Annotated in this window: 93 protein-coding genes, 1 tRNA gene and 4 pseudogenes (2 of these 98 only partly in view); 43 read left to right on the top strand and 55 right to left on the bottom strand. The window is 59.9% G+C overall.

The window, feature by feature from the left end; translation table 11 throughout:
* Positions 1-299: the 3' portion of a threonine/homoserine exporter RhtA gene (gene rhtA / locus PSH84_RS05320; protein ID WP_305482380.1), read on the top strand. 592 nt of this gene lie to the left of the window's left edge; only the last 299 of its 891 coding nucleotides appear in the window; its start codon lies beyond the left edge, outside the window; the stop codon is at positions 297-299.
* Between the two features lie 168 nt (positions 300-467).
* Positions 468-749 (top strand): hypothetical protein, encoded by a 282-nt coding sequence (locus PSH84_RS05315; RefSeq protein WP_122568689.1) that lies wholly within the window; start codon positions 468-470, stop codon positions 747-749.
* A gap of 6 nt (positions 750-755) precedes the next feature.
* On the opposite strand, the gene PSH84_RS05310 is transcribed toward PSH84_RS05315, so the two are convergent.
* Positions 756-1,325, bottom strand: coding sequence for a TetR/AcrR family transcriptional regulator (locus tag PSH84_RS05310; protein WP_305482379.1), 570 nt, complete (start codon positions 1,323-1,325; stop codon positions 756-758).
* Positions 1,326-1,414: 89 nt separating this feature from the next.
* Here PSH84_RS05310 and PSH84_RS05305 point away from each other — a divergent pair, with 89 nt between their 5' ends.
* A complete protein-coding gene (locus tag PSH84_RS05305; RefSeq protein ID WP_122568691.1) occupies positions 1,415-2,143 on the top strand; it encodes an SDR family oxidoreductase in 729 nt (242 codons plus the stop codon).
* Between the two features lie 34 nt (positions 2,144-2,177).
* Entirely contained in the window at positions 2,178-2,768 is a 591-nt protein-coding gene (locus PSH84_RS05300; protein WP_122568692.1) for a 2-hydroxychromene-2-carboxylate isomerase, read from the top strand.
* 9 nt (positions 2,769-2,777) lie between these two features.
* Here the strand turns inward: PSH84_RS05300 and PSH84_RS05295 are convergent, their stop codons facing one another.
* The 5 genes from PSH84_RS05295 to PSH84_RS05275 form a co-directional block, all read right to left on the bottom strand.
* Complete coding sequence (locus PSH84_RS05295; protein WP_305482378.1) at positions 2,778-4,586, bottom strand: aminopeptidase P family protein; 1,809 nt, start codon at positions 4,584-4,586, stop codon at positions 2,778-2,780.
* 45 nt (positions 4,587-4,631) lie between these two features.
* Positions 4,632-5,798 (bottom strand): cysteine desulfurase family protein, encoded by a 1,167-nt coding sequence (locus tag PSH84_RS05290; protein ID WP_122568694.1) that lies wholly within the window; start codon positions 5,796-5,798, stop codon positions 4,632-4,634.
* A gap of 159 nt (positions 5,799-5,957) precedes the next feature.
* Complete coding sequence (locus tag PSH84_RS05285) at positions 5,958-6,572, bottom strand: LysE family translocator (RefSeq protein WP_122568695.1); 615 nt, start codon at positions 6,570-6,572, stop codon at positions 5,958-5,960.
* Positions 6,573-6,675: 103 nt separating this feature from the next.
* Positions 6,676-6,942, bottom strand: a complete 267-nt coding sequence (locus tag PSH84_RS05280) for a hypothetical protein (protein ID WP_122568696.1) — start codon at positions 6,940-6,942, stop codon at positions 6,676-6,678.
* Between the two features lie 116 nt (positions 6,943-7,058).
* The gene (locus tag PSH84_RS05275; RefSeq protein ID WP_122568697.1) at positions 7,059-7,424 is read right to left on the bottom strand and encodes an antibiotic biosynthesis monooxygenase; all 366 of its coding nucleotides are present in this window, start codon (positions 7,422-7,424) and stop codon (positions 7,059-7,061) included.
* A gap of 96 nt (positions 7,425-7,520) precedes the next feature.
* Between PSH84_RS05275 and soxR the strand changes: the two genes are divergently transcribed.
* The 10 genes from soxR to PSH84_RS05225 all read left to right on the top strand — a co-directional run bounded on the left by soxR (position 7,521) and on the right by PSH84_RS05225 (position 14,910).
* The gene (gene soxR / locus PSH84_RS05270; RefSeq protein WP_122568698.1) at positions 7,521-7,973 is read left to right on the top strand and encodes a redox-sensitive transcriptional activator SoxR; all 453 of its coding nucleotides are present in this window, start codon (positions 7,521-7,523) and stop codon (positions 7,971-7,973) included.
* A 103-nt stretch (positions 7,974-8,076) separates the two neighbouring features.
* Positions 8,077-8,535 carry a VOC family protein gene (locus tag PSH84_RS05265; protein WP_109756506.1) on the top strand — a complete coding sequence of 153 codons (459 nt, stop codon included), beginning with the start codon at positions 8,077-8,079 and terminating at the stop codon, positions 8,533-8,535.
* Between the two features lie 219 nt (positions 8,536-8,754).
* The gene (locus PSH84_RS05260; RefSeq protein WP_122568699.1) at positions 8,755-9,969 is read left to right on the top strand and encodes a PepSY-associated TM helix domain-containing protein; all 1,215 of its coding nucleotides are present in this window, start codon (positions 8,755-8,757) and stop codon (positions 9,967-9,969) included.
* Positions 9,966-10,508 carry a PA2404 family protein gene (locus PSH84_RS05255; RefSeq protein ID WP_122568700.1) on the top strand — a complete coding sequence of 181 codons (543 nt, stop codon included), beginning with the start codon at positions 9,966-9,968 and terminating at the stop codon, positions 10,506-10,508. Before PSH84_RS05260 ends, PSH84_RS05255 begins: the two co-directional genes overlap by 4 nt.
* The gene (locus PSH84_RS05250; RefSeq protein ID WP_060741359.1) at positions 10,505-10,831 is read left to right on the top strand and encodes a hypothetical protein; all 327 of its coding nucleotides are present in this window, start codon (positions 10,505-10,507) and stop codon (positions 10,829-10,831) included. The genes PSH84_RS05255 and PSH84_RS05250 overlap by 4 nt, the downstream gene beginning before the upstream one ends.
* On the top strand, positions 10,828-11,403 hold the full coding sequence (locus tag PSH84_RS05245) for a DUF6162 family protein (RefSeq protein ID WP_305482377.1): 576 nt from the start codon (positions 10,828-10,830) through the stop codon (positions 11,401-11,403). The genes PSH84_RS05250 and PSH84_RS05245 overlap by 4 nt, the downstream gene beginning before the upstream one ends.
* 35 nt (positions 11,404-11,438) lie before the next feature.
* Positions 11,439-12,368: a metal ABC transporter substrate-binding protein gene (locus tag PSH84_RS05240; RefSeq protein ID WP_122568702.1), complete on the top strand. Its 930-nt coding sequence runs from the start codon at positions 11,439-11,441 to the stop codon at positions 12,366-12,368.
* A complete protein-coding gene (locus PSH84_RS05235; protein WP_305467785.1) occupies positions 12,365-13,117 on the top strand; it encodes a metal ABC transporter ATP-binding protein in 753 nt (250 codons plus the stop codon). The genes PSH84_RS05240 and PSH84_RS05235 overlap by 4 nt, the downstream gene beginning before the upstream one ends.
* Positions 13,117-14,016: a metal ABC transporter permease gene (locus PSH84_RS05230; protein WP_122568704.1), complete on the top strand. Its 900-nt coding sequence runs from the start codon at positions 13,117-13,119 to the stop codon at positions 14,014-14,016. Before PSH84_RS05235 ends, PSH84_RS05230 begins: the two co-directional genes overlap by 1 nt.
* Entirely contained in the window at positions 14,017-14,910 is an 894-nt protein-coding gene (locus PSH84_RS05225) for a metal ABC transporter solute-binding protein, Zn/Mn family (protein WP_305482376.1), read from the top strand.
* A gap of 250 nt (positions 14,911-15,160) precedes the next feature.
* Here the strand turns inward: PSH84_RS05225 and prpF are convergent, their stop codons facing one another.
* The 5 genes from prpF to PSH84_RS05195 all read right to left on the bottom strand — a co-directional run bounded on the left by prpF (position 15,161) and on the right by PSH84_RS05195 (position 22,060).
* Positions 15,161-16,354, bottom strand: a complete 1,194-nt coding sequence (gene prpF / locus PSH84_RS05220; RefSeq protein WP_305482375.1) for a 2-methylaconitate cis-trans isomerase PrpF — start codon at positions 16,352-16,354, stop codon at positions 15,161-15,163.
* A 53-nt stretch (positions 16,355-16,407) separates the two neighbouring features.
* Positions 16,408-18,999 carry a Fe/S-dependent 2-methylisocitrate dehydratase AcnD gene (gene acnD, locus PSH84_RS05215; protein WP_305482374.1) on the bottom strand — a complete coding sequence of 864 codons (2,592 nt, stop codon included), beginning with the start codon at positions 18,997-18,999 and terminating at the stop codon, positions 16,408-16,410.
* A 196-nt stretch (positions 19,000-19,195) separates the two neighbouring features.
* Positions 19,196-20,323 carry a bifunctional 2-methylcitrate synthase/citrate synthase gene (gene prpC, locus PSH84_RS05205; protein ID WP_122568708.1) on the bottom strand — a complete coding sequence of 376 codons (1,128 nt, stop codon included), beginning with the start codon at positions 20,321-20,323 and terminating at the stop codon, positions 19,196-19,198.
* A 136-nt stretch (positions 20,324-20,459) separates the two neighbouring features.
* A complete protein-coding gene (prpB, locus tag PSH84_RS05200; protein WP_122568709.1) occupies positions 20,460-21,350 on the bottom strand; it encodes a methylisocitrate lyase in 891 nt (296 codons plus the stop codon).
* Positions 21,347-22,060: a GntR family transcriptional regulator gene (locus tag PSH84_RS05195; protein ID WP_003204063.1), complete on the bottom strand. Its 714-nt coding sequence runs from the start codon at positions 22,058-22,060 to the stop codon at positions 21,347-21,349. The genes prpB and PSH84_RS05195 overlap by 4 nt, the downstream gene beginning before the upstream one ends.
* Positions 22,061-22,343: 283 nt before the next feature.
* Between PSH84_RS05195 and rloA the strand changes: the two genes are divergently transcribed.
* From rloA to pabB, 4 genes and pseudogenes are all read left to right on the top strand, one after another.
* Complete coding sequence (gene rloA, locus PSH84_RS05190) at positions 22,344-22,880, top strand: retropepsin-like aspartic peptidase RloA (RefSeq protein ID WP_305467789.1); 537 nt, start codon at positions 22,344-22,346, stop codon at positions 22,878-22,880.
* 5 nt (positions 22,881-22,885) lie between these two features.
* Positions 22,886-24,421 (top strand): annotated as a pseudogene (gene rloB, locus PSH84_RS05185) (osmotic stress tolerance membrane protein RloB).
* Positions 24,421-25,407 (top strand): alpha-L-glutamate ligase-like protein, encoded by a 987-nt coding sequence (locus tag PSH84_RS05180; protein ID WP_305482373.1) that lies wholly within the window; start codon positions 24,421-24,423, stop codon positions 25,405-25,407. Before rloB ends, PSH84_RS05180 begins: the two are co-directional and overlap by 1 nt.
* Before the next feature lie 286 nt (positions 25,408-25,693).
* Positions 25,694-27,037 (top strand): aminodeoxychorismate synthase component I, encoded by a 1,344-nt coding sequence (gene pabB / locus PSH84_RS05175; RefSeq protein WP_305482372.1) that lies wholly within the window; start codon positions 25,694-25,696, stop codon positions 27,035-27,037.
* A gap of 170 nt (positions 27,038-27,207) precedes the next feature.
* Here pabB and thrH read toward each other — a convergent pair whose 3' ends face one another.
* Positions 27,208-27,825 carry a bifunctional phosphoserine phosphatase/homoserine phosphotransferase ThrH gene (gene thrH, locus PSH84_RS05170; protein ID WP_305467794.1) on the bottom strand — a complete coding sequence of 206 codons (618 nt, stop codon included), beginning with the start codon at positions 27,823-27,825 and terminating at the stop codon, positions 27,208-27,210.
* A gap of 173 nt (positions 27,826-27,998) precedes the next feature.
* Here thrH and PSH84_RS05165 point away from each other — a divergent pair, with 173 nt between their 5' ends.
* From PSH84_RS05165 to PSH84_RS05155, 3 genes are all read left to right on the top strand, one after another.
* Positions 27,999-28,742 (top strand): phosphoadenylyl-sulfate reductase, encoded by a 744-nt coding sequence (locus PSH84_RS05165; protein ID WP_013693959.1) that lies wholly within the window; start codon positions 27,999-28,001, stop codon positions 28,740-28,742.
* A 452-nt stretch (positions 28,743-29,194) separates the two neighbouring features.
* A complete protein-coding gene (locus PSH84_RS05160) occupies positions 29,195-30,724 on the top strand; it encodes an NCS1 family nucleobase:cation symporter-1 (RefSeq protein WP_305482371.1) in 1,530 nt (509 codons plus the stop codon).
* A 60-nt stretch (positions 30,725-30,784) separates the two neighbouring features.
* On the top strand, positions 30,785-31,513 hold the full coding sequence (locus tag PSH84_RS05155) for an aspartate/glutamate racemase family protein (protein ID WP_122568714.1): 729 nt from the start codon (positions 30,785-30,787) through the stop codon (positions 31,511-31,513).
* Between the two features lie 146 nt (positions 31,514-31,659).
* Here PSH84_RS05155 and PSH84_RS05150 read toward each other — a convergent pair whose 3' ends face one another.
* Positions 31,660-32,583 carry a LysR family transcriptional regulator gene (locus tag PSH84_RS05150; protein WP_305482370.1) on the bottom strand — a complete coding sequence of 308 codons (924 nt, stop codon included), beginning with the start codon at positions 32,581-32,583 and terminating at the stop codon, positions 31,660-31,662.
* Between the two features lie 125 nt (positions 32,584-32,708).
* Between PSH84_RS05150 and PSH84_RS05145 the strand changes: the two genes are divergently transcribed.
* Positions 32,709-33,455, top strand: a complete 747-nt coding sequence (locus tag PSH84_RS05145; protein WP_305482369.1) for a 3-oxoacyl-ACP reductase family protein — start codon at positions 32,709-32,711, stop codon at positions 33,453-33,455.
* Positions 33,456-33,517: 62 nt separating this feature from the next.
* Here the strand turns inward: PSH84_RS05145 and PSH84_RS05140 are convergent, their stop codons facing one another.
* From PSH84_RS05140 to PSH84_RS05110, 7 genes are all read right to left on the bottom strand, one after another.
* A complete protein-coding gene (locus tag PSH84_RS05140; RefSeq protein WP_060741342.1) occupies positions 33,518-34,213 on the bottom strand; it encodes an HAD-IA family hydrolase in 696 nt (231 codons plus the stop codon).
* 254 nt (positions 34,214-34,467) lie between these two features.
* Positions 34,468-34,842: a hypothetical protein gene (locus PSH84_RS05135; RefSeq protein WP_122568717.1), complete on the bottom strand. Its 375-nt coding sequence runs from the start codon at positions 34,840-34,842 to the stop codon at positions 34,468-34,470.
* Positions 34,843-34,930: 88 nt separating this feature from the next.
* Positions 34,931-35,134, bottom strand: a complete 204-nt coding sequence (locus PSH84_RS05130; RefSeq protein WP_060741340.1) for a hypothetical protein — start codon at positions 35,132-35,134, stop codon at positions 34,931-34,933.
* 94 nt (positions 35,135-35,228) lie between these two features.
* The gene (locus PSH84_RS05125; protein WP_305482368.1) at positions 35,229-35,378 is read right to left on the bottom strand and encodes a hypothetical protein; all 150 of its coding nucleotides are present in this window, start codon (positions 35,376-35,378) and stop codon (positions 35,229-35,231) included.
* An 851-nt stretch (positions 35,379-36,229) separates the two neighbouring features.
* Complete coding sequence (locus PSH84_RS05120; RefSeq protein WP_305482367.1) at positions 36,230-36,646, bottom strand: glycine zipper domain-containing protein; 417 nt, start codon at positions 36,644-36,646, stop codon at positions 36,230-36,232.
* Positions 36,647-37,027: 381 nt separating this feature from the next.
* Positions 37,028-37,279: a hypothetical protein gene (locus PSH84_RS05115; RefSeq protein WP_305467798.1), complete on the bottom strand. Its 252-nt coding sequence runs from the start codon at positions 37,277-37,279 to the stop codon at positions 37,028-37,030.
* 90 nt (positions 37,280-37,369) lie between these two features.
* A complete protein-coding gene (locus PSH84_RS05110) occupies positions 37,370-39,559 on the bottom strand; it encodes a GAF domain-containing hybrid sensor histidine kinase/response regulator (protein ID WP_305482366.1) in 2,190 nt (729 codons plus the stop codon).
* Positions 39,560-40,111: 552 nt separating this feature from the next.
* Here PSH84_RS05110 and PSH84_RS05105 point away from each other — a divergent pair.
* The 3 genes from PSH84_RS05105 to PSH84_RS05095 all read left to right on the top strand — a co-directional run bounded on the left by PSH84_RS05105 (position 40,112) and on the right by PSH84_RS05095 (position 41,659).
* On the top strand, positions 40,112-40,390 hold the full coding sequence (locus tag PSH84_RS05105; protein ID WP_212801254.1) for a short-chain dehydrogenase: 279 nt from the start codon (positions 40,112-40,114) through the stop codon (positions 40,388-40,390).
* Between the two features lie 271 nt (positions 40,391-40,661).
* Complete coding sequence (locus PSH84_RS05100) at positions 40,662-40,922, top strand: hypothetical protein (protein ID WP_122568683.1); 261 nt, start codon at positions 40,662-40,664, stop codon at positions 40,920-40,922.
* Positions 40,919-41,659 (top strand): Fic/DOC family protein, encoded by a 741-nt coding sequence (locus PSH84_RS05095; protein ID WP_305482365.1) that lies wholly within the window; start codon positions 40,919-40,921, stop codon positions 41,657-41,659. Before PSH84_RS05100 ends, PSH84_RS05095 begins: the two co-directional genes overlap by 4 nt.
* A 291-nt stretch (positions 41,660-41,950) precedes the next feature.
* Here PSH84_RS05095 and PSH84_RS05090 read toward each other — a convergent pair whose 3' ends face one another.
* Positions 41,951-42,574, bottom strand: a complete 624-nt coding sequence (locus PSH84_RS05090) for a hypothetical protein (RefSeq protein WP_122568681.1) — start codon at positions 42,572-42,574, stop codon at positions 41,951-41,953.
* A 151-nt stretch (positions 42,575-42,725) separates the two neighbouring features.
* On the opposite strand from PSH84_RS05090, the gene PSH84_RS05085 reads away from it, so the two are divergent.
* The 4 genes from PSH84_RS05085 (at position 42,726) to PSH84_RS05070 (ending at position 45,812) form a co-directional block, all read left to right on the top strand.
* Complete coding sequence (locus tag PSH84_RS05085) at positions 42,726-43,403, top strand: phytanoyl-CoA dioxygenase family protein (RefSeq protein WP_305467801.1); 678 nt, start codon at positions 42,726-42,728, stop codon at positions 43,401-43,403.
* 100 nt (positions 43,404-43,503) lie between these two features.
* The gene (locus tag PSH84_RS05080) at positions 43,504-44,562 is read left to right on the top strand and encodes an alpha/beta hydrolase family protein (RefSeq protein WP_305483158.1); all 1,059 of its coding nucleotides are present in this window, start codon (positions 43,504-43,506) and stop codon (positions 44,560-44,562) included.
* A 49-nt stretch (positions 44,563-44,611) separates the two neighbouring features.
* Positions 44,612-45,193, top strand: a complete 582-nt coding sequence (locus tag PSH84_RS05075; protein WP_122568678.1) for a P-loop NTPase family protein — start codon at positions 44,612-44,614, stop codon at positions 45,191-45,193.
* 148 nt (positions 45,194-45,341) lie between these two features.
* Positions 45,342-45,812: an HD domain-containing protein gene (locus PSH84_RS05070; protein ID WP_240998529.1), complete on the top strand. Its 471-nt coding sequence runs from the start codon at positions 45,342-45,344 to the stop codon at positions 45,810-45,812.
* A 29-nt stretch (positions 45,813-45,841) separates the two neighbouring features.
* Here PSH84_RS05070 and PSH84_RS05065 read toward each other — a convergent pair whose 3' ends face one another.
* From PSH84_RS05065 to PSH84_RS05050, 4 genes are all read right to left on the bottom strand, one after another.
* The gene (locus PSH84_RS05065; protein ID WP_163006858.1) at positions 45,842-46,111 is read right to left on the bottom strand and encodes a hypothetical protein; all 270 of its coding nucleotides are present in this window, start codon (positions 46,109-46,111) and stop codon (positions 45,842-45,844) included.
* Positions 46,112-46,371: 260 nt separating this feature from the next.
* Positions 46,372-47,373 (bottom strand): NAD(P)H-quinone oxidoreductase, encoded by a 1,002-nt coding sequence (locus tag PSH84_RS05060; protein ID WP_305482364.1) that lies wholly within the window; start codon positions 47,371-47,373, stop codon positions 46,372-46,374.
* Positions 47,374-47,706 (bottom strand): carboxymuconolactone decarboxylase family protein, encoded by a 333-nt coding sequence (locus tag PSH84_RS05055; RefSeq protein ID WP_305467804.1) that lies wholly within the window; start codon positions 47,704-47,706, stop codon positions 47,374-47,376.
* An 11-nt stretch (positions 47,707-47,717) separates the two neighbouring features.
* Positions 47,718-49,154 carry an NAD-dependent succinate-semialdehyde dehydrogenase gene (locus PSH84_RS05050; RefSeq protein WP_305467805.1) on the bottom strand — a complete coding sequence of 479 codons (1,437 nt, stop codon included), beginning with the start codon at positions 49,152-49,154 and terminating at the stop codon, positions 47,718-47,720.
* Between the two features lie 221 nt (positions 49,155-49,375).
* On the opposite strand from PSH84_RS05050, the gene PSH84_RS05045 reads away from it, so the two are divergent.
* The gene (locus PSH84_RS05045; RefSeq protein ID WP_305467806.1) at positions 49,376-50,302 is read left to right on the top strand and encodes a LysR family transcriptional regulator; all 927 of its coding nucleotides are present in this window, start codon (positions 49,376-49,378) and stop codon (positions 50,300-50,302) included.
* Between the two features lie 76 nt (positions 50,303-50,378).
* Here PSH84_RS05045 and PSH84_RS05040 read toward each other — a convergent pair whose 3' ends face one another.
* The 4 genes from PSH84_RS05040 to PSH84_RS05025 form a co-directional block, all read right to left on the bottom strand.
* Positions 50,379-50,630, bottom strand: a complete 252-nt coding sequence (locus PSH84_RS05040) for a DUF2790 domain-containing protein (protein WP_305467808.1) — start codon at positions 50,628-50,630, stop codon at positions 50,379-50,381.
* Between the two features lie 255 nt (positions 50,631-50,885).
* Positions 50,886-51,509: an SMI1/KNR4 family protein gene (locus tag PSH84_RS05035; protein ID WP_305467810.1), complete on the bottom strand. Its 624-nt coding sequence runs from the start codon at positions 51,507-51,509 to the stop codon at positions 50,886-50,888.
* A gap of 99 nt (positions 51,510-51,608) precedes the next feature.
* Positions 51,609-52,424 carry a suppressor of fused domain protein gene (locus PSH84_RS05030; RefSeq protein ID WP_305467811.1) on the bottom strand — a complete coding sequence of 272 codons (816 nt, stop codon included), beginning with the start codon at positions 52,422-52,424 and terminating at the stop codon, positions 51,609-51,611.
* On the bottom strand, positions 52,421-53,518 hold the full coding sequence (locus tag PSH84_RS05025; RefSeq protein WP_305482363.1) for a sterol desaturase family protein: 1,098 nt from the start codon (positions 53,516-53,518) through the stop codon (positions 52,421-52,423). Before PSH84_RS05025 ends, PSH84_RS05030 begins: the two co-directional genes overlap by 4 nt.
* A 117-nt stretch (positions 53,519-53,635) precedes the next feature.
* Between PSH84_RS05025 and PSH84_RS05020 the strand changes: the two genes are divergently transcribed.
* The gene (locus tag PSH84_RS05020; protein ID WP_305467813.1) at positions 53,636-54,193 is read left to right on the top strand and encodes a nucleotidyltransferase family protein; all 558 of its coding nucleotides are present in this window, start codon (positions 53,636-53,638) and stop codon (positions 54,191-54,193) included.
* A 16-nt stretch (positions 54,194-54,209) separates the two neighbouring features.
* Here PSH84_RS05020 and PSH84_RS05015 read toward each other — a convergent pair whose 3' ends face one another.
* The 3 genes from PSH84_RS05015 to PSH84_RS05005 form a co-directional block, all read right to left on the bottom strand.
* Positions 54,210-54,656 carry an NUDIX hydrolase gene (locus PSH84_RS05015; RefSeq protein WP_305467814.1) on the bottom strand — a complete coding sequence of 149 codons (447 nt, stop codon included), beginning with the start codon at positions 54,654-54,656 and terminating at the stop codon, positions 54,210-54,212.
* A gap of 73 nt (positions 54,657-54,729) precedes the next feature.
* Positions 54,730-55,533 (bottom strand): diaminopimelate epimerase, encoded by an 804-nt coding sequence (gene dapF / locus PSH84_RS05010; protein ID WP_305467815.1) that lies wholly within the window; start codon positions 55,531-55,533, stop codon positions 54,730-54,732.
* 112 nt (positions 55,534-55,645) lie between these two features.
* Positions 55,646-56,458 (bottom strand): helix-turn-helix domain-containing protein, encoded by an 813-nt coding sequence (locus PSH84_RS05005; protein ID WP_305467817.1) that lies wholly within the window; start codon positions 56,456-56,458, stop codon positions 55,646-55,648.
* A 117-nt stretch (positions 56,459-56,575) separates the two neighbouring features.
* On the opposite strand from PSH84_RS05005, the gene PSH84_RS05000 reads away from it, so the two are divergent.
* The gene (locus PSH84_RS05000; RefSeq protein WP_305467818.1) at positions 56,576-56,917 is read left to right on the top strand and encodes a DUF2834 domain-containing protein; all 342 of its coding nucleotides are present in this window, start codon (positions 56,576-56,578) and stop codon (positions 56,915-56,917) included.
* Between the two features lie 23 nt (positions 56,918-56,940).
* Here PSH84_RS05000 and PSH84_RS04995 read toward each other — a convergent pair whose 3' ends face one another.
* Positions 56,941-58,104, bottom strand: a complete 1,164-nt coding sequence (locus tag PSH84_RS04995) for a PDZ domain-containing protein (protein ID WP_305467819.1) — start codon at positions 58,102-58,104, stop codon at positions 56,941-56,943.
* Between the two features lie 179 nt (positions 58,105-58,283).
* Here PSH84_RS04995 and PSH84_RS04990 point away from each other — a divergent pair, with 179 nt between their 5' ends.
* The gene (locus PSH84_RS04990) at positions 58,284-59,399 is read left to right on the top strand and encodes a S1C family serine protease (protein WP_305467821.1); all 1,116 of its coding nucleotides are present in this window, start codon (positions 58,284-58,286) and stop codon (positions 59,397-59,399) included.
* A 3-nt stretch (positions 59,400-59,402) separates the two neighbouring features.
* Here the strand turns inward: PSH84_RS04990 and PSH84_RS04985 are convergent, their stop codons facing one another.
* Positions 59,403-59,945, bottom strand: coding sequence for a GNAT family N-acetyltransferase (locus tag PSH84_RS04985; protein ID WP_122568662.1), 543 nt, complete (start codon positions 59,943-59,945; stop codon positions 59,403-59,405).
* Positions 59,946-60,198: 253 nt separating this feature from the next.
* Here PSH84_RS04985 and PSH84_RS04980 point away from each other — a divergent pair, with 253 nt between their 5' ends.
* Positions 60,199-61,164, top strand: a complete 966-nt coding sequence (locus PSH84_RS04980; RefSeq protein ID WP_305471248.1) for a DMT family transporter — start codon at positions 60,199-60,201, stop codon at positions 61,162-61,164.
* Between the two features lie 16 nt (positions 61,165-61,180).
* Here the strand turns inward: PSH84_RS04980 and PSH84_RS04975 are convergent, their stop codons facing one another.
* Both PSH84_RS04975 and PSH84_RS04970 read right to left on the bottom strand, forming a co-directional pair.
* Positions 61,181-61,822: a helix-turn-helix domain-containing protein gene (locus tag PSH84_RS04975; RefSeq protein WP_122568661.1), complete on the bottom strand. Its 642-nt coding sequence runs from the start codon at positions 61,820-61,822 to the stop codon at positions 61,181-61,183.
* Complete coding sequence (locus PSH84_RS04970) at positions 61,819-62,151, bottom strand: type II toxin-antitoxin system HigB family toxin (protein ID WP_305467825.1); 333 nt, start codon at positions 62,149-62,151, stop codon at positions 61,819-61,821. The genes PSH84_RS04975 and PSH84_RS04970 overlap by 4 nt, the downstream gene beginning before the upstream one ends.
* A gap of 155 nt (positions 62,152-62,306) precedes the next feature.
* Here PSH84_RS04970 and PSH84_RS04965 point away from each other — a divergent pair, with 155 nt between their 5' ends.
* A complete protein-coding gene (locus PSH84_RS04965) occupies positions 62,307-62,657 on the top strand; it encodes a DUF7079 family protein (protein WP_305467827.1) in 351 nt (116 codons plus the stop codon).
* 44 nt (positions 62,658-62,701) lie between these two features.
* Here PSH84_RS04965 and PSH84_RS04960 read toward each other — a convergent pair whose 3' ends face one another.
* The 4 genes from PSH84_RS04960 to PSH84_RS04945 form a co-directional block, all read right to left on the bottom strand.
* Complete coding sequence (locus PSH84_RS04960) at positions 62,702-63,658, bottom strand: 2-hydroxyacid dehydrogenase (protein WP_305482362.1); 957 nt, start codon at positions 63,656-63,658, stop codon at positions 62,702-62,704.
* A gap of 101 nt (positions 63,659-63,759) precedes the next feature.
* The gene (locus PSH84_RS04955) at positions 63,760-64,518 is read right to left on the bottom strand and encodes an SDR family oxidoreductase (RefSeq protein WP_122568657.1); all 759 of its coding nucleotides are present in this window, start codon (positions 64,516-64,518) and stop codon (positions 63,760-63,762) included.
* Positions 64,519-64,539: 21 nt separating this feature from the next.
* Entirely contained in the window at positions 64,540-65,238 is a 699-nt protein-coding gene (locus PSH84_RS04950) for a fumarylacetoacetate hydrolase family protein (RefSeq protein WP_305482361.1), read from the bottom strand.
* A 102-nt stretch (positions 65,239-65,340) separates the two neighbouring features.
* A complete protein-coding gene (locus PSH84_RS04945; protein WP_305482360.1) occupies positions 65,341-66,672 on the bottom strand; it encodes an MFS transporter in 1,332 nt (443 codons plus the stop codon).
* On the opposite strand from PSH84_RS04945, the gene PSH84_RS04940 reads away from it, so the two are divergent.
* The 3 genes from PSH84_RS04940 (at position 66,671) to PSH84_RS04930 (ending at position 68,722) form a co-directional block, all read left to right on the top strand.
* Complete coding sequence (locus tag PSH84_RS04940; protein WP_305482359.1) at positions 66,671-67,051, top strand: hypothetical protein; 381 nt, start codon at positions 66,671-66,673, stop codon at positions 67,049-67,051. The genes PSH84_RS04945 and PSH84_RS04940 overlap by 2 nt on opposite strands.
* 187 nt (positions 67,052-67,238) lie before the next feature.
* Positions 67,239-68,174: a helix-turn-helix transcriptional regulator gene (locus PSH84_RS04935; RefSeq protein WP_122568654.1), complete on the top strand. Its 936-nt coding sequence runs from the start codon at positions 67,239-67,241 to the stop codon at positions 68,172-68,174.
* A 74-nt stretch (positions 68,175-68,248) separates the two neighbouring features.
* Complete coding sequence (locus PSH84_RS04930; protein ID WP_305467833.1) at positions 68,249-68,722, top strand: GNAT family N-acetyltransferase; 474 nt, start codon at positions 68,249-68,251, stop codon at positions 68,720-68,722.
* 18 nt (positions 68,723-68,740) lie between these two features.
* On the opposite strand, the gene PSH84_RS04925 is transcribed toward PSH84_RS04930, so the two are convergent.
* On the bottom strand, positions 68,741-68,968 hold the full coding sequence (locus PSH84_RS04925; RefSeq protein ID WP_003204158.1) for an integrase: 228 nt from the start codon (positions 68,966-68,968) through the stop codon (positions 68,741-68,743).
* Positions 68,969-69,177: 209 nt separating this feature from the next.
* Between PSH84_RS04925 and PSH84_RS04920 the strand changes: the two genes are divergently transcribed.
* A complete protein-coding gene (locus PSH84_RS04920; protein WP_305467835.1) occupies positions 69,178-69,993 on the top strand; it encodes a DUF1206 domain-containing protein in 816 nt (271 codons plus the stop codon).
* A gap of 6 nt (positions 69,994-69,999) precedes the next feature.
* Here PSH84_RS04920 and PSH84_RS04915 read toward each other — a convergent pair whose 3' ends face one another.
* Both PSH84_RS04915 and PSH84_RS04910 read right to left on the bottom strand, forming a co-directional pair.
* Positions 70,000-70,488 carry a nuclear transport factor 2 family protein gene (locus PSH84_RS04915; protein WP_122568651.1) on the bottom strand — a complete coding sequence of 163 codons (489 nt, stop codon included), beginning with the start codon at positions 70,486-70,488 and terminating at the stop codon, positions 70,000-70,002.
* Between the two features lie 338 nt (positions 70,489-70,826).
* Positions 70,827-70,916: transfer RNA gene (locus tag PSH84_RS04910), tRNA-Ser, on the bottom strand.
* A 308-nt stretch (positions 70,917-71,224) separates the two neighbouring features.
* Here PSH84_RS04910 and PSH84_RS04905 point away from each other — a divergent pair.
* The 3 genes and pseudogenes from PSH84_RS04905 to PSH84_RS04895 all read left to right on the top strand — a co-directional run bounded on the left by PSH84_RS04905 (position 71,225) and on the right by PSH84_RS04895 (position 74,008).
* Complete coding sequence (locus PSH84_RS04905; protein WP_305467837.1) at positions 71,225-71,914, top strand: crotonase/enoyl-CoA hydratase family protein; 690 nt, start codon at positions 71,225-71,227, stop codon at positions 71,912-71,914.
* Positions 71,915-72,176: 262 nt separating this feature from the next.
* Positions 72,177-72,901: pseudogene (locus PSH84_RS04900) on the top strand (1-acylglycerol-3-phosphate O-acyltransferase).
* 135 nt (positions 72,902-73,036) lie between these two features.
* The gene (locus PSH84_RS04895; protein WP_122568648.1) at positions 73,037-74,008 is read left to right on the top strand and encodes a magnesium and cobalt transport protein CorA; all 972 of its coding nucleotides are present in this window, start codon (positions 73,037-73,039) and stop codon (positions 74,006-74,008) included.
* A 193-nt stretch (positions 74,009-74,201) separates the two neighbouring features.
* Here the strand turns inward: PSH84_RS04895 and PSH84_RS04890 are convergent, their stop codons facing one another.
* From PSH84_RS04890 to PSH84_RS04880, 3 genes are all read right to left on the bottom strand, one after another.
* Entirely contained in the window at positions 74,202-74,936 is a 735-nt protein-coding gene (locus PSH84_RS04890; RefSeq protein ID WP_122568646.1) for an amidotransferase, read from the bottom strand.
* An 88-nt stretch (positions 74,937-75,024) separates the two neighbouring features.
* Positions 75,025-77,169 carry a 3-hydroxyacyl-CoA dehydrogenase NAD-binding domain-containing protein gene (locus PSH84_RS04885; RefSeq protein ID WP_305482358.1) on the bottom strand — a complete coding sequence of 715 codons (2,145 nt, stop codon included), beginning with the start codon at positions 77,167-77,169 and terminating at the stop codon, positions 75,025-75,027.
* 26 nt (positions 77,170-77,195) lie between these two features.
* Positions 77,196-78,401, bottom strand: coding sequence for an acetyl-CoA C-acetyltransferase (locus PSH84_RS04880; protein WP_305482357.1), 1,206 nt, complete (start codon positions 78,399-78,401; stop codon positions 77,196-77,198).
* Positions 78,402-79,012: 611 nt separating this feature from the next.
* On the opposite strand from PSH84_RS04880, the gene PSH84_RS04875 reads away from it, so the two are divergent.
* Positions 79,013-79,825: a c-type cytochrome gene (locus PSH84_RS04875; protein ID WP_305482356.1), complete on the top strand. Its 813-nt coding sequence runs from the start codon at positions 79,013-79,015 to the stop codon at positions 79,823-79,825.
* Between the two features lie 164 nt (positions 79,826-79,989).
* Here the strand turns inward: PSH84_RS04875 and PSH84_RS04870 are convergent, their stop codons facing one another.
* From PSH84_RS04870 to PSH84_RS04830, 9 genes and pseudogenes are all read right to left on the bottom strand, one after another.
* Complete coding sequence (locus PSH84_RS04870) at positions 79,990-80,793, bottom strand: transglutaminase family protein (RefSeq protein ID WP_305482355.1); 804 nt, start codon at positions 80,791-80,793, stop codon at positions 79,990-79,992.
* Positions 80,790-81,742 (bottom strand): annotated as a pseudogene (locus tag PSH84_RS04865) (alpha-E domain-containing protein). The gene PSH84_RS04870 and the pseudogene PSH84_RS04865 overlap by 4 nt, the downstream one beginning before the upstream one ends.
* Before the next feature lie 9 nt (positions 81,743-81,751).
* A pseudogene (locus PSH84_RS04860) lies at positions 81,752-83,164 on the bottom strand (circularly permuted type 2 ATP-grasp protein).
* Between the two features lie 449 nt (positions 83,165-83,613).
* Positions 83,614-83,955: a ribonuclease E inhibitor RraB gene (locus PSH84_RS04855; protein ID WP_003179463.1), complete on the bottom strand. Its 342-nt coding sequence runs from the start codon at positions 83,953-83,955 to the stop codon at positions 83,614-83,616.
* Between the two features lie 201 nt (positions 83,956-84,156).
* Positions 84,157-84,393, bottom strand: coding sequence for a hypothetical protein (locus PSH84_RS04850; RefSeq protein ID WP_305482354.1), 237 nt, complete (start codon positions 84,391-84,393; stop codon positions 84,157-84,159).
* Positions 84,394-84,532: 139 nt separating this feature from the next.
* Entirely contained in the window at positions 84,533-85,141 is a 609-nt protein-coding gene (locus tag PSH84_RS04845; RefSeq protein ID WP_122568638.1) for an START domain-containing protein, read from the bottom strand.
* Between the two features lie 45 nt (positions 85,142-85,186).
* Positions 85,187-85,441, bottom strand: coding sequence for a YkgJ family cysteine cluster protein (locus PSH84_RS04840; protein ID WP_122568637.1), 255 nt, complete (start codon positions 85,439-85,441; stop codon positions 85,187-85,189).
* Between the two features lie 148 nt (positions 85,442-85,589).
* Positions 85,590-86,069 carry a translation initiation factor 2 gene (locus PSH84_RS04835; protein ID WP_305467853.1) on the bottom strand — a complete coding sequence of 160 codons (480 nt, stop codon included), beginning with the start codon at positions 86,067-86,069 and terminating at the stop codon, positions 85,590-85,592.
* 85 nt (positions 86,070-86,154) lie between these two features.
* Positions 86,155-86,422, bottom strand: the final stretch of a protein-coding gene (locus PSH84_RS04830) for an aminotransferase-like domain-containing protein (protein WP_122568635.1). 1,175 nt of this gene lie beyond the right edge of the window; 268 of the gene's 1,443 nt are visible here — the last part of the coding sequence; its start codon lies beyond the right edge, outside the window; it ends in the stop codon at positions 86,155-86,157.

Here is an 86,422-nt window from a genome sequence, read left to right as displayed (position 1 = left end):
TTCACGCGGGCGCCGCGCTGCTCACACCGAGTCTGATTCCAATCGCCATCGGTGTCGCCATCCTGTCCACAGCGCTGCCCTATACGTTGGAAATGGTCGCCCTGACTCGAATGCCTGCCCGCACCTTCGGCACATTGATGAGCGTCGAACCGGCAATCGCGGCCTTGTCGGGGCTCGTCTTTCTCCAGGAGTACTTGTCCCTGGCCCAATGGATGGCCATTACCTGCATCATCCTCGCGTCGGTGGGCGCGACGCTGACCATGGCCAACACCGCAAAGCCTGCTGTCGCGGCAGATTGAAGCAGGATTTAACGAAGGTCTGGCATTTGCCGCGCATTTAGGCCATGTTTAGACCAGTAACCCAATGTCAGACATGGATTTTTTCATACAGGACGTCATGAACGCTTCACGCAAGAGCGAACACGATCGTACGCGGACACAAGATCCACGGCGATTATAAGGACGGGAATGAAACGAATTTTGATACTGATCGCCGTACTTGCAGTAGCGGGCTGTGCGGCGACATCGAAAACTGAAGTCAAGCGCGGCAAAAAAGGTCTGCACATCAACTGCTCCGGCCTGTCCTCATCCTGGGAGCAGTGCGCCGCCAGCGCCGCCAACTCATGTGCCCCCAAGGGTTACAAGGTCATTGCCAAGTCTGGGGACGCCGTCGAAGAGCCCGGGGATTATCCCTTCGGGCTCAATCCCGCCGGCTATACCAGCCGCAGCATGATCGTCATCTGCAAATAAGCGATCTTAGTCGAGCCCTTGCTCGGCGATTCGCCGACTGATTTCCTCATGGCTGGACTTCAGGACCTCACGCTGGACCTGCGGCGTGACCAGCATCCGCGCAACAACCAAGGCTCCCACGCATTGAGACAGGATGGCCCAGGCCAGGCTGTCGCTTCCCAATATCCGCGCCCAACTTTCGTGCAAACGACAGATCCACGTTTGGGCCGCCTCCCTCACCGCCATATCCGACCGCGCAATCTCGGCGCCCAGCACCGGCAAGGCACATCCCGCCTCGGGCTGCTCGACATGACCCATGCTCAAGTACTGCTTCAGGCAGCGCTCCAGCTTCACGGAGTCCATGGCACCGTCGCCGCTCAAGCGATCCAGACTTTGAGCCAACTCCCGCTCGACAATGGCCTTGAACAGCTCATCCTTGGACGAGAAGTGGCTATAGAACGCACCGCCGCTCAACCCGATCGCTTTCATCAGGCCGTCGACACCGACCGTAGAGAAACCTGATTTCTTGGCGGACACGGCACTGCTGGCGAGTAGTTTCTCGCGGGTTTCCATTTTGTGATTGGCTGAATAACGCATGGTCCTGCCCCTGATTCCTCACCTTGACGCTTGCCGGATCTTAGCATAACGTCCGTTTAGTTAACGATCGTTTACCAATGAGGCTGACTATGAATAACAAGAAGGTCGTACTGGTTGTTGGCGCGGGCGATGCCACCGGCGGAGCGATTGCCAAACGCTTTGCACAGGAAGGTTTTGTGGCCTGTGTGACCCGTCGCAGCGCCGACAAACTCGAGCCGCTGGTCAATGGTATTCGCGCCGAAGGCGGCGAAGCCCATGGGTTTGCCTGTGATGCACGCAAAGAAGACGATGTGATCGCACTCATCGAGCAAATCGAGAACCAGATCGGCCCCATCGAAGCCTTTGTGTTCAACATCGGCGCCAACGTCCCCTGCAGCATCCTCGAAGAAACCGCACGCAAGTATTTCAAGATTTGGGAGATGGCCTGTTTCTCAGGTTTTCTCAATGCACGGGAAGTGGCCAAGCGCATGGTCAAGCGCCAGCGCGGAACCATCCTGTTTACCGGGGCAACGGCGGGATTGCGTGGCGCTTCGGGGTTCGCTGCATTCGCAGGCGCCAAACATGGCATCCGCGCACTGGCCCAAAGCATGGCCCGGGAGCTGGGACCGCTGAATATCCATGTGGCCCATGTGGTGGTAGATGGCGCTATCGACACTGACTTCATCCGCGAGAATTTCCCGGAAAAATATGCCACCAAGGATCAGGACGGCATCCTGAACCCTGAACACATCGCCGACAGCTATTGGTATCTGCACAGCCAACCTCGCGACGCCTGGACCTTCGAGCTGGACCTGCGCCCCTGGAACGAACGCTGGTAACCCCTCCCCTCACAACAACAAGAGAGCAGATACCATGAGCAAATCGGTGGAGTTTTACTTCGACCTCGGCAGCCCGACCACGTACCTGGCCTATACCCAGTTGCCGACGCTGTGTACACAGACAAACGCCCAGTTGATCTATCGCCCAATGTTACTGGGCGGCGTCTTCAAGGCAACCGGCAACGCATCGCCGGCGACCGTGCCGGCCAAGAACCCTTACCTGTTCAAGGACCTGAATCGCTTCGCCAAACGCTACGGCGTCGCCTTCCAGTTCAATCCACACTTCCCCATCAATACACTGCTGCTGATGCGCGCGGTGACCGGCATGCAACTGCGCCATCCCGAACGCTTCGAGGCCTTCGTCGATTGCCTGTTCCGCGCCTTTTGGGTGGACGCCCGCAACCTCAATGACCCGGCGACTGTCGCAGCGGTCCTGAACGAAGGCGGTTTCGACGCCGACTCTGTGCTGGCCCTGACGAACGACGAGCAGGTCAAGCAAGCCCTCAAGAGCGCCACCGAAGCAGCCATCGGACGAGGCGTGTTCGGCGCCCCGAGCATGTTTGTCGGCGACGAGCTGTTCTTCGGCCAGGATCGGCTGGACTTCGTCCGTGAAGCCCTCGCCTGATCCTCTACCTCAAATCGCCATCGTTCGAGTGTTGAGCCACTGCAACGCGTCACCGTCCAGCAACGGACTCAACCGACGCTGAACCTCGGCGTGGTAGGCGTTGAACCAGTCTTTTTCATCCTGGGTCAGCAGCGAAGGCTCCAGGCAGCGGGTGTCGATCGGGCACAGGGTCAGGGTTTCGAACTCAAGGAACTCGCCGAACTCGCTGCTTCCGGCTTCACGGTTCAACACCAGGTTCTCGATGCGCACACCCCAGCGGCCGGGACGATAAGTGCCCGGTTCGATCGAGGTGATCATGCCGGCCTGCATCGCCGTTTGCGGCGCGGCAGCGGCTTGATAGGCAACCACCTGCGGGCCTTCGTGGACATTGAGGAAATAGCCAACGCCATGACCGGTGCCGTGGCCGTAATCGACGTGCTCCGCCCAGATCGGCGCACGGGCGATGGCATCGAGCAAGGGCGAAAGAATGCCCCGCGGAAATTTGGCCCGGGACAGGGCAATCACCCCCTTGAGCACGCGGGTGCAGTCACGTTTTTGCTCGGCGGTGGGTGTTCCGACTGGCACCATGCGGGTGATGTCAGTGGTGCCCCCCAGGTACTGGCCCCCGGAGTCGATCAGCAACAGGCCATCACCTTCAATGACCGCGTGGGCCTCTTCCGTGGCGTGGTAATGGGGCATCGCGCCGTTGGCGTTAAAGGCAGCGATGGTGTTGAAACTCAGGGAGACAAAGTCCGGCCGACGCGTGCGAGCGGCAGTCAGGTGCTCGTCGATGGTCAGCTCGGTGATGCGCTCACGCCCCCAAGCCCCTTCCAGCCAGGCGAAGAATTCACAGAGCGCCGCGCCGTCCTGCTCCATGGCCCGACGAATGTGCTCGGCGTCGGCCAGGCTTTTGCGGGACTTGGCCAGCGTCGTTGGATTGAGCCCTTCGACCCATTTCACGCCGCTGCCCAGGTTATCCAGCAAGCCGACCGTCACCCGCGCCGGATCGATCTGCAGGCTCGCGCCGTCCGGCACTTCACGCAACGCGGCGGCGGCTTCGCTGTAATCGCGCAGGGTCACGCCGTCCTGCTCCAGAACGGCACGCAGCGCTGCGTCAACCTTGTCCAGGGCCACGAACAGCGTTGCTTGTTGCTGGCTGATCAAGGCAAAGGAAACGAACACGGGGTTGAATGACACATCCGCACCGCGCAGGTTGAACAACCAGGCGATGTCATCCAGCGTGGCGATGAAATGCCAATCGGCACCTCGCTCCTGGAGGGACTCGCGCAACTTGGCGAGTTTTTCGACGCGGCTGACGGTCGCCTGGGGTGGCAAATGGGCGTAGACCGGTTGATCCGGCAAGCTTGGGCGATCAGTCCAGACTTCCTTGAGCAGGTCGATGTCGGTGCGCAACCGCGCGCCGCGCTCCGCGAGCTTGCCGCCCAGGGTGCGGGCCGATGCCACGGCCATGACCGCACCGTCGACCGCAACCACCCCGCCTTCAGGCGTTTGTTCGGCCAGCCAGTCCAAGGGGCCGGGCTGGCCTGGAATCAGCTTGACCAGCTCGATACCGCTGCCCTCCAGCTCCTTGGTGGCCTGTTCCCAATAACGACTGTCGGCCCAGACACCGGCGAAACTGCCGGTCACGATCAAGGTACCCACCGAACCATGGAAGCCCGACAACCACTGCCGCCCCTGCCAATAGCCCGGCAAGTATTCGGACAGGTGCGGGTCGGCCGATGGCACCAGCAGCGCGTGAATACCCTCTCGGCTCATCAGTTGGCGGATTCGGGCCAGGCGCTGGGGAACCAGTCCGTGGGGCAAAGGCTCGGTGCTCATTGTTTCTCCTGCTCGTTGATATTGTTGTTCGATGCCGAATTCGGCTTAGGGGGTCGTGGCCCAGAACGCCGGCGCAGTCGCGCACGCCGCCTTGATCAGCCGCACCGCCTCGTCGATATCCTGCTCGGTGGTAAAGCGTCCCAGGCTCAAGCGAATGGTTCGACCGGCGGCACGGGCATCGTGCCCCAGGGCCAGCAGCACGTGGGACGGAGTGTTCTGCGCTGAATTGCAGGCCGAGGTCGCGGAAAATGCAATCGATGCGCCCAAGGTCGCCGGGTTGAACTCGCCTTCGTTGAACGTCAGGCTCAGCGTATGGGGGATCCGGCGGCTCGCACTGCCGTTCATCCGCACACCGGGCATCGCCAGCAGCGGCTCGAGCAAACGATTGCGCAACCGGGCGATTTTAGCGAGTTCTTCGTCGAATGCCGTGGCGGCCAATTCGAATGCAGCACCCATGGCTGCAATCTGATGGGTCGCCAGGGTCCCGGAACGCAAACCGCCTTCATGCCCGCCGCCATGAATCTGCGCCGACAGCCGTGGCCGGGCACGGTCGCCGACGTAAAGCGCACCGATGCCCTTGGGGCCGTAGATTTTATGCGCGGAAAAAGACATCAGGTCCACCGGCCAGCGAGACAGATCGATCTGCACCTTGCCGGCGCCCTGGGCCGCGTCCACATGGAACAGCGCCCCGTGCTCGCGAACGATCTCGCCAATGGCGATGACGTCGTTGACGGTGCCCAGCTCGTTGTTCACCAACATCAGCGAGACCAGGAACGTGTCTTCGCGCAACGCCTCGCGAACCGCTTGCGGACTGATCAGCCCCTCGGCGTCCGGCGCCAGCCAGGTAACCGCGACGCCACTTTCCTCGAGCTGGCGCGCCGTATCGAGAATCGCCTTGTGCTCGATCAGGCTGGTGATGACATGGCCGGCGCAACCACTGCGTGCCTGGGCCACGCCCTTGAGGGCCAGGTTATTGGATTCGGTGGCGCCGGACGTCCAGACGATCTGTTCGGGCTGGGCTCCCACCAATTGCGCCACCTGTTGGCGGGCACGCTCCACCGAGCGCCGGGCCTCCTGGCCGAAGGCATGGGAACTGGAAGCCGGGTTGCCAAAGTTGCCGTCAAAGCCCAGACACTCGACCATGACCCGGATGACTCGCTCATCCACCGGCGTGGTGGCGGCGTAATCGAAATACAAAGGACGTTTATTCATAGGAAACTCGCAGAGCCTGCTCCGGGATCAGGCGCCCTCGTTGGGTTCGAGACTAGCAATACCTGATCGAAGACCTTAAAGAAGTCGGACTTCGTTTAAAAGTGCGTAGGAACGCTCCTGAACAGCGAGCTTAGCAGGCATCGCGTCGAAGCTCAGCCCTCAACTGATGCTTTCGAGCAACAACGGATACATCGAAGCGACCAACAGCAGCGCCATGCCCCAGTTGAACAGACGCAGCCAGCGACGATCACGCAACAGGTTGCGCAACAGGCTGCCGCACACCACCCACAGGCTCACGCTTGGCAGGTTGATCAAGGCAAACACCGCCGCAATCACCAGCACATTGAAGAAATAACCCTGGAGTGGCGTGTAGGTACTAATGGCGCCAATGGCCATGATCCAGGCCTTGGGATTGACCCATTGGAACGCCGCCGCGCCCCAATAACTGATCGGCGTATTGTTCCCCGGCTGACCTTCCGAAACCGGACCGGAGTGGGCTATTTTCCACGCCAGGTACAACAGGTACGCCGCGCCGATGTAGCGCAACGCGGTATAGAGCAGTGGATAAGTCTGGAACACCGCGCCCAGGCCAAGGCCCACCGCCAGCACCAGAGAAAAGAAGCCGCAGGTAATACCCAGCATGTGCGGAATGGTGCGGTTGAAACCGAAATTGACACCCGAGGCCAACAACATGGTGTTGTTAGGGCCTGGCGTGATCGAAGTCACCAAGGCAAACAGGGCGAAGCCCAGCAGCAGGTCAAGCGAAAGGGTCATGTCAGGTCAGTCCATCAGGGGCAGTCAGTCAAGTCATGACCCTACCCCACGTCCTGACCCAAACCCACGGACAGTTGGGCAAAACTTTGAGCGGTACAGTCCCTCAGCTGGACCGGCCAGGCTGTTGCACGACCTGCTCGGCACTCATCTGGCCCTGATCGTCGAACCCCACGTTTTTCTGCGACGAGCCAAGCAGCTCGGCTTTTTTCGCGTGGTATTCCTCGAACGACAGGCCACGGCGATTCAAGGCTTCAAGGGCCAGCTCGCGGGTCTCATCGGCGGTGTAGGGGCGCAGCTCCGGGGAAGAGCTGGCGCAGCCGCCCAGGAGGGTGGCGGTCAAGAGCAACAAAACGGCAAGGGTACGGTTCATGGCGAGTGTCCGGTGTTCTGGAGTTGGGCGATGAACAAAGGCTACCCGCCGGCCCTGCGCGGCAGAAATCAACCCTCTCGATAGTGGGTATTGCCTGCCTGGATCAGCCGCTTCGCTTAATCGACCAACTGGCACTGCAGCGCGTTGTCCAGGCTGCGCTCGATGTTGCGCAACACCTGGAACGAACCGAACGTCACGGCTCTGGCTCGGTGAGCCTGGATCAGTTGCCAGAAATCCTGCTCGCCACTTTCGAAACTTCGAAGCGCCGCCTCGCCGGCCTCGCGGGTTTGCCACTGCAAATAATTGAGCACACGCCGACCGTCGTCGCTGGCCTGGATACTGGCACTCAGGAACCCCTGGTGGTCCCGGGCCAGGCGCTCGGTCTGCTCCGACAAGGCGGTGACCAGCGCGTGCTGCCATTGAGGTTCGATGTCGAACTCCATCAGTTGGGTGAAACTGCGATTGTTCCTTGGCGATTGCATGAAAGGTCCCCTATGCAGGTAAGTCGGATCTTGCGATCCGAAAGCATGCAGGGTAAAACCTCTAGTTAACTTGAGGTCAAGCAGTGAATTGAAACGATGACGCAGATCGATATCCACAAGGAGCTCACCGTCGGCCAAGTGGCCGCCCGCAGCGGCGTGACGGTCACGGCCCTGCACTTCTACGAATCCAAGGGGCTGATCAAAAGCACGCGTAACCCGGGTAATCAGCGTCGTTACCCACGGGCGGTATTGCGTCGCGTGGCGCTGATCAAGGTCGCCCAGCGCCTGGGCATTCCCTTGGCGGAAATCGGCGAAGCGTTAAACAACCTGCCAGACAACCGCGCCCCGACGGCCGCCGACTGGCAGACCTTGTCGGCGCAATGGAGCCGGGACCTGGACGAGCGCATTAACCAATTGGTGGCGCTGCGTGATCGACTCAACGGCTGCATCGGCTGCGGATGCCTGTCGATGGAAGCGTGTCCGCTGCGCAATCAGGGCGACGTATTGGGCCAACACGGGCCGGGGGCACATCTACTGGAACAACCGTGAAGCGTTCGTCGGCCCCCGCGCCCAGCCAGAGTCGCTGGCCTATAGTGGAAAGGCGCAAATCGACGAAGACTCTCTTCGCCTCCATAACAAAAGGAGAAACGTCATGGGCGTCAATGCCATTCCCGAAGGTTTCCATAACATCACCCCCTACCTGGGCATTCAAAAAGCTGCCGAAGCCATCGACTTCTACAAAAAAGCCTTCAATGCCACCGAGGTCATGCGCCTGGCCATGCCGGACGGGGGCATCGGGCATGCCGAACTGCGGATCAACGGTTATCCGATCATGCTCGGCACCCCTTGCGATCAAGGCCCCCTGAGTAACCCGGACCAATCGCCATCGGTCGGCTTACATCTATATGTCGAGGACGTGGACAGCGCATTTGCCCAGGCCATTGCCGCCGGTGGCACGGTGATTTCCGAGGTCAAGGACCAGTTCTACGGAGATCGCACCGGCACTTTGAAGGATCCCTATGGGCACCTGTGGTTCCTCGCGACACACAAGGAGGACCTGAGCCAGGAACAGATCGAGCAACGGGCCAGGGAGATGTTTCAACAAGGCTGACCGTTCCTGTGGCTAGGGGGTTTGCTCCCTGGCCACAAAAGACACCGAAACTAAACGCGAAACATTTTCTTTCATCTTCCCCTTCAGGATTGCGATCGCTCGTTCGTCTTAATTAGATGCAGCAGGCCGCGTCGGCAAAAGCCACGGTCTGCTTTTTTCGGTTCACGGTGTTGCGAAGCCCGTAATACGGAACCTTTCATCGAATCAAGACGTTCAATCATGTCGAAGAAATCCCGCTCCAAACTCTGGTTCCTGGTCCATAGCTGGCTGGCCTTGCCCATCTGGTTCTTCGTGCTCATCGTCTGCGTCACCGGCACCCTGGCGGTGGTCAGCCAGGAGATCGTCTGGCTGGCCAACCCCGACATGCGGGCCAGCAAGCCATCGGACGATGCCCCGCTGCTCAGCTATGACCAGGTGATCGCCGCGATCAAGCAAGCCCAACCGCAAACCCAGGTGCAAAGCATCATTCGCCCGGACGAGTCGCATTTTGCTTTGGAAGTCGGCGTGACCTACCCCGACGGGCGCCCCGACACGGTCTACGTCAACCCGTACAGCGGCGTCATCCAGGGCTCGGCACCGACGTTCAACTTCCAAGCCTTCACCCGCGCCCTGCATGGCTGGTGGCTGGTGCCGTTCACCAACGGCTACAGCTGGGGCTGGTACCTGGTGTCGTTCCTGGGCCTGCCCTTGCTCGCGTCCCTGGTGACCGGGCTGGTGGTCTACAAGCGTTTCTGGAAAGGCTTCTTCCGTCCGACCCTGCGGATTCGCCATGGCGCGCGGATTTTCTGGGGTGATTTCCACCGGCTCAGCGGTATCTGGTCGATCTGGTTCATCGCGGTCATCTCCGTCACCGGCACCTGGTTCCTGATCCAGGCCTTGCTAGGCGACAACCAGATCTCCATTTCCAGCGAACCGGTCATCCCGGTGGTGGCCCGTGAAAACGTTCCGTTGGCCGTTGACGGCCAGGCGCCACCGCAGTTGAACCTGGACCGGGCCATCGAAATCGCCCAGCAGCGCATCCCCGGACTGGAAGCGAGCTTCATCAACCTTCCCAGCAACGCCTATAGCCATCTGGAAATCGGCGGCCGCGGCTGGTATCCGCTAATGTTCCAGACCGCCACCATCAACCCCTACAACGGCGACGTGGCCGCCTCACGGCTGCTGTCGGACCGCACGACCCTGGAGTTCGTCACCGAATCCATGCGGCCCTTGCACACCGGGGATTTCGGCGGCCTCTGGATCAAGCTTATCTGGTTCTTCTTCGGCTTGGTCCTGAGCATGATGGTCCTCAGCGGGCTGCTGATCTGGACCAAACGCACGGCCCTGGCCACCGCCAATGCCTTCAAGCGTAACCAGAAACCCACCCGTGGCACTCGAATCGCCCAGGCACTGCAACCATCCGTCCACCGTGAATCGTCGGGGGGCAGCCTGTGAACCCGTCCAATACTGCGTCATCACCGTCGCGCCTGAGCCTGTTCTGGCATAAATGGCGCTTCCACCTCAACGTGTTACTGCTGCTGATCCCCCTGGGGTTCATGCCCAAATACCTTTCCGAAGCCGCACTGTTCCGCGGTGATGCCGGGCTTGGCGAACGGGATGTCGGCGAAGTCCAGGTCGGTCCCTGGAGCCTGCGCCTGGCGGAATTTCGCAACGAAGCCCCACGGGTCCAAGGGCCTGCCGGGCCGATGAAGCACTTCAACGCGGCCCTGTGCCAAAGCTGTATCGGCCAGGTCAAGGCCACCTACCTGCGCATTGGCAAGCCCCGGAGCCTGCGGGCCGCCGGGGTGATTTTCTTTGGCTCGCCCTATCGCATGGGCGCCTTGTTGCCGGTCCCGCCAAAGACCCAGCCCGATGCCGAACTGTGGATAACCCTCGAGGGCTGGGACGGTTCGATGCATCAAGCCTCCATTCCCCTGAACCAGGCCTCCCCGGCCACCGTCGCCTGGCTGAAGAACCAAGGACCCAAACAATGACCTTCCGCGCTTTATCCAAGGGCTTGGCGCTGCTGTTCTGCGCAGGCGCAAGCACCAGCGTCCTGGCCCACAACCCGATGTGCGAGTGCAAGGCCATCGACGCCGAACAGATCCAATGCACCGGTGGCTTTTCCGACGGCAGCGGTGCGCCTGGGGTGACCCTGGACGTGATCGGTTATGACGAAACCATCCTCGTCCCGGGCAAGCTCGGTGCCGACTCGAAACTGACGTTCAAAAAACCGAACGCTGAATTCTACGTGCTCTTCGACGCCGGCCCCGGCCACGTGGTGGAAATCGACCAAGCCGACATCGAGGCCCCATGAGCAACGCCACGACTCAAATCATCCGCCCCGCCGGCGCGGGCCATGAAACCCTGTACGTGCTGCTGTTGTGCCTGGTCATCGTGCTGGTGGCCGGGTCTGTGGTGGCCTGGCATGGCAAAACCGAAGACACCCCTCACGTGGCCTCAAACCAACTCGACGCCCGCCGCGACCTCAGCGCCACCGAGCAAGGCATCTATGCCGACCTGCGGGTGACCCTGGATGAAATCCGTTTGCTGCGCGAAGACCAACACACCCTGCCCGCCCCGCAAACCCTGGCCGAAGAAGGCTTTGCGCCGTTCGCCCAGGACGCCAGTTCCATCAGCCGCGGTGGCCACGCCTGGCAACAACTGCAGGACCAGGCCTACGTCGGCGCCAGTGCCAATCCGTCCGTGGCCGGTTCGTTTCTGATGCGCATCGGCGAAACGTCCGACGCTGCCCCGGACATCTGGCTCAACCGCGGCACTGGCCTCGCGACGCCCACCGCGCTGGACGACGCGGCGTTGTCCGCCGCCGGCTGGCAACGGATCGTCGCGCAATTCGATGCCGGCGTAACCCGCCAGCACCGGCACTGACCCCACGCCCTCATTCGAGAGAAGACCGTTTGCCCATGCCTATTGCATCCCAACGCCGACCCTTGCTGCGCCTGCTGTTGATCGGCCTGCTGGCCTGCCTGTTCACCTCGCCGGTGAACGCCGAAACAGCCAAGCGCCTGCGCATTGGCATCACCTTGCACCCGTATTACAGCTACGTGGCCAACATCGTCGGCGACAAGGCCGAAGTCGTGCCGCTGATCCCGGCCGGTTTCAATCCCCACGCCTATGAACCACGGGCCGAAGACATCAAGCGTATCGGCGACCTCGACGTGATCGTGCTCAACGGCGTGGGCCATGACGACTTCGCCGACCGTATGATCGCCGCCAGCGAAACCCCGAACGTGAAGGTGATCGAGGCCAACGAAAACGTGCCCCTGCTGGCCGCCACCGGCACGGCGGCCCGAGGCGCGGGCAAGGTCGTGAACCCGCACACCTTCCTGTCCATCAGCGCCTCCATCGCCCAGGTCAATAACATCGCGCGGGAGTTGGGCAAGCTCGACCCGGACAATGCCAAGGCCTACACCCAGAACGCCCGTGCCTATGGCAAGCGCCTGCGGCAGATGCGCGCCGCTGCCCTGGCGAAGCTGACCCAAGCCCCCAATGCGCAATTGCGGGTCGCCACGGTGCACGCCGCCTACGACTACCTGCTGCGTGAGTTCGGCCTGGAAGTGACCGCCGTGGTCGAGCCGGCCCATGGCATCGAACCGAGCCCCAGCCAATTGAAGAAAACCATCGACCAACTGCGGGAGCTGGACGTGAAGGTGATCTTCTCGGAGATGGATTTCCCGTCCACCTACGTCGACACCATCCAGCGTGAGTCGGGGGTGAAGCTGTACCCGCTCTCGCACATTTCCTACGGCGACTACAGCGCTGAGAAGTACGAAAAGGAAATGGCCGGCAACCTCGATACCGTGGTCCGGGCAATCCAGGAGTCCGGCGCATGACCGTCCAGGAACCCCTCACCCTGCCACGCGTCGGCCCCCGGATCGAGTTCGCCGAGGTCAGCCTGAACCTGGGCCGCACCCCCATTCTCGACAACGTGGCCTTTCAGGTGGAGCCCGGCAGCATCCATGCCTTGGTCGGCCCCAATGGCGGCGGCAAGAGTTCGCTGATCAAGACCTTGCTGGGACAGATGCCGCACCAGGGCCGCTTGAGCCTGCAATGGCCGGGCGAACCTGGTGTGATCGGCTACGTGCCCCAGGCGCTGGAATTCGACCGGGGCCTACCCATGACCGTGGATGACTTCATGGCAGCGATGTGTCAGCGCCGGCCGGCCTTTCTCGGCTTGAGCAAACATTACGCCGGCGCCATTGGCCAGGCTCTGGAGCGGGTCGGCATGCAGGACAAGCGCAAGCGGCGCATGGGCGCGCTGTCCGGCGGCGAGCGCCAGCGGGTGTTGCTGGCCCAGGGGTTGATTCCCTCGCCGCAGTTGCTGGTGCTGGATGAACCGATGTCGGCGCTGGACGAGGCCGGCATCCAGGTGTTCGAACGCTTGCTGCAGGACTGGCGCCAAGCCGGGATCACCGTGCTGTGGATCGAACATGATCTGGAAGCCGTCGGGCGTCTGGCCGACCGTGTCACCGGCCTGAATCGTCGCGTGCTGTTCGACGGCCCGCCACGCCAGACCCTGACCCCGGACCGGCTGCTGACGCTGTTTTCCACCCATCCACGCACGAACGGGAGCGCGACCTGATGAGTTATGAAGCCTTTCGTTTGATGGTCCAGGGCTGGGCCTCGGCCGGTTACCTGCCTGAGGCGCTGGCCTATGGGTTCGTAGTCAATGCATTGCTGGCCGGGTTGTTGATCGGCCCCGTGCTGGGCGGCCTCGGCACGCTGGTGGTGGTCAAGCGCTTCGCGTTTTTCTCCGAGGCGGTGGGCCATGCGGCGCTGACCGGCGTGGCCATCGGCATCCTCCTCGGCGAACCCTACACTGGCCCCTACGGCAGCCTGTTCGGCTACTGCCTGCTGTTCGGCATCCTGCTCAATTACCTGCGCAACCGCACCGGCCTGGCGCCGGACACGCTGATCGGCGTCTTCCTCTCGGTGTCGCTGGCCCTGGGCGCCAGCCTGCTGTTGATCCTGGCGGGCAAGATCAACGTGCACATCCTGGAAAACGTACTGTTCGGCTCGGTGCTGACGGTCAATGGCAACGACCTGGTCGTGCTGGCGGTGGTCGGTTCATTGGTGATGGCCCTGGCCTTGCCGTTGTACAACCGCATCATGCTCGCCAGCTTCAACCCGCAACTGGCGGCGGTGCGCGGGGTGGCGGTCAAGACCCTGGATTACCTGTTCGTGGTGCTGGTGACGCTGATCACCGTGGCGGCGGTGAAAGTCATCGGTGCCATTCTGGTGGGTGCGTTGCTGGTGATTCCAGCGGCGGCGGCGCGCTTGCTCAGCCAATCATTGAAAGGCTTTTTCTGGTGTTCGGTGCTGATCGCCACCGTCAGCACCTTGTGCGGGATCCTCGCGCCGATTGTGTTCGACCTGCCGATCCCGTCCGGCGCCGCGATCATCCTGGTGGCCGGCATCGCTTTCGCCCTGAGCGCCATCGCCCGCGGTGTCGTCCCCAGCCTCAAAGGGAATCTGGGATAAATGGTTTTTTCATTGCGACAACTGACCCTGGCCGTCGCGTTATGTGGCGTGGCCGTCACCTCGTCATTCGCCAGCGAAAAGGTTCGTTTGCTGGCAGCGCTGCCGGTCACCTATGGATTGAGCGAGGCTTTGCTCAAGGGCACCGAGGTCAGCCTGGAACGGGCCGCGCCCGCCAACCTGCCCGGCAGCCGCCAGAGTGCCTACTTCAGCGGCCGTGGCGCGCCGGCCTTGAGCAAACTGGCCAGCACTGCCGACGGGGTGATCGGCCTGCGTTCGCTGTGGCCGGACGATCCGCTGTACCCCATGGCCCGCCGCAGCAATATCCGCATCGTCGAAGTCGATGCCGCGCGCCCGGTGGACGGCGCCCTGCCCGGCATCGCCGTACAACCGGGCATGGCCGACGGCCTGGCAAGCCAGCCATGGATGGCCAGCCATAACCTGGGGCGCATGGCCGACGTGATCGCCGCCGACCTGGTGCGCCTGGCCCCGGCGGACAAAGCGAAAATCGATGCCAACCTCGCGGCCCTCAAGCAACGTTTGCTCAAACTCAGCGCCGACAGCGAAAAGCGCCTCGCCAGCGCCGATAACCTGAGCGTGGTCAGCCTGAGTGAGCATTTCGGCTACCTGATCAGCGGGCTCAACCTGGACAGCATCAGCACCGATGCCCGCCCGGACGCCGACTGGACAGCCGAAGCCCTCAAGCAATTGACCGCCACCTTGAAAGATAACGACGTGGCGCTGGTGCTGCACCATCGGCAACCTTCGGATGCGGTGAAGGCGGCCATCAACGAGGGCGGCAGCCGGCTACTGGTGCTGAGCACCGACGCCGCTGACCCCGTGGTAGAGCTGGAAAATAATGTGGGACTGGTCGTCGCGGCACTGACCGGGGGCTGACGGCAGGAATGCGATCCACTGTGGGAGCGGGCTTGCTCGCGAAAGCGGTGTGTCAGGCAACATCAATGCTGACTGTACCGGCCTCATCGCGAGCAAGCTCGCTCCCACAGGGGATTGCAGCGGACCCAGAATTCAAATCCATCACAGATTTGTGGGAGCCGAACTTACTCGCGATTGCGGTGGATCAGCTTGCATCAATGTGGAATGTCTGACCGCTTTCGCGAGCAAGCCCGCTCCCACAGGTTTTATGTCAATTCAAGACATCCCCCGGCACCCGCACGAACCCTTCCATCAACACCCGCGCACTGCGGCTCATGATGGCTTTTTTTACGGTCCATTCGCCGTTGACCACACTGGCCTCGGCGCCGACGCGCAGGGTGCCGGACGGGTGGCCGAAACGTACGGCGTTGCGCTCGATGCCGCCAGCCGCGAGGTTCACCAAGGTGCCGGAAATCGCCGCGGCCGTGCCGATGGCCACCGCTGCGGTCCCCATCATGGCGTGGTGCAGCTTGCCCATGGACAACGCCCGCACCAGCAAGTCGACATCACCCGCCGCCACGGCTTTACCGCTGGAGGAAAGGTAATCCGCCGGTGGTGCGACAAACGCCACTTTCGGCGTGTGCTGGCGCTGGGCGGCTTCGTCCAGGTGCTTGATCAAGCCCATGCGCAAGGCACCGTGGGCGCGAATGCTTTCGAACATCGCCAACGCCTTGGGATCGCCATTGATCGCGCCCTGCAATTCGGTGCCGGTGTAGCCGACATCGCGAGCATTGATGAAAATCGTCGGGATCCCCGCGTTGATCAGCGTCGCCTTGAGCGTGCCAACACCGGGCACTTCCAAGTCGTCCACCAGGTTGCCGGTTGGAAACATCGAGCCGCCACCGCCCTCCTCCTCGGCCGCCGGGTCCATGAATTCCAATTGCACTTCGGCCGCTGGAAAAGTCACGCCGTCGAGTTCGAAGTCACCGGTTTCCTGCACCGCGCCCTCGGTGATCGGCACATGGGCGATGATGGTCTTGCCGATGTTGGCCTGCCAGATCCGCACCACGGCCACACCGTTCTGCGGAATACGACTGGCTTCCACCAAGCCGCTGCTGATGGCAAACGATCCCACCGCCGCCGACAGGTTGCCGCAGTTGCCGCTCCAGTCCACAAACGGCTTGTCGATGGACACCTGGCCGAACAGGTAATCGACATCGTGATCGGCCCGGGTGCTCTTGGACAGGATCACGGTCTTGCTGGTGCTGGACGTGGCGCCGCCCATGCCATCGATCTGCTTCTCGTACGGGTCGGGGCTGCCGATCACCCGCAGCAACAGGGCATCCCGGGCCGGCCCGGGAACACGGGCCGCTTCGGGGAGGTCTTGCAGGCTGAAGAACACGCCTTTGCTGGTGCCGCCACGCATGTAGGTCGCGGGGATCTTGATTTGAGGCGAGTGAGCCATGTGCTCCAACTCCTGAAAAAACGGGCGGCCAGAGAACGGACCACCCAAGCGATTTAAACGGCCACCGCCGATTCGAGGAAGTCCTGGGCAAAGCGTTGCAGCACGCCCCCGGCTTCGTAGATCGACACTTCTTCGGCGGTATCGAGACGGCAGGTCACCGGCACTTCGACGCGCTCGCCATTCTTGCGAGTGATGACCAGGGTCAGCGTCGCCCGCGGGGTGCGTTCGCCGATCACGTCGTAAATCTCGCTCCCGTCGATGCCCAGGGTCTTGCGATCAGTCCCGGGCTTGAACTCCAGCGGCAACACGCCCATGCCCACTAGGTTGGTGCGGTGGATGCGTTCGAAACCTTCGGCGGCGATCGCCTCGACCCCGGCCAGGCGCACGCCCTTGGCCGCCCAGTCCCGGGACGAACCCTGGCCGTAGTCGGCGCCGGCAATGATGATCAGCGGCTGCTTGCGCTCCATGTAGGTTTCGATGGCTTCCCACATGCGCATGACCTGGCCTTCCGGCTCGACCCGGGCCAGGGAACCCTGCTTGACCTTGCCGTTTTCCTGGACCATTTCATTGAACAGTTTCGGGTTGGCGAACGTGGCGCGTTGCGCGGTCAGGTGGTCGCCGCGGTGGGTCGCGTAGGAGTTGAAGTCCTCTTCCGGCAGGCCCATTTTCGCCAGGTATTCACCCGCGGCGCTGTCCAGCATGATGGCGTTGGACGGCGACAAGTGGTCGGTGGTGATGTTGTCCGGCAGCACCGCCAGCGGGCGCATCCCCTTGAGCGGCCGCGCACCGGCCAGCGCGCCTTCCCAATACGGCGGACGACGGATGTAGGTGCTTTGTGGGCGCCAGTCGTACAGCGGCGTCACTTTCGGCCCGGTGTCTTCCTGGATGGCGAACATCGGAATGTACACCTGGCGGAACTGCTCCGGTTTCACCGAAGCCTTGACCACCGCGTCGATTTCTTCGTCGCTTGGCCAGATGTCCTTGAGGCGAATCTCGCGGCCGTCCACCACGCCCAGCACATCTTTCTCGATGTCGAAGCGGATGGTCCCGGCGATGGCATAAGCGACCACCAATGGCGGCGAGGCAAGGAACGCCTGCTTGGCGTACGGATGGATACGCCCGTCGAAGTTGCGATTGCCCGACAACACGGCCGTGGCGTACAGGTCGCGGTCGATGATTTCCTGCTGTATCACCGGGTCCAGCGCGCCGGACATGCCGTTGCAGGTGGTGCAGGCGAACGCCACCACGCCGAAGCCCAGCTTCTCGAGTTCGGACGTCAGACCGGCTTCATCCAGGTACAACGCCACGGTTTTCGAGCCCGGCGCCAGGGACGACTTGACCCACGGCTTGCGGGCCAGACCCAAGCGGTTGGCGTTGCGCGCCAGCAAGCCAGCGGCGATCACGTTGCGCGGGTTGCTGGTGTTGGTGCAACTGGTGATCGCGGCGATGATTACCGCGCCGTCGGGCATTTGCCCGGGCACATCGTCCCACTGACCGGAGATGCCTTTGGCGGCCAGATCCGACACCGCGACGCGGGCGTGGGGGTTGCTCGGGCCGGCCATGTTGCGCACCACCGAGGACAGGTCGAAGGTCAGGCCACGCTCATACTGCGCGCTTTTGAGGCTATCGGCCCACAGGCCCACGTGCTTGGCATAGGTTTCCACCAACTGCACCTGGGTGTCTTCGCGGCCGGTGAGCTTCAGGTAATCGATCGTCTGCTGATCGATATGGAACATCGCCGCCGTGGCGCCGTATTCCGGGGCCATGTTGGAGATGGTCGCACGGTCGCCCAAGGTCAGGGCACTGGCGCCTTCGCCGAAAAACTCCAGCCACGCCCCCACCACTTTTTGCTTGCGCAGGAACTCGGTCAGCGCCAGGACCATGTCCGTGGCGGTGATGCCCGGTTGCAGCTTGCCGGTCAGCTCGACGCCGACGATTTCCGGCAGGCGCATCCACGAGGCGCGACCGAGCATGACGCTTTCAGCCTCCAGGCCACCGACACCGATGGCGATCACGCCCAGGGCATCGACGTGGGGCGTGTGGCTGTCGGTGCCAACGCAGGTGTCGGGGAACGCCACGCCGTCACGCTGCTGGATCACCGGGGACATTTTTTCCAGGTTGATCTGGTGCATGATCCCGTTGCCCGGCGGAATCACGTCGACGTTCTTGAAGGCTTTCTTGGTCCAGTTGATGAAGTGAAAGCGGTCTTCGTTGCGGCGGTCTTCGATGGCGCGGTTCTTGGCGAAGGCTTGCGGGTCGGAACCACCGCTTTCCACCGCCAGGGAATGGTCGACGATCAATTGGGTTGGCACCACCGGGTTGACCTGCGACGGATCACCGCCCTGCAAGGCAATGGCATCGCGCAAGCCGGCCAGGTCCACCAGGGCGGTTTGGCCGAGGATGTCATGGCACACCACGCGCGCCGGGAACCATGGGAAGTCCAGGTCACGCTTGCGCTCGATCAGTTGCAGCAGCGACTCGCGCAGCGTGGCCGGGTCGCAGCGCCGCACCAGGTTTTCCGCCAGCACGCGAGAGGTATACGGCAGGCCGTCATAGGCGCCGGGGCGGATGGCCTCCACTGCGCCGCGAACGTCGAAATAATCCAGCGAAGTGCCAGGTAGCGGTTTGCGAAATTCTGTGTTCATCGTCAGGACTCGGGTCACGGTGGTTTCAGAAGGTTGGCGCCGGCCTGAAAGCCCCCCCGGCCACTGTGGGAGCGAGCTTGCTCGCGATAGCGGTGTATCCGTCGACATTAATGTTGAATGTCAGTATGCAATCGCGAGCAAGCTCACTCCCACAGGGTTTCGGGGTAATCAGTTCCGGCGGCTAAAACCCTCCAGCTCAGCGTTGTTCGATTGGCACGAACTTGCGCTGTTCGACGCCGGTGTATTCGGCGCTCGGTCGGATGATGCGGTTGTTGGCGCGTTGTTCGAACACGTGGGCGGCCCAGCCGGTCAGGCGCGAGCAGACGAAGATCGGTGTGAACAGCTTGGTCGGGATGCCCATGAAGTGGTACGCCGAGGCATGGTAGAAATCGGCGTTGGGGAACAGTTTCTTTTGCTCCCACATGGTCTTGTCGATGGCCTCGGAGACCGGGAACAGCACCGTGTCGCCCACTTCGTCGGCGAGTTTTTTCGACCAGCCCTTGATCACCTCGTTACGCGGGTCGTTGTCCTTATAGATCGCGTGACCGAAGCCCATGATCTTGTCCTTGCGCGCCAGCATGCCGAGGGTGCCTTCGATGGCCTCCTGGGGTGAGCTGAAGCGCTCGATCATTTCCATCGCCGCTTCGTTGGCGCCGCCGTGCAACGGGCCGCGCAACGAGCCGATGGCGGCGGTGATGCAGGAGAACAGGTCCGACAGCGTGGAGGCGCAGACCCGGGCAGTGAAGGTCGAGGCGTTGAATTCGTGCTCGGCGTAAAGGATCAGCGAGACATTCATCACCTTCACGTGCAGCTCGCTCGGCGTCTTGCCGTGCAACAGGTGCAGGAAGTGACCGCCGATGGACACTTCGTCGGTCACGCATTCGATGCGCTGGCCTTGGTGGCTGAAGCGATACCAGTAACACATGATCGCCGGGAACGCGGCCAGCAGACGATCGGTCTTGTCGTGTTGCTGGGAGAAATCCTGCTCGGGTTCCAGGTTGCCCAGGAACGAGCAGCCGGTGCGCATCACGTCCATCGGGTGGGCGTCGGCGGGAATGCGCTCCAGCACTTCTTTCAAGGCTTGGGGCAAGTCGCGCAGTTGGCGCAGTTTACCGGTGTAGGCGTCCAGCTGTGCCTGGGTCGGCAGTTCGCCGTACAGCAGCAGGTAGGCTACTTCTTCAAATTGCGCATCTGCCGCCAGGTCGCGGACGTCGTAGCCGCGATAGGTCAGGCCGGCGCCCGATTGGCCCACGGTGGACAATGCGGTTTGCCCGGCCACCTGGCCACGGAGCCCGGCGCCACTGAGTACTTTTGCTTCGGCCATTTGCTGTCTCCAGTTTTTAGATTTGTAGAGAATGGAGGAAAAAGATCGCAGCCTCGTTGCACTCGACAGCGCCTACACAGCTCCTACGCGGCCCAACTCTGTAGGAGCTGTCGAGCGAAGCGAGGCTGCGATCTGTTCATTTTTTCGCCGCGAACAATGCATCGAGCTTCTGCTCGAAGGTGTGGTAGTCGATGCGATCGTAAAGCTCCATGCGGGTCTGCATGGTGTCGATGACATTCTGTTGCGTGCCGTCGCGGCGGATCGCTGTGTAGACGTTCTCGGCCGCTTTGTTCATGGCCCGGAAGGCCGACAGCGGGTACAGCACCAGGGACACGTCGGCACCGGCCAACTGTTCGGTGGTGTACAGCGGAGTCGCGCCGAATTCGGTGATGTTGGCCAGGATCGGCGCTTTCACGCGGCTGGCGAACAGCTTGTACATTTCAAGCTCGGTGATGGCTTCGGGGAAAATCATGTCGGCACCGGCCTCAATGCACGCAGCGGCGCGGTCCAGGGCCGATTCCAAGCCTTCCACCGCCAGGGCATCGGTACGCGCCATGATCACGAAACTGTCATCGGTACGGGCATCGACGGCGGCCTTGATGCGGTCGACCATCTCTTGCTGGGAAACGATTTCCTTGTTCGGACGATGGCCGCAACGCTTGGCGCCGACCTGGTCTTCGATATGAATCGCCGCGGCGCCGAACTTGATCATCGACTTGACCGTGCGCGCGACGTTGAATGCCGAGGAACCGAAACCGGTGTCCACGTCCACCAGCAGCGGCAGATCACAGACATCGGTGATGCGGCGCACGTCGGTCAGCACGTCATCCAGGCCGGTGATGCCCAGGTCCGGCACGCCGAGGGAACCGGCCGCCACGCCGCCACCCGACAGATAGATCGCCTTGAAACCGGCGCGCTTGGCCAGCAGCGCGTGGTTGGCATTGATCGTGCCCACCACTTGCAGCGGATGTTCGCTGGCGACCGCATCGCGGAAACGCTGGCCTGGCGTGCTGTTGCTGGAACTCATGACTCACCTCGTTCAGTGGCGGCGCTGTCCTGGAAATGACGCGCGATGTTGCGTTTGGAGGCGCCGATGTGCCGGCGCATCAATAATTCAGCCAGCTCACCGTCACGGTCGGCGATGGCGTCTAGAATCCGGTGGTGCTCGGCAAAGGCCTGGCGCGGACGGTTGGGCGTGGTGGAAAACTGGATGCGGTACATGCGCACCAGTTGATACAGCTCGCCGCACAACATTTGCGTCAGGGTGCGGTTACCGCTGCCCTGGATGATCCGGTAGTGAAAGTCGAAATCGCCTTCCTGCTGGTAATAACCGACACCGGCCTGGAACGCCGCATCGCGCTCGTGGGTTTCCAGCACCCGGCGCAGTTCGTCGATTTCTTCCAGGGTCATGCGTTCGGCCGCCAGGCGGCAGGCCATGCCTTCGAGGGATTCACGGATTTCGTAGAGTTCCAGCAGCTCGGCGTGGCTCAGCGACACCACCCGGGCACCCACGTGGGGCACGCGTACCAGCAGGCGCTGGCCTTCCAGGCGGTGAATGGCCTCGCGCAGCGGCCCGCGGCTGATGCCGTAGGTGCGCGCCAGCTCGGGCTCGGAGATCTTGCTGCCGGGGGCGATCTCACCCTTGACGATGGCGGCCTGGATACGCCGGAAGACGTTCTCGGACAGGGTCTCCGAGTCGTCTTGGGCCATCACCGGGGTTTCGAGCTGATCAAGCATATTGTCGACACCTTGAAAATCAATATGGCAAAAACTAACCAATAGCACCCTTAACGTCAAAACAAAAATCAACATTGTCGACAATCGTCTAATAAACGCCTTGTCGATAACCCCGTTGCATGAAGAGATCGTAGCCTCGGGCCAGCGGTGGCGTCAGAAAACCACCGTGCTAGAATGCCGCGGTTATTCGCCGCTCTCCTTTTATAGAGAAAGGCTGCCTAGGGAGCTTGTGCAGTAATGCCAGGGCCTGAACCGATAAACGGAACGCTGCGCACCAGGATCTATGACACTCAAGCCCTTATCTGCTGCTTTCTATTTCATGTGCCTGCCGGGGCTTGCCGTGGCGGGTGAAAAAACCGTGTACGGCCTCAACGAGTACGCCGCCCTGCAAGGCATCGACCTGGAGGTCGCCGCCAAGCTCGACACCGGCGCCAAGACCGCGTCCCTCAGCGCCCGGGACATCAAGCGCTTCAAGCGCGATGGCGAATCCTGGGTGCGTTTTTACCTGGCAATCGACGCGGCCCACTCGCACCCCATCGAACGTCCGCTGGCCAGGGTCAGCAAGATCAAGCGCCGCGCCGGTGACTACGACCCGGAAGAAGGCAAGAAATACACGGCCCGGCCGGTCATCGAACTGGATATCTGCATGGGCTCGGCCCTGCGCAGCATCGAAGTGAACCTGACCGACCGCAGCGCCTTCCAATACCCGTTGCTGATCGGTTCCGAGGCGCTCAAGCGCTTCGACGCGCTGGTCGACCCCAGTCTTAAATACGCTGCCGGCAAACCCGCCTGCGCCAATGCCGCTCAAACCGCAGAGTAATTCCAATGCGCTCCCTTACCCTCCATCTGAAAATGCTGATCGCCATCCTGGTGGTGCTGGGCCTGTCGGTAACGGCCTATCAGATTTTCGTGCTCGGCATCCCGGTCACCGAAGACGCCACCGACGACCTGTGTGGAACATCGACGCCAAGGTCGAATTCGTGCCCAACGCCAAGGATCCGGTCAAGATCCAGATGTTCGTGCCGCCCCTGAGCCGCGACTACGTGAGCCTCAACGAGAGCTTCATTTCCAATAATTACGGCGTGGCGGTGAACCGGGTCGACGGTAACCGCAAGGTGACGTGGTCGGCCCGTCGCGCCAAGGGTAACCAGACCCTTTATTACCGCCTGGTGCTGACCAAGCGCTACAGCGCCGAGAAAACCAAGGTCAAGGGCCCGACCTTCCGCGACAGCATCGCCGTCGAAGGCCCGGAGAAACTGGCCGCCGAAGCCCCTGCTCGCGCCGATCCGCCAGCACTCGGCCGACGTCGAGACGTTCATCAGCGAAGCGATCAAACGGGTCAACAACCTCAACGACGACAACGTCAAGCTGTTGCTGGCTGGCGATCCTTCTTCGGCCAACAAGGCGCGCATCGTCGAATTGGTGCTGTCCATCGCCCACGTGCCGGTAGAGAAGGTCCACACCATTCGCCTGGTGGCCGACCAGCCGCAGACACCTGAGCTGTGGCTGCGCAGTTTCAACGGCACCGACTGGCTGTATTTCAACCCGGACTCCGGCGAACAGGGTCTGCCCACCGACCGTCTGCTGTGGTGGACCGGCGATGAAAACCTGATCACCGTCGATGGCGGCAAAAAAGCCACCGTCACCTTCAGCATGAACAACAGCGAAATGAACGCCATTCGCCTGGCCAAGCTGACGGACGAGAACACCGACGCCAACTTCCTCGAATACTCGCTCTATGGCCTGCCGCTGCAGACCCAACAGACGTTCATGATCATGGTGATGATCCCGATCGGCGTGCTGGTGATCCTGATACTGCGCAACCTGATCGGCTTGCAAACCCTCGGGACCTTCACCCCGGTGCTGATCGCTTTGGCCTTCCGTGAAACCCAGCTGGGCTTCGGCATTATTCTGTTCACGGTAATCACCACGCTGGGCCTGTCGCTGCGTTCGTACCTGGAGCACCTCAAGCTGCAGATGCTGCCAAGACTCTCGGTGGTGCTGACGTTCGTGGTGGTGCTGATCGCCGCCATCAGCCTGTTCAGCCATAAGCTGGGCCTGGAGCGCGGCTTGTCGGTGGCGTTGTTCCCGATGGTGATCCTGACCATGACCATCGAACGCCTGTCCATCACCTGGGAAGAACGCGGCGCCGGCCACGCGATGAAAGTCGCCATCGGCACCCTGTTCGCCGCGTCCCTGGCGCACCTGATCATGAGCGTGCCGGAGCTGGTGTACTTCGTGTTCACCTTCCCGGCGATCCTGCTGATCCTGGTGGGCTTCATGCTGGCCATGGGGCGTTATCGCGGCTACCGCCTGACCGAGCTGGTGCGGTTCAAGGCCTTCCTCAAGGCAGACTCCTGATGTTCGGCTTCTGGAAGACCTGGAAGGCCCTGGAAGCCCGGGGCATCATGGGCATCAACCGGCGTAATGCCGACTACGTGCTCAAGTACAACAAGCGCAGCCTGTATCCCATCGTCGATGACAAGATCATCACCAAGGAACGGGCGGTCGCCGCCGGCATCCATGTGCCGGAACTGTACGGGGTGATCTCCACCGAGAAGGAAATCGACAAGCTCGACGAGATCATCGGCGGGCGCACCGACTTCGTGATCAAGCCAGCCCAGGGCGCGGGCGGTGACGGCATCATCGTCATCGCCGACCGCTTCGAAGGCCGCTATCGCACGGTGTCTGGCAAAATCATCAGCCATGAGGAGATCGAGCACCATGTCTCCAGCATCCTCACTGGCCTGTATTCCCTGGGCGGGCACCGTGACCGGGCGCTGATCGAGTACCGCGTGACGCCGGACCAGATCTTCAAGAGCATCAGCTACGAAGGCGTGCCGGACATCCGCATCATCGTGCTGATGGGCTATCCGGTGATGGCCATGCTGCGCTTGCCGACCCGCCAGTCCGGCGGCAAGGCCAACCTGCACCAGGGCGCCATCGGCGTGGGCGTCGACCTCGCCACGGGCCTGACCCTGCGCGGCACCTGGCTGAACAACATCATCACCAAACACCCCGACACCACCAACGCGGTGGACGGCGTGCAACTGCCCTACTGGGACGGTTTCATGAAACTGGCCGCCGGTTGCTATGAACTGTGCGGGCTGGGCTACATCGGCGTCGACATGGTGCTGGACCAGGAAAAAGGGCCGTTGATCCTGGAACTGAATGCCCGGCCGGGCCTGAACATCCAGATCGCCAACGACTGCGGCCTGACCCTGCGCACCCACGCGGTGGAAGCCCGCCTGGAAGAACTCCAGGCCCGGGGCGTTATCGAAACCGCAGAAGAGCGTGTGGCGTTTGCCCAGGAGTTGTTTGGGCATATTCCGCCGGTTGAGGGTTGAGGGTCTAAACCTGCCTACCACAACACCTGTGGCGAGGGGATTTATCCCCGCTGGGTTGCGCAGCAACCCCAAACAGGCCTCATGCAGTCAGCCTGATACGCCGAGGTGGTAGGCTTTAGGGTTGCTTCGCAACCCAGCGGGGATAAATCCCCTCGCCACACAAGGTGTTCACAGCCAAATTACTTTAGATGGCCCCGTACTTACTCATCTCCGACACCCCTCTAGGAGCAAATCCCACAGGGGATTACAATCGCCCCCCCGCCTGAACGGCTGATCCGCCCCGCCCATGCCAACCTGCTCCGTACATCCGCTGCCCTACCGCACCAACCCCGCCGAGTATTTCGCGGCGATCCGTCATGCCCCGGGCAGCGTGCTGCTCGACAGTGGCCGGCCGAGTGCCGAGCGCGGGCGTTACGACCTGCTCAGCGCCTGGCCGCTGGCACAGATGGCGGTGTTGCCGGACGAGAGCGGCAGCGATTTCCTGCAACGCCTGCGCACTCAGCTGACACAACTGGGCGACGCGGAACTGCCGTCCACGGTGCAATTGCCCTTCGCCGGCGGGCTGATCGGCTACTTGAGCTACGACTTTGGCCGACACCTCGAAACCCTGCCGTCCCACGCCCAGGACGACCTGCAACTGCCCGACGCGCGTTTTGGCGTGTACGACTGGGCTTTGGTCAGCGATCACCAGGCGGGCACCAGCCAACTGGTGTTCCACCCCCATTGTGCCGAAGGCGAACGCCAGCGCCTGATCGCGCTGTTCAGCCAGCCGACCACCGCGCCCGTTTCGCCGTTCAGCCTTGAAGGGCCGATGACGCCGGACCTAAGCGCGGAGGCCTATCGACAGGCGTTCGAACGTATCCAGGCGTACATCCAGGCCGGTGACTGCTATCAGGTCAACTTTGCCCAACGCTTCCGCGCGCCTTGCCAGGGTGATGCCTGGGCCGCTTACCAGGCGTTGCGGGCGGCCTGCCCGACGCCGTTTTCCGGCTTCCAGAGCCTGCCGGAGGGTGGCGCGGTGCTGAGCCTGTCCCCCGAGCGCTTCGTCAAAGTCAACGAAGGCCAGGTGGAAACCCGACCGATCAAGGGCACCCGTCCCCGTGGCACAACGCCCGAAGAAGACGCGGCCCATGCCGCCGAGCTGCTGGCCAGCCCCAAGGACCGGGCGGAAAACCTGATGATCGTCGACCTGTTGCGCAACGACCTGGGCCGCACCTGCCGCATCGGCTCGGTGCGGGTGCCGGAGTTGTTCAGCCTGGAAAGCTACCCGAATGTGCATCACCTGGTCAGCAGCGTGACCGGCGAACTGGCTGTGGGTAAGGACGCCCTGGACCTGATCGCTGGCAGCTTCCCTGGCGGTTCGATCACCGGCGCGCCGAAAATCCGCGCCATGCAGATCATCGACGAACTCGAACCAACCCGGCGCGGGCTGTATTGCGGCTCGTTGCTGTACCTGGACGTGCGCGGGGAAATGGACAGCTCCATCGCCATCCGCAGTTTGCTGGTCAAGGATGGGCAGGTGTGTTGCTGGGGCGGCGGCGGGATTGTCGCGGACTCGGACTGGCAGGCGGAGTATCAGGAGTCGATTACCAAGGTTCGGGTGTTGCTTGAGACCTTGCAGAACCTCTAAAAGCATCGCGGGCAAGCCTTGCTCCCACAGGTTATCTGTTCACAAAAAGGTGCCTGATAGAGATCCTGTGGGAGCAAGGCTTGCCCGCGATGACAGTGTGTCAGTCGACTCAAGGCCAGTAGACACACCGCTATCGCGAGCAAGCTCGCTCCCACAGGTGTGCGACAGTTTTACAGGCTGAGGTTGCGGTTCGAGGCCTTGAGGAATTCCTGCTTCAACTCGGCAAACGTGTGCACCGCCGGGAATTGCGGGAATTCGCGGATCACGTTCTCCGGCGCATGGAACAGAATCCCGGCGTCGGCTTCGCCCAGCATCGTCGTGTCGTTGTAGGAATCCCCCGCCGCAATCACTCGGTAGTACAGGCTCTTGAAAGCCAGGACCGACTGGCGCTTGGGATCTTTCTGACGCAACTGGTAGCCGGTCACCCGCCCGCTGTCATCGGTAATCAAACGATGGCAGAGCAAGGTCGGAAAACCCAGCTGGCGCATCAACGGTTGGGAAAATTCGTAGAACGTGTCGGAAAGAATCACCACCTGGAAGCGCTCGCGCAGCCAGTCGACGAATTCGATGGCGCCGTCCAGCGGCTTGAGGGTGGCGATGACTTCCTGGATGTCGGAGAGCTTGAGGCCATGCTCGTCGAGAATGCGCAACCGTTGCTTCATCAGCACGTCGTAGTCGGGAATGTCCCGAGTGGTTGCCCTGAGGGAGTCAATCCCGGTTTTTTCAGCGAAGGCGATCCAGATCTCCGGGACCAGCACACCTTCCAGGTCGAGACAGGCAATTTCCACAAGACACTCCCATTTTTTCTGATGTTTATCGGTTGAGCGAATAAAGGCTTGCCGACTCTAGCCATTCGTCGAAGCCCGCGCAACGCACAGGAACGCGCCAGCCCCGACAGCTTTTGTTACCATCAGCCCCATATAGAGCGCCCAGCGCCACCGACCTGTAGGAAACCGCCCTGATGAGCCCATCGTTTGACGTCGTGGAACTCGCCACGACCTATGCCAACAAGTCCCCGCAGGACATCCTCAAGCTGGCCTTCGCCGAATTCGGCGACGAGCTGTGGATATCTTTCAGCGGCGCCGAAGACGTGGTGCTGGTGGACATGGCCTGGAAACTGAACAAAAACGTCAAGGTGTTCAGCCTCGACACCGGTCGCCTGCACCCGGAGACCTATCGCTTCATCGATCAAGTGCGCGAGCACTACAAGATCGACATCGAACTGGTGTCGCCGGACTACACGAAACTTGAACCTTTCGTGAAAGAAAAAGGCCTGTTCAGCTTCTACAAGGACGGTCACGGCGAGTGCTGCGGCATCCGCAAGATCGAGCCGCTGCGGCGCAAACTGACCGATGTCCGCGCCTGGGCCACCGGCCAGCGCCGCGACCAGAGCCCCGGCACCCGCAGCCAGGTGGCGGTGCTGGAAATCGACACGGCGTTCTCCACCCCCGAACGCACCCTGTACAAGTTCAACCCGCTGTCACAGATGACCAGTGAGGAAGTCTGGGGTTATATCCGCATGCTCGAGCTGCCTTACAACAGCCTGCATGAGCGCGGCTTCATCAGCATCGGCTGCGAGCCCTGCACCCGCCCGGTGCTGCCGAACCAGCACGAGCGCGAAGGCCGCTGGTGGTGGGAAGAAGCCACGCAGAAAGAATGCGGGCTGCACGCCGGGAACATCATCGCCAAATCCAAGACCGTCTAAGCGTCCGCCCTACCCTGTACACAAAAATGTCACCACAAGTGGCATTTTTGTGTGCACTTATCTTGTCACTGCCCCGAAAGGTTACACCGACCTTCCCGCTTCGCCTGTCCTTCTACGTCCCCTAGCGTTCGCCGAAAAATAAATACCTGTTTAAACGGTCAATTTTAAATCGCCGTATTTCAGTTAGTTATTAATCCAACATAACAAAACGAAATTATTTCCATAACGGATAGATCCGTAAGTGGCATAAATCTGGCTTGAGTCGACAAGTGTTTTGTATACAACATTTATAAAACATACACACACTTTAGATCCGCAAGCCTGAAGCGCCCTATCCCGTACAGGCTGCAGATGCCCCGTAACCAATGATGCTCGCCCGCCGCGACGAAGATTTGTCGAGCCCCGCGCTCATGCACAGTCATCGCTGCGCCGAGAATCAGGAGCCTGCCGGAATGCGTACAAGTCTCTCCAACAACATCGCGCTGGATCTGCCCTCCTCCACCCCTGCCCTCGATGACAACAGCGCAGCGTCCCTGGCCTTGAGCCCGAGGCTGCACAACAAGGATCTGGCGCCGACCAAGGCCGAAGGTCGCCGCTGGGGTCGCTACAGCATCTTTGCCCTGTGGACCAATGACGTGCACAACATCGCCAACTATTCCTTCGCCATTGGCCTCTATGCCCTGGGCTTGGGTGGCTGGCAGATCCTGCTGTCCTTAGGCATAGGCGCGGCACTGGTGTACGGCTTCATGAACCTGTCAGGCTACATGGGCCAGAAAACCGGGGTGCCGTTCCCGGTGATCAGCCGGATCAGCTTCGGGATCCACGGCGCGCAGATTCCGGCCTTGATCAGGGCGGTCATCGCCATTGCCTGGTTCGGGATCCAGACCTACCTGGCCTCGGTGGTGTTCCGCGTCTTGCTGGTGGCGATCCACCCGGGCTTCGCCGACTACGACCGCGACTCGATCCTCGGCCTGTCGAGCCTGGGCTGGGTGTGCTTCGTGGCGATCTGGTTCGTGCAACTGGTGATCCTGGCCTACGGCATGGAGATGGTGCGCCGTTATGAAGGCTTTGCCGGCCCGGTGATCCTGGTGACCGTTGCGGCCCTGGCCGGTTGGATGTACACCCAGGCCGGCGCCACCATTGCCTGGTCGATTCGCGAGCCGCTGACCGGTGGCGAAATGTGGCGCAATATCTTTGCCGGCGGCGCGCTGTGGCTGTCGATCTACGGCACCTTGATCCTCAATTTCTGCGACTTCGCCCGCTCCTCACCGTGCCGCCGGACCATCATCGTCGGCAATTTCTGGGGCCTGCCGGTGAACATCCTGATGTTTGCCGGGATCACCATCCTGCTCTGCGGTGCACAGTTCCAGATCAATGGGCAAATCATCGAAAGCCCGACCCAGGTCATTGCCTCGATCCCCAACACTTTCTTCCTCGTGCTCGGCTGCCTGGCCTTCCTGATCGTCACGGTGGCGGTGAACATCATGGCCAACTTCGTCGCCCCGGCGTTCGTGCTCAGTAATCTGGCGCCCAAGTACCTGACGTTCCGCCGCGCAGGGCTGATCAGCGCCGCCATTGCCGTGCTGATCCTGCCGTGGAACCTCTACAACAGCCCACTGGTGATCGTGTATTTCCTGTCCGGCCTCGGCGCCCTGCTCGGGCCGCTGTACGGGGTGATCATGGTCGACTATTGGCTGCTGCGAAAAGACCGCATCAACGTGCCGCAACTGTACAGCGAGGACCCAAACGGTGCGTATTTCTACAACAACGGGGTCAACCTGCGTGCGGTGGCGGCGTTCATTCCGGCGGCGCTGATCGCGATCATCCTGGCCCTGGTGCCCGGTTTTGAGGCCGTTTCACCGTTTTCCTGGCTGATTGGCGCTTCGATTGCAGGGTTGCTGTACCTGATCATCGCCAAGCGCCAGCCGTATTACGAGGACGTCAGCGGCGAATCCATCGCTGTGGATAACGTCCATCATTGATTGCTCAAACGGCCCGCCAGGTTCGGGCCGCTTACTTTTATGTGTAAAGGAGGACAGCTCATGCGCATTCTCGTGGTCAACGTCAACACCACCGAATCCATCACTCAGGCCATCGCCCGACAAGCTCAGGCCGTCGCCGCGCCGGGCACCGAGATCGTCGGGCTCACGCCGCATTTCGGTGCCGATTCCATCGAGGGCAATTTTGAAAGCTACCTGGCGGCCATAGCGGTGATGGACCGGGTGATGTCCTACGACCAGCCGTTCGACGCGGTGATCCAGGCCGGCTACGGAGAACATGGCCGCGAAGGTCTGCAAGAACTGTTGAACGTGCCGGTGGTGGACATTACCGATGCCGGCGCCAGCACCGCGATGTTCCTTGGTCACGCTTATTCAGTGGTCACCACCCTGGACCGTACCGTGCCGCTGATCGAAGACCGACTCAAGCTGTCCGGCCTGTTCGACCGCTGCGCCTCGGTACGGGCCAGTGGCCTGGCGGTGCTGGAACTGGAGCAAGACCCGCAACGGGCAATTGAAGCCATCGTGCAGCAGGCCGAGTTGGCGGTCAGCCAGGACAAGGCCGAAGTGATCTGCCTGGGCTGCGGCGGCATGGCCGGGCTCGATGAGCAGATCCGCCAGCGCACCGGGGTGCCGGTGGTGGATGGCGTGACGGCGGCGGTGACCATTGCCGAGTCGCTGGTGCGGCTGGGGTTGTCGACGTCGAAAGTGCGCACCTACGCCACGCCTCGGCCCAAGACCATCATTGGCTGGCCGGGGCGGTTTGGGCGGTGAGCTCACAGGTTTAGACCGAGGTGCCCTCAATCGCGAGCAAGCTCGCTCCCACAGTTGATGGGTGGTGATCAGCCGTTTTGTGAACACCACCAACCCTGTGGGAGCGAGCTTGCTCGCGATTGAGGCCACTCGGTCCAGAGCCCAACTCAAACCGCACTGAACCGCTGCGCCAGCCCCTGCTCGGCAAACTGCTCGATGATGAAATCCACGAACGCCCGGGTCTTGCCCGGCAGCAATTTGTGTTCGGCGTAGTAGATGGAGATGTTGCCATCGTCGACGTACCAGTCCGGCAGCACCCGTTGCAACGCGCCGGACTCCAGGTAGGGCACGGCCACCGGCATGCTCACCAGGCCGATGCCTAGCCCCTGGGCCGCGGCCGCGCAGTCGGCTTCCGAGTCGCTCATGGTCATGCGCGTCTTGAGCATGAGCGGGCTGTGTTGCTGGGTACGGCTGGTCAATTGCCAGGAACGCACCCGCCCGGTTTGTGGCGAACGAATCAGGATGCCCTGGTGCTGCGCCAGATCCTCCGGCTCCACCAACGCAGCATGGGTTTGCAGATAGTCCGTTGAGGCAACCAGCACCCGATGGGCCACCGCCAACTTGCGCGCCACCACGCCCTGGGGCAACTCGAAGCCGCCGCCGATGGCGGCATCGAAGCCCTGGCCGATCAGGTCCACCTGGCGGTTATCGAAGTGCCAGTCCGGGTTGATCGCCGGGTAGCGCCGCAAGAACTCCCCCAGTAACGGCACGACATACAATCGGCCGAACGCCGTGCCCATGCTCACCTTCAGGGTCCCCGCCGGTTGCCCGCCGGCGCTGGCCAAGTTGGCGACGGCGTTCTGGATGGTGTTGAAGCTGCTGCCGACCTCCCTCAAGAACAACTGGCCGGCTTCGGTCAGCCTCAAGCTGCGGGTGCTGCGCTGGAACAGGCGTACCCCCATGCGCGCCTCCAGCTTGGCGACGCTTTTACCCACCGCCGCCGGGGTCACGCTCAAACGTCGCGCCGCCTCGGCAAAGCTGCCGACTTCGGCGCTGCGCACAAAGCATTCGATACTGTTAAAGGTCTCCATGGGCCTCACTCTAAACTTTTGGTTTAGACAGACTATAGCAATGGCGGTCTACACAGCCCATGACGTCTTCTTGATACTCGCTCCATCACCGCGGCACCTCGCCCCGGCACTTTTTGGAGAACATCATGAGTACCCAAGCACTGAACGGCAAAGTCGCCTTGATCCAGGGCGGTTCTCGCGGCATCGGCGCCGCCATCGTCAAACGCCTTGCCGCAGAAGGCACCGCCGTGGCCTTCACCTACGTCAGCTCTGGCGCAAAATCCGAAGAATTGCAGAACAGCATCATCGCCGCCGGCGGCAAGGCCCTGGCAATCAAGGCCGACAGCGCCGACGCCGAGGCCGTCCGTAACGCCGTCGCCGCCACCGTCGAGGCTTTTGGCCGGTTGGACATTCTGGTCAATAACGCCGGCGTGCTGGCCATGGGGCCGCTGGATGAATTCAAACTCGAAGATTTCGACCAGACCCTGGCCGTCAACGTGCGCAGCGTGTTCGTCGCCACCCAGGCGGCCGCGCGGCACATGACCGAAGGCGGACGCGTCATCAATATCGGCAGCACCAACGCCGACCGCATGCCCTTCGTCGGAGGTGCCACGTACGCCATGAGCAAATCCGCGCTGGTGGGCCTGACCAAAGGCCTGGCCCGTGACCTCGGCCCGCGCGGCATCACCGTCAACAATGTGCAGCCCGGCCCGGTGGACACCGACATGAACCCGGCCGACAGCGACTTCGCCTCCAGCCTGATGTCGCTGATGGCCATCGGGCGCTACGGCAACGTCGATGAAATCGCTAGTTTCGTGGCTTACCTGGCAGGACCGGAAGCCGGCTACATCACCGGTGCCAGCCTGACCATCGACGGTGGTTTTGGTGCCTGATCCGGGCTAACCATGTGGCGAGGGAGCTTGCTCCCGCTGGGCTGCGCAGCAGCCCTTTCCTATCAGGCCCACTCCAGTTCCGGCAAACCGCAAAGGCTTGGCTGAAACATCTTCAAGGAGCGAATGATCCCATCGGCATGGGCATATTTTTCGTCCGCCATGGCCGAGTCCGGAATGGCAATGGCGGTCATGCCGGCGGCTTTCGCGGCCGTCACACCGAACGGAGAGTCCTCGAACACCAGGCAGTCGCGCGGCTCGACACCCAGGCGCCGGGCGGCGGTGAGGAAGATATCCGGCGCCGGTTTTGCCGCACCGACCTCTGGGTCGTCCGCCGTCACGATGCAATCGAACAGCGCGAACCAGTCCCGGTGCAACGTGGTTTTCAGCGCGAACGTGGGGCTCGACGAACTGGTCCCCACGGCAATCGGAATGTTATGGGCCTTGAGATGCCGCACCAGTTCCTCGGCGCCGGGCATGCCCAGGGCGTGAGGAAAACGCTCGCGCATCAAGGGCTCGCGGATGACCAGGAATTCCTGGGGGGTGATCGGCAACTCCAGTGCCTGGACGACGTAATTGGCCAGGTCCGTGGCCCCGCGCCCGATGATGTTCTGCTTGACGCTCCAGTCGAACGTGCGCCCGTAGCGCTCGGCGATGATGGAGGTGACCTCGGTGTAGATCCCCTCGGTGTCCAGCAACAGCCCATCCATGTCGAAAATCACAGCCTTGATCGGGCCAAACTCTTTCAGCGGTGCATTCATCGCATCTGATCCGTTATCAACACAACATTCCAGGGATGGCTCAGGTGCGGCCAGGGCGGCGTGTTCGCCTTAAAGGATTCAGCAGGATAACGAAGGGGGCTTGGAACCGGCAATGGGAAATCGGTGAATGGGGTCCGTGGCGAGGGAGCTTGCTCCCGCTCGGCTGCGTAGCGGCCGTTGGATCTTGGGGTCGCTGCGCAACCCAGCGGGAGCAAGCTCCCTCGCCACAAAAGCGGATCGTGTCGGATGAAAGGTTACTGACCGGAGCCGCCCGACCCCGAGCCACTGCCGCCCGAACTGCCACCACTGTCGCTGGTACCGGTTCCGCCGTTGGTCCCACCGCCTGCGTCGGCGCCGCCCATCGTGCTGCCGCCACTCATCGAACCGCTGCCCGTGCCGGGGCTGGTGCTGCTGCCGCTGGCATCGCCACCATTGCCGCCCCCCACGGAGCCCGGAGGCAAGGCGTTACCGCTGGCACCGGACTTGGAGCCGGCTTCCATTTCCGAGGAAGGCGGCATCCCGCCCTTGTCCACAGGCGGCGTGCTGCTCGAAGACTGTGCGAAAGCGGCCAACGAACTGACGGAAAGAATCCCGGCGAGTGTCAGCGCTGTCATGTTGGACTTCATCATGGTGAGTCTCCTTTTCAAGGTACTTACCTGATGTCTGGCAGGCGTGGCGGGCCGATGGTGCCACTGGATCGACAGGCGGGCCTGCCGATCAGCTCGGCGTGCCGGAGGCGTCGTCACCGGCGATGTCCGGATCATCCGGGGTCGCTTCGACATCCTCGTCGTCGCTGGGCACCTGCTCGACGCCCGCTTCGTCATCGGGTGGGAGCTGGTCGCGGCTCAGCGGGTTGGTGGGCGATGGCAGCGGGTATTCCGGGGTTTCTTCGTCATTGGGAACGGGGGAATCGGCAGTCATACAATCTCCTGGCAGGTGCATGCACCTGTCCTGCAGCTTAAAGAACGCGGGCGATCCGTTTGAGCGACTTCACTTGTAGGATTCGTCCTCAAGTTCAGCGTTCTTCGTCGTCGAGCAAAGGCACCTGGGCGTCGTCCATCAGGGAACCGGGGTCTTCATTGCCTGGGTCGTTGAGGCCCGGATCATTGATGAAGGGAACGCCCGTTGGGCCTTTTTCTTCCTTGCCTTCGGTTTCCGGTGTCATGGCGCACCTCGCGATTGCTGATGGATGTATGAATTTGAGGTGGGGGGGTGGCAATCGTTCCTGAGGATTGGTGTGTATATCCGTTTTTTGGGTAACGGCTGCTTATGGTTCCGCCCTGACGGCGGGTCACTTTTGAGAAGCCGGAATGCCGGCCCAGGCAAAAGTAACCAAAACGCTTCTGCCCCACCACTTGGCACCTCGCCTAGGCTCGGTGTGCCCGAACGCAGGCATTGCTCCGTGGGCCCGTCGCGAAGGGCCATCCATGGCCCCAGCGCGGCTATCCCGGCATCCATGCCGGGATGCCCACTCCACAATGCCTGCGTTCGGCCATCGTGGTTAACGGGGCGCCGAGATCAACGTCCACCGCGAGGCGGCCTGATAGCCGACCTGGTTCTTGCGGGGGGGTGTACACCCATCAGACTTGTTTGAGCTGGACCTGTGGGAGCAAAGCTTGCTCGCGAGGCGGCCTGACAGCCGACCTGGCTCTCCGGTTATACCCCCGATCCGATTGTGGGAGCGGGCTTGCTCGCGAAGACGGCGGCACATCCAATACTGATGCAAGCTGACCCACCGCCATCGCGAGCAAGCTCGGCTCCCACAGGGATCGTCGGTGGACACTGATCTTATAAACGATCAAAAAACTGTGTGGGAGCGAGCTTGCTCGCGATGGCGGTGGTGCTGTTGCACAGCGGCTGGAGCTGTCTGCTGCTCTTGCTTTGGGCTCTTGAGCTCGACGCTCCGTCAATAAAAAAAGCAAAAAAACGGCGCTTCCCATTTCTGAAAGAAGCGCCGTTTTTTCTAAGTGAACAGCATTACGGCACAAGGCCGAGTCCATTCATCCAAGCATCCGCTTAACGATGATTTCTCTTGGGCTTATGCTTGTGCTTCTTACCACCGGAGTGACCGTGGTTGTCATTGGACAGGTTGCTGCCCAACGCGCCGCCCGCTGCGCCGCCGACGCCAGCACCGATGGTGGAGCCGGTGGAGCCGCCCAGACGGTTACCGACGATCGAGCCACCGGCCGAACCCAGGCCACCGCCGATGGCGGCTTCGGTGCGGCTGCCCTTGCGCGCGCCCACGGCGCTGCCGGCTGCGCCGCCGACGCCCGCGCCGATCGCGGCGCCTGTGCTGCCGCCCATTTGCTGGCCGACCACGTTGCCCAACACACCGCCCAGACCGCCGCCGACTGCAGCGGTACCGTCGCCGGCAGCCATCGCGCCCTGGGCAACTACCAACCCCAGTACCAAGGTGGACAAAGTCAAACGCATGATAGAAACCTCAAGAATGCCGCATCGGGGAGAAATGGCCAGTGCGCGCGGGCGCGAGTGTACGCCAAACAGCGTCAGCCATGACGGTTGGACAACGAAACGGCGGATTATTTTATGACAGGCAAAAAAAAGCCCGCTGGGGAAACGGGCAGGTACTGCTTTCTAACGGATGAGCTGAGAGTACGTACCTGCTTGTGAAAGAAACGTGAAAGAAACCGCCAGTTGAGAAAAGATGAAAAATATTTATCTAGAAACCGAAATATTCCCCGTGGCAAGGGAGCTTGCTCCCGCTTGACCGGGCTGGCGCACCAACGCCAAGCGCCCATAAAAAAGGGCTGCCATGCAGCCCGGTGGGAGCAAGCTCCCCTACCACGATTCCCGTCACTTCTTGACCGGAACCCTGGGTAAAAACTTGGCCTTCTCCCCTCGCTGCACTTTGGCCACCTTCGTCCTGATGGACTTGATCGGCTCGTCGCCAAAGTCTGCATGGTAGGTCGACTGGCCACATTGCAACCCTTCATTGATCGGATAAGCGGCTCCGTGCTCCTCGCTGTATGGTGTTCCCATTGCCTTTCCCCTTTCATTGAGGTCCATACCGACAACAAACGGTTGCCTGACAATATCGACCTTCACGACAATGAGACTAGTTGGTCATCAACAGACTGTTGATTCCACAACACCCTTCGCCGACGAATGGAACTCACTGTTTCAAAAAGGAAACACTCATTCAGTGCCCAGCATCGTCCGGTTCAAAACCCGGGAAACCTGATCGGCTGAATAGGGTTTGGACAAGAACTCAAAGCCCTCATGCCCCCTGTGGGCCAGCTCTTCGCTGTAGCCGGAAGTGAGCACCACCGGTAGATCCGGGCGACGCTGGTGCAGTTCCCGGGCCAGGGCGATACCGCTGATGCCTGGCATCACCACGTCAGAAAATACCGCGTCGAAGGCCATCGCGTCCGGCCCGACCATTTCCAGCGCTTCTTCGGCGTTGGTCGCCCAGGCCGTTTCGTAGCCCAGGTCCTGGAGGATCTGGTTGGCAAAACGCCCCACCTCCAGGTTGTCTTCCACGATCAACACCCGGCGCTTGCCCTTTTCCAGCACCAGGTGCGTGACCTCTTCCCTGACCGGCTCGTGGTTTTTCTCGGGCGCCACTTCCGGGAGGTACAACGTGAACACCGTTCCCTCGCCCACCACGGTCGAAACATCGACGTTGCCACCGGACTGCTTGGCAAAGCCGAACACCTGGGACAAGCCCAGCCCCGTGCCCTTGCCCACTTCCTTGGTAGTGAAGAAGGGTTCGAAGATGTGCTCAAGCACTTGCGGGTCAATACCGGTACCGGTGTCAGCCAAGGCTATGGCGGCAAAGGATTGCCCGGCCCCGGCATGACCACGGATCGGCGGCATGCCACCGCCGCAACTGACCCGAAGCCACAGCGTGCCCTGACCATTCATCGCATCCCGGGCGTTGAGGGCCATGTTGATCAGCGCTGTCTCGAACTGGCTCAGATCCGCGCGGATGTAACAGGGTCGATCGCACAACTCGACGTTGACCTGGATCCGTGCCCCGGTAACGGTTTGCAGCATGTCCCCCAGGCTCTGCACTTGTTTGCCCACATCGATAACCTCGGGCTTCAACGGCTGGCGCCGGGCAAACGCGAGCAACTGGCTGGTCAACTTGGAGGCGCGATCCACGGTTTCGGACACCGCCGTCATGTAGCGTTGCCGGCGCTCTTCGGACAAGTTGGGCATGCGCAGGAAGTCCACCGAAGAACGGATAATCGTCAGCAGGTTATTGAAGTCATGAGCCACGCCACCGGTGAGCTGGCCGATGGCTTCGAGTTTTTGCGACTGGCGCAGTGCCGCTTCGGTCTGTTTCAAGCGCGTAGTGCGTTCCTCGACCCGCTCTTCCAGCGTCGCATTCAATTCGGCCAGGGCCGCCAGGCCTTCGCGCACGGCAGCATCGGCACGGGCGCGCTCGATGTGAGCCCAGGACCGCTCCGTGACTTCCATCAGCAGCGCCAGGTCGTTGGATGACCAGACCCGCGGTGTTTTATCGTGGATCGCCATCAGCGCGGTCAATCGCCCGCCCTTGATCAACGGCACGCAGATGGTGGCCGCGATGCCAATGGCCTGGAACGTCGCCGCTTCCTCCGGCGCCAGCTCCTTGAGGTTATCGTTGATCACCAGCGGTTTGCCGGCTCGCAGATTGGTGACGGCCAGACGACCGAAATCAGCCAGCCGATAATGCCCGAGAATATGGGGCGAACCGGCCCTGGCCCAATCACCGCGAATGGTGAAACCGTCCTCGTCCTCATCCATGTCCGCGTAGGCACAATTGGACAGGTTCAGATGCGCCGCCAGAATCCGCGTGGTGGTCGCCATGATGCTCTGCGGATCGGTGGCGTTCGCCACGGCATTGCCGATGGCATCCAGCACGGCCAGGCGCTGGGTCATGAACACCGTCGAAGTGGTCTCGGTGACCGTGTCCAACATGCCCACCACCGTGCCGAACTGGTCGCGGATGGGGCTGTAGCAGAACGTGAAATAAGCCTGCTCAGGACCGCCGCCGCGCTCGATGACCAGGGGAAAGTTCTCTATATAAGTGGCTTGCCCATCGAAGGCGCCCTGCACGATGGGCCCGATATCGCTCCAGGCTTCTTGCCACACCTCATCGAACCGCCGCCCCAGCGCCTCGGGCTTGCTGCCGAGGATCGGCAGGAACGCATCGTTGTACAAGGTGATCAGGTCCGGGCCCCATATGATGGCCTGGGGAAAATGCGAGGCCAGGCTCAGCGCCACGGTGGTCTTCAACACATCGGGCCACTGCGCAGGCGGCCCGAGCGGCGTGTCCTCCCACGGATGACGGCGAAGCCGTTCGGCCATTTCTCCATAGCTCTGGAGCCAATCTGTCATCGCGTTCGATCCTTCTGAGACGCCAATACCAACGAGGGGAAAAGCTTGTGACCCCAAGCAGGGCCGTATTATCCCGTGCCGGGTGGGAATGCGCGATTGGATTGTGGGATGCGTCGGGGGACAAATGGGGGGTTAAGGGCGGAAATGGGAGGTTGGGCTACAGAAATATCCTACATATCGTTGGGAATGGACCTGATGTAGGTGAGGGATCTGCAAAGTTGTAAGACGTACAGCTCGGATGCTTACCACTATGGCAACGTCCTACATATGATTGGGAATCCCCTTCTCTATCAATCCCTTGCGTATTTTTTGCCGTGACGTCTATAGTCTTGCGGTCGCCCAGATGGCGGCCGGGTTTGGCGACCCGCAGTGGGATGCAAAGCGCTTGCGTTGTTGCAGGCGTTCTTGCATCTGTAGAGTTGTCGTTATGGCAGCTGTACGCGGGAGACCTTCGGGTCTGCCGGCTTCCACTCCGGTTCGCCAACCTGCGTACAGTTGCCACCTTCGTTTGGCGACGATTAGGTGGTGAAACTTTTCCAGTGGAGCTTACTTATGAATCAATACATGGGCCTTACCAGCAACGCCGACGACCAACCCCTCTACGTCGATACCGCCGCCCCGCTACACATCCTGCTCGACTCAGCCGCCTACCGAATCCGTGCCGCCACCCAGTTCCTGGAAAACTTGGCAATGCGCGATGAACTGACCATCGACCCCGCGACTTTGCAAGATTTGGCACAACTTTGCTGCATCCCGCTGCGTGACGGGTGCGACGTGATGGATGTGATTGCACGACGATTGGATGCGGCACCGGCAGGTTCCACTCTATAAGCCTGCCAACCGACAACCCGTGGCGAGGGAGCTTGCTCCCGCTGGGCTGCGCAGCGGCCCCTTTTGTGAGCGCTGCGCACTCAAACGGGAGCAAGCTCCCTCGCCACTGACTCATCGTTTTCTTAAGCACACAGAATTACGACCGCACCACGACATTTTTGAAACAAGCCATTGATCTATACAGCACACCACGGAGATGCTTTACCCATAGCCCGTGGAGACAGAAAAACAGCCCCATGCTATGGTTTGGCCGTGAGTAGAGGACTTTCCAATGACCCAAACAGCTACTGCTAGCGTCGCGACTCAGGTCCGAAAGCTTGCTAAAGCCCACAATGTCACTGCTGAACTTGACGGTATGAGTCGCATGGCTGCGACCATCACTCGTCTGGCTGGGGATGTCGTCGAGCTGGATGGCATCGAACAGTTGCTTGTCAATCTCAAGAGAAAAGGTGTTCTGAGTAAGTCGCAGATCCTGACGCTGCAAGGCGAGTACCTTCAGGAGAAAAGACGCGCCAAGAAACGTAGCGCATGAGTTTTGATCCGTTCGGTGATTTCGGAACCGCCGGGTATCTTCAAAACTCATTGCGACTTAAAGATCCTATAGAAGTAAAAGAATCTGAGCATCTTTCCTTCGAGGCAAGTATCGAAGATGCTCTTGCTTGTCTGGCGAAAAGGAGACCCATTACCTTCCAGACAGTGCTCGAAGTTCACAAAATTTTATTTTCGGGCTTTTATCCTTGGGCAGGGAAAGATCGAAACGAGCTCGTACCTCACCTAGCCGTCTTCAAAGGTTCCCATAACGATCCCCGCAGTACGGCTTTCGAGCGCCCGGAACTCATTAAGAGGTCTGTCGACTATGCACTTAAACTGGCAGCCGATAAGAAACACTTCAAAGAGCATCCTGGCGAGGTGATGGGTCAACTGGCTTTCGCGCACCCCTTTCTTGACGGCAATGGACGTACGATTCTATTAGTCTTCATGGAGCTCTGCTATCGAGCCAAATTTGCTATCGATTGGTCAAAAACGAACAAAGACGATTACCTACGAGCACTCAGCGATGAGATCCGCGAGCCTGGCCAAGGGCATCTCGACAACTACCTGAAACCATTCAGAGTAGCCATATCCAGCCGCGACGAGTGGCCGGAAACCATCAGTGGCATCCGAGGCCTAGATGGCCTGGACAAAGAAGACATCACGTACGAGAGCCTGGACAACCCAGAAGTCCAGCAAATTTATAAGACACACAGGGTAAAGCCCCTCGACCCTTAACCTTCTACGTGCCGGAAGTACAAAATGCTTGAGGTAAAACCTTCCACAACATTGCAAGCGGACAGCTTCTGGATGGCAATCTGGCAAAGTGGAGCCTTGAGTATCCAAGAAGCCGAAAGGCGGGCGCAAGGCTCGCAAGTTTAAAAGAGGCTTACTCATCGGTCCCTTTCTACGCCAGAAAAGCGGCTCGATATCCACAATTTTGGAGCAAGTTTTACGCGAGCCGCGTGAATTCGTAGAGCACTCAAGCGGGAGCAAGCTCCCTCGCCACGAGTGCATCGTCTACCTGAACTACTCAACAACCCCGTTATAAACAACCATCGCACTCCCCTCCTTCTTGACCACGAGCTTATTCCCCTGCGCCATGGCCTCGACCAATTCAGAACATCCCTGCACCTCACGCTTCCCATCAACGCGCTCGGCCTGGGTGTCGAAACTGAATACATAGGTCGAAGCAGGGCACGCATTCCCCCCCTCTCCGGTGGAAACAACCAGCACATACTTGCTCGGGCCAAACGTATAAGCCTTTTCAATCGTCACATAACCGGTGTACTCGGCCTGCTCAACAATGGATTCCATGACGTTCATCACGCCCGCCCGCGACTGATAATTCAGCGCGGTCCCCATCGCCTCGGTCTGGGTCGTGAAAGGCCCTGCACGCTCGGTGTTGACGGGCAACGGTTGATAGGCGACACCCGGGGGCGCGGGAGGCGCGGCTTGAATCGTGGCGGCGGGTTTTGCAACAGGGCTTCGCTGGAGTTGAGGGCTATCGCATAGGCCGTTTTTGCAGATGAAATCCCCTTGGCAATCGATGTCTTCCGAACACTGGTTCGTTTCTTCAAAGGTGCTTTGATCGGCCTTGGCGTAGCCAACAACGGCCAATGTCAGAAGAGCGCAGGCAAACAAATGCTTCATCGGTGAAGTCCTTTTCTTGGATGGTGGCTGGATGATAACTGCAAACCTTCCGGGTTTGTCTCTGGTCGCCGCCAATTTCCAGTCTCGGGTGGTTCTACGTTGGTTTGAATACTAGCCTTGCAAACGTCCCCACAAGGAAGTCGAGGCCACCATGGCTGACCGCGAACAACTCCATCGAGATGGCTACACCTTGCTCCGTCAAGCGATCCCGACCGAGTGGCTGGCTGACCTTCGTGCCGTATTCGATTCAGGTGTGCGACCGTCGGATCAATGGCCAGTGCCTCGCGGCATGGACTGGCGCTATTCGATGCTGGACGATGATTCGAAGATTCAGGCGGTATGTCGTCTCCCCCAGCTACTGGCGGTGGCAGGTGAGTTGATCGGCGACCGGTTCTTTCTCTCCCAAGTCGAAGGTCGCGAACCCCTTGCCGGTAGCGGCCAGCAACAACTGCACCGTGACTTGTCAGCTCAACGGCCAGGCGACATCGCCATCGCCCTGGCTTTCTTCGACGATTACGGCCCCGAAAACGGTGCGACACGGATCGTCCCCGGCAGCCATCGCTCCGAGCTGGGCGCCCCACCCTTCGACTTCAATGACGAGTCCCGCGCTGTACAGCTGTCAGGCGGCGCCGGCGACATCCTGGTGTTCGATGTCGATCTGGTGCACGCGGGCAGCCTGAACGTGATCGGCGCACGCCGTCGCTCCATCCTGATCAGCTATTTCTCGGAGTCGCTCTACCCGTCACACCTGGAGACCGTGGCACTACGCAATATTCGCATGGACACCCGCGACCGATTCGCCCCCGCGGACTTTGTTTTCGGGGGCTAGGATTTTTGCTCGATGAAAGTGATGCGCAGCGCTTCGAATCTGAGCTTTAATGCCCGTGCTTTTAGAGAACCCTATTCGTCCAATCAAGGAAGAAACGACATTGAAAACAGCTTTCGGCGCCCTGTTGTTGGCCTGCCTGACGACTACCGCATTGGCTGACGAAAACCCCGTCGGCTTCCAATCCTCCACCCTCCCGGATCCAAACAATGGTCGGGCACTGGAGATGGTTGTTTGGTACCCCAGCGCAACGACCGCAACCCCGCAACTGATCGCCGATAACGCGGTATTTGTCGGTGCCTCTGCCGTGCGCAATGCGCCCCCCACTGCCGGCGAACATCCACTGGTGGTGCTCTCCCACGGCTACAGGGGCAACTGGAGTAATCAGATTTGGCTCGCCAGTTCCTTGGCCCAGAAAGGTTACATCGTCGCCGCCCTCAACCACCCCGGCAGCACCACCCATGACCGTAGCCCGCAAGCAGCGGCGCAGTTATGGCAACGGCCGGTTGACCTGCGTCGAGCCATCGATGCGGTCACGACTCAACCGGAAAAATTTGGCCAAGTCGCCAATGATCGAATTGCAGCCGTGGGCCATTCACTCGGCGGCTGGACTGCCCTGGAGATCGCCGGCGCCCGCTTCGACCCCGAGCGCTTCGCCCAAGACTGCAAAACCCATACGCAGTTAGCCAGTTGCACCGTTTACCAGCAGATGAACCCCGCCAGCACCGCTGAAGCAAAAGCCGAGCTGGCCGCCGACTGGCGCGACAAACGCGTGACTGCGGTGGTGACATTGGACCTGGGCCTTTCCCGGGGCCTGACGGATGAAAGCTTGGCCGCGCTGCCTGTCCCCGCTCTGGTGATCGCTGCCGGTGTACCGTCGCAAGAACTTCCGGCTGAGTTGGAGTCTGCCAACCTGGCCAAGCGACTGCCCCCGGCGTCAAGCCGTTACGTTGAGATCAAGGACGCGAGCCATTTCAGCTTCATGTCGATGTGTAAGCCCGGTGCGGAGGAAATGCTTGAAGAGGACGTGCCGGGGGATGGGATCATTTGCCGGGATGGCGATGGCGGGCGTGCTCGGAGGGTGATTCAGCAGCAGGTTGCATCATTGATCGCAGAGTTTCTTGCGCAATCACCTGGAGCGATTGATAAGGAGGCTAGATGACGATCAAACGCCCAGTATTACCAGGATATTCAATGAGTCGAGGCGACTAATGCAGCGTGTCATGATTATTGGCCAGCCCGGGTCAGGAAAAAGCACGCTGGCTCGGGAAATGGGCAAACAGACCGGACTGCCGGTTATCCATATCGACACTATCCATTGGCAACCTGGGTGGATCGAGCGAAACGCAGACGAGAAGACTCGACTGTGTTACGAGGTCGAAGCTCGCGATCAATGGATTTTTGAAGGTGGTCATTCTGCTACCTGGGACAACCGTATTGCCCGAGCCGATCTTTTGGTATGGATTGATCGCTCATCGGTGCTTCGGTTCTGGCGTGTATTTCTCAGGACGTTGACCCAGCGAGGCCGCCCGCGCCCCGACCTTCCAGAGAATTGCCCAGAGCAGCTTGGAAACCTCCCGGAGTTTTTCAGATTCATGTGGACGACTCGTAAATCGGCGCGTACGAAGATGAAGCAGCTTGTAGCAACGGCCCCACCGACATGTCGCGTTATCTGTCTGCGGTCCAACCGCCAGGCCAAACTGTTTCTGTCGAGTGTCGGGAAGACGCCTCGCGTAGAGCCGCCGCGAAAAGCCCCCTTTCCCCAAGGCACGCGGGAGCCTCGACGTGGCTGATGGCGTGGATTTCGCAGCCTGGGCTCGCGTCTGGGCAGAGCTTGGCGTTGTATGCGCGTCACCAGAGACGTACGAAGAACTCGTTCGACACTACTGCGAGCCGCACCGTGCCTACCACAACCTCCAGCATCTGAAGGAGTGCCTTCAAGTGCGCCGATTCGTCAACGCTACCTGCCAGGCCCCCGCCGAAGTCGACCTCGCGCTATGGTTCCATGATGCGATCTACGACCCCCTTCGCAGCGGCAACGAGCTGCGCAGTGCGCAATGGTTGGATGACGTGGCACGCGACAGTGGGCTGGGCGATGAAACGCGACGCAGGCTTTACGATCTGATCATGGTGACGCGACACGACGGCGCCCCAGCGTCGACAGACCAAGCGGTGCTGGTGGACACGGATCTGGCAATCCTTGGGGCATCGTTCGAGCGGTTCGAGGAATACGACCAACAAATTCGCCGCGAGTATCAGTTTGTGCCTTTACCTGTGTACCGCCAAAAGCGGCGCCAGGTCCTTGAAGGCTTCCTGGCACGCGGACGCATTTATACGACCGCACCGTACTTCGACGCATTCGAGCAGCAGGCACGCGCAAACCTTGCACGCGCCATCGACCGCCTCGACTGAGGACTGGATTCAAGCGGAAAAGGGATAACTCACTCCCCTGACTGCACTCGCTTCATCGCTTCGAGAAGCTGGCCCTCAAAGTACTCGCTCCCATCTCGTTCCTGCTCTTTTATGCGGCGCTTTGCTTCGATAAGCATCTGCGTGACAGCGATGTTCTGATTCAAAAAAGTAGCAACCATCAGGTCGTTCAAATTTTCTAAAGGGGTGTCCCAGACCTCCCTGCAACGCTGCATCAGACCTGTAGGTGAATCCCCACACCACGGACCTAAAAGATTTGAGACTGTAAGATTCGAACTCATTAACCGACCTTCTGAAAGAAATCGAAGGGTTAGTCATTTCGCACCACTAGGAGATAGCCTAAAAACGAGATCGGATGAGCACTTTTGGCCGTTTGCTGCCTGTCGTGAAGGGCGACTACCGGCCAATAGCTGCCTGTCACGATTAGCCCGGTTGTCGCGATCAGCCGATTTAGAACGCACAGCTAAGATTGTTCCCCCATCCGTTGAAGATGCCCACTAAAGGTACCTTTTTTTCAGTTCTCTCCTACATGTGGCCAGATTCAAACCAAGTCTTCAGGCTGCATGGTCAAAATTATTTTCCCAACATTTTCGGAAGACTCCATCCGGCGATGCGCATCGGCAGCCCGTGCTAGCGCAAAGGTGCTATCGACAACCGGCTCAAGGCTTCCGGCCCCCTCGAAGCGATCAAGCCAGTGCTCGCGGAAGCGCTTGATCATGGCGTGTTTCTCCGGTTGCGTGCGCGACTTCATGACCGTACCGATGATTTGCAGGTGGCGATAAAGAATGTCCTCCAGCGCCACCGTGACGTTGCCGCCACCGCCGAGAATCCCCACCTGAATGAGGCGGCCGCCGCGTGCAAGGGACGCGACGTTGCGGGCGAAGTAGGGCTCACCGATAAAGTCGATGATCACATCGACGCCGCGACCCTGAGTTTTGTCGGCGATCACTTCAGCGAAGTCCTGCGTCTTATAATCGATCGCCACGTCAGCGCCCAAATGCTCGACACGCGCCAACTTGCTGCCTTCGGTCGTCGCATACACCGTGGCGCCGGTGGCGTAAGCCAACTGCACAGCGGCAGACCCGACGCCGCCGGCGGCCGCGTGAATCAGCACCGAATCGCCAGCCTTGAGTCGAGCTAGGTGCATCATTGCTTCATGGGCCGTGACGAAGACCTCGGGAATGGCTGCCGCGTGTACATAGTCAAGCTGCGCGGGGATGTGCATCGCCATGCGGTAATCGATGCGTGCCAACTCGGCGTAGGCACCGCCGCCGACCACGCCCATGACTCGATCTCCGACCTCGAACCCCGTCACCGCGTTACCTTTGCCGATCACTTCGCCGGCGATTTCCAGGCCGATGATCAGCGAGTCACCGAAATTCGGAAGGCCGTACCCTCCGGTCCGGTGAGTCAGATCCGCACGGTTCACCCCGGCGGCATAGACACGCACCAGCAGGTCGTCAGGACGCACTTCAGGATTGGCAACTTCTGCGAGTTCAAGGACGTCTGCTGCACCAAATTTTCTGATGTTGATGGCTTTCATTCAGTTGTTCTCCGTTTCGCTGAACGTGGCGTTGGCGATAGCAGACGCGGTGATGGCGCCAGGGAAGCCCACGTAGAAAGCCAGGTGCGTGATCGCTGCCGCCAGTTCATCATGGGTCACACCGTTGTCAGCCGCCCGGCGTAAGTGGGCGGGCAACTCTTCCGAGCGACCAGCGGCTATCAATGCCGCCACGGTGATCAGACTACGGTCGCGCGGGGACAGCGCCGGGTCACTCCATATCTGCGGATAAAGCGTCGAGTCGACGAATTGCGACAGCTTTGGCGTGAACGCGCGCGCGGCTTCGCGAGGACTGTTGAAGTTGAGCTTGGACATGGGCGAGTTCCTTAAACCTGACTGATGAATTTGTGGGTGAGATAGTGCTCTATGCCTTCAATGCCACCTTCGGAGCCGTGACCGCTTTCTTTCATGCCGCCGAACGGGAGTTCGGTTGCGACGATGCGGTATTGGTTGATGCCGATCATCCCGGCCTCCAATCCGTCAGCGACATCAATGGCCGTGCGCGCGTTGGAGGTGAATGCGTAGGCCGAGAGTCCGTACGGCAGGCGGTTGGCTTCTTTCAGCCCATCGGCCAGTTCATCGAACGCCATCAGCACGGCAATGGGGCCAAAGGGTTCTTCGTGCATGACGCGGGCATTCATCGGCACATCTGCCAGAACCGTGGGTTGAAAGAAGTGGCCTTCGCCTGACAAGGCTTCACCACCGACCAATACCCGTGCACCTTTTTCGACGGCATCGGCGACCAGTTCTTCCATTTTTGCCAATTGCCTTGGGTTGGCCAGGGGGCCGACCTGAGTGTCTGGATGCAGGCCGTCACCTATTCTCAGCGCTTGGGTCGCAGCGACAAAGTAATCGACGAAGGCTTGATAGGCGCCACGCTGGATGAGAAACCGAGTAGATGAAATGCACACCTGCCCGGTGCCGCGAAACCGGTTCGCGACGCCTTCGATAGCGGCTTTTTCAATGTCGGCATCTTCGAACACCAGCACCGGTCCGTGCCCACCCAGTTCAAGGGTGATGGGCTTCACGCCTTCGGCAGCTCGTGCAGACAGCAGGCGCCCGATCGGCACTGAACCGGTGAAGGTCACTTTGCGAATGATCGGCGAGGCGATCAGATGGCTGGACACTTGATCCGGTACGCCGAAGACCACTTGCAGTACACCTTTGGGCAATCCAGCATCGTCGAGTGCACGCGCCAGGGCCAGCGCTGTGGAAGGGCTTTCTTCACCGGGTTTGAGAATGACGCTGCAACCCGCGGCCAGCGCTGCCGAGAGCTTGCGTGCCGGGGTGATGGCCGGGAAATTCCACGGTGTGAATGCGGCCACTGGGCCGATGGCCTGGCGTTTGACCAGTTGCAACACGCCTGGACGGTTGGCCGGGACCACACGGCCATCGATACGCCGGGCGCTTTCGGCAAACCATTCGAAATACTCCGCCGCGCGGGTCACTTCATCCAGGCTTTCACCCAGCGGTTTGCCTTCCTCCAGGGTCATCTGCGCGGCAATCTGCGGTGCACGTTCGAGGATCAGGTCGGCGGCACGCTTGAGGATTTTTGCGCGTTTGTCAGGCACGGTCTGGCGCCATTGCTCGAAGCTCAGGCGAGTCACTTCCAAGGCGTGATCAAGGTCGCCTGCGGTGGCGAGTGGGACGCGTCCGATTTCCCGGCCGGTAGCCGGGTTAACGACGGCGGCAGTATCGCGCCCTTCGGCACTGATCCATTCACCACCGATGAAAAGATAAAGCGGGTCGTAGGAGGTTTTCATGATGTGCCCTTCAGTTGGTTGTCGGAGATTCGGATGAAACCCGGCGCCTGTTCAGGCGTCCTGTGCAACCAAGTCTATGGAAGGAGGGCACATTGATTTAGACGGGCCAAAGGGAATCATTGTTGTCGCCAGAGGTAATATCGAGCCGCGGGCCGAACGTGTAGCATCCGGAAAAAATGCGCGTTATCACGGGTGAGCGTCAGATCTACAGGAAGGTCGCGATGGATAAGCTTTCGAACATGTCGGTGTACATAAAGGTTGTCGAGATGGGCAGTTTCACGGCCGTGGCCAATCATCTGGACTCAACGGTCGGTAACGTATCGCGTGCTGTCTCTGCGCTGGAAAACGTGCTCGATGCGCGCCTGTTGCAACGCTCGACCCGACGCCTGTCGGTCACCGATGCGGGGCGACGGTTCTATGAGCGCTGCACGAAAATTCTCGCTGATCTGGAGAGTGCCGAAGCCGAAGCCAGCAATGCCGCCCTGGAGCCTCGGGGAACACTGAGGGTGCATTGCGTACCCGGGCTGGCTCGGCATCTGGTCACGGGGGCGGTGCTGGAGTACCGCCAGCAATTCCCGGAGGTGACGGTGGATTTATTGCTCTCGCAACGCATGCCTAACCTGTTGGAAGACCAACTGGACGTCTCGATTCTGATCGCCCGCGCGCTACCCGATTCTGCGTATGTCAGCCAGAAGATCGGCGTCAGCCATTGTGTGCTGGTGGCGTCGCCAGACTACCTGGCCAGTCATGTGGTCCCCGAGACGCCTGAAGACCTGCGTGATCATCATTGTCTGCTATTGGGCACCGTCGACTATGTGCGGGATGAGTGGCAGCTGAAGAGCAAGGCGGGGGACGCGACATTTGTTCCGACAGGGCCAAGTTTCAGCGTTAACGATATGGATGCGATGGCACATGCCATTCGAGAGGGAGCAGGGATTGGCTTGCTGGCCGGGTTCACAGCCGTCGACGATTTGCGTTCCGGCAAGCTAGTGCGGGTTTTGCCTGACTACCATACCTATGAGCGCAACGTGTATGCCGTCTATACCTCTCGGCAGTTTGTCGATGCAAAAATCACCCGGTTTATTGAAACGCTGAAAGATCGGGTTGGCAGTCAACTGGCCGCCACGGCCAAAGAACTTATCGATTGAAATGCCGCAGGGCAAAAAGGTATTTGCGCCTCGATGAAACAACGCTTCGAGGCGCAATGATTGGCGAACAGCTGACTTAGCCCTGGCTGCAACGGCCCATGACGTTATAGGCCAGTACGTGCTGTTTGCCTTGTGAATCCTGGTAGGTCATGTGCGTCGGCACTACAGCGCAAACATCTGGCACCGGGTCTTCAGAGATGACCTTGGCGACATCAAGGTGGGTGCCATAACCATATTGCTCGACAGGTTGAGTCTTTGCAGTACCGTCCTGTGCCGCTACCACAGAGCTGAAGCCCAAGAGTGCGACGATGATCATTGCCGTTTTCATAATGAGATTTCCTAAAGTAAGTGTGATGTTGCCGGCAGGACGTACTTTAGGTTCGAGGGTTTTCTGGAAACAGGAGCGAATCAGGGAAAGACTTTTCTAAATTCCGAACACAATGTGGGGATGTCTGACGTAAAGGCAATTCGTCTGTGACCGTCCGCTCTTGGCCGAAAGCGATCACTCATGACCGCTCCTTTCGATTCAAAAGCAGCCCGCTGTATGTATGCATAAAAACGGAATCCCTCCGCCTATTAGTCATTAAATCGTCCGATCCAAAACCCTCGCATTCCACAACCCCCGATACCGCTCCCGCCACCCCGGACTCCCCTTATCCAACCACTCCAACGTCGCCTCAATACTCTCAGGGCTGATCATGAAGTGATTGATATGCTCCTCGATCCGCTCTTCCGATAGGTGCAGCGAATCCAGATAACCATTGAAAGAATCCGCCAGCACCACATACTCATCGCCCTGCTGACGGCGCCCAGTCCAGGCGGGTAAGCCCGCTACCATCGCCGCCACGTCCTGGCGTCCTTCCCGCAAATCCAGCAGCAAGATACTCGCTCCGCCGTCGCGACCGATCGGCAACAATCCCGCCGCAGGGAAGCCGGGCTGCGCCCGCAGTTGCTCCAGTTCGAAGGGGTTGGATTCGTACTCTTGGTCCGGATCCAGCCCGTACAGCGAGAAACTGAGCAACTCCTCATCGCCATTGGCGAGCGTGGCCAACACATCGTATTCCACATAGGCGCCGTTGCAGGTCTTGAGGAACTGGCGATAGTCGTCCGGCAAACGGGCACCCAGGCTGGCTTCCAGTTGTGTGATGGCAAGGTCGGTGGCGCCTTCACGGGTGTCTTCGAGGATGAGTCCGCGGTAGTCAGTCATTGATGTCTCGAAAGGGGATTGGGTGGGACGCGGTATCAATCGTTCTTACAAAAAACGACCGCTCACTCAGGTTAGTTTTTTGGCCGATGCCGTCCGGCATCACACCACGCTCGCCCGATGCAAGCTGCTCAGATGCCCAACCCCCGCCGCCGTCAAACGGCTCACCAGATCCTCCCGCGCCGCTCGCCCTCCCGAACGCACGTACTCCAGCTCCGCCGCCGTAATCAATACCACCGGCACCAATCTGACCGGGGACAAGGGCATGTCATCCAGTTGGGTTGGGAAATCCGGCGCCGGGGCGCCGATTAGAACGCCGGTGGAGTCGTCATCGGTCACGAACAGCTTGGGCAGTTGATCGCTCATGTGGTGCGATTGGCTGAGCCCTGGAAGCTCAAGGGATAGCGCTCCGTGCTGGTCGAGTTGGTGGGTGATGCCGCCAGCGTCGGCCACTGTTTTGGCGACGTGTTCCAACAACTCGAATGCCCAACTGCGCTTGAAAGGATCGACCTCTCCCACAGGACCACGGGCGTGCTCGGGGATATCCGCGGTTTCGACGAACAATTCCATCTCGAAGCCGTTGCCCATGCCTTCCGTATCATCGAACGGATCGGACAGGCCTTCAGTGGCGAGAATGATCGTGTCGCCACGGCGAACCACGCGGTAGGCCTGACGGGTCGAAGGCCAGTACGGGCCGCCGGAAAAGGTCGGGCTGATCAGGTAGGCAAGGACATCCCGCTCGACCGTGCCGACGGCGCTCCAATGACGATCCAGGCACGCTGCGCCGGCTTCCCGGACGGCCAGGTTGGCTGCTTCAGCCTCGGTCAGGTCGCCTAGCTCGGGGGATTGTGGCGCGGGCTGGTCATCTTGGGTTTGAGGGGCTTTCGATGAACCGAAGAGCTTCTTGAAGAAATTCATGGGCGTTCCTTGCTGGGTTTTCGCTCGGCTTCACCGGTGTCAGCACTCGCTGATCCGATGGCAGGCGTCGGGGGCATTGTGGTGTGTTGGCGTTGAGATGAAAACCAAGACTGCGCCTTGTGCGCAGTGTCGACGAAAGGCGTGACAATCAGGCTATACACCGTCAGGTAACGCTGGTGGTCCTGTTCTCCGGTGCCGAAACGCAGGTGTTCAGGCTGCGAGCTGGTGACATAGAGCGTGCCGAACATCCAGTCCCACAGTGACAGGTTGACGCCGAAATTGCGGTTGAAATGACGCGGTGCATCGCTGTGGTGGATCTGGTGCTGGGCCGGACTGTTCAGCACATGTTCAAGCACCGGGCCAAAGGACAGCCAGACATGGGTGTGACGCAAATTGGCTGCCAGGCTATTGAAGATGAACACCAGGTAGGTCACACCGAACAACGTGCAGCGGCTGATCTCACCACCACAGGCGTACCAGAAACCACCCGCGAAGAGGCCCAGGCAGGCAGTGACGCCAAGCTTCTCGACGATCTTCTCCACAAAATGCACCCGACTCGCCGTGGCCGGCACCAGCACGGGCGCCGAATGATGCACCTTGTGAAACGCCCAGAGCCAGCGCGAGTGAAACGCCCGGTGCGCCCAGTAGTGGACGAAATCCTTCACCAGGAACACCCCCAGCCCATAGAGCAAAGCGAGCGTAAGGTTCTCCCCCAGACGCGGACGCGCGCCCCAGAGGTTGCTGAAAAAAGCCAGGTAATCCCCGGAACGCAGGATGTACGGATCGACCAGATGGACAATGGGCAGCACCAAGGCAATCTTGAGAATGGCCCGGACGAAGTAGTAGCGATAATCCAGCAATGCCGAACGATGCAGATACACATGGCTGCCGCCGATGAATTGCCAGAATGAATGGGCGTCGGTCAGGCCGCGGTGTTTTCTGAAACGGAACAGGCCATAGGCGACACCGTAGGAGGCGCAGAGAAACAGGATTCCGAGGCGGCCGTTCAGGTTGAAGATGCCGAGGAACTGCTGGGTGATCGGTGCGATTACCCATGCGCTCAGGTGTTGATAGACAAGGGAAAACGCATCCACGAAATGCCGGCCTCTGTCGAAGGAGCGCTATTGTAGATCAGTGGGGTTGGGCTGGGCTTGGGTTTTCAGGTATGTATATCAGTCGCCAGGACCGGATTGATTACAAAAAGGATGAACATGACATTGACAGTCGAAACCTTGGTCAGCACTGCAATGACCAACCCAATCAACGCCCAAATCACTTCGCGCTTGCCTTCACTCGGTTTGAATCAATGCATGCTTACGGCCGGCTGCCTGTTCCAAGCCGTCTTGAATCATCAGACGCAGCAGCCACCCGCATGGGGCGTGAAGGACTACGATGTTTTTTACTTCGACCCTGACCTGTCTTGGGAAGCCGAGAATGAAGTGATCAACGCCGCCCAACTGCTCTTTCAGGACCTGGACGTCAACATCGAGGTCAAGAACCAGGCCCGCGTCCACCTTTGGTACGGTCAGCGGTTTGGCAAGCCTTATCCTCAGCTTCAGTCGGCCAAGGATGGCATTGATCGTTACTTGATTGCGGGGACGTGTATTGGGCTGGATGTTGAAACAGGTGAGGTCTATGCGCCCTATGGCCTGGACGACATAGAGCAAGGCGTTCTTCGCATGAATCCAAAAAATCCCCAGCCGGATTTGTTCGATGAGAAAGCCAAGAGTTATCAAGCTCGCTGGCAGTGGCTCAGAATTTATGGATGACCTTCACTGATCCGACTCACTCCAGGAGCGAAGCCGACTTGAGCAAATCGTAAAGTCCTTCAGGCACCAGCGGTGATAGAGCAGTGAAACTGGCACTGGAGCACCACGTTGCTCTGAATGATGCTCCGTTGCTTTCAAAGCCTTCCAGCCAGGTTTTTTCGTAGAGATCAGTGTCGTCAAACCTCGCATCGTAAACCTGGACGATCTCGTGCCCAGGCTTGCCGTCGTAGGTAAAAATGCTTTCCAAAGTGCCAACCAGCCGAAGGTCACTGATCGAGGCGCCCAGTTCCTCTTGCACTTCTCGGACGATGGCATCGTGGCTCCTCTCGCCGAATTCAATGCCACCACCAACCGGACGAAAAAACATCTGCTGTTTGATGGCATCGTAAAACTGGTTGACCAGTATTTTTCCATGATGATGAAAGATACAAAGAGCGAGGGGGCGAATGCGTTGCTCCGACATGAATAAAACTTCCTTCTGATTTAATGATCAACAACGTCCTGCAAATCCCAGTATCAGGGTTAAAACGCCCGACTCAGCCTTGACTCATCGTCCCCGAAAAACTCGCCTCCACCGGCCCGATAAGAACGACCGCGCCTACACCATCCCATTGCACCGTCACGCTGCCGCCATCACATTCAACCTCGACGGTACTGTCCAACAAACCACGACGAATCCCGTTAACAACGGCACCGCACGAACAGGACCCCGACCCCAGCGCAACACCCGCCCCGCGCTCCCAGATACGCAAACGAATATGCGTGCGATCAATGATCTGGACAAAATGGACGTTGGTCTTGAGCGGAAATAGCGCGTTGGTTTCGATGGCCGGTCCGATCGTCGCGATATCAACGCCAGTCAGGTCATCGACAAAGTAGGTGCAGTGGGGATTACCCATGCTGCACGCAGTTGGACTGCCGGCCAGTGGCAAGACAGCGGTGTCCAGTTCTTGCGCCAAGGGAATGTCCGACCAGCCGAAAAGCGGCACGCCCATGTCGACGCAAATGTCGCCGGTCGGGGTACGTTCGCAAGTAAGCAGACCACGGTTGGTGCGCAGGGCTACCGAAGTCACATTGGCTTCGCGCATGAGCAAGTCCGCCGCCCCCCGCGTCGCGCTGCCACAAACGTCCAGCGCAGAGCCATCTGCGTTCCAGAACATCACCCGCGCATCGGCATCATCGCAATCGAGCAACACCGCGAGTTGGTTGAAGCCCACGCCTCGGTACCGATCCCCCATTCGCTGGACGATGGCGCTTGTCACCGGGTTGGCCGAGTTTCGCGAATCGACAATAACGAAGTCATCGCCATTGGCATGCATTTTATGAAAGGTCAGTTGCATGCAAACGCTCTGCTGGAGACGGAATTACCGTAATAAAAATTGCTGATTGCTTGGACGTCTCGGACATACAGGATGATTCGATTGGGTGACGGTTGCATGTGTTCTTCCTTGATCATTGTGAGTGTTGCGCTTGCTCATATGCCTTGGTCATGACCTCCCAGGTCTTGGCATCGGCAGGAATCAGATGCTCGATACGCAATGAGCTCATCGTGATGTCGAGCGGCATGCCGAAGGTTGTGAACGTTGACATGAACGTCAGCTCACCCAGGGGAGACTCGACTCGCGTCAGCAATAGCGGAGGCAGCTCGTTAACCAGCGCCGCAGCGCTGTACGGGGCCGGCAGGCACTTCAGAATCTCAGCCAACGCGGGATTGTTCAAGGCTTCCCGGGATGCTCGTTGCCAGGCCACTAATCTTATTTCCTCGGCGTTGCTCAAATGGTCACCCAAGCCACCGGGTTGCAGCAATGTCACCAAGAGGTTGAGCCCCTCTGCCGCCTCTCTGGCAAGCCCAACCAGATCGAACAGAACACCCGCGCTGGTGTTGGCGGCAAGGATGTCCCATTGGGCACCCAGAACAATCGCAGGAGCGGGGTTGTTGGCGTGAAGTACATGATCAATGGCATCACGTACCACTTCCATTGACGACGACGTGAGCGGCGTCGTTTCGTAGCGAGGGGCGTAACCACTGGCTAGAAAGATGTCATTGCATCGCTCCAAAGGCACATCCAGGGCAGTCAACAAGTTATGCAGAGTGCCGGGGCTTGGCTTGGCGCGTCCCGTCTCAATGCAACTAAGGTGACGCTGAGATAGCCCTGTGATCAGTGCACAGTCCAGCTGACTCAGTCCGGCCTGTTGACGCAAGTGACGCAGTTGCGCTCCAGCTGAGGTGGGTGGCGTTGTTCGAGAGAAAGGTCGACTGGTCATCCGTTGACTCTGGCATTGCGGGTGAGCGGCGTCGATGACCTCAGAGGTCATTGAAACCATGACGATTAAATCACTAGCCTATTTCCACTGATCAATGCACTTGTCCGAGGAAGCACAGTGAAAAAACCTTACATCGCACTTGTCACGTTGCTGCTTTTTTCCGTGTACACGGTGGGCACTTTGTTTTTCGCCGAACAATCGCTCCTGGCATTCGGTCTCGGGCTCATGTCCCGCCCAGACACCGCGCAGGTCGTCATCGACCTTTATCTGCTCGCTTGCATGGCGTGCATCTGGATGTACCGGGACGCACGTTCGAAAGGCAGGTCGTTCACATCGCTGCTGCCTTACCTCCTGATCACGGCCATCTTCGTATCAATCGGTCCGCTGTTGTACATCGTCGTTAACGGATTTGGACGCCAATCGCCGGTGACTGGTACTCCTGATTACCCACCTCCTTAAGAAATGCACCAACAGCGTCCCCATCAAGGCCAATCAACAAGCACCGCTTTCGGATCGCCCTGGCGCATCTGGGCCAACTCAGCATCCGCCTTGGCTTGCGTCGCGTGGCAGAACTCGAAGGCGTTCTGGGTCTTGCCGGTCGGCCCCTTGGCCTCGGCCATGCACACCACCGCACCTGGTGCACAAATGGCGCTGTTAAGTTTGAAATCCCCCCAAACGCCAGGTTGTTCCCGCTTCACCTTGGCGATGTAGTTTTTGAGCGAGGGTTGCATGTCGCTCGCGGCCCCGGCGATCAATTTGACCGGGCTGACGCTAGCACCGTAAGTATGCTGGGTGGACAGCACGGCGGTGCAATACATTGCATCTGCCGGGATCGCAGCCGCTACACCGTTCGCCATCACCGTCGGGGTCACCGAGACTTGAGTGCCGCCAGGCCCCACCAGAACCGGAACGATGCTAAACGCGTTGTTTCGCCATATCTTCAGGTTCACCCGCGAACCAATTGGCGCTTTTGCAACGGCCACCCTGAAATCGATTGAGTCGGCGATAAGCCCATTGTCCACTGCCACGATCACGTCTTGAGGCAAGATCCCGGCCTGCTGCGCACCGCTCCCCGGAACGGTCGCCAGCACCACGACCCCAGCGGGGGGAAGTGACAGGGCCATGGCCCGCTTCGGATCGATGGTGTCGATGCTGGCGCCGATCCGACCGCGAGGTAAGTTGGCCGGCTGGCAACCCTTTTCAAGCCATACCTGACTGGCCGCTTCTTTTCGAGCCGTGGCGACCTGCTTCATGATCGGCTCAGCGCTCGCCTGGTACATCGGCACCTCGCTGAGGGACATTTCGATGTACTCACAGGACTTGGAGCGATACCGGTCAGGCGTTTCCCGGGTCACCAGTTTCTGCAGGTCAATGGGCGGCAGGCCTTGGGGCGCGGCGACGGTGGAGGTCGCGGGAGAGACGCTGGCAGAGTCCGCAGTCGCAACCGAGGAGACCACGTAGGCGCCGGCCGCCAGGCCTACGGCACTGGTCATTACGCTGGTGTCGACGCCACCCGGCATGGGAAGCAGCATCGCACCAACTACCGCCGCCTCACCGAGACCGCCATCAGAGGCACAGCCAGCCAAGGCAGTGAGCGAAAGTGCAACGGCGAGCCTGGTGCTTGATTTGAAGGCAGGAGCAAACATTTCGCGTCTCAGTGATTGGTTCGAAAGGATCGTGCCACATAATGGCGAAGTGCCTTTAAGTTGTATATCGAATGCACGTTTGCCCGAATGCCGCTCGTCTCAATCACAGGTTGGACAGGATGATGGCCAAATAGTACCTTGCCTGGACCTGCCTAAACGCCACGACCTCAGAGAAGCCCATGTCAACAAAGTGCCTTGCCGCAACATTGGTGCTCTCCCCTCTCCTGGCGTCTTGCGTCAACCCCATGTACAGCGCCGCCGAGCGAGCCGAAACAGCGGAATACCTGCGCAAGGTCAGAGACCCGGCGACCTACTACGCCATGGATTGTGAAACGTTCCTGGCGACCAAACGGGGCTGGGAAAAATACCCCAACATGGCGACCGACCCTGTCAACCTCGTGATCCAACAGGTCGCCACACAGCGCGATTGTTCAGCCGACAGCGTTCCTGCGCCCAGTGCGGCCACAGTGCAACCGACTCCCGTAGCGTCAGCGGCAATGCCCGTACCGGTGTCTAATCAGTCGGGTGTGTTGGGCCTGCACATCACCCCTGTTACACCAACGGTGGCTCGGCAATTCGGCTTAGCCGCTGTCAGCGGCGTATTGGTCTTGGGGCCCGTGCCAGGAAGTGGCGCTGAAAAAGCAGGCATGTTGGCCGGCGATATCGTTTTGCAAATTGCCGGGACCTCGGTCAATAGCCCGGCCGAGCTGACCGCTGTCGCCAGCCGTATTCGACCTGGTTTCACGGCGCCGCTGAAGGTATGGCGTTACCGGGCGGCCATCGATGTACTGGTGGAAATAGGCGACTCCTCGGGCTTGGCACCCTCGGTAGCGCCTGCGGCAGCCGTCACGCCGACGCCGGGCCTTCCCTTGGCCGCCCCCGTTACATCCCCAGCGAGCAATAGCGCGACCAATACTTCGTTCTGTTTTGCCCTGTTCGAGGCCAGGCAAGTCCAGGGGCTGAGCGACTATCCATCAAGGGGGCTTATCACCCCCGTCTGGCAAGGCCCGGCACTGAGCGGAACACCGGCTCGTCTTGCCATGCCTGAGTTCCAGGCATTCACTCGGGCCCAAGGCTACGACGTGAAAATGCAACCGATGTTCTGCCAACCCATCGGCGCCAGCGAGCAATGCCAGGCGCTGGGCTCGGAAAGCTTCATGCTGACCACTCGCAGCTTTACCACGATGGTCAATTGCACTGAAACCTTACAGGGCGTAGAAACAACGCGCGGTCTACTGCTCAAACAGTGGCCTTATTTACAGACCACCGCGTGGCGTCCTTTGGCGGGTAACTAATGGCTATCTCTCAAGCCAATCTTCCCGCGTCATTTCCCAGACTTCCTTAAGCAACGCCCCACAAACGAAGTCCCCCTGCTGCGTCGCAATCATGCGCATGCCTTCATGTTCCGAAACTTTACGTGAAGCCAGGTTGCCCACTGCCTTGGGCACCTGCATGACGGGGCGCCCCAGGGTTTCAAACCAATAGGCGTTGATCGCCTCGCACGCTTCACGCATGTAGCCTTTCCCCTGCCATGGCGGCGACAACCAGAAACCCCGGTTGTTGCCAGGCTGATCGTAGAGGCTGATGCTGCCGATGCGCTGTGTCGGCTCCTCGGCAAGACGGATCATCCAGTGCCACTCGCGTCCGGCGGCGACAGCGGGGAGCGCATGGTCACGAACGTACGTCAGCGCGCCATCATCCGGGTAGGGCCAGGGCACGCGGCTGTCGAGGTAGCGAACCACTTCCCAGTGTGGGAATAATCGTTGAATCGCTGGTGCATCCGTCAGTTCCAGGGGGGTGAGGATGAGGCGGCTGGTTTGGAAGGTGGGGATAGGTTCCAAAGTGAATTCCTTTTCTAACGTTATGGCGTCCAGGGAAACTTCCCTATTAGAAATTATCCGTCGCCTTGCGGAGCGAATGTCGGAAAAACCAAGTTGCACACTCAATCACATCACTGCCTACACTGGATGCGCTCAATCCCATTGAACCGCATAAGGACATCACCTTGCGACAACTTACCCTCAGCGACAACAAACTCCGAGGTTTCCCCCATGAAATCGACGTTCATGGGTGGTGCATCGGGGAACCTGCGTGATAGTGAAGCCCCACTCAAACCTCATCACCGGATTGGCCCTCGCGGTGGTCGCGACGCTGAGCTGGGCGTTGAACTTCATTGCGCCTTACGTCACCGGCGCCTACACGATCTATGACTTGATGATCGTAAGGTTCTTGATCGCCGGTGCCCTGGGCCTGGGTGTCGTGCTGCTCTATCGGAGCCAGCTGCGGCTGCTGCGCCGCAATCAGGTGCTTCTGGCCGCAAGCCTGGGCGTTGTCGGCTACCTCGGCTATAGCGCCTGCATCGCCGCCGGCATCATTTTCGGCGGGCCGGTGCTGACCCCGGCGTTTATTGGGATGGTGCCAGTCTTGCTGGCACTGCTGGGCAACGCCACAACCAAAACCCTCCAGTGGCGCAAACTGGCAATCCCCCTGGTTTTCTTGACGGTGGGTCTTCTGCTGTCGAATCTCGGCGCTGTCCATCAACCCGTTGCAAGCGAGGGCTCTTGGCTGATGGGCTTGTTGTTTTCAATCGGTGCCGTGGTCTTGTGGCTCGTATTCAGTTGGTTGAACCAGCGCGCCTTGCTGGCGCTGCCACCCCACGCTTCAGGCGCATGGACCGGCCTCATGATGGCTGGCGCCGGGATCGGCACCTTGTGCTTGTTACCAGCGGTACAAGCACTCGACCTGCTCAAACTGCCGAGCCTGGGTTTTAGCGTTTCCGTTGCGGGGGATTTATATCTCTGGGGTTTGGTGATTGCGCTGATGTCATCCGTTGTCGGAGCCTGGGCCTGGAACGCCGCGTCACGGCGTTTGCCCATGGTGCTTTCCGGACAATTGATCGCCTTGGAGTCGCTGTTCGCGACGCTACTTGGCTTGTGGTTTCATGGTCGGCTACCGACACTTCTGGAGACGTCAGGTCTTGCGACTGTGCTTGTTGGGGTGATCATGGCGGTGCAGATCATCCTCAATTCCCGCGGATCGACAAGCGCCTCTGCCCCTTGATCAACAGACGATTGCCCTACTCCTTGTCTGGCTCTTTGGTTGTCTTTTTGCGGCCCTTCGAAGTCACCGTTTTGTACTCACCGATGCCGACCTCTTTCACTGAATATGCGGTCAGAGAGCCCTCGTGCAAACGGTAGAGAGCTGAAGTTTTACTGCCGGAAAGAGGAACAGTTTCGATATGAGCCGCCATCTTTGCCGAGGACGCTGACAAGAAAGCACTCGGCTCCATCGCAAATCGCTCTGCCAGCGCGTACGCCATCTTGTGACTGATAGGCCGATCGCCATTGAGCACCTTGGACACCGCCGTTTTATCACCGATTTCAGGAAGGTCTGAACCGGTCAGCCCGAGTGTCTCCATCAGGTCCTTGATCAATTGCACAGGCGTGCAGGTCGCCTCAAAAGCGGCATTCGATTCGCGAAACTGATCGGAGTCGCGCTGGTAGGCCAGGATTTCATCCTCGAGTTCAACGAGAATTCTCTCCTCGGTCTTGCTCAGCTCGCGCCCGTCGGTGAGTTCATCGAGCAAGTCCGTCGCACGCTCATAGTCGGCAGAGGTCTTGATGCCATGCACAAACTCACCGCGCAGGCGATCCAATACCGCGTATAGCTCGCCAAGCGTTGCGATCACGGTTTGAAAGTCGTTCCGGGCTGCGCTCATCGTCTTACCCCTTTGTTTCTTGCATACCAGACGTTGGCAACGTCGTAATCGGCATGCGTGTAGATGTGTTTGACGTAGAACTTCTGCCGGGTGTAGTTGACGCCACCTATCACCCTGAGATTATTGCCGCCTACGTCGATCACTACCCAATTCATTGCGACCCTGGGCTTGAACAAGTCGACACCCTGCGTACCGAAAAGCTTTTGCAGGTCCGCGAACGCCTTGGGGCGAGCCATCCTCAAAATGCGCAGGCAACGCTCAAGCCCGGCCTTGTCGTTCGGGTACAAAATCGCAGCGTCGTCAAAACGTGATGGCGTGAGTATATCCATGGGCTTCCTTGTCTTTGAGCCGATGGTACTCTGGTTGTGTTTTTTCACAACTCGAATTTATTGGCGGCAACGGGACTCACACTGTGCAAGCAGGCGATTTGGCCGGCACCATTGGGCCAAATGGGTTTATCACCTACACATCCCGAGACAAAAACATGAACCCTGCCGACCCGACCCGCCTGAAAATCTGGCAAGCCCTTTCATCGCTCTTTCTCGACACTGAGATGGACGACCTGACCTACGATTACATCGCCCGCGTCGTCCTTGAAAGCGGCTATTCGCCCAGTGAAATACGCAGCATCCTGTGGAATGAAGTATTCCCGGTGCTCGAAGCCAACCTCAGATCCGTCGCGGGCGAATGGGTGGGATGGACAGATGAGTGGTTGCTGGAGCACCTCATCGCAAGCGATGGGCTCGAGCCCAGGAAAGGCAGCGGCAGCATTGCCAAGGAGGTCGACAGGTGTTGGAACCAGGTCGCGACGCGGCTCCCACCCGGATATGACTGACGCGATTGCATCGCCACTTCAAGCTTCCCTGAAGTGGCTCCCGTTCAACCCGTCACACACCCCTGCGGCACCTTCCCAGCAAAACTATCCACCAGACTCGCCACCACCATCTCCCCCATCCGCGTGCGGGTCTGCAACGTCGCACTCGCCCGGTGCGGTTGCAGCACCACCTGCTCATTGCCGAACAACGCCTCGGGCACATGCGGTTCATCGACGAACACATCCAAAGCCGCACCGGCGATTTCCCCGGCGGTCAGCGCAGCTACCAGATCGGCCTCGTTGACCAGTTTGCCGCGAGCCACGTTGATAAGATATCCGCCCTGGCCCAAGGCACGCAGTACCTCGGCATCGATGATGGCCTCAGCCTTGTCGGCGGCCGCCGCGAGGATCAAGGCGTCGCTGTCGCGGGCCAGTTGTTTGAGATCGGCGACAAAGGTGTGGTTCACGTCGCTCATGGGCTGCAGGTCGGTGTAGCTGATCGGACACCCGAACGCGGCGGCGCGCGTCGCCACGGCGCGACCGACCCGACCCATGCCGACGATGCCGATGCGCATGCCGGACACCTGCCGGGCCAATGGCAGCGGAGACAGTGGCGTCGGGCTCTGGGGCCATTGGCCGGAGCGCACGTAGCGATCACCGGTGCACAGCCCCCGGCACACGGCAATCAATAGGCCGATTGCCAGGTCGGCGACATCTTCGGTCAGCGCGCCGACGGTGGCCGTGACGCGGATTCCGCGATCCCTGGCGTAGGCCAGGTCCACCGCATCGGTGCCCACGCCGTTGACCGCGACCACTTCCAGTTGGGGCAGTTGTGCCATGAGCGCCTGGCTGATGCCGGTATGCCCACCGGTGATCACACCGCGAATGTTGACGCCGTGTTCTTGTAGATAGGCTTGTTTGTCAGCCTGTTCGAAATAGCGCCGCACCGTGAACAGTTCGTTGAGCCGGGCGTTGATTTCGGGGATCAGGATTGGGCTGAGCTGCAAGACTTCTGGCTTCATGTAGACCTCGTAACGAAATAGGAAAAAACGGATTCAAGCGCAACCAAGGCGTGCTCGAATCAGTGTGGCGAGTGCATGTCCTCAAAATGAACCGCGCAGGCTCAACCGCGACCGGCAAATGGCATGGCCGTGGCCATGACGGTCATGTTCAAGACGTTGGCCGACAACGGCAGGCCAGCGATGTAGCGCACCGCGTCGGCCACGTGTTTGACGTCCACCATCGGCTCCACCGCGATGCTGCCGTTGGCCTGGCGCACGCCCTTGGTCATGCGCACGGACATTTCGGTGAGGGCGTTGCCGATGTCGATCTGGCTGCAGGCGATGTTGTATTCGCGTCCGTCCAGGGCCAGGGATTTGGTCAGCCCCAGCACCGCGTGTTTACTGGCGGTGTAGGCGCTGCTGAACGGCCGTGGGGTGTGGGCCGAGATCGATCCGTTGTTGATGATCCGTCCACCCTGGGGCTGTTGCCGGCGCATCAGGCCGAAGGCACCACGGGCGCACAGGAAAACGCCGTTGAGGTTGGTGTCGATCACGTTTCGCCACTGCTCGAACGTCAGCTCATCCAGTGGCACGGCGGGCGCATTGACGCCGGCGTTGTTGAACACCACGTCCAGGCGTCCGAAGGCCTCGGCGATGGCGGCAAACAGCGCATCGACACTGGCCGGATCGCGCACATCGGTGGGTACCGCCAGGGCTTCGCGCCCCTCGCAAGCCGCCAACTCGACCAATGTCTGCAAGGGCTCGGGGCGGCGCCCGGCCAGCACCAGCGTGTAGCCGTCTGCCATCAGGCCCAGGGCCACCGCTCGGCCAATCCCGCTGCCGGCGCCCGTCACCAAAGCCACTTTCAATGTGTTGGACATGTGGATTCTCCCTTCTCGAATTCAGTCAGACAAACGCGGACCGACGCGCATTTCCAGTTCGCCGATGCCATCGATGCCGGCCGTGATGACATCACCCGGCTGCAGCACATCGACGCCTGCCGGGCTGCCGGTCATGATCAGGTCGCCGGCCCGCAGCGCCACTGATTGGGAGATGCGAGCGATCACTTCGCTGACCGACCAGATCTGGCTGTCGAGGCTGTCACGCTGGCGTTCTTCACCGTTCACGTTCAGCCACAACTCGCCCTCGGGGTGCCCTGTCCGCGACACCGGCACGATGGCCGTCATCGGCGCGGCGCCGTCAAACACCTTGGCGCCCTCCCACGGTAACCCGTTGCGCTTGGCCTGGCGCTGGACATCACGCCGGGTCAGGTCCAGACCCGCCGCGTAGCCCCACACATAGGCCAGCGCCTGGCCCTCAGGGATATTGGCGCCACCCTCGCCGATGGCCACGACCAATTCGATTTCATGAGCGAACTCCTCGGTCACTGGTGGAAACGTCACGTCACCGACCGCGTCCACTACGCAACTGGCAGGCTTCATGAAAAACACCGGTGGCACGCGGGATTCACCCTGGGTATCGGGCCAAGGGTAGTTGCGACCGACGCAAAAGACCCGGCCGACGGGAAAACGCTGCGGGGTGCCGACAACCGGTAGGGTTACTGGCAGGTCCGGGGTAAAGACATACTCGGGCATGTTCATCCTGGTAAAAGTCCTGATAGAAGCGTCAGCGTACGGCGGCAATCCCTGGCTAAGTTGGAGGAATGCCGCCTCGTGTTGGAGAAAAACAGCTTTTTTCCGGGCTCAGCGCGCCTTGAGTTCAATGCGATACAAACGGCCAAGCAGCAACGAATAGGACAAGGTGCCGATCAGCGCCACACCGCCGATGAACCAGAAGGCCAAGGCAAATGAGCCAGTCTTGTGAACGATCGCGCCAATCACGATGGGGGTGACAATCCCGCCGATGTTGGCCGCCAGGCTGGTGATCCCACCGGTCAGTCCGATCAGTTCCTTGGGCGCCACTTCCGACACCGCCGCCCATGAGGACGAAGCGATGCCCTGGGAGAAGAAGGCAATCGTCAGCACGGCGATGCAGATCACGTTCGAATCGGTGAAATTCACCAGCACGATGGACATGCCCAGCATCGAGCCGACCACCAGCGGTAGCTTGCGGGCAAAGGACAGCGAATAGCCGCGACGGATCAGCAGGTCGGAGACGATCCCGGCGAGCATGATGCCTACCGTCGCGCCCACGAACGGCAACACGGCGAAGATCCCGGCCTTGATCATGGTCAGCTGACGTTCTTCGATCAGGTACGTGGGGAACCAGGTGAGAAAGAAGTACAGCGCCGAGGTGCTGGCGAACTTACCGATGCAAATCGCCCAGACCTGCCGATAGCTGAACAGCTCGGCGATCTGCCGCCAGTTGAACCGGGTGCGCTCTTGGCTGCTTTTGACCAGCCCGCCCCCGGCCTCGATGTACTTGAGTTCTTCCTGGCTGACTTTCTTGCAGTTCATCGGGTCGCGATACAGAAACAGCCAGGCCACCCCGAAGACGATGCCGAGCGCCCCGGTGCTGTAGAACACATGACGCCAGTCATAAGTGGTCGCCAGCCACAGCAACGCACCGGTAAACAGCGCCGTGCCCAGGTACTGGCCGCAGACGTAAATGCTGCTGGCCAAGCCCCGTTCACGCGCCGGGAACCACACCGTGACCGCCCGGCTGTTGGCCGGAAACGCCGGCGCTTCCATTGCGCCGACCGCCAGGCGCAGGGCAAACAGCGAAGCGAAACCCGTGGCAAAACCCTGGCACACGGTGACGGTCGACCAACTGATCAGCGACACCCCATAGGTGAACCTGGAACCGAAGCGATCGGCGATGAACCCGGCGGGCACCAGTGCAATGGCGTAGGTCCAGGCAAACGCAGAAAAAATCAGGCCCATTTCGATCTTGTCCAGGCCCAGGTCCTTGGCGAGGAACGGTGCGGCAATCGAAATATTCACCCGATCGATGTAGTTGATGATCGTCGCGATCAGCAGCAACGACAGCATGAACCAACGCCGCCGCGACGGCAGGCGCTCAGGCACCGCGGCGTCCCGAGCGCTGGCAATTTGGGAAGTGTGGGAGTTCGACATGGTGGACCTCGTTATTGTTAGAAGCGTCGAAATGTTTTACGAGCAGCCGAAATCAATGCCCTCGATGCCGGGGCAGAACAATCGCTACAGGAATGAGAGGCGCGAACAGCCGGTGTCAGGTGTTCAAAGAGGCCTTGCAACAGGATCCGTCGCAGGCGCAATCGGGAGGGTCAACGTGAAGCAGGAACAGGTTCATGATGTGCGCACCTTTGATGGTTTTTGGAGGGAGAGTCGGGTTGCGTGGCCCCAACAGTGGTCGTACAACCATTCAAAATCAACTGAGGTGTTAGATCATTTTTCCCGGTCTAAACCGGGTCCAAGAAACCTGTCCAAAAAAACAAGCTCACTGAGTTTTTTAAAACTGTTTTTTACATTGTAAATAACTATATGTTTTTAAAGGATAAATACTCTAAATACGAATTTTTCGTTTTGGACAACCGCCCTCCATCCTCGGGCTACAGAAAATTCAGTCCAGGCGCCAAGTCATCGTATAACACCTTGAAAATAGGCCAGATGCACCGCCACAATCGCTATCACCGCCATGCCCCGCAGAGGATTCCCAGGAGATGTCATCACCGAGCCGAGTCCCCACCTATGTCATGCAGCAACGCAGCGAATTGACCGACTTCTACATCCGCGACAAAAAGGGCCGGCGCGCGGAAACCAGCCCACACCGCCATGAGTACTTCCAGATCCAGATCAACCTCGGCGGCGACACCGTGCAACACATTGGCAACGTCGAACGTCCGTTTCCACACAATACCCTGGCCTTCATCCTGCCCCACCGCGTGCACGTGATTCCGCACCCGGCGGACAGCAATTTCATCGTGATCAACTTCTCCCAGACGTTCCTGCTGCCGCACTTGCAGTGCGATCCCATGGATCTGGAAGAGGTTTCGATCCTGTTGGCGCCCGAGCTGTCACCGTTCCGCTTTCAAGAACATCTGGACTTCATTCTCGGCGACGACGATTTCGCCAAGGTATGCGCGTTGATCACACAGATGCGCGCACTGGACGAGAATCGACAATTCGGCACCCGCGAGATGCTCAAGGGCCTGCTGCTGCAACTGATCGGCAGCGTCTGCGCCTTGTATGCCGAGCCGCTCAAGCGCTTGGCCGAAGAAAATGCCGCTGAAGTCAGCCGACGCGATGCGCTGGCCAGAATGTCCGAGTACTTGCGCAAGAACATCGCCGACCCCGATCTCAACTTGATCAAGGTGGCTGCCGCGACGTACCTGTCCCCCACGTACCTGACTCACTGGTTGCGCAAGGAAATCGGCAAGACCTTCACCGAACTGGTACTCGAACGTCGAATGCATGCGGCGCGCAATTACTTGCTCAATGGCACACGGCCAGTGGGCGAAGTGGCGAGGTTGTGCGGGTTTGCCGACGAGGCTTATTTTTCCAGGCGCTTTCGCCAGATACATGGCCAGCCGCCGGGGCAGTTCAGGCGACAACAGTTGAATCCGGACAGTCCGCAGTTGCCGTTGAACAATGGCTAGGTATTTCGACGCCATGAGCCGGCATCGTCAGGTTATCTATACTGGCTTTCCGGACGCAAACCAGAGCATGAAGAATGGCCCTCAAGCCCAATCAAAATCATCCAGTCATTTTGGTCCCCGCTCAACAAAGCGACTCGGATTCCCTGGTGAGTATTCGAATCGAGGCTATGCGCGAAAGTCTGGAGCGTGTGGGGCGATTTGATCCAATACGCGCACGCGAGCGGTTTATTAGTAGTTTCGAACCTCGTAACACGCACCACATTGATGTGTCGGGAAAGAGGGTTGGATTCGTTGTGGTCAAGCATCACAACAATGAGCTCTTACTTGACCACTTGTATGTGATACCAGATGCGCAAGGGTCAGGAATAGGCTCTGCTGTCCTCGATCATATTTTCAAGGAAGCGGATGCAGCCGCGCTCCCGATAAGGGTTGGCGCCCTTAAAGAAAGCGCCTCGAATCGCTTTTACATTCGCCATGGTTTCCGATTCATCGAAAGCAGTGAGTTCGACAATTATTATGTTCGGCGGAACGTTTGTGCGGCTCGCTAGCTGACCACCCAAATGCAATCAGCGCAGGATCAATACCGCGGCCACTGCGATCACGGCGACCACGCCAAAAACCATGCGTGCGATCCAGGGCGCGGTGAGCCAGACGCCAGTCACCCCGGCAATCTGCCCCACGTTTTTCTCCGTCAGACGGAAGCTCGGTTCGCGGAAAGGGTTGCCGCAATGTGGACAGGCGTAGGCCTTATCGGAAATTCGCGAAGCGCATTCAGGGCAATCGATCAGACTCATTGTGCAACCTCAGGATGAGTGGAATTTCGGCTCTTCAAAAGACTGCTTATATGCAGTTTTTGTTCGGGATCAAGCTTAGCTTTTGATTAGCGCTATGCGAAAAAACGAACGGCTTCACAAAAAACACAGCCGTGGACGCTCGAACGCCAATCGAACCCCTCGCAATACCATGGGTCTGCTCCTGTATGACCTCTTCGGAATCTGCTCCTATGTCCCCACACCAAAGCCTCGTTTTACTGGCACGAGGCGGCTATGCCGCTCGGGGCGTTATCTATCTGATCATTGGTATCTTCGCTTTGCTGGCGGCTCAAGACTCGAGCAAATCGAAGGATAGCCACAGCAGCCTGGAGGCATTGTTAAGCCAGCCATTCGGCCATGCTTTAGTCGGCCTGGTGGTGATGGGTTTACTTGCTTTCGCCGGATGGCGCCTGTTACAGGCAACCCGTGATGTTGATCATCACGGTAAAGAGCTCAAAGGCTTGGTGATTCGGGCAGGCTTGCTGGCTGGAGGCTTGATCAACGGCGCCCTGGCGTTTTTTGCGTTGGGGTTGCTCATAAGCGGTCTTAAAAGCTCAGGCAATTCCGGAGGGGGAGAGACTCAGGATTTACTCGCGCGCCTATTGTCCTGGGATCATTCGAATGTGCTGATATACCTCATCGCACTGATACCGCTTGGCGTCGGCATCGCTCACATCATCAAGGGCTGGAAGGCGTCGTTCGAGAAGTATTTCAAAGCTGACGAAGACGTTATGCGCTATGTGCGCCCGGTGTCGCGCTTTGGCCTTATCGCCCGCGGGGTCGTATTCATTGAAATCGCCCTGCTGCTCATCATCAGTGGTTCGACTTATAAAGCCATGGACCCACCCGGCATGAAAGACGCCCTCGATGCACTGCAAAACCTGCCAGCCGGCGGTGTGGTTTTAATGGTGATGGCGTTGGGGCTGATCGCGTTTTCGGTCTACAGCTTTTCCGAAGCGGCCTGGCGCAAGATCAACATGGATGTGCCTGGAATGTCGGACACATAGCGTTGCTTATTGCTGCACAGGTTTTACACGACGCAAAAGATCGTCCAGTACGTAGGTATCCAGAAAAGCTGTTACTTCAGTGACCCGGCCGTCCTTGAAGGTCATGTGCCATAGGTAGGTGTTGTTGTAAGGCCTTTGATCAAGGGCTGTGGCCTTTCCGTTCCATAGAACGACCACGACATCGTCCTCGGCAATGATGCTTCGGACGGTGGGAGAGATAGGGGTGGCCAGCCGAGCGCTGATCGGCCTTACGGCCCGCTCCATTAAATCTGTCTTGCTGTTATATACAGTAGACACCGGGCTTGATCCGGCAACGGTCCATATGGCGTCAGGCGCCAGCAGATCGAACACGGTGCCTTTGCCTTGTTGCCAGTTCGTGAACGCTTGGCGGACCAGATCCGTATTGGCATGTTCAGCGTTTTCCGAAGCCCAGACGTTGTTGGTTAGAAACACTAAAGACAGTGCAAGAGCCTGGACGCGCCAAGCCAAATTCATCCATGTGGTCATGATGTTCTCTCACGGCAGTGCAGTGGATAAGACGCTCTTCCAAGAGAACCTTAACGGCACGTGCCCAGAAGCTTTTGCCCGATGCTGCTGTGAGGTTGCCTGATGCTGTTTGGTAATCAGGCCACTGTGGGAGCGAGCTTGCTCGCGATAGCGGTGGGTCAGTCACTTTGATGTTGGATGCATGGCCGTCATCGCGAGCGAGCTCGCTCCCACAGGGGTAGCATGCTTATTCCCGGATCTTCCACGTACCTTGTGTGTTTTCCAGACGCCAGAAACCACAAAACCCCTGGTTTTCTTGGAAAACCAGGGGTTTTGTGTATCGAATGTGGCGGTGAAGGAGAGATTCGAACTCTCGATACAGTTTCCTGTATACACACTTTCCAGGCGTGCTCCTTAAGCCACTCGGACACTTCACCGTATCTCGACAAACTGTTCAGTCTGTCGAGGCGCGCTAATGTAGTCGAAAGCTTTTCCGATGGCAAAGGTTTTTTTCAGAATTTTCATGCGGTTAAGCTTGGTCGGATATTTCAAACGCGCCTGGGCAGGGCAAACCGGCCAATCTTCGGGGCTATGCAGGCGCTGCTCTATAGATGAAGGCGAAGCGGGATGGGCGGGCCAGGCTATTTGCGGGGCTTGGAGCTGACCGATGAGTCAGTCACGGCGCTTTACCTGGCCTGCGGCGGTGGGTAACGTCTGCGTCACTTCTCTTACAAGGAATAGCGTCATGAGCGACTTGATTGCCTACCATCTCGAAGACGGTATTGCGACCCTGACCTTGAACAACGGCAAGGTCAATGCCATCTCGCCGGATGTGATTGCCGCGTTCAACGCTGCGCTGGACCAGGCGACGAAGGATCGGGCGGTGGTGATCATTACCGGGCAGCCGGGGATTTTGTCGGGCGGCTACGATCTGAAAGTGATGACCGCCGGTCCCAAGGAAGCGGTAAGCCTGGTCACGGCCGGCTCGACGTTGGCCCGTCGCCTGCTGTCGCACCCCTTCCCTGTCGTTGTTGCTTGCCCCGGGCATGCGGTGGCCAAAGGTGCGTTCCTGCTGCTGTCGGCGGACTACCGCATTGGTGTGGAAGGGCCGTTCAGCATTGGCCTGAACGAAGTGCAGATTGGCATGACCATGCACCATGCCGGTATCGAACTGGCTCGTGATCGTCTGCGCAAGTCGGCGTTTCACCGCTCGGTGATCAATGCCGAGATGTTCAATCCTCAGGGCGCTGTGGATGCGGGCTTCCTCGACAAGGTGGTGTCGGCCGAGGAACTGCAAGGCGCGGCCCTGGAAGCAGCGCGTCAGTTGAAGAAAATCAACATGTCCGCCCACAAGAACACCAAGCTGAAAGTTCGCAAGGCGTTGCTGGATACCCTGGACAGCGCGATCTTGCTGGATCAGGAGCATATGGGCTGACGCTCTTTGGTCACTCAAGGCTTACACGGATCACCGTGGCGAGGGAGCTTGCTCCCTCACCACGGGTCCAGCCCTTCCCTAGAGTTGGGATTTTTCCTACGTACAGAGTTTAAAAGTCCGCAACCGCTCTAGGCCGCTTCTGTCGCGCCATGTGGAAACATGCGCTTAAACATCGTCCATTTCCTACCTCTATAGGGGCAATTGCCGAAAACAGTGCACATCCGTACACTGCGCCACCTTTTGTCCCGATGGGGCCCTGTAGATGCTGTTTGTACTGCGTATGTTGTTGATGGGCCTGCACTTTGTCCTGGCGGGTGTGCTCGGGGTGATGCTGGGTCTGTGCCGACCGTTCAATCCGGACAACAGTCGTTTATGCGCAAGGCTGTACGCATTGCCGGCCATGTTCATTTTGGGCCTGCGGGTCCGGACACAGGTCGACACGCTGATGGATAAGCCCAACGGCTGCGTGATCATCGCCAACCACCAATCCAACTATGACCTGTTCATGTTCGGTAACGTGGTGCCGCGCCGTACCGTGTGCATCGGCAAGAAGAGCCTGAAATGGGTGCCGCTGTTCGGGCAATTGTTCTGGCTGGCCGGCAATGTGTTGATCGACCGTGGCAACGCGATCAAGGCGCGGCAGTCGATGCTGACCACCACACATACGTTGCAACACGAGGACACCTCGATCTGGGTTTTTCCGGAAGGCACGCGCAACCTGGGCGAGGACCTGCTGCCGTTCAAGAAAGGCGCATTCCAGATGGCAATCGCCGCCGGGGTCCCGATTATTCCGGGGTGTGTGTCAGCAGCTACATCACGCACATGCGCCTCAATCGCTGGCGCAGCGGTGACATCCTCATACGCTCATTGCCGACGATTCCTACGGCCGGATTGAGCATGGAGGACATGCCCCGGCTCATCGCCCAATGCCGTGAACAAATGCGCGAATGCATCGCGACAATGGACCGGCAGTTACAAGCCGCGTAATGGAAAACCCGCCCCCTCGGCGGGTTTTCTTTTACCGCCGAACTCTTCAGATTTTGCTGACTCACAAGCAACAGGGCGCGCTAAGCTGGACGTCGCCTGCCACTGCCATTTTCCAATAAGAAGTGAACCACCATTATGGGTAGAGTCGTTGCCGCTGCGGTCTACAGCGCCGGTAAGAAAGTCACCAATATCACCCTCGACGAAGGCAGTGCCTGGGCTGCCAAACCTGGTCATTTTGTGTGGATCGGCCTCGAAGAGCCCAGTGCCTTGGAGCTGACCAACCTGCAGCGTCAATTCAACCTGCACGAATTGGCCATCGAAGACGCCATGGAGAAACACAGCCGGCCCAAGCTGGAGACCTTTGGCGATGCGCTGTTTATCGTCACGTATTCGCCGATACGCGAGGACGGCAAGCTGGAATTCATTGAAACCCATATCTTTGCCGGCAAGGGCTACATCATCACGGCGCGCAACGGTCACTCAGCGTCCTACGCCCATGTCCGACAGCGTTGTGAGGCACGTCCGCTCTTGCTGAAACATGGGGAAGATTTCGTCCTCTACGCCATCCTTGATTTCGTGATTGAAAACTACCAGCCGGTGGGTGAAGCCATTCACGCCGAAATCGATGAGCTTGAACGCAATGTGTTGTGCAGTTCGCTGAATGAGCGGGATATCCAGAACCTGCACAGCTTGCGCCGCGACGTGTTGCGCCTGCGTCGCTATGCAGCGCCGATGGTGGAAATCAGCGAAGAGTTGCAGCGACTCGACTTCCCCTTCATCGACAAGAACATGAGCCCGTATTTCCGCGACGTGCAGATTCATGTCACGCGGCAAATGGAAGACCTGGCGACCCTGGCCGACATCGCCAGCCAGACCATCGAAGTCGGCGTACTGCTCGAAGCGTCGCGCCAGAGCGTGGTGCAGCGCAAGTTCGCGGCGTGGGCGGCGATCCTGGCATTTCCCACGGCAGTGGCCGGGATCTACGGGATGAACTTCGAAAATATGCCGGAGTTGACCTGGCACTATGGGTATTTTCTGGTGCTTGGATTTATCGGGGTGGGGTGTACGGGGTTGTGGGCGAGTTTCAAGCGGTCGGGGTGGCTGTAGGCGGGCGCTCTTCGGTGAGGTTTATGTGGCATTCATCGCGAGCAAGCTCGCTCCCACACTGGATCGGTGTACGACGCAAATCCACTGTGGGAGCGAGCTTGCTCGCGATGACGGCGGCACATCCAACATCAACGCCAACTGATCCACCGCTATCGCGAGCAAGCTCGCTCCCACATTAGAGATGTGATGATCTTTAGCCTTGGCTGGTCTCGGCCTGCGGCTTGTGCGCAACGAAACGCATCATCCACTCCGCCACCGTCGTGCCGTGGTGCTCGTGGGCCAGGCTCGCCACGCCTTGGCTGTAGATCTGCTCGCCGAGGTGTTGCTGGCGAATCTCCAGCAAGGCCCGGGAATAATCATGGATGAACTCCGGATGGCCCTGGAAGCACAGCACCTGATCGTTGATGTGGTAGGCGGCGAACGGGCAGAAATCGCTGGAGGCGATGACGGTCGCGCTTTCGGGCAGTTCGGTGACCTGGTCCTGATGGCTGATCAGCAGGGTCAGCTCTTCCATCACCGGGTTCATCCACGGCGCCTTGGCCGCAAGTTTGTAGCGATGGGTGCCGACGCCCCAGCCCTGGGTGGCGCGTTCGGTCTTGCCGCCCAGCAACAGCGCCAGCAGTTGATGACCAAAGCACACACCGAGCAGTTTATCGCCGCGCTGGTAGCGCTCCATCAGGTAGGTCTTGAGGGTTTGAATCCAAGGGTCGGTGCCGAAGGAGTCAGCCTTGCTGCCGGTCACCAGATAAGCGTCGAACACCTCGTCATCGCTGGGGTAATGCCCCTCCATCACGTTGTACACGATGAATTCGGCCGCGATGGGCTGCTGTGAAAACAGGCGCTGGAACATCTGCCCGTAACCCTGATATTGGTCGACCAGTTCCGGACGCAGGATATCGGTTTCCAGAATGCAGATGCGTAGCGACATAAAAAATACCTGACACGTGATGGGAATATTGCACACCCCAGAGCCTGCCCTGAAACACGGTTCCAAGGCAAGCCCCTTCCCAAGTCTGTCAGAACAGTTCGTGCCGGGCGGCTTTCTCCAACAACAAGGCCGGCGGTGAGAAGCGCTCACCGTATTGCTCGGCCAGATACTGGGCGCGACCGACAAAGTCTTGCAGGCCGTATTGGTTGATGAACTGCAACGCACCGCCGGTCCAGGCGGCGAAACCAATGCCGAAGATCGAGCCGATGTTGGCGTCGGCGGTCGAAGTCAGCACCCCCTCCTCCACGCAGCGCACGGTTTCCAAGGCCTGGATGAACAGCAGGCGATCACGGATATCCTGGGGTGAAATCTGCCCGTCGGCTTGCTCGAAGCGGCTTTTGAGCTGCGGCCACAGGTACTTTTGCCCATTGGCCGGGTACTCATAGAAACCGGCACCGGCGGACTTGCCCGACCGCTGGTATTCGTTGAGCAGCAAGTCAATCACGGCGAACGCCGGATGCTCAATCGGCGTTTTCCCTTCTGCGTGCAGGTCCTTGGCGGTTTGCGCGCGGATATGGCTCATCAGGCTGAGGGAAACTTCGTCAGAGATCGCCAGAGGCCCGACCGGCATCCCGGCCTTACGGGCTTCGGTCTCGATCATCGGCGCACTCACGCCCTCGCCGAGCATGGCGATGCCCTCGTTGGTAAAGGTGCCGAACACCCGCGACGTGAAGAAACCGCGACTGTCGTTGACCACAATCGGCGTCTTGTTGATCTGCAGGACAAAATCGAAACACCGGGCCAAGGTCGCGTCACTGGTGCGTGCACCCTTGATGATCTCCACCAGCGGCATCTTTTCCACCGGGCTGAAGAAGTGCAGGCCGATGAACTTCATCGGGTCCGGCACGGCCATGGCCAGGCCGGTGATGGGCAAGGTCGAGGTATTGGACGCGATCACCGCATCATCGCCCACCACCGCCTGGGCCGCAGCCGACACGCTGGCTTTCAGGGCGCGATCTTCAAACACCGCTTCGATGATCAGGTCGCAACCGGCCAGGTCTGCGTTGCTGTCGGTGGGGTGAATCCGTGCCAGCGTGGCTTCGCGCTGCTCGGCAGTGAGTTGGCCGCGGGCGACCTTTTTATCCAGCAACGCCGCCGTGCGGGCCTTGCCCTTCTCGGCCGCCGCCAGGTCGACATCCTTGAGTACCACTGCAATGCCGGCCACGGCGCTGACATAGGCGATTCCCGCCCCCATCATACCGGCGCCGAGCACGCCGACTTTTTTCGTCAGATAAGGCGCCAAACCTTGTGGGCGAGAGCCGCCAGCCTTGATCTCGTTGAGCTGGAACCAGAAGGTACCGATCAGGTTCTTCGCCACCTGGCCGGTGGTCAGCTCGGTGAAGTAGCGGGTTTCGATCAGATGGGCAGTGTCGAAATCCACCTGGGCGCCCTCCACCGCTGCGCAGAGGATTTTCTCCGGTGCCGGCAGGCAGCCCTGGGTCTTGTTGCGCAGGATCGAGGGGGCGATCGCCAACATTTGCCCGACTTTCGGGTCGGACGGCGTGCCGCCCGGAAGCTGATAGCCCTTGGCATCCCAGGGCTGCACGACGCTGGGGTTGGCAAGAATCCAGGCCCGGGACTTGGCCAGCAGTTCGTCACGATCCTTCGCCAGTTCATGGATCAAACCGGCCTGCAGCGCTTGTTGTGCACTGACCTTCTTGCCTTCGAGCAGATACGGCAGGGCCTTTTCCAAACCGAGCAGACGCACCATCCGCACCACCCCACCGCCTCCCGGCAGCAGGCCGAGGGTGACCTCGGGCAGACCGAGTTGCACCGATGGCAGGTCCAGCGCCACACGATGATGGCAGGCCAGGCAGATCTCCCAGCCACCGCCGAGGGCCGCGCCATTGATGGCCGCCACCACGGGCTTTCCCAAGGTTTCCAAGGCACGCAGTTGCGCCTTGAGCAGCAAGACCATCTCGTAGAAAGCCTTGGCTTCAGGCTTGCCGACCTTGACCAGTTCGTTGAGGTCACCGCCCGCGAAGAAGGTGTGCTTGGCCGAGGTGATGATCACACCGGCAATCGAGTCCTTTTCTGCCTGCAAACGGGCGACGCAGGCGGCCATGGCCTCACGGTACACCGCATTCATGGTGTTGGCGCTCTGGCCTGGCATGTCCAGGGTCAGGACGACGATCCGGTCCTGGGCGATTTCGTAACGGATGGCAGCGGTCATGGATAAGTGTTCCTTGAAATCGGGACTCAGAGGCGTTCGATGACGGTGGCAATGCCCATGCCACCGCCGACACAGAGGGTCGCCAGGCCATAGCGCAGGCGACGCGCCTCCAACTCGTCGAGCAGTGTGCCAAGGATGGCGCAGCCGGTGGCCCCCAAAGGGTGCCCCAGCGCGATGGAGCCACCGTTGACGTTGACCTTGGCAGGCTCGATGGCCATGTCCCGGATGAACCTGAGCACCACCGAGGCGAAGGCTTCGTTGACTTCGAACAGGTCGATGTCCTCCACCCGTAGCCCGGCCTTGGCCAGTGCCTTGCGCGTGGCCGGCGCCGGGCCGGTGAGCATGATGGTCGGGTCGGTACTGGTGACGGCCGTGGCGACGATCCGTGCCCGGGGTTGCAGGCCCATGGCGCGCCCCTTGGCTTCGGAACCGATCAACATCAACGCCGCACCGTCGACGATGCCGGAACTGTTGCCCGGCGTGTGCACATGATGGATTCGCTCGACATGGCTGTAGACCCGCAGCGCCGTACCGTCGAAGCCCATCTGGCCCATGGCTTCGAAACTCGGCTTGAGCTTGCCCAGGCCTTCGAGGGTGGAGTCGGCGCGGATGAATTCGTCGTGGTCCAACAGCACGATGCCATTTTGGTCCCGCACGACCACCAGGGATTTATCGAACGAACCGTCGGCCCGGGCGCGTGCGGCTTTTTGCTGGGAGTGCAGCGCGTAGCGGTCGACGTCCTCGCGACTGAAGCCTTCCAGGGTGGCGATCAGGTCGGCGCCGATGCCCTGGGGAATGAAGTGACCGTGCAGGTTGGACTGCGGGTCCAGCGCCCACGCACCGCCATCGCTGCCCATGGGCACCCGGGACATGGATTCGACGCCGCCGGCCACCACCAGGTCTTCGAACCCCGAACGCACTTTCATGGCCGCCAGGTTCACCGCTTCCAGGCCCGAGGCGCAAAACCGATTCAGCTGCACGCCCGCCACGCTGACATCCCAATTGGCTACCAACGCAGCGGTCTTGGCGATATCGGCCCCCTGCTCGCCCACTGGCGTCACGCAACCGAGCACGATGTCGTCGACCTGGCTGGTGTCCAGATCCATGCGCTGCTGCAAGGCGCTGAGCAGCCCCCCCATCAGGTTCACCGGCTTGACGCTGTGCAGGGCGCCATCGGCCTTGCCCTTGCCACGAGGCGTGCGTAATGCGTCGAAAATCAAAGCTTGGGTCATGACGTCCTCGAACCACGGGGTAATACGATGCCTCCAACCATAAGCCCAGCGGCGCCGGATTCAATGACCACAGCGCTCAATGGCGTTGACGGCCACGCTCAGACGAACGGTAGCGAGCTATCGGGTTAACCGATTCAGGTGGGCAAGCTGTCTAGCAAAAGGGCCGGCAGGAAGGTGGCAATAGGCCTCATGCCGTTTTAATAGCGACACGTACCAAGCTGATACGAATTGGATCTAAGCCAAGGCGGCCGCGGCCCCTAATGTAATCCTTGTACAAGTCAGTCGTCGGGTTTTGCCGAGGCGCTTGTCGGAACAGGAAGTGCACCGCCAGCCGTCATGGATATGCAGGCTGGTTTTCAGGACATAACAAAAAAGGCGGATCAGCCATGTTCAAACATTCGAAAGTTCGTCAAGCCGGACTCATTCTCTTTGCCACGACGCTGCTGTTGATTTTGCCGAATATCACCAAAGTGATTGGCTGAAATCCCGCGCGGGGGCCTCTGCATCATCCAATACGTTGTGTCGCCAAAAAATGTGATGGGTTCACTGTTCGAGCTGCGATGGCTGTGCCAACCTTTGCGGCCCCCCCCTCGACATGGAAGGCGATCGATTTGAAAGCTCTCATTGTGTTCGGGGCGTTGCTGCTCAGCACGCCCATTTATGCCGCGCAACTGGTGCTGGAGTTGGGCGCGAGCACGCGTACCTGGCAAACCGAGGAACTGCTCAAGCACCCGGACGCTCGAACGGTCCAGATTGCTGAGGACGTTTCCTACAAGAAACCCATGAGTTATCGAGCCGTGCCGCTGACGTCACTGTTGACAGGCATCCAACCGGACGACCACCTGCAGGCCGTTGCCCTGGACGGCTTCGCCGCCGAGATGCCCGCGGCGCCATTACTCAACAAGAGCGGGGCCCGGGCCTGGCTGGCGATCGAGGACCCGACCAAGCCCTGGCCGTCGCTGGGGGAAGGCAAATCCAGTGCCGGGCCTTTCTATTTGGTCTGGACCGACCCGCAGGCGGGTCATATCAGCCCGGAACAATGGCCCTACGCGGTAGCGACCATCAAGCGCCTGTCGGCGGTGGCCGAACGCTTCCCGGCCCTGCTACCAGCGCCCAACCTGGCCAAGGACGACCCGATCAATAAAGGTTTCGCGCTGTTCCAGAAGAACTGCCTGGCGTGTCATCGGCTCAATGGCGCTGGCGATGCACAGTTCGGCCCTGACCTGAACATTCCTTTCAATCCCACCGAATACTTCTCCGGGGATTTCCTCAAACGCTACATTCGCGACCCGCAAGGCATGCGGCATTGGCCCCAAGGCAAGATGCCCGGGTTCTCGGCAGCGGTGCTACCGGACTCGGAGCTGGATTTGCTGGTGGGTTATTTGAAGCATATGGCGGGGCGCAAGCAGCCATCGGCCCCGTAAGATTGCTTTTTTTGTGGCGAGGGGATTTATCCCCGTTGGGCCGCGAAGCGGCCCCCAAACCAGGCAACTCGGTGTGCCAGCAAGATTGAGTTCACTGCTTTAGGGCTGCTGCGCAGCCTAGCGGGGATAAATCCCCTCGCCACAAAAGCTCGCTCACCAAGCGGTTATTGTTGTTGCACCGTGATCACTGGCGCCGGTGTCACGACCAGCTTGGCGTGCATCTGCTCGCAACCACCGCCACGGCGCATGCCACGCACCGGGCAGGCGTCCAGGTAATCCAGGCCCACGGCCAGTTTCAGGTGACGCTCCGGGCGTGCCAACTGGTTGGTCACGTCGAAGCTGTACCAGGCGTCGTCCAGCCAGGCCTCTGCCCAGGCATGGCTCGCCAGGTGCTCGCTCTCTTCACTGAACAAATACCCCGACACATAGCGCGCCGGCACGCCCAGGCTGCGCGCGCAGGCCAGGAAGGCGTGGGTATGGTCCTGGCACACCCCGCTACGACCGGCGAACGCCTGGGCCGCACTGGTCTCGACTGCCGTGGTGCCGGGGGTGTAGATCATGTGCTGGTTCAACCCGTGCATCAGGTCGATCAGCGCCGTGCGATCGCGACGCTGCTGGCATTGCTGCGCGGCGAAAGTTCGAAGGGCCTCGTCCGCTTCGGTCAGCCGGGTGAAGCGCAGGAACGGCAGCGCCGATTGGCTCTCGTGTTCGGCTTCGCGCAACGGATCGATATCCACTTGTCCGCGAGCACCGATGATGACCGTTTCGTGGGGCTCATCCAGGGTCAGCACATGGAGGATGTTGCCGAACGGATCCAGTTGCGCCCGCACCGGCCGGGGCAAATCCAGTTGCCAACTCAGCACATGCTGGCGTTCGCTGTCGTGGGGCGTCAGGCGCAGGTACTGGATGCTGGCGCGAACCTGGTCTTCATAGTGGTAGGCCGTTTCGTGGCTGATCGAGAGTCTCATATGACCTCCAGGTAGGAACTGTGAATGGCATTGCCCAGTTCACGGACCAGTGGGATGAATTCGGTGAGCCAGGCATGCAGGCCCCCGTCGAGGATTTCGTTGATGCCGGTGTAGCGCAGGCGTGCGTCCATTTCCGCCGCCAGCCGTTGTGCCTGCCGGCCGTTGGTGCCCGGCAGGCTCGCGAGGATCTGGTTGATTTCTTCGGTACAGGCGCGCAGCGAACGCGGCACGTCGGCGCGCAACAGCAGCAACTCAGCCACATGGCGAGCGCCCGGGGGCCTCACGGTAGATCTCGGTGTAGGCCTCGAAGGACGACAAGGCCCGCAACAACGCGCTCCATTGGTAGTAGGCGTGGGCCGTACCGTCGCTGACCGCGTCGGCCTGGTCGCCGGCCATTTCGTAGCGGGCGTCGAGCAAGCGCAGAGTGTTGTCGGCCCCTTTCGATAAAGGTTCCCAGGCGAATGAACCGGAACGCGTCGTTACGCATGATGGTGCCGTAGGTCGCGCCACGAAACAGGTGCGAGCGCTCCTTGATCCACTCGCAGAAACGGCTCATGCCGTAGCGATTCAAGCCTTGCTCGCCGATACCGCGAATTTCCAGCCAGGTGGCGTTGATGTTTTCCCACATGTCGGCGGTGATTCGACCACGTACCGCATGGGCACTGACGCGCGCGGAACCGAGACAGCTGTAGATGCTGGCCGGGTTGGCCGCTTCCAGGGCAAAGAAATGCAGCAGGCGCTCGGCGTGCAAGTCGCCGTGTCGCTCCCGGTAATCGTCCAGCGTGCCAGTAATCAGCAGCGGCATGGCCAGCTCGTGCAGGCCGTCGCCACGCCCGTCCTGGGGCATCAATGACAACGAATAACTGACGTCGAGCATCCGCGCGAGGTTTTCGGCCCGCTCCAGGTAGCGCGACATCCAGTACAGGTCCGAGGCGGTTCTACTCAGCATGGCAGCTCCTCAATCCTCGACCACCCAAGTGTCCTTGGTACCGCCGCCCTGGGATGAATTCACCACCAGGGAGCCTTCGCGCAACGCCACCCGCGTCAGCCCGCCAGGGACCACGCGGGTCTCGCGGCCAGCCAGCACAAACGGCCGCAAGTCGATGTGGCGCGGGGCGATGCCGTTTTCGACAAAGGTCGGGCACGTCGAGAGCGACAGCGTCGGCTGGGCGATGTAGGCATGCGGCTTGGCCTTGATCCGCTCGCGAAAGGCATCGATTTGCGCCGTCGTCGCGGCCGGCCCCACCAGCATTCCATAACCGCCGGAACCCTGGGTTTCCTTGACCACCAGGTCGGGAAGATTGGCCAGTACGTGGGAAAGCTCAGCAGGATTACGACACTGCCATGTAGGAACGTTCTTCAGGATCGGCTCTTCGTCCAGGTAAAAGCGGATCATGTCGGTGACGAACGGGTACACCGACTTGTCGTCCGCCACCCCCGTGCCGATGGCATTGGCCAGCACCACGTTGCCGGAACGGTAGGAGGACAACAGGCCCGGTACGCCGAGCATCGAATCCGGATTGAAGGCCAGTGGATCGAGGAACGCGTCGTCGAGGCGACGGTAGATCACATCCACCGCCTTCGGCCCGTCGGTGGTGCGCATTGAACACTCTGTCATCCCGTACGAACAGGTCGGCGCCTTCCACCAACTCCACGCCCATCTCCCGGGCCAGGAACGCGTGCTCGAAGAATGCGCTGTTGAAACGCCCCGGCGTCAGCACCACGACGCTGGGGTCGTCCAGCGGACTGGAGCTTTTCAGGGTGTCGAGCAGCAGGTTCGGATAGTGGTCGATGGGGGCGATGCGCTGGGCGGCGAACAGTTCGGGGAACAGGCGCATCATCATCTTGCGGTCTTCGAGCATGTAGCTGACGCCGCTGGGCGTACGCAGATTATCTTCGAGCACGTAGTAGGTGCCGTCACCGTCGCGTACCAGGTCGACACCGCAAATGTGCGCATAGATGTCACGGTGCAGGTCTAGCCCTTGCATCGCCAGTTGGTACTGTTCGTTGGCCAGCACCTGCTCGGCGGGAATGATACCGGCCCGGATGATGCGTTGTTCGTGGTAGAGGTCGGCCAGGAACATGTTCAGTGCCTTGACCCGCTGGATGCAGCCGCGCGCTCGACCACCCGCCATTCGCTGGCCGGGATGCTGCGCGGGATCGTATCGAACGGGATCAGGCGCTCGGTCCCTTGCTCGTCGCCGTAGAGCGTGAACGTAATGCCGGCACGATGAAACAACAGGTCGGCTTCACGCCTGCGTTGCGCCAGCAACTCGTCGGGCGTTTCGGCCAGCCAGCGGGCAAACGCCTGATAGTGCGGGCGGACCTGGCCGTCGGCATCGTACATTTCATCAAAACCGCTGCGGATCATGCCGTACTCCTTGTCACCCTGGCAGCAAGGCTTCGCAAGCCCCGTGCCATCGGCATAAACGCTTTATGATCAACGGGTTGGAATCTCCATTGAGAGGCCGCGCACTTTTACAGTGCAGCAGATGCCCCCAACCCGCCGCCCCCCGCTTCATTGCGACGCAGGGGCGTCGCTCTCCTGAGCATAGCCATGGAAAAACGAAGCAGCGCGGTCTGGATACAGTTAGGTACAAACCGGGCGGCGGTGGTGTTACTCACATATTCGACATCTGCCACAAATCCCTGTGGGAGCCGAGCTTGCTCGCGATGGCGTCGGTGCATTCAACATTGATGCAAGCTGACCCACTGTCATCGCGAGCAAGCTCGGCTCCCACAAGGATTTTCGGGTAATCCGCAGACATGAAAACGGCCGACACAAAGGTCAGCCGTTGCTGTGGTTGCGGTGACAGACTGTCAGGCCTGCAGCCGCCGGATCTCTTGCTTGACACCCCAGCCCTCGATAACGCCACCCAAGGGTTCGACGACTGCCTCAAAGTCTTGCTCGAAGTCTCCTATGTCATCGTAAGTGGCATACATCACCCGGCTCAGTTCCAATGACCAAGCCCCGTCGTCCCGTGCACTGATCTGCGCGTTCAACGATTCGCCCCGAAAATGACCTGCCGCCCTGCGCGCCCGCTCCTCGTCCGGGAAAATGGCGTAGAACTCAATGGGATGGAATCGGGAAAAATCGAAACCGCCTTCTTTCATGCGGCGCAATACGCTGGTGCTGATGTCTTCTTGATAGGCTGTGCTCATGAAACGTCCTCCTAAAACCGATGGATAGACTTTCCGTCTTCCCGTGCGAGAAGCCCTCAGGCTGCAAGCGATACGGCATCAAATGGCCGTCGGGACACAAGCATGTAGCTGACAAGACCGGACCTTGGCGATCCTTTCGCTGATCTCAATTGCAGAGTAGCCGCAAGTGATGGCCACTGCCAAGCGAGACCAGGCAAGGTTTCATGAAATCGGTGTAATGCTGAGGATTTCGATGCTGTTCTGGGACTTGAGGTTCTTGACTGTCGGGTCTTCGGTTCGGTTCTCCAAGTCATTCATATCCAGCTTGTTGAGCACTGGAAGCAATCTTTCGCGAATCAGTTGGGCAGCCTGCTCCATGGTGGGTTTCTGGTCATAGTCGAATTGCTGAACGGTTTTTACACCGTGATCGTCAATGAAAGTGATTTCCCACTTTTGCATCAGTGTCTCCTTGATCAATTCAGGGCCTGGCTTACCTTTATCTCGACATTGAGGGCTGGATAATCGTTCCGCTGGATGCCTGGACGGCACACATGAAAAGACCGCCTCAAGGGCGGTCTCTTTTGTGCAACCTGGCCAATCACTTTTCGGCGCGTTCCTTCAGGGCCTTGAGGGTGTTGAACGGCGCATCCACCACGAACTTGTTAGCCACCATGGACGGTACGCTACCACCCGGCTCGGTGTGCACTTGATAGATCACTTCGACCTGGTCCGCGCCCTTGGGAGTGAACTTCCAGAAACCGTCGACCTTTGTCACACGCACAAAGCCCTTCTCCTCAGGCAAATACTCAGGTAAGCCCTTGAGCTTGCGGGTCAGGCTGCCGTCCGCGCCCTCCTCGGTGATGACTTCCAGCACCGAGTCCCGAGGCGTGACCGGCCATGGCGTGTTGAATTGGGTATAAGTCCAGCTCTTGTCGCCTTCGTGCTTGAGCAGTTTCTGGCTCTTGCACTCATGGATCCAGGCGCAGGCGCCAGCAACGTCCTCCTGCAGGCTCCGCAACTTGGCCATGGTGGTTTTCATCACCGTCACGCCGCGATAGGCCTTGTACTTGGAGCCCGTCACTTCACTGAGGGAAACCTTGATGCCGTCCTTCTCCTTGGCAACCTGCCAGTCCTCTGCCTGAGCGGTGGCCGTTGCCAGCAACACGGTCAACCCACACAACACAGCCATACGATGCAGCGAACCCATAGTCTTTTCCTTATTGTCCAAGTTCGTTCATTTCGGATCCGTTCACTACGCTGCCGTGACTTGCTCCCACCAACCGATCAACCGGATGGCCTCTTCACTGCTGCTGCCGCACACCTCGACGTCGGCTTCAAATGCCGAGCACACCGCCGGACGCCCCGGCTGGCCGAAGATCCGGCACAGGTTATCGACTGACAATTGCACGCAACGTTCTCCCGCCGGTTTGCCTTGGGGCATGCCAGGAATCGGTGAGCTGATGGAAGGGGCGATGCAACAGGCGCCACAGCCTTCACGGCACTTCATGACGAGAACATCCTCACGACAGGTAATGATGAATAACAGCACACAGAGTAACGGCTAAAACACTCGTTTTAAATTACCGTCTGCGTGTTTTTTTGCCCTTGGCGAGATGACCGAACGGTCAGCGACGAGCTGCATACCTGTGGAAGGTTTACTGCTTGAACTCGAAATCCAGTGCCGCACCTTCCACCTCGTTGCGCTCCTGATTGCGCAACGGCAGCTGCATTTCATTGCTCAACAACCGGCCATTGAGCTGGAACGGTCCGGGTTTCTCTCCGAACATTGACGGTAAAAGCGGTTCCCGCTTGGGCAGCGGTACCTTACCCGGTGGCTGCAGTTCCTCGACCATGTCATGGGGCAGGCTCAGGTCCAGCTTGGCCGGTGGCAATGGGGTCTTGGCGATCTGGTGGGCGGATTTGCTCTTGGAAGCAATGGGGGCACGCTTTTTTTTCTTCGCCGCAACCGCCTTTTTAGCGGACGGCTTCTTGGCCACCGCGGTTTTTTTCGACGCATTCTTCGTGGCACTAACGGCCGGTTTTTCCTGCGCCGGAGCCGCCACGGCGACGCCTTCCATTTGGAAGGCACTGAACAGGCCGATCAAAACCCAGGCAACAGGAACAATGGCTTTCATAGACACAACGGCACTGACGGCAGATATCCCCATGCTCGCCTGATAATGAGGCGCTGACAAGCACATCAAGCTAAGCCGCTGATTCCTATAGAAACCCGTTGGCGGTCTCTTGACACAATTGCGTCGCCAACAACCCCAGCGTCATCAAGGCCCGCTCTGCCTCGCGGTTCCAGGGTGTACCGCAATTCAAGCGAATGCAGTGGTTGAACTGCTCGGTGTTACTGAAAATCAGTCCAGGCGCGATACTGATGCCTTGTTGCAACGCCCGCACATGCAACTCCTGGGTATTGACCCGCCCCGGCAGGCTGACCCACAGGATGAAACCGCCGTTGGGACGGCTCATTTGCGTGCCT

This window comes from Pseudomonas beijingensis (assembly GCF_030687295.1).
Classification (GTDB): domain Bacteria; phylum Pseudomonadota; class Gammaproteobacteria; order Pseudomonadales; family Pseudomonadaceae; genus Aquipseudomonas; species Aquipseudomonas beijingensis.
Note: the sequence above shows the minus strand (reverse complement) of the source record. Positions and strands in the feature narration are given on the sequence as shown.

Excerpts from the sequence above, each read along its gene's own strand:
- PSH84_RS05315 (WP_122568689.1), top strand. The coding sequence starts at position 468 with ATGAAACGAATTTTGATACTGATCGCCGTACTTGCAGTAGCGGGCTGT.
- PSH84_RS05310 (WP_305482379.1), bottom strand. The coding sequence starts at position 1,325 with ATGCGTTATTCAGCCAATCACAAAATGGAAACCCGCGAGAAACTACTC.
- PSH84_RS05305 (WP_122568691.1), top strand. The coding sequence starts at position 1,415 with ATGAATAACAAGAAGGTCGTACTGGTTGTTGGCGCGGGCGATGCCACC.
- PSH84_RS05300 (WP_122568692.1), top strand. The coding sequence starts at position 2,178 with ATGAGCAAATCGGTGGAGTTTTACTTCGACCTCGGCAGCCCGACCACG.
- PSH84_RS05295 (WP_305482378.1), bottom strand. The coding sequence starts at position 4,586 with ATGAGCACCGAGCCTTTGCCCCACGGACTGGTTCCCCAGCGCCTGGCC.
- PSH84_RS05290 (WP_122568694.1), bottom strand. The coding sequence starts at position 5,798 with ATGAATAAACGTCCTTTGTATTTCGATTACGCCGCCACCACGCCGGTG.
- PSH84_RS05285 (WP_122568695.1), bottom strand. The coding sequence starts at position 6,572 with ATGACCCTTTCGCTTGACCTGCTGCTGGGCTTCGCCCTGTTTGCCTTG.
- PSH84_RS05280 (WP_122568696.1), bottom strand. The coding sequence starts at position 6,942 with ATGAACCGTACCCTTGCCGTTTTGTTGCTCTTGACCGCCACCCTCCTG.
- PSH84_RS05275 (WP_122568697.1), bottom strand. The coding sequence starts at position 7,424 with ATGCAATCGCCAAGGAACAATCGCAGTTTCACCCAACTGATGGAGTTC.
- soxR (WP_122568698.1), top strand. The coding sequence starts at position 7,521 with ATGACGCAGATCGATATCCACAAGGAGCTCACCGTCGGCCAAGTGGCC.
- PSH84_RS05265 (WP_109756506.1), top strand. The coding sequence starts at position 8,077 with ATGGGCGTCAATGCCATTCCCGAAGGTTTCCATAACATCACCCCCTAC.
- PSH84_RS05260 (WP_122568699.1), top strand. The coding sequence starts at position 8,755 with ATGTCGAAGAAATCCCGCTCCAAACTCTGGTTCCTGGTCCATAGCTGG.
- PSH84_RS05250 (WP_060741359.1), top strand. The coding sequence starts at position 10,505 with ATGACCTTCCGCGCTTTATCCAAGGGCTTGGCGCTGCTGTTCTGCGCA.
- PSH84_RS05245 (WP_305482377.1), top strand. The coding sequence starts at position 10,828 with ATGAGCAACGCCACGACTCAAATCATCCGCCCCGCCGGCGCGGGCCAT.
- PSH84_RS05240 (WP_122568702.1), top strand. The coding sequence starts at position 11,439 with ATGCCTATTGCATCCCAACGCCGACCCTTGCTGCGCCTGCTGTTGATC.
- PSH84_RS05235 (WP_305467785.1), top strand. The coding sequence starts at position 12,365 with ATGACCGTCCAGGAACCCCTCACCCTGCCACGCGTCGGCCCCCGGATC.
- PSH84_RS05230 (WP_122568704.1), top strand. The coding sequence starts at position 13,117 with ATGAGTTATGAAGCCTTTCGTTTGATGGTCCAGGGCTGGGCCTCGGCC.
- PSH84_RS05225 (WP_305482376.1), top strand. The coding sequence starts at position 14,017 with ATGGTTTTTTCATTGCGACAACTGACCCTGGCCGTCGCGTTATGTGGC.
- prpF (WP_305482375.1), bottom strand. The coding sequence starts at position 16,354 with ATGGCTCACTCGCCTCAAATCAAGATCCCCGCGACCTACATGCGTGGC.
- acnD (WP_305482374.1), bottom strand. The coding sequence starts at position 18,999 with ATGAACACAGAATTTCGCAAACCGCTACCTGGCACTTCGCTGGATTAT.
- prpC (WP_122568708.1), bottom strand. The coding sequence starts at position 20,323 with ATGGCCGAAGCAAAAGTACTCAGTGGCGCCGGGCTCCGTGGCCAGGTG.
- prpB (WP_122568709.1), bottom strand. The coding sequence starts at position 21,350 with ATGAGTTCCAGCAACAGCACGCCAGGCCAGCGTTTCCGCGATGCGGTC.
- PSH84_RS05195 (WP_003204063.1), bottom strand. The coding sequence starts at position 22,060 with ATGCTTGATCAGCTCGAAACCCCGGTGATGGCCCAAGACGACTCGGAG.
- rloA (WP_305467789.1), top strand. The coding sequence starts at position 22,344 with ATGACACTCAAGCCCTTATCTGCTGCTTTCTATTTCATGTGCCTGCCG.
- PSH84_RS05180 (WP_305482373.1), top strand. The coding sequence starts at position 24,421 with ATGTTCGGCTTCTGGAAGACCTGGAAGGCCCTGGAAGCCCGGGGCATC.
- pabB (WP_305482372.1), top strand. The coding sequence starts at position 25,694 with ATGCCAACCTGCTCCGTACATCCGCTGCCCTACCGCACCAACCCCGCC.
- PSH84_RS05165 (WP_013693959.1), top strand. The coding sequence starts at position 27,999 with ATGAGCCCATCGTTTGACGTCGTGGAACTCGCCACGACCTATGCCAAC.
- PSH84_RS05160 (WP_305482371.1), top strand. The coding sequence starts at position 29,195 with ATGCGTACAAGTCTCTCCAACAACATCGCGCTGGATCTGCCCTCCTCC.
- PSH84_RS05155 (WP_122568714.1), top strand. The coding sequence starts at position 30,785 with ATGCGCATTCTCGTGGTCAACGTCAACACCACCGAATCCATCACTCAG.
- PSH84_RS05150 (WP_305482370.1), bottom strand. The coding sequence starts at position 32,583 with ATGGAGACCTTTAACAGTATCGAATGCTTTGTGCGCAGCGCCGAAGTC.
- PSH84_RS05145 (WP_305482369.1), top strand. The coding sequence starts at position 32,709 with ATGAGTACCCAAGCACTGAACGGCAAAGTCGCCTTGATCCAGGGCGGT.
- PSH84_RS05140 (WP_060741342.1), bottom strand. The coding sequence starts at position 34,213 with ATGAATGCACCGCTGAAAGAGTTTGGCCCGATCAAGGCTGTGATTTTC.
- PSH84_RS05135 (WP_122568717.1), bottom strand. The coding sequence starts at position 34,842 with ATGATGAAGTCCAACATGACAGCGCTGACACTCGCCGGGATTCTTTCC.
- PSH84_RS05130 (WP_060741340.1), bottom strand. The coding sequence starts at position 35,134 with ATGACTGCCGATTCCCCCGTTCCCAATGACGAAGAAACCCCGGAATAC.
- PSH84_RS05125 (WP_305482368.1), bottom strand. The coding sequence starts at position 35,378 with ATGACACCGGAAACCGAAGGCAAGGAAGAAAAAGGCCCAACGGGCGTT.
- PSH84_RS05120 (WP_305482367.1), bottom strand. The coding sequence starts at position 36,646 with ATGCGTTTGACTTTGTCCACCTTGGTACTGGGGTTGGTAGTTGCCCAG.
- PSH84_RS05110 (WP_305482366.1), bottom strand. The coding sequence starts at position 39,559 with ATGACAGATTGGCTCCAGAGCTATGGAGAAATGGCCGAACGGCTTCGC.
- PSH84_RS05105 (WP_212801254.1), top strand. The coding sequence starts at position 40,112 with ATGAATCAATACATGGGCCTTACCAGCAACGCCGACGACCAACCCCTC.
- PSH84_RS05100 (WP_122568683.1), top strand. The coding sequence starts at position 40,662 with ATGACCCAAACAGCTACTGCTAGCGTCGCGACTCAGGTCCGAAAGCTT.
- PSH84_RS05095 (WP_305482365.1), top strand. The coding sequence starts at position 40,919 with ATGAGTTTTGATCCGTTCGGTGATTTCGGAACCGCCGGGTATCTTCAA.
- PSH84_RS05090 (WP_122568681.1), bottom strand. The coding sequence starts at position 42,574 with ATGAAGCATTTGTTTGCCTGCGCTCTTCTGACATTGGCCGTTGTTGGC.
- PSH84_RS05085 (WP_305467801.1), top strand. The coding sequence starts at position 42,726 with ATGGCTGACCGCGAACAACTCCATCGAGATGGCTACACCTTGCTCCGT.
- PSH84_RS05075 (WP_122568678.1), top strand. The coding sequence starts at position 44,612 with ATGCAGCGTGTCATGATTATTGGCCAGCCCGGGTCAGGAAAAAGCACG.
- PSH84_RS05065 (WP_163006858.1), bottom strand. The coding sequence starts at position 46,111 with ATGAGTTCGAATCTTACAGTCTCAAATCTTTTAGGTCCGTGGTGTGGG.
- PSH84_RS05060 (WP_305482364.1), bottom strand. The coding sequence starts at position 47,373 with ATGAAAGCCATCAACATCAGAAAATTTGGTGCAGCAGACGTCCTTGAA.
- PSH84_RS05055 (WP_305467804.1), bottom strand. The coding sequence starts at position 47,706 with ATGTCCAAGCTCAACTTCAACAGTCCTCGCGAAGCCGCGCGCGCGTTC.
- PSH84_RS05050 (WP_305467805.1), bottom strand. The coding sequence starts at position 49,154 with ATGAAAACCTCCTACGACCCGCTTTATCTTTTCATCGGTGGTGAATGG.
- PSH84_RS05045 (WP_305467806.1), top strand. The coding sequence starts at position 49,376 with ATGGATAAGCTTTCGAACATGTCGGTGTACATAAAGGTTGTCGAGATG.
- PSH84_RS05040 (WP_305467808.1), bottom strand. The coding sequence starts at position 50,630 with ATGAAAACGGCAATGATCATCGTCGCACTCTTGGGCTTCAGCTCTGTG.
- PSH84_RS05035 (WP_305467810.1), bottom strand. The coding sequence starts at position 51,509 with ATGACTGACTACCGCGGACTCATCCTCGAAGACACCCGTGAAGGCGCC.
- PSH84_RS05030 (WP_305467811.1), bottom strand. The coding sequence starts at position 52,424 with ATGAATTTCTTCAAGAAGCTCTTCGGTTCATCGAAAGCCCCTCAAACC.
- PSH84_RS05020 (WP_305467813.1), top strand. The coding sequence starts at position 53,636 with ATGACATTGACAGTCGAAACCTTGGTCAGCACTGCAATGACCAACCCA.
- PSH84_RS05015 (WP_305467814.1), bottom strand. The coding sequence starts at position 54,656 with ATGTCGGAGCAACGCATTCGCCCCCTCGCTCTTTGTATCTTTCATCAT.
- dapF (WP_305467815.1), bottom strand. The coding sequence starts at position 55,533 with ATGCAACTGACCTTTCATAAAATGCATGCCAATGGCGATGACTTCGTT.
- PSH84_RS05005 (WP_305467817.1), bottom strand. The coding sequence starts at position 56,458 with ATGACCAGTCGACCTTTCTCTCGAACAACGCCACCCACCTCAGCTGGA.
- PSH84_RS04995 (WP_305467819.1), bottom strand. The coding sequence starts at position 58,104 with ATGTTTGCTCCTGCCTTCAAATCAAGCACCAGGCTCGCCGTTGCACTT.
- PSH84_RS04990 (WP_305467821.1), top strand. The coding sequence starts at position 58,284 with ATGTCAACAAAGTGCCTTGCCGCAACATTGGTGCTCTCCCCTCTCCTG.
- PSH84_RS04975 (WP_122568661.1), bottom strand. The coding sequence starts at position 61,822 with ATGAGCGCAGCCCGGAACGACTTTCAAACCGTGATCGCAACGCTTGGC.
- PSH84_RS04970 (WP_305467825.1), bottom strand. The coding sequence starts at position 62,151 with ATGGATATACTCACGCCATCACGTTTTGACGACGCTGCGATTTTGTAC.
- PSH84_RS04965 (WP_305467827.1), top strand. The coding sequence starts at position 62,307 with ATGAACCCTGCCGACCCGACCCGCCTGAAAATCTGGCAAGCCCTTTCA.
- PSH84_RS04960 (WP_305482362.1), bottom strand. The coding sequence starts at position 63,658 with ATGAAGCCAGAAGTCTTGCAGCTCAGCCCAATCCTGATCCCCGAAATC.
- PSH84_RS04955 (WP_122568657.1), bottom strand. The coding sequence starts at position 64,518 with ATGTCCAACACATTGAAAGTGGCTTTGGTGACGGGCGCCGGCAGCGGG.
- PSH84_RS04950 (WP_305482361.1), bottom strand. The coding sequence starts at position 65,238 with ATGAACATGCCCGAGTATGTCTTTACCCCGGACCTGCCAGTAACCCTA.
- PSH84_RS04940 (WP_305482359.1), top strand. The coding sequence starts at position 66,671 with ATGGTGGACCTCGTTATTGTTAGAAGCGTCGAAATGTTTTACGAGCAG.
- PSH84_RS04945 (WP_305482360.1), bottom strand. The coding sequence starts at position 66,672 with ATGTCGAACTCCCACACTTCCCAAATTGCCAGCGCTCGGGACGCCGCG.
- PSH84_RS04935 (WP_122568654.1), top strand. The coding sequence starts at position 67,239 with ATGTCATCACCGAGCCGAGTCCCCACCTATGTCATGCAGCAACGCAGC.
- PSH84_RS04930 (WP_305467833.1), top strand. The coding sequence starts at position 68,249 with ATGGCCCTCAAGCCCAATCAAAATCATCCAGTCATTTTGGTCCCCGCT.
- PSH84_RS04925 (WP_003204158.1), bottom strand. The coding sequence starts at position 68,968 with ATGAGTCTGATCGATTGCCCTGAATGCGCTTCGCGAATTTCCGATAAG.
- PSH84_RS04920 (WP_305467835.1), top strand. The coding sequence starts at position 69,178 with ATGTCCCCACACCAAAGCCTCGTTTTACTGGCACGAGGCGGCTATGCC.
- PSH84_RS04915 (WP_122568651.1), bottom strand. The coding sequence starts at position 70,488 with ATGAATTTGGCTTGGCGCGTCCAGGCTCTTGCACTGTCTTTAGTGTTT.
- PSH84_RS04905 (WP_305467837.1), top strand. The coding sequence starts at position 71,225 with ATGAGCGACTTGATTGCCTACCATCTCGAAGACGGTATTGCGACCCTG.
- PSH84_RS04895 (WP_122568648.1), top strand. The coding sequence starts at position 73,037 with ATGGGTAGAGTCGTTGCCGCTGCGGTCTACAGCGCCGGTAAGAAAGTC.
- PSH84_RS04890 (WP_122568646.1), bottom strand. The coding sequence starts at position 74,936 with ATGTCGCTACGCATCTGCATTCTGGAAACCGATATCCTGCGTCCGGAA.
- PSH84_RS04885 (WP_305482358.1), bottom strand. The coding sequence starts at position 77,169 with ATGACCGCTGCCATCCGTTACGAAATCGCCCAGGACCGGATCGTCGTC.
- PSH84_RS04880 (WP_305482357.1), bottom strand. The coding sequence starts at position 78,401 with ATGACCCAAGCTTTGATTTTCGACGCATTACGCACGCCTCGTGGCAAG.
- PSH84_RS04870 (WP_305482355.1), bottom strand. The coding sequence starts at position 80,793 with ATGAGACTCTCGATCAGCCACGAAACGGCCTACCACTATGAAGACCAG.
- PSH84_RS04855 (WP_003179463.1), bottom strand. The coding sequence starts at position 83,955 with ATGAGCACAGCCTATCAAGAAGACATCAGCACCAGCGTATTGCGCCGC.
- PSH84_RS04850 (WP_305482354.1), bottom strand. The coding sequence starts at position 84,393 with ATGCAAAAGTGGGAAATCACTTTCATTGACGATCACGGTGTAAAAACC.
- PSH84_RS04845 (WP_122568638.1), bottom strand. The coding sequence starts at position 85,141 with ATGGGTTCGCTGCATCGTATGGCTGTGTTGTGTGGGTTGACCGTGTTG.
- PSH84_RS04840 (WP_122568637.1), bottom strand. The coding sequence starts at position 85,441 with ATGAAGTGCCGTGAAGGCTGTGGCGCCTGTTGCATCGCCCCTTCCATC.
- PSH84_RS04835 (WP_305467853.1), bottom strand. The coding sequence starts at position 86,069 with ATGAAAGCCATTGTTCCTGTTGCCTGGGTTTTGATCGGCCTGTTCAGT.